Annotated in this window: 76 protein-coding genes, 1 tRNA gene and 4 riboswitches; of the genes, 50 read left to right on the plus strand and 27 right to left on the minus strand. The window is 61.9% G+C overall.

All coding sequences use genetic code 11. The annotated features are described in order from the left end of the window. From AB4Z15_RS18570 to AB4Z15_RS18595, 6 genes are all read left to right on the plus strand, one after another. On the plus strand, nt 1-618 hold a 618-nt coding region (locus AB4Z15_RS18570; protein WP_442018430.1), incomplete at its 5' end, for an IS3 family transposase. A 283-nt stretch (nt 619-901) separates the two neighbouring features. Continuing rightward, nucleotides 902-1,396, plus strand: coding sequence for a DUF805 domain-containing protein (locus AB4Z15_RS18575; RefSeq protein ID WP_442018431.1), 495 nt, complete (start codon nt 902-904; stop codon nt 1,394-1,396). Between the two features lie 97 nt (nt 1,397-1,493). Beyond that, nucleotides 1,494-2,711, plus strand: a complete 1,218-nt coding sequence (gene lhgO / locus AB4Z15_RS18580) for an L-2-hydroxyglutarate oxidase (RefSeq protein ID WP_442018432.1) — start codon at nt 1,494-1,496, stop codon at nt 2,709-2,711. 101 nt (nt 2,712-2,812) lie between these two features. After that, the gene (locus AB4Z15_RS18585; protein WP_442018433.1) at nt 2,813-3,043 is read left to right on the plus strand and encodes a hypothetical protein; all 231 of its coding nucleotides are present in this window, start codon (nt 2,813-2,815) and stop codon (nt 3,041-3,043) included. A gap of 124 nt (nt 3,044-3,167) precedes the next feature. Further along, on the plus strand, nt 3,168-3,470 hold the full coding sequence (locus tag AB4Z15_RS18590; RefSeq protein WP_216926976.1) for a DUF4193 domain-containing protein: 303 nt from the start codon (nt 3,168-3,170) through the stop codon (nt 3,468-3,470). Nucleotides 3,471-3,765: 295 nt separating this feature from the next. Continuing rightward, the gene (locus AB4Z15_RS18595; protein ID WP_442018434.1) at nt 3,766-4,311 is read left to right on the plus strand and encodes an AMIN-like domain-containing (lipo)protein; all 546 of its coding nucleotides are present in this window, start codon (nt 3,766-3,768) and stop codon (nt 4,309-4,311) included. A gap of 86 nt (nt 4,312-4,397) precedes the next feature. On the opposite strand, the gene AB4Z15_RS18600 is transcribed toward AB4Z15_RS18595, so the two are convergent. The 4 genes from AB4Z15_RS18600 to AB4Z15_RS18615 all read right to left on the minus strand — a co-directional run bounded on the left by AB4Z15_RS18600 (nt 4,398) and on the right by AB4Z15_RS18615 (nt 8,715). Continuing rightward, complete coding sequence (locus tag AB4Z15_RS18600) at nt 4,398-5,945, minus strand: APC family permease (protein WP_442018435.1); 1,548 nt, start codon at nt 5,943-5,945, stop codon at nt 4,398-4,400. Between the two features lie 12 nt (nt 5,946-5,957). Then, the gene (locus AB4Z15_RS18605; RefSeq protein ID WP_442018436.1) at nt 5,958-6,983 is read right to left on the minus strand and encodes an agmatine deiminase family protein; all 1,026 of its coding nucleotides are present in this window, start codon (nt 6,981-6,983) and stop codon (nt 5,958-5,960) included. After that, nucleotides 6,980-8,008 (minus strand): nitrilase-related carbon-nitrogen hydrolase, encoded by a 1,029-nt coding sequence (locus AB4Z15_RS18610; RefSeq protein ID WP_442018437.1) that lies wholly within the window; start codon nt 8,006-8,008, stop codon nt 6,980-6,982. Before AB4Z15_RS18610 ends, AB4Z15_RS18605 begins: the two co-directional genes overlap by 4 nt. A 125-nt stretch (nt 8,009-8,133) precedes the next feature. Further along, on the minus strand, nt 8,134-8,715 hold the full coding sequence (locus tag AB4Z15_RS18615) for a helix-turn-helix domain-containing protein (RefSeq protein ID WP_442018438.1): 582 nt from the start codon (nt 8,713-8,715) through the stop codon (nt 8,134-8,136). A gap of 98 nt (nt 8,716-8,813) precedes the next feature. Between AB4Z15_RS18615 and AB4Z15_RS18620 the strand changes: the two genes are divergently transcribed. Both AB4Z15_RS18620 and AB4Z15_RS18625 read left to right on the plus strand, forming a co-directional pair. Beyond that, complete coding sequence (locus tag AB4Z15_RS18620) at nt 8,814-9,803, plus strand: NAD(P)/FAD-dependent oxidoreductase (protein WP_442018439.1); 990 nt, start codon at nt 8,814-8,816, stop codon at nt 9,801-9,803. A gap of 74 nt (nt 9,804-9,877) precedes the next feature. Next, nucleotides 9,878-10,099, plus strand: a complete 222-nt coding sequence (locus tag AB4Z15_RS18625; protein WP_442018440.1) for a hypothetical protein — start codon at nt 9,878-9,880, stop codon at nt 10,097-10,099. An 85-nt stretch (nt 10,100-10,184) separates the two neighbouring features. Here AB4Z15_RS18625 and AB4Z15_RS18630 read toward each other — a convergent pair whose 3' ends face one another. Beyond that, entirely contained in the window at nt 10,185-11,408 is a 1,224-nt protein-coding gene (locus AB4Z15_RS18630; protein WP_442018441.1) for an amidohydrolase, read from the minus strand. A 75-nt stretch (nt 11,409-11,483) separates the two neighbouring features. On the opposite strand from AB4Z15_RS18630, the gene AB4Z15_RS18635 reads away from it, so the two are divergent. Beyond that, entirely contained in the window at nt 11,484-12,134 is a 651-nt protein-coding gene (locus AB4Z15_RS18635) for a cyclodeaminase/cyclohydrolase family protein (protein WP_442018442.1), read from the plus strand. A gap of 12 nt (nt 12,135-12,146) precedes the next feature. On the opposite strand, the gene AB4Z15_RS18640 is transcribed toward AB4Z15_RS18635, so the two are convergent. Beyond that, on the minus strand, nt 12,147-13,697 hold the full coding sequence (locus tag AB4Z15_RS18640; RefSeq protein ID WP_442018443.1) for an MFS transporter: 1,551 nt from the start codon (nt 13,695-13,697) through the stop codon (nt 12,147-12,149). Nucleotides 13,698-13,770: 73 nt separating this feature from the next. On the opposite strand from AB4Z15_RS18640, the gene AB4Z15_RS18645 reads away from it, so the two are divergent. The 12 genes from AB4Z15_RS18645 (at nt 13,771) to AB4Z15_RS18700 (ending at nt 30,857) form a co-directional block, all read left to right on the plus strand. Continuing rightward, the gene (locus tag AB4Z15_RS18645; RefSeq protein WP_442006961.1) at nt 13,771-14,310 is read left to right on the plus strand and encodes a TetR/AcrR family transcriptional regulator; all 540 of its coding nucleotides are present in this window, start codon (nt 13,771-13,773) and stop codon (nt 14,308-14,310) included. A 93-nt stretch (nt 14,311-14,403) separates the two neighbouring features. Continuing rightward, a riboswitch (glycine riboswitch) is annotated at nt 14,404-14,501 on the plus strand. Next, a riboswitch (glycine riboswitch) is annotated at nt 14,502-14,633 on the plus strand. A gap of 52 nt (nt 14,634-14,685) precedes the next feature. Continuing rightward, nucleotides 14,686-17,532: an aminomethyl-transferring glycine dehydrogenase gene (gene gcvP / locus AB4Z15_RS18650; RefSeq protein ID WP_442018444.1), complete on the plus strand. Its 2,847-nt coding sequence runs from the start codon at nt 14,686-14,688 to the stop codon at nt 17,530-17,532. Nucleotides 17,533-17,546: 14 nt separating this feature from the next. Then, nucleotides 17,547-18,680: a glycine cleavage system aminomethyltransferase GcvT gene (gene gcvT, locus AB4Z15_RS18655; protein WP_442018445.1), complete on the plus strand. Its 1,134-nt coding sequence runs from the start codon at nt 17,547-17,549 to the stop codon at nt 18,678-18,680. Nucleotides 18,681-19,251: 571 nt separating this feature from the next. After that, nucleotides 19,252-19,638, plus strand: a complete 387-nt coding sequence (gene gcvH / locus AB4Z15_RS18660; RefSeq protein ID WP_431118535.1) for a glycine cleavage system protein GcvH — start codon at nt 19,252-19,254, stop codon at nt 19,636-19,638. Between the two features lie 597 nt (nt 19,639-20,235). Further along, complete coding sequence (locus tag AB4Z15_RS18665) at nt 20,236-21,654, plus strand: L-serine ammonia-lyase (RefSeq protein ID WP_442018446.1); 1,419 nt, start codon at nt 20,236-20,238, stop codon at nt 21,652-21,654. Between the two features lie 38 nt (nt 21,655-21,692). Continuing rightward, complete coding sequence (locus AB4Z15_RS18670; RefSeq protein ID WP_442018447.1) at nt 21,693-22,514, plus strand: DNA/RNA non-specific endonuclease; 822 nt, start codon at nt 21,693-21,695, stop codon at nt 22,512-22,514. Nucleotides 22,515-22,800: 286 nt separating this feature from the next. After that, complete coding sequence (locus AB4Z15_RS18675) at nt 22,801-23,595, plus strand: hypothetical protein (protein WP_442018448.1); 795 nt, start codon at nt 22,801-22,803, stop codon at nt 23,593-23,595. Then, complete coding sequence (locus AB4Z15_RS18680) at nt 23,595-24,734, plus strand: peptidoglycan-binding protein (RefSeq protein WP_442018449.1); 1,140 nt, start codon at nt 23,595-23,597, stop codon at nt 24,732-24,734. The genes AB4Z15_RS18675 and AB4Z15_RS18680 overlap by 1 nt, the downstream gene beginning before the upstream one ends. A gap of 2 nt (nt 24,735-24,736) precedes the next feature. After that, nucleotides 24,737-26,722, plus strand: a complete 1,986-nt coding sequence (locus AB4Z15_RS18685) for an ABC transporter ATP-binding protein/permease (RefSeq protein ID WP_442018450.1) — start codon at nt 24,737-24,739, stop codon at nt 26,720-26,722. A 111-nt stretch (nt 26,723-26,833) separates the two neighbouring features. Continuing rightward, entirely contained in the window at nt 26,834-27,922 is a 1,089-nt protein-coding gene (locus AB4Z15_RS18690; protein ID WP_442018451.1) for a lipid II:glycine glycyltransferase FemX, read from the plus strand. 105 nt (nt 27,923-28,027) lie between these two features. Next, entirely contained in the window at nt 28,028-29,341 is a 1,314-nt protein-coding gene (locus AB4Z15_RS18695; RefSeq protein WP_442005974.1) for a peptidoglycan bridge formation glycyltransferase FemA/FemB family protein, read from the plus strand. A gap of 28 nt (nt 29,342-29,369) precedes the next feature. Then, a complete protein-coding gene (locus AB4Z15_RS18700; RefSeq protein WP_442005918.1) occupies nt 29,370-30,857 on the plus strand; it encodes a threonine/serine ThrE exporter family protein in 1,488 nt (495 codons plus the stop codon). Nucleotides 30,858-30,881: 24 nt separating this feature from the next. Here AB4Z15_RS18700 and AB4Z15_RS18705 read toward each other — a convergent pair whose 3' ends face one another. Both AB4Z15_RS18705 and AB4Z15_RS18710 read right to left on the minus strand, forming a co-directional pair. Then, the gene (locus AB4Z15_RS18705) at nt 30,882-31,721 is read right to left on the minus strand and encodes a siderophore-interacting protein (protein ID WP_442005919.1); all 840 of its coding nucleotides are present in this window, start codon (nt 31,719-31,721) and stop codon (nt 30,882-30,884) included. 52 nt (nt 31,722-31,773) lie between these two features. Further along, nucleotides 31,774-32,541: a uracil-DNA glycosylase gene (locus AB4Z15_RS18710; protein ID WP_442005920.1), complete on the minus strand. Its 768-nt coding sequence runs from the start codon at nt 32,539-32,541 to the stop codon at nt 31,774-31,776. Between the two features lie 109 nt (nt 32,542-32,650). Between AB4Z15_RS18710 and AB4Z15_RS18715 the strand changes: the two genes are divergently transcribed. The 5 genes from AB4Z15_RS18715 (at nt 32,651) to AB4Z15_RS18735 (ending at nt 37,142) form a co-directional block, all read left to right on the plus strand. Next, on the plus strand, nt 32,651-32,986 hold the full coding sequence (locus tag AB4Z15_RS18715; protein ID WP_396133470.1) for a DUF3263 domain-containing protein: 336 nt from the start codon (nt 32,651-32,653) through the stop codon (nt 32,984-32,986). A gap of 48 nt (nt 32,987-33,034) precedes the next feature. Beyond that, a complete protein-coding gene (locus AB4Z15_RS18720) occupies nt 33,035-33,655 on the plus strand; it encodes a LytR C-terminal domain-containing protein (protein ID WP_442018452.1) in 621 nt (206 codons plus the stop codon). A 189-nt stretch (nt 33,656-33,844) separates the two neighbouring features. Then, nucleotides 33,845-34,048, plus strand: coding sequence for a cold-shock protein (locus AB4Z15_RS18725; protein WP_216926027.1), 204 nt, complete (start codon nt 33,845-33,847; stop codon nt 34,046-34,048). 313 nt (nt 34,049-34,361) lie between these two features. Beyond that, nucleotides 34,362-35,987, plus strand: coding sequence for a chaperonin GroEL (gene groL, locus AB4Z15_RS18730; RefSeq protein ID WP_442005923.1), 1,626 nt, complete (start codon nt 34,362-34,364; stop codon nt 35,985-35,987). Nucleotides 35,988-36,182: 195 nt separating this feature from the next. Continuing rightward, nucleotides 36,183-37,142: an RNase H family protein gene (locus AB4Z15_RS18735; protein WP_442018453.1), complete on the plus strand. Its 960-nt coding sequence runs from the start codon at nt 36,183-36,185 to the stop codon at nt 37,140-37,142. A gap of 145 nt (nt 37,143-37,287) precedes the next feature. Here AB4Z15_RS18735 and AB4Z15_RS18740 read toward each other — a convergent pair whose 3' ends face one another. The 4 genes from AB4Z15_RS18740 to AB4Z15_RS18755 all read right to left on the minus strand — a co-directional run bounded on the left by AB4Z15_RS18740 (nt 37,288) and on the right by AB4Z15_RS18755 (nt 40,610). After that, the gene (locus AB4Z15_RS18740; RefSeq protein WP_442018454.1) at nt 37,288-37,578 is read right to left on the minus strand and encodes a WXG100 family type VII secretion target; all 291 of its coding nucleotides are present in this window, start codon (nt 37,576-37,578) and stop codon (nt 37,288-37,290) included. A gap of 169 nt (nt 37,579-37,747) precedes the next feature. Continuing rightward, entirely contained in the window at nt 37,748-39,193 is a 1,446-nt protein-coding gene (locus AB4Z15_RS18745) for an ATP-binding protein (RefSeq protein WP_442018455.1), read from the minus strand. Between the two features lie 2 nt (nt 39,194-39,195). After that, nucleotides 39,196-39,906 carry a response regulator transcription factor gene (locus tag AB4Z15_RS18750; protein WP_089597209.1) on the minus strand — a complete coding sequence of 237 codons (711 nt, stop codon included), beginning with the start codon at nt 39,904-39,906 and terminating at the stop codon, nt 39,196-39,198. Nucleotides 39,907-39,974: 68 nt separating this feature from the next. Continuing rightward, complete coding sequence (locus tag AB4Z15_RS18755; RefSeq protein WP_442018456.1) at nt 39,975-40,610, minus strand: LysE/ArgO family amino acid transporter; 636 nt, start codon at nt 40,608-40,610, stop codon at nt 39,975-39,977. A 68-nt stretch (nt 40,611-40,678) separates the two neighbouring features. On the opposite strand from AB4Z15_RS18755, the gene AB4Z15_RS18760 reads away from it, so the two are divergent. Together AB4Z15_RS18760 and AB4Z15_RS18765 are read left to right on the plus strand one after the other, a co-directional pair. After that, nucleotides 40,679-41,584, plus strand: coding sequence for a LysR family transcriptional regulator ArgP (locus tag AB4Z15_RS18760; RefSeq protein ID WP_442018457.1), 906 nt, complete (start codon nt 40,679-40,681; stop codon nt 41,582-41,584). A gap of 98 nt (nt 41,585-41,682) precedes the next feature. Beyond that, the gene (locus tag AB4Z15_RS18765) at nt 41,683-41,907 is read left to right on the plus strand and encodes a hypothetical protein (RefSeq protein WP_442018458.1); all 225 of its coding nucleotides are present in this window, start codon (nt 41,683-41,685) and stop codon (nt 41,905-41,907) included. A gap of 39 nt (nt 41,908-41,946) precedes the next feature. On the opposite strand, the gene AB4Z15_RS18770 is transcribed toward AB4Z15_RS18765, so the two are convergent. The 5 genes from AB4Z15_RS18770 to AB4Z15_RS18790 form a co-directional block, all read right to left on the minus strand. After that, nucleotides 41,947-44,127 (minus strand): multicopper oxidase family protein, encoded by a 2,181-nt coding sequence (locus AB4Z15_RS18770; RefSeq protein WP_442018459.1) that lies wholly within the window; start codon nt 44,125-44,127, stop codon nt 41,947-41,949. Between the two features lie 12 nt (nt 44,128-44,139). After that, nucleotides 44,140-44,613: a hypothetical protein gene (locus AB4Z15_RS18775; RefSeq protein ID WP_442005930.1), complete on the minus strand. Its 474-nt coding sequence runs from the start codon at nt 44,611-44,613 to the stop codon at nt 44,140-44,142. Nucleotides 44,614-44,799: 186 nt separating this feature from the next. After that, a complete protein-coding gene (locus AB4Z15_RS18780; protein ID WP_216926037.1) occupies nt 44,800-46,458 on the minus strand; it encodes a DNA repair helicase XPB in 1,659 nt (552 codons plus the stop codon). A 10-nt stretch (nt 46,459-46,468) separates the two neighbouring features. Continuing rightward, nucleotides 46,469-48,940 carry a helicase-associated domain-containing protein gene (locus tag AB4Z15_RS18785; protein ID WP_442018460.1) on the minus strand — a complete coding sequence of 824 codons (2,472 nt, stop codon included), beginning with the start codon at nt 48,938-48,940 and terminating at the stop codon, nt 46,469-46,471. A 108-nt stretch (nt 48,941-49,048) separates the two neighbouring features. Continuing rightward, a complete protein-coding gene (locus AB4Z15_RS18790; protein WP_442018461.1) occupies nt 49,049-49,264 on the minus strand; it encodes a hypothetical protein in 216 nt (71 codons plus the stop codon). Nucleotides 49,265-49,553: 289 nt separating this feature from the next. Between AB4Z15_RS18790 and AB4Z15_RS18795 the strand changes: the two genes are divergently transcribed. Both AB4Z15_RS18795 and AB4Z15_RS18800 read left to right on the plus strand, forming a co-directional pair. Next, nucleotides 49,554-49,937: a cold-shock protein gene (locus AB4Z15_RS18795; RefSeq protein ID WP_216926040.1), complete on the plus strand. Its 384-nt coding sequence runs from the start codon at nt 49,554-49,556 to the stop codon at nt 49,935-49,937. Nucleotides 49,938-49,945: 8 nt separating this feature from the next. Further along, nucleotides 49,946-50,596: a DUF3027 domain-containing protein gene (locus AB4Z15_RS18800; RefSeq protein WP_442018462.1), complete on the plus strand. Its 651-nt coding sequence runs from the start codon at nt 49,946-49,948 to the stop codon at nt 50,594-50,596. 84 nt (nt 50,597-50,680) lie between these two features. Here the strand turns inward: AB4Z15_RS18800 and serC are convergent, their stop codons facing one another. Further along, nucleotides 50,681-51,811 (minus strand): phosphoserine transaminase, encoded by a 1,131-nt coding sequence (gene serC / locus AB4Z15_RS18805; protein WP_442018463.1) that lies wholly within the window; start codon nt 51,809-51,811, stop codon nt 50,681-50,683. A 304-nt stretch (nt 51,812-52,115) separates the two neighbouring features. Here serC and AB4Z15_RS18810 point away from each other — a divergent pair, with 304 nt between their 5' ends. The 10 genes from AB4Z15_RS18810 (at nt 52,116) to AB4Z15_RS18855 (ending at nt 65,401) form a co-directional block, all read left to right on the plus strand. Then, nucleotides 52,116-52,811: a metal-dependent transcriptional regulator gene (locus AB4Z15_RS18810; RefSeq protein ID WP_442018464.1), complete on the plus strand. Its 696-nt coding sequence runs from the start codon at nt 52,116-52,118 to the stop codon at nt 52,809-52,811. 184 nt (nt 52,812-52,995) lie between these two features. Then, nucleotides 52,996-53,225, plus strand: a riboswitch (cyclic di-AMP (ydaO/yuaA leader). A gap of 6 nt (nt 53,226-53,231) precedes the next feature. Further along, nucleotides 53,232-54,062 (plus strand): M23 family metallopeptidase, encoded by an 831-nt coding sequence (locus AB4Z15_RS18815; RefSeq protein WP_431118572.1) that lies wholly within the window; start codon nt 53,232-53,234, stop codon nt 54,060-54,062. Nucleotides 54,063-54,206: 144 nt separating this feature from the next. Continuing rightward, a riboswitch (cyclic di-AMP (ydaO/yuaA leader) is annotated at nt 54,207-54,370 on the plus strand. A gap of 4 nt (nt 54,371-54,374) precedes the next feature. Beyond that, entirely contained in the window at nt 54,375-55,106 is a 732-nt protein-coding gene (locus AB4Z15_RS18820; RefSeq protein ID WP_442018465.1) for a C40 family peptidase, read from the plus strand. Nucleotides 55,107-55,205: 99 nt separating this feature from the next. Further along, nucleotides 55,206-55,958, plus strand: a complete 753-nt coding sequence (locus AB4Z15_RS18825) for an NlpC/P60 family protein (RefSeq protein ID WP_442018466.1) — start codon at nt 55,206-55,208, stop codon at nt 55,956-55,958. Between the two features lie 230 nt (nt 55,959-56,188). Further along, the gene (locus AB4Z15_RS18830; RefSeq protein WP_216926047.1) at nt 56,189-56,689 is read left to right on the plus strand and encodes an HNH endonuclease; all 501 of its coding nucleotides are present in this window, start codon (nt 56,189-56,191) and stop codon (nt 56,687-56,689) included. A 42-nt stretch (nt 56,690-56,731) separates the two neighbouring features. After that, entirely contained in the window at nt 56,732-57,625 is an 894-nt protein-coding gene (locus AB4Z15_RS18835; protein ID WP_442018467.1) for an NTP transferase domain-containing protein, read from the plus strand. After that, nucleotides 57,622-58,968, plus strand: a complete 1,347-nt coding sequence (locus AB4Z15_RS18840) for a molybdopterin molybdotransferase MoeA (protein WP_442018468.1) — start codon at nt 57,622-57,624, stop codon at nt 58,966-58,968. The genes AB4Z15_RS18835 and AB4Z15_RS18840 overlap by 4 nt, the downstream gene beginning before the upstream one ends. 57 nt (nt 58,969-59,025) lie before the next feature. Beyond that, complete coding sequence (locus AB4Z15_RS18845; protein ID WP_442018469.1) at nt 59,026-61,335, plus strand: FdhF/YdeP family oxidoreductase; 2,310 nt, start codon at nt 59,026-59,028, stop codon at nt 61,333-61,335. Nucleotide 61,336: 1 nt separating this feature from the next. Further along, entirely contained in the window at nt 61,337-62,203 is an 867-nt protein-coding gene (fdhD, locus tag AB4Z15_RS18850; RefSeq protein WP_442018470.1) for a formate dehydrogenase accessory sulfurtransferase FdhD, read from the plus strand. A gap of 171 nt (nt 62,204-62,374) precedes the next feature. Further along, nucleotides 62,375-65,401 carry an alpha-mannosidase gene (locus AB4Z15_RS18855; protein ID WP_442018471.1) on the plus strand — a complete coding sequence of 1,009 codons (3,027 nt, stop codon included), beginning with the start codon at nt 62,375-62,377 and terminating at the stop codon, nt 65,399-65,401. Nucleotides 65,402-65,438: 37 nt separating this feature from the next. On the opposite strand, the gene AB4Z15_RS18860 is transcribed toward AB4Z15_RS18855, so the two are convergent. The 5 genes from AB4Z15_RS18860 to AB4Z15_RS18880 all read right to left on the minus strand — a co-directional run bounded on the left by AB4Z15_RS18860 (nt 65,439) and on the right by AB4Z15_RS18880 (nt 69,421). Then, a complete protein-coding gene (locus AB4Z15_RS18860; RefSeq protein WP_442018472.1) occupies nt 65,439-66,290 on the minus strand; it encodes an amino acid ABC transporter ATP-binding protein in 852 nt (283 codons plus the stop codon). Beyond that, nucleotides 66,277-66,936: an amino acid ABC transporter permease gene (locus AB4Z15_RS18865; RefSeq protein ID WP_431118589.1), complete on the minus strand. Its 660-nt coding sequence runs from the start codon at nt 66,934-66,936 to the stop codon at nt 66,277-66,279. The genes AB4Z15_RS18860 and AB4Z15_RS18865 overlap by 14 nt, the downstream gene beginning before the upstream one ends. Further along, the gene (locus AB4Z15_RS18870; RefSeq protein ID WP_442018473.1) at nt 66,937-67,752 is read right to left on the minus strand and encodes an amino acid ABC transporter substrate-binding protein; all 816 of its coding nucleotides are present in this window, start codon (nt 67,750-67,752) and stop codon (nt 66,937-66,939) included. It abuts the gene before it with no gap. A gap of 242 nt (nt 67,753-67,994) precedes the next feature. Beyond that, a complete protein-coding gene (locus AB4Z15_RS18875; RefSeq protein ID WP_442018474.1) occupies nt 67,995-68,702 on the minus strand; it encodes a hypothetical protein in 708 nt (235 codons plus the stop codon). Next, nucleotides 68,699-69,421: a hypothetical protein gene (locus tag AB4Z15_RS18880; protein WP_442018475.1), complete on the minus strand. Its 723-nt coding sequence runs from the start codon at nt 69,419-69,421 to the stop codon at nt 68,699-68,701. Before AB4Z15_RS18880 ends, AB4Z15_RS18875 begins: the two co-directional genes overlap by 4 nt. 280 nt (nt 69,422-69,701) lie before the next feature. Between AB4Z15_RS18880 and AB4Z15_RS18885 the strand changes: the two genes are divergently transcribed. Both AB4Z15_RS18885 and AB4Z15_RS18890 read left to right on the plus strand, forming a co-directional pair. Continuing rightward, a complete protein-coding gene (locus AB4Z15_RS18885; RefSeq protein ID WP_442018476.1) occupies nt 69,702-71,363 on the plus strand; it encodes an ABC-F family ATP-binding cassette domain-containing protein in 1,662 nt (553 codons plus the stop codon). 2 nt (nt 71,364-71,365) lie between these two features. After that, entirely contained in the window at nt 71,366-73,279 is a 1,914-nt protein-coding gene (locus tag AB4Z15_RS18890; RefSeq protein ID WP_442018477.1) for an ABC transporter ATP-binding protein, read from the plus strand. Nucleotides 73,280-73,343: 64 nt separating this feature from the next. On the opposite strand, the gene AB4Z15_RS18895 is transcribed toward AB4Z15_RS18890, so the two are convergent. The 3 genes from AB4Z15_RS18895 to AB4Z15_RS18905 all read right to left on the minus strand — a co-directional run bounded on the left by AB4Z15_RS18895 (nt 73,344) and on the right by AB4Z15_RS18905 (nt 74,297). Next, entirely contained in the window at nt 73,344-73,751 is a 408-nt protein-coding gene (locus AB4Z15_RS18895; protein ID WP_442005952.1) for an NUDIX hydrolase, read from the minus strand. Further along, nucleotides 73,738-74,223 (minus strand): DUF6314 family protein, encoded by a 486-nt coding sequence (locus AB4Z15_RS18900; protein ID WP_442018478.1) that lies wholly within the window; start codon nt 74,221-74,223, stop codon nt 73,738-73,740. Before AB4Z15_RS18900 ends, AB4Z15_RS18895 begins: the two co-directional genes overlap by 14 nt. A 1-nt stretch (nt 74,224) precedes the next feature. Further along, nucleotides 74,225-74,297: transfer RNA gene (locus AB4Z15_RS18905), tRNA-Arg, on the minus strand. Nucleotides 74,298-74,404: 107 nt separating this feature from the next. Between AB4Z15_RS18905 and AB4Z15_RS18910 the strand changes: the two genes are divergently transcribed. Together AB4Z15_RS18910 and AB4Z15_RS18915 are read left to right on the plus strand one after the other, a co-directional pair. Then, entirely contained in the window at nt 74,405-75,196 is a 792-nt protein-coding gene (locus AB4Z15_RS18910) for a hypothetical protein (RefSeq protein WP_442018479.1), read from the plus strand. A gap of 517 nt (nt 75,197-75,713) precedes the next feature. After that, nucleotides 75,714-76,538 (plus strand): hypothetical protein, encoded by an 825-nt coding sequence (locus AB4Z15_RS18915; protein WP_442018480.1) that lies wholly within the window; start codon nt 75,714-75,716, stop codon nt 76,536-76,538. Here the strand turns inward: AB4Z15_RS18915 and AB4Z15_RS18920 are convergent. After that, nucleotides 76,477-77,103, minus strand: a complete 627-nt coding sequence (locus AB4Z15_RS18920) for a hypothetical protein (RefSeq protein ID WP_442018481.1) — start codon at nt 77,101-77,103, stop codon at nt 76,477-76,479. The genes AB4Z15_RS18915 and AB4Z15_RS18920 overlap by 62 nt on opposite strands. Nucleotides 77,104-77,136: 33 nt before the next feature. On the opposite strand from AB4Z15_RS18920, the gene AB4Z15_RS18925 reads away from it, so the two are divergent. The 6 genes from AB4Z15_RS18925 to sucD all read left to right on the plus strand — a co-directional run bounded on the left by AB4Z15_RS18925 (nt 77,137) and on the right by sucD (nt 85,293). Beyond that, nucleotides 77,137-77,991: an inositol monophosphatase family protein gene (locus AB4Z15_RS18925; protein WP_442018482.1), complete on the plus strand. Its 855-nt coding sequence runs from the start codon at nt 77,137-77,139 to the stop codon at nt 77,989-77,991. Nucleotides 77,992-78,067: 76 nt separating this feature from the next. Beyond that, nucleotides 78,068-80,620, plus strand: a complete 2,553-nt coding sequence (gene pcrA / locus AB4Z15_RS18930; RefSeq protein ID WP_442018483.1) for a DNA helicase PcrA — start codon at nt 78,068-78,070, stop codon at nt 80,618-80,620. A 180-nt stretch (nt 80,621-80,800) separates the two neighbouring features. Next, complete coding sequence (locus AB4Z15_RS18935; RefSeq protein WP_442018486.1) at nt 80,801-82,231, plus strand: putative Ig domain-containing protein; 1,431 nt, start codon at nt 80,801-80,803, stop codon at nt 82,229-82,231. A gap of 22 nt (nt 82,232-82,253) precedes the next feature. After that, a complete protein-coding gene (locus tag AB4Z15_RS18940) occupies nt 82,254-82,943 on the plus strand; it encodes a hypothetical protein (protein ID WP_442018484.1) in 690 nt (229 codons plus the stop codon). A gap of 265 nt (nt 82,944-83,208) precedes the next feature. Next, complete coding sequence (sucC, locus tag AB4Z15_RS18945) at nt 83,209-84,378, plus strand: ADP-forming succinate--CoA ligase subunit beta (RefSeq protein WP_224093741.1); 1,170 nt, start codon at nt 83,209-83,211, stop codon at nt 84,376-84,378. Nucleotides 84,379-84,390: 12 nt separating this feature from the next. Further along, nucleotides 84,391-85,293: a succinate--CoA ligase subunit alpha gene (gene sucD / locus AB4Z15_RS18950; protein WP_442018485.1), complete on the plus strand. Its 903-nt coding sequence runs from the start codon at nt 84,391-84,393 to the stop codon at nt 85,291-85,293. Nucleotides 85,294-85,417: the final 124 nt, after the last annotated feature.

The raw sequence follows: 85,417 nt of genomic DNA on the forward strand, positions 1-85,417 counted from the left end.
CGGGCCTGGAAGAGGACCACGGTCCAGGACCCGCAAGCCAAGACCGCCCACATCGAGAACCACATGCTCGATGAACAGGGCAAACGCGACTTCACCTCCGCGGTGCCCGGGACCCGCCTGGTCGGAGACATCACCTACCTGCGCACCGGGGAGGGCTGGCTCTACCTGGCCACCGTCATCGACCTCTTTTCCGGCATGGTCATCGGCTGGTCCATGGCTGCCCACATGCGGGCAAGCCTGTGCACCGCAGCCCTGCAGATGGCACGGAACCACGGCCGTTTCGCCGAACATGGTGTGGTCTTCCACTCCGACCGCGGTACCCAATACACCTCCGACGAATTCCAGCAATGGTGCGGCACCAACGGGGTTACCCAGTCCATGGGCAAGGTCGGGGTGTGCTGGGACAACGCGGTAGCCGAGAACTTCTTCTCCCACCTCAAAACCGAGTTCTACCACCACCAACGCTTCGGCTCCAGGATCGCTGCCCGGACCGCCGTCATGGACTACATCGAGGGCTGGTACAACCGCCGCCGACCCAACCGCCGCGCCGGCGGCCTCCCACCCGCCACAGCCCACGCAAACCACCACACCACCGCCCAGCAACCCCTGGCCGCCTAACCAACAACAACGAGAACTGTCTCAAAAACTTGACGAGCGCACGGAAAGGGCCGATATGTGAGAGAGCATGCCTCAAAATCGGCAGTTATGTGAGAGAACGTTGGGTTAAAAGGGTTGGTATGTGAGAGAGGGATTGGGGCGACATAATCCGCCACCGAACTAAATCCCGGTTAATTTTGTCCATTGACCTGCATAAATACCGCGGAGAGCACTACGATGAGCAACGACTCATCACTGAGTTTGGTCTCATTGCATCATTCACACCTAACCCCGGGGGAACACCGTGAGTTACCAGCAACAGCCACAGCACACCCAGCCGTATGGCGCACAGACCGGCGAACCGCCGCTGTGGGCTCCCTACTATGGCGCACCCATTGGCGCCGCTGTAAAGCGTTTCTTCAAGAAGTACACCGCCTTCACGGGCCGTGCGAGCCGCAGCGAATACTGGTGGGTGGCCCTCGCTTTGGGTGTCATCGGCCTCGTGCTTGAGTTCATTTTCCTTGGCCTGGGCACTGCTGGCGCAACCGTTTCAGCTGACGGAACATTAGTGCCTGGAGGTGGCTTTGTCGTGGGCATAATTTTGCTCGTCATTTTCGGCCTGGCAACGATCATTCCGTCCATTGCGCTGATCGTCCGCCGTCTGCACGATGGCAACTTCAGCGGCTGGCTCGCCCTCATCGGCCTGGTTCCCTTCGTGGGTGGACTGGGCCTGCTGGTACTGATGCTCCTGCCGTCCAACCCGGCCGGCCAGCGTTTCGATCAGCCCAGCGGTATCTAGCAGTTCATGCACCCATAAGCACTATCTAAAAGGGGCGGCACGCCAAGTGCCGCCCCTTTTCATTCCCCAACGCAGAGGCCCCCAACGAGGAGTTCCCATGTCCACGAACACAACTCCGAAGAACATCAAGCGATGCGCCGTCATTGGAGGCGGGATTATCGGCGTGGCTGTGGCCCGGGAACTGGCCAACAAACTCGACGGCGTCCAGGTCACGGTTTACGAGAAGGAAGACCAGCTCGCCAAGCACCAGACCGGCCACAACTCTGGTGTAGTCCATGCGGGCCTGTACTACGAGCCTGGCGGGCTGAAGGCAACGCTCTGCCGCCGAGGAGTTGCCCTGCTTCAGGAATTCTGCAAGGCCAAGGATCTGCCGTACGAGGCCTGCGGGAAGTTGGTGATCGCCCAGACCCCCGAAGAATCGAAACGACTGGAGAACATCTTCGCGCGGGCAACGGCCAATGGAGTGCCGGGCGCACGCATGCTGCGCAGTGACCAACTACAGGAGGTGGAGCCGAACGCCGTCGGGCTTTCTGCCTTGCACTCGCCGGAAACAGCGATCGTGGACTACAGGGCCATCACCAATGCGCTCGCCGACGACGTTCGTGACGCAGGCGGGCAGATCCGGCTTGGGCAGGAAGTCACCTCGCTGGAACAGCAGGGGAGCGGCGCCGTGGTCCACACGAAGGCTGGAGGCGAACACTACGATCTCGTGGTGGCCTGCGCCGGGCTTCAATCGGACCGGTTGGCGAAAGCGACCGGGGAGTCCGCAACGCCGCGAATCGTTCCGTTCTTTGGGCAATACTTCCTCCTCGGGAAGGAAACCCGCGCACAAGTGAGGGGCTTGATTTATCCTGTGCCGGACCCCAAGCATCCCTTCCTTGGCGTGCACCTGACCAAAAGGATCGACGGCGAAATGATGCTGGGCCCCAACGCATTCATCTCCTTCGGACGCGAGGCCTATTCTTGGAAGGACTTCGATGTGCGGGACGTCCTGAATTACACGCTCTTTCCAGGCTTCTGGAATTTTGCCCGCCAGAATGTACCGTCGGCAGTCCGCGAATTCCAGACCGTCGTCAGTAAGAAGAAGTTCATCAAGGAGGCCGTACGCTTTGTTCCCTCGTTGGAGGGTGCCACTATTCTTCCCGGCACACGCGGTGTCCGTGCCCAAGCCATGAACGCTGACGGTTCACTGGTGGATGATTTTGTGATTTCACGACGCCGGGACACGGTTTTGGTGCGGAATGCACCGTCGCCGGGGGCTACGTCGTCCATGGCGATTGCGGAGTACATCGTGCAGCAGGCCTTGCGGGACTAACTGCAGCAGGCTTTGCAGGACTGAGCCCCGCAAAGGGGAAGTTAACAAGCCCGTGACGCCGCAGAAACCAGCCCCACATGACGCCCGGATACCTTTGCCGCATGAAAGCATCCTGGTTGGCTCAACAAAGCGCGAAGATCGGCTCCAAGATCGGCCAATGGATTGAGGCCGCATACGTCCTGGATTGTGTGGAACCGGCAAACGATCCAGGCGGCCACGGTGCTCACGGCCGGTCCACCGATTGGACGTGGCTTCCGGCGCTTAGCGGGGTTACGGTCGCGAGTGCGCAGGCCATTCAATCCCACTCGGGAATGACCCGCCGTAACCCCTAAAGGTTGGCTTGAAAGCTGCTGAATGTTGTTTTGGGCACACTTTTCGTTTAACGCGGATGCTATGCCCTAAACTGCTTCACTGAGGTGCCTGAAATGGCACTATGCAGCAACGAAAGCGAACCCAATGGCTACTGATTACGACGCACCCCGCAAGACAGAAGAAGAGACTCCCGCGGACTCGCTTGAGGCTCTTCAGGCGTCCCGCGGCACCGGTGCCCAGACTGCAGTCATCGACATCGACGAAAACGATACCGCGGAAGGCATCGACCTCCCGGGCGCCGATCTTTCCGGTGAAGAACTGACCGTTGTGGTGGTACCTGAACAGTCTGATGAATTCACGTGTTCTTCCTGCTTCCTGGTCCGCCACCGGTCCCAGGTTGCCCTGGAAAAGAACGGCCTTAAGTACTGCAAGGACTGCGAAGGCTAACCCCAGGCACCGCAAAACGTTCGTGCCCCGTCAGGCCAATGAATGGTCGGATGGGGCTTTTGCGTATCCGCGGCTCTTTGTAACGCCCCGGTGTCGTTATGTTCGATTACGAACCTGTGCATGAAGACCCTCAATACAGTCCCTGAACCGGCGTAAATGTCCCCTTCCATGACTCTCCTGTGACCACCCCGGAGTCGTTTTAACGGTTGTGCGCCGAAGCGGCCACAACCCATCCAAACCACCCAACGCACTCCTACTGTTGAAGTATCAACTTCGCCTGAAGGGGGCACAAAAAATGAGGAAATTTGGAGCGGGTTTGGCAGCAGTCCTTGCAGCTGCCGGACTCGGTCTGGTGGCACCGGGGCCAGCCTCGGCATCACCATATTGCGGGATCATGTGGGGCTCGCTGGCCAAGGCCGACCCCGACATGAGCGCCGCCAACGTCACCAACGTCCGTACGGGCCAGCAGCCCTGTTACGACCGCTTGGTGATCGATATGACCGGCAAGGTGGCCGGCTATTCAGTGCAGTATGTCCCGGTTGTGGTTCAAGATGCCACCGGCTATCCAATCCCCGTGCTCGGGGATGCTGACCTGCAAGTGGTAGTGACAGCGCCGTCGTACGACCAGAACGGCCAACTGACGTACGCGCCGGCTGCCAAGGCTGAGTTGTCCAACGTTTCCGGGTATGAGACGTTCCGTCAGGTGGTTTACGCGGGCAGCTTCGAAGGCTACACGAGCATCGGTTTGGGTGTCCGTGCCCGGCTTCCGTTCCGTGTCTTCACTTTGGACGGGCCCGACGGCGGTTCGCGCCTTGTGGTGGACGTCGCCCATCGTTGGTAGGAATTCCGCCAAAACCTACGAAAGCTGCCAGTTCGCCCGGATCATTCCGGCGAACTGGCAGCTTTCCAGCGATTTCTCGACAAGAGCTACTCGGGGACCACCAAGGCAGGGGTGTCCTTACGGATGGTATCTCCGCGGAAGAAACCGGGACGGATACGGGACATGATCAGCATGAACACGGCGCCCAAGGCAAGGATTCCGATGCCGAGCACGAACACGAGCCCCACTCCGAAGATCTCCGAGCCACTTCCAAACTCCGGGGCCCAGCTGTCCACCGCGGTCTGCAGGAAAACAACGAACAGGCCGACGCCACCCAGCAGCGGGCAGAGGAGACGCAGGAAGAAGTTGCGGGCACTGGAGAACACGCTGTTCCGGAAGTACCAGACACACGCGATGGCCGTGAGCCCGTAGTAGAAGCAGATCATCAAGCCCAGCGCCAGGATGGTGTCGTTGAGGACGTTTTCACTGATCACGTGCATCACGGCGTAGAAGCCCGCGGACAGGACGCCGGCCGCGACGGTGGCGAAGCCCGGCGTCGAGAACTTCTTGCTCATGTGGGCGAAGCGCTCGGGCAGGGCGCCATAGTGTGCCATGGCCAGCAGGCTGCGCGATGGTGAAGTGAACGTGGACTGCAGTGATGCGGCCGAGCTCGAGAGGACTGCGAGGGACATGAGGATCGCGAACGGACCCATAACCGGTGAAGCGAGGGCCGTGAACACGTTGGCGCTGTTTTCCTCGTTGTTCAGGCCGACTCCCGTGTCCCCAACGCCTGCGAACATCATGGTGGCGATGATGACAAGGAGGTAGATGCCCAGCACGATGACGGCGGTCAGCGTGCCTGCGAGGCCGGCGGTCTTCTTCCCGTTGGCGGTTTCCTCGTTCACTGTGAGGCAGACATCCCAGCCCCAGTAAACGAAGATCGACAGGGAGATGCCGGCCGCGATCTGGCCGAAGGTCTCGATCTTGGTGACGTCGAACCAGTCCCAGCTGAAGGGAACGGCAGTCTCGGAGGTGGACCAGTTGGCGAAAGCCATGGCCACGAACAGGCCAAGGACCAGCAACTGGAAGCCGACCAGCCCGTACTGGACGATCTTGGTGGTGTGCAGGCCGCGGTAGCTCACCCACACGGCCAGGGCAACGAAGACGAAGCAGGTGGCAACGTTCAGGACCTTGTTCGAGGCGAGGTCCGCGAGCTCGGGGGAGCCCGTAACCTGTGCCAGAAAGAGGTAGAAGAAGTCCACTGCGACGCCTGCCAGGTTGGACAGGACGATGATGTTCGCCGCAAGCAGGCCCCAGCCACCCATCCAACCCACCCAGGGGCCGAAGGCTTTAGTCACCCACGTGAAGGTGGTGCCGCTGTCCGGGGAATCTGCGTTGAGTTCCCGGTATGCCAGTGACACCAGGATCATCGGAATAAACCCGATAAGGAAGATCACGGGCAGTTGCAGCCCGGCTTCGTTGACAGTTGGACCGAGCGCGCTGGTAAGCGTATACGCCGGGGCGATGGTTGAAATGCCAAGAACGACGACGGCGAGGAGCCCCAACTGCCCCGTCTTCAGTCCCTTGCCGCTGATCTCGTGCGACGTGCCGGCCGGGCTGGTGCCTGAGGCCGTGCTACGGATTGTCTGGCTCATGAAAGGCCCTTTCTAGATGGCCGTAGGCTGCTGCTGCGTAATGCAGTGGATACCGCCGCCCCGGGCAAAGAGTTCCCGCGCGTCAACACTGACTACGCGGCGTCCGGGATAGGCGTCGGCGAGGATGCGGAGTGCTTTCTCGTCCATGGGGTCATTGAAACTGCATGCGATAACCCCTCCGTTGACCACGAGGTGGTTGATGTAGCTGTAGTCCACATATCCTTCGTCGTCGGTAAGGGTCTCCGGGGCGGGAACTTCGATGATGTTCCAGTCCCGGCCTGCTGCGTCATGGGTGGTGCGCAGGAAGTCGATGATTTCCCGGGAGACGTTGTAGTCCGGGTGTTCGGGGTTCTGCTGGGAGTGGACCAACAGCGTGCCGGGGCTCGGGATCGCTGCCACGATGTCCACGTGGCCGCGGGTACCGAATTTCTCCGAGTCACGGGTGAGGCCGCGGGGCAGCCAGACTACATGGGTGGCGCCGATGGTGCGGGCCAGTTCCCCTTCGATGTCCGCCTTGGTCAGACCCGGGTTGCGGCCTTGGTCAAGCTGTACGGTCTCGGTGACCAGGACTGTGCCTTCGCCATCAACCTGGATGCCGCCACCCTCGTTGACGATGCCTGACGGGATGTGGTGGGCATCGGCGCGGGCGCTGATCTCCGCTGCGATGAGGGAATCCTTGTCCCATGTGGCCCAATCCTGGCCGCCCCATCCGTTGAAGATCCAGTCCACGGCACCCAGCTGCTTGTTGGCATCAAGCACGAAGGACGGCCCGATGTCCCGCATCCAGGCGTCGTTGAGTTCAGCTGTCAGTACCTCGACGCGAGGGTCCAGGTAACGCGCGGCTGTGTCGACGTCGTCGGGGTGTACCACCATGGTGACCGGCTCGAACTCAAGGATGGCGTTGGCAACGGCAGCCCACGTGGACCGCGCAGCGTGGGCCTCTTCCTCCGTGTCGCCCAAGGTGTAGCCACCAGTGGGGAAGGCCATCCAGACACGATCCTGGGGTGCGGTCTCGGACGGCATCCGCCAGGCGCTCATGCGGATACAGCCTGGTACGGCGTGGCCTCGGCTGTGGAGCCGAGCGGGGCGTTGGGGTTCACGGGTTCCGTGAGGCGGCCGTACGTCTCCGGGCGGCGGGTAGCCAGGAACGGGAAGAGCGTGAGCCAATCCTTGCGCTGGTCCAGGTCGAGGTCGGCCACCAGGACTGCGGATTCATCGCGGGGTGCCTGGACAAGGATGCGGCCGTACGGATCGGAGATGAAGGATGAACCATAGAAGTTCAGGGTGCCCTCGCTGCCGTAGCGGTTGGGGGCAATCATGAAGAGGCCGTTGGCGATGCCGTTGCCTACGATGACCTGCTGCCAGAGCGGCTGGGTGTCGAAGTCGGGGTGGTCCGGTTCGGAACCAATGGCAGTGGGGTAGACCAGGATTTCGGCCCCACCCAGGGAGTACGTACGGGCAAGCTCCGGGAACCATTCATCCCAGCAGGTGGGCATGCCCAGGCGTGCGCCGCCGAGTTCGGCAGGAGCATGGACGGCGTACGCATCTTCGGCGGCCGGGCCCTTACGGAAGAACTTGTCCTCGTAGTAGCCGGCTGTGACGGGGATGTGCAGCTTGTGGGTACGGGCCACGAGCTCGCCAGCGGGGGAGACGAGGATCGCGGTGTTCAGTCCCAAGCCGTCATCCGAGCCGTCCGGGTTTTCAGCACGCTGGTAGAGCGATGCGTGGACCGAAACGCCGTACGTCCTGGCGGCCGCTGCGGCGAACGTGAAGGTGGGGCCCGTCAGCAGGTCCTCTGTGATGTCTGAAGGGCGGATACCTGCGGCCGGGTTGTTCTCCGGTCGGGTGTCTGCGGGGTAACGGGAGAGCGTCAGTTCAGGCAGGAAAACAACACTGGCTCCCAGCTTGGCTGCGCGTTCGATTCCGTCGTTCAGTTCGGCATGCAGGACTGCTTGATCAGCGTGCCAGCGGTGCTGAACGACGCCGACCCGCAGAGGGGTGCGGGTGGACGGCTCGGTGCGGGCCAAGGAAGTCGGGGCTTCGAGGCGGGTAATTTCAATCATGGGGGCATGTACTCCGGTGAGACGACAGTCACTAAATGAATAGCGTTCATTTAGTATGGCGGTAGTCACGGCTGGATGCAAGGGGCAAAAATGAATTCCCTTCATTTCCTTTGCGTGCAGGGAGCTTATCGCTTGGGTCGCGCCCTGACATGCATGCGTTCGCCTTGCTGCCCAAAGAGGGTGAGGAGCTCCACGGGTTCCTTAGTGGCGCTGGCGAACCAGTGTGGCGTCCGCGTATCGAACTCCGCCGCCTCACCTGCCTTAAGAATGAAGTCGTTCTCGCCCAGGACAAGCCGGAGTTTGCCGTTGAGGATGTACATCCAGTCGTAGCCCTCATGGGATTGAGGATCCGGAATTTCCTTCCCCGTGCCGCCCGGCAGGACCATCTTGAACGCTTGGATTCCCCCCGCTCGACGTGTCAGCGGCAAGGCTGTGCCCCACTCGTGCACGTGCGGCTTGAGGTGAATCCGCGGATCACCGGTTTCCGGGGCGTCGATGAGTTCTTCGAGGGGGATTTGATGAAGCCGGGCAATGGGCAGGAGCAGTTCGAGCGTGGGCTTCCGTTGCCCCGACTCCAACCTGGAGAGCGTGCTGACTGAAATACCCGTGGCTGCCGAGGCCTCCGCCAGCGTCACATTGCGTTGGGTCCGCAGCGCTCGCAGGCGAGGGCCAACGGCGTCGAGCATTTTGCTGAAATCCGGAGTCATGGCTCCAGTTTGCCATACTGGCAAAATTTGTTGCTGCTTTCGATGTGTCCGGTTGAGCATCGAACCAGGCCTCACAACAGAGCGAACAGGAGACAAAAATGGAACAACAATACGACGTCGTCATTGTGGGAGGTGGCTCAGCTGGGTTAAGTGCCGCCGTCACGCTGGGTAGGGCGTTGCGGTCCGTGCTGGTCATCGACGCCGGGGAGCCGCGGAACGCCCCTGCTGCAGGAGTGCACGGCTTCCTTTCCCGGGACGGGCTCAGCCCCAAGGAGCTCTTGGCGCTTGGCAGGGCGGAAGTTCTGCACTACGGCGGCCACATTGCTTCGGGCGTGGCTGTAGCGGCGCGTTCGACGCCGGATCCCACCAACGCTTCGGAACCCGCCTTTGAGGTGGACCTGGCTGATGGTCGGACTATCGGGGCGCGTCGGATACTGGTGGCCACGGGCCTGACTGACATCCTTCCGGACGTGAAGGGCATCCGGGAGCGCTGGGGCAGGGACGTCCTGCACTGCCCGTACTGCCATGGTTGGGAAGTGCGGAACAAAGCGATCGGCATTCTGGGGTCCGTACCCATGGCTCTGCACCAAACTTTGTTGTTCCGGCAGTGGAGCCCCGACGTCACGCTGTTCCTGAACGACGTCGTCGAACCCTCCGAAGAGCAGTGGGAACAACTGGCGGCCCGGTCCATCAGCGTAGTCGAAGGCAAGGTTCAGTCATTGGAAGTCACTGACGATGCCTTGAGTGGCGTCGTCCTGGAATCCGGCGCGGTGATACCAGTTGAGGCGGTGGTGGCTGGTCCGCGCATGGAGGCGCGTTCCAGGGTGCTCGAATCCCTCGGTATTGAGCCGGTGGAACACCCCCAGGGAGTGGGACTTCATTTTGAAGCGGCTGCGCCGGGGGGAGCCACATCGGTGCCGGGCGTTTGGGTAGCCGGCAATGTCACTGATCTCACTGGTCAGGTAGTGGCCGCAGCGGCGGCAGGAAACATGTCCGGTGCAGTCATCAACGCGGATCTCATGATGGCCGAAACCAGGCTGGCTGTAGCGTCGGCGGCCCGCCGCGATGAACGCCTTGTTTCACCGTGAGTTGCATTAAATAACAGTCGACTTACGGCCCTCGTGCGAGGACGATTAAGGGACAGCCACTAAGGAGGTTGGGTATGTGCTACTCGTACTATGAGGGCTATGAGAGGCGCTCGAAGAAGGACTCCGTGCGCACGCCCGAGATGCACAAGCCTGAGACGAGCAAGGATCAGGCACCTGAGGCCCCTGCCGAGAAGAGCCCGCAGACAGAAGGAACGTTGTGGACTTTCCTGGCCCGTCGTCGCAGGGAATTTGAGGTTTCAGAACCGAGGATCGACCGCATCCGCGAGAAGGTCTAGGCGTCGGTCCGGGCAAAGAACCCCGTCCAACGGACAATTCACCACCGCGCGCGGTGGTGAATTGTCCGTTAAGCGGGGGTTTCCGTTACTTCGGGGCGTCCAGAAATTCGAGGGCGCCAGTGACCAGTGCTTCCGTCCCAAGGGTCAGTGTTGGCTGGATGATCGGGGCAAAGAAGGGCGAATGGTTCGATGGAACGTCCTCCGGCAGGCGACTCGTCGTCGCCCAATCTTGAAAGTGGGTGGCCCCGATCCCGCCCAGGAACCAAAAAACCAAGGGCGCGCCGGCCGCCGTCGCGAGTTGGCCTACGTCTTCACTGCCTGAGACGGGGCCCGGGTCTATGATCCTCGCCGCCCCGAACCTATCGGAGAATGCTGAAGCCACCCGTCCCGCGGCCGATTCGTCATTGACGGTTAACGGGAAGCGCTCCTCATAGTGGAAGTCGGGTTCCTTGAGGGAGCCTGAGGCGGCAGCCTCACTTCGAACGATGCGCTCGATCGAGTTCAGGACTTTCTCCCGCGTGGGCTCGCTGAAGGATCGGATGCTGAGGCCAAGGGTTGCAGTCTCGGGAATGATGTTGTTCTTGGTTCCCGAATGGATTTGCCCAACCGTAACTACTGCGGAATCGCTGGCGGCGAGTTCGCGGGACACCACTCCCTGCAGGCGCATGATGGTTGCCGCGGCCATGAGCACTGGATCAATGGTGGTTTCAGGCCGGGAGCCGTGGCCGCCGCGCCCATGCAACGTCACGTTGAGGGAATCCGCTGATGCCATGGCCACACCCGGACGGATGCCGAACCATCCGGCAGGAAAGGGCGCCACGTGCTGGCCGAGGACCACGTCCGGCTTGGGGACAAGGTCAAAGAGCCCATCCGCGACCATTGCCTGGGCACCGCCACCCCATTCTTCGGCTGGTTGGAAGACGGCGATCAGGGTGCCCTGCCACTCCTGCCGCTTTGCGGCCAACTCTTCCACTGCTCCGAGCAGGCAGGTGACATGTACGTCGTGCCCGCACGCATGCATGACCGGCACCTCACGGCCTTCATGATCGACGCCGACTGCCGTACTTGCGTAGTCCAATCCGGTGGCTTCTTTGACGGGCAACGCGTCCATATCGGCACGAAGCATGACCACAGGTCCGGGGCCATTGTCCAGGACTCCTACGACCCCCGTCTTCCCGACGTTGCGGTGAACCAGCAGCCCCAAGTCCTCGAGGTGTCCGCCGATGATCCCGGCGGTTCTAACCTCTTGGAAGGAAAGCTCCGGGTTCGAGTGGAGGTCACGGTAGAGGGCTTCAAGGTCCATGCTCATGGGAATTTTCCTTAACAGGTAGACGCCGCAGGGTCTGGCCAGTGTACCGAGGTCACCAGAGGGCAAACTTGATGCATGGAATCTTCACAAGAGATCACTACCCAACGCTCAACGGTCGAGGATTGGACCAGGGCTCTGGCAGAATCCAGCGGGTCGCCTGGTGGAGGCGCAGGAACGGGCGTAATGCTCGCCATCGCAGCATCCCTGACATCCATGGTTGCCGGTTACACGGAGGCCCCCGATGATCGGCTGGCCGAGCTGCAGGCCCGGGCCAGCACGCTCCGCGAAACCGCCCTGAAGTTGGCCGACGACGACGCTGCGGCGTCAAAGGCTTTCGGCGCGGCCTTCCGGCTTGATCCGGGCCCGGAGCGCGATGAAGCAATCCACCGTGCATCCGTCGATGCAGCCAAGGCGTCCGCGGTCCTTGGAGACCATGCCATCGAAGCCATCGAGGACCTGGGATGGCTGGCCGCCAACGGGAATCCGGCGCTCATTGCTGATGTGGTGGTTGGCTTCGGTGCCCTCAGGGCGGCCATTGCAGGAGCCCGCACCAACGTGAGCTTTGACCTCGGGTCGCTCAGATCCGCGGGCGCGTCGCTGGACGAGATCAAGGAACAGCACCCTGAATTGTGGGCAACGGTAGGGTGGCTCGGCGATGCCCTGGACCGGATTGACCAGCTGGTGGCCGCCGTAGATGGCAAGGCTGCACCTACGGACGGCCACTGATTCCCGCGGCGCTTACTGCGCCCTGGGAACCCGGCGGAGCACGACGGCGGCAAGCACTGCCGCCCCTGCCATCAGTACCAGCCCAATCGCCGCAGTGATGTGGACGCCGGACTCGAAGGCTACCCGGGCGGCGGCTGTCAGTGCATCCGATAGCGGAGCGGGTAGGGCCGCAGCAGCATCCACTGCGCCCGCCAGCGTTTCTCCCGATTTACCGGCTGCCTGCGTGGACAACCCCTCCGGGATGACGAGGTTGTGCTGGTAGGACGCAGTGAGGATAGAGCCCAGCACGGCCGTTCCCAGGAGCGAACCCAGCTCGTAGCCGGTTTCGGAGATCGCGGACGCCGCTCCGGATTTGTCGGCCGGCACCGAGCCGAGGATGAGGTCGTTGGAGATGGTTTCCGCGGCGCCGACGCCAACGGCGAGGACAGTCAAAGCTGACAACAGGAACACAGGTCCGCTGCCGTGGTCACCTACAGCGACCACCAAATAGCCCGCCGCGCTGAGGGTAAGTCCGCCGGCCACCACGAATCCTGGCCGGACGCGCTTTACCAGCGGGACCACCACCAGGCCGGCGATGACCGTTGCCAGGAGCGCCGGAATCATTGCGATGCCAGCCTCCATGGGGGACTGGCGCTCAACAAGTTGCAGGTGCTGGGCGAAGAAGTAGATGAAGCCCGTCATGGAAAACAAGGACAGGACGTTGGCCACTATCGCTGTGCTGAACACCTTGTTCTTGAACAAAGAGACGTCCAGCATGGGACTCTGGATCTGCCGCTGGCGACGCACAAACACAATGCCCATCACCAAGCCGAAGACCATGAAGGCCGCTGCGGACACCCCGAATCCGTGGACAGCAAATTCCTTGATGCCGTAAACGAACGGAGCCATGGTGATCACGGACAGCGCGATGCTGGGCACGTCCACCCTGCCGGGATTGGCGTCCTTGGATTCGGGAATGAGGGCCCTGCCGAAGGCGAGGAGGGGCAGGAGGAGGAAGGTCGCTACCAGGAAGACCGCACCCCACCAGAAGTGTTCCACCAGCCAGCCACCAAAGATCGGGCCAAGGGCGGCGCCACCAGAGAATCCGGCAGCCCATACGGCGATCGCGAGCCGCCGACGGTTCGGATCAGCAAAGATGTTCCGGATCAAGGACAGCGTTGAAGGCATCAACATCGCGCCAAATACGCCAAGTGCGGCGCGGCCGGCAATCAGCCATTCCGCGGAAGGCGCGAATGCTGTAGCAGCCGAAACCGCGGCGAAGCCCGTGCTGCCGATCAGCAGCAGCCGCCGTCGTCCGATCCTGTCGCCGAGGTTGCCCATGGAAACCAGCAGCGCCGCCAACACGAGCGGGTAGGCGTCAATGACCCATAGGAGCTGCACGCCACCCATATCCAAGGAGCGGGCAATTGCCGGCAGGGCGAACGTGAGCGCGGTGTTATCGACGGCCACCAGCAGCACCGGGAACATCAGGAGTGCCAGGGCCGTCCAATCGCGCCACGGTGCTGCCTGACTGGTCAGGGAGCGAGCGGAACGGGGTGCTTGGGTTGAGGGCGGCGTGAACATGTCATTAACTATACCGTCCAGACGGTATAGTTTCAAAGTCAACAGCACCAACCCCGTAGGGAATGATGTAGTCATGCCACGAAAACCAGTTGCCCGGGATGCGGTCCTGGATGCCTATGAAGCCCTTCTTATTGAGGTGGGCGAGCGGGCTGCCACGCTTGACGCAGTCGCCAAGCGGGCAGGGGTCTCCAAGGGCGGACTGCTTTACCACTTCCCCAACAAGGAATCGCTGATCAGCGCTCTGTTGGAGCGCTTGGATGAGTTGGCCCAGGCAGACATCGAAAAAATGAAGACCGCGCCAGATGGCAGCGCTGCCTACTTCATTCGGACCTCACTGTGGGCCGGAACTCCCATGGATCGTGCATTCGTTGCTGCCACGAGACTGGCCGAAGTTGCCCATGAGGAGACCCGCCACAGGTTTGCCGGAATCCAGCAGCAGTGGTTGGACGTCCTGGCTGAGGATGTTGGTCCGGAGGTTGCCAAGGCTGTCAGTTACATGGGCGACGGCCTGTATTTCAACGCCATGTTCGAGGGTGGCCGGGAAGGCGGCAAGGCCGGGCGGGAGGCCGACGTCGAGATCCTGCTGGGAGTCCTGGACCGGCTCCGCAAGTAGCGGGTCATCCATTTGCGGCGACGCCCCCAACGTAGGACAATTGAGCCTTGTGGTGCGCCTTTACTGGGGCACGCAAACAATTGAATATGCCTTTGATCTGCGGCGGGAGAGTCCTGCAAGCAAGTGATGCGGGCGCCGTAGGAGCAAACCCTCCCCAGGAATCTCTCAGGCCCACGCACCGCCGCGGCGAGGCAACTCTGGAAAGTAGCAGGCCTTTTGCCGCGTCCTTTGGCGCGGAAAAGATGCTGTGCTCACCGACGGTGCAAGCGATGGTTGTGCAAGCAACACGCGGAAACTCTCAGGTCCAATACAGAGCGGGGAGGAACCCAGCCACTGTGGCGTACCCAAACGCCGCCCAAGTAATGGAGTTCCTTCGTGACGGTTAGTTCAGCCTCCACCACCTTCGTCGATCGGCACATTGGCGCCCGCCGCCAGGCCGACATTGACACCATGCTCAAGACGGTCGGCTACGACACCGTTGATTCGCTGGTTGATACGGCCGTTCCCAACGACATCCGCCAGGACGTTGCCCTCACGCTCGAAAACGCGCTCAGCGAAGTTGAGGTGCTGGCTGAGCTGCGCAAGCTTGCGTCCAAGAACAAAACTGCCGTCCAGATGATCGGCCAGGGCTACTACGACACCGTCACGCCGCCGGTTATCCGCAGGAACATCCTCGAGTCCCCGGCCTGGTACACCGCCTACACGCCGTACCAGCCGGAAATCTCGCAGGGCCGGCTCGAAGCCCTCCTGAACTTCCAGACCATGGTCCAGGACCTCGTGGGCCTGCCGATCGCCAACGCCTCCCTGCTGGACGAAGCAACCGCCGTTGCAGAGGCCGTGCTCATGATGCGCCGTGCCAACAAAAACAAGGCAGCCCATGATGGGAAGACCGTCCTCGACGCCGACTGCCTCCCCCAGACCATTGCCATCGTCAAGGGCCGCGCTGAGGCCCTCGGCTTCGAGGTTGAGGTTGCTGACCTTTCGCTCGGTCTCCCGGAGGGCGTCATCAACGGCGTCGTCCTGCAGCAGCCCGGCGTTTCGGGCCGCGTGTTTGATCACTCCGCCGTCATCGCTGAGGCCAAGGAACGCGGTGCACTGGTCACGGTCGCAGCAGACTTGCTCTCCCTGACGCTCATCACCCCTCCGGGCGAGCAAGGTGCGGACATCGCCGTCGGTTCCGCCCAGCGCCTCGGCGTTCCGCTGTTCTTCGGCGGCCCGCACGCCGCGTACATGGCCGTCCAGAAGGGTCTCGAGCGTTCCATGCCGGGCCGTCTGGTGGGTGTTTCCAAGGACGACGCCGGTGTCCCCGCCTACCGCTTGGCGCTGCAGACCCGCGAGCAGCACATCCGCCGCGAGAAGGCCACGTCCAACATTTGTACCGCGCAGGCGTTGCTGGCCATCGTCGCGTCCATGTACGCCGTCTACCACGGCCCGGAAGGCCTGAAGGCAATCGCCGAAACCGCCCACGGTCACGCCCGCACCCTTGCAGCGTCGCTGAAGGCTGCCGGCGTCGAGGTCCTTCACACTTCCTTCTTTGACACCATCACAGTCCGCATCCCCGGCAAAGCGGCTGAGATTGTGGCCGCCGCCGAGGCCAAGGGCATCAACCTGCGCGGCATTGACGTTGATCTGGTGGGCATCTCTGTTGATGAGACCACAACGACGGCGGTTGTCGCCGACGTCGCGGCGGTCTTCGGCGCTTCGGTGCTCGAATCAGCAGAAGATTTCGCGCTGGAATCTTCCGTGGAGCGCTCAAGCGACTTCATGCAGCACCCCGTATTCAACACGCACCGCTCCGAAACCCAGCTCCTGCGCTACATCCGCAAGCTCTCGGACCGTGACCTTGCACTGGATCGCACCATGATTCCGTTGGGTTCCTGCACCATGAAGCTCAACGCAACCGCCGAGATGGAAGCCATTTCGTGGCCGGAGTTCGCCTCGATCCACCCGTTCGCTCCGGATTCCCAGACAGAGGGCTGGCGCGAGCTGATCACCGATCTTGAGTCCCAGCTAACTGAGATCACCGGCTACGATCAGGTCTCCATCCAGCCCAACGCCGGTTCCCAGGGTGAGCTCGCCGGCCTGCTCGCGATCCGTGGTTACCACCTGTCCCGTGGCGACGGGCAGCGAAATGTCTGCCTGATCCCTGCTTCTGCGCACGGCACCAACGCGGCTTCCGCAGTTCTGGCTGGCATGAAGGTTGTTGTGGTCGCCACCGCTCCTGATGGCACCATCGACCACGTGGACCTCAAGGCCAAGATCGAAGCAAACCGGGACGCTCTCTCGGCCATCATGATCACCTACCCGTCCACGCACGGTGTGTACGACGCCGACGTCCGGGAAGTCTGCGACGCCATCCATGAAGCTGGCGGCCAGGTCTACATCGACGGTGCAAACCTCAACGCCCTCGTTGGACTCGCACAACCGGGCAAGTTCGGCGGCGACGTCTCGCACCTGAACCTGCACAAGACGTTCTGCATCCCGCACGGCGGCGGCGGACCCGGTGTTGGCCCGGTCGCGGCCAAGGCACACCTGGCGCCCTTCATGCCCGGTGACGCTGCTTCGTGGACCGAAGGCAACGACGTCCCGATTTCGGCCTCCCGTTTCGGTTCGGCCGGTGTGCTCCCAATTTCCTGGGCTTACGTGAAGCTCATGGGCGGCCAGGGGCTCACGGAAGCCACCAAGTCCGCGCTGCTGGCGGCGAACTACATCGCTTCCCGCCTCAACGAGCACTTCCCCGTGCTCTACACCGGGGAAGGCGGACTTGTTGCCCACGAGTGCATCCTGGACCTCCGTGAACTGACTGCGCGCACAGGTGTCACTGCTGAGGACGTTGCCAAGCGCCTGATCGACTTCGGTTTCCATGCTCCCACCCTCGCGTTCCCTGTCGCCGGAACCCTCATGGTGGAGCCCACAGAGTCCGAGGACCTCGTGGAGATCGACCGCTTCATCGAAGCCATGATCACCATCCGTGCCGAAATCGAGCAGGTTGCCACAGGCGATTTCACTGTTGAGAACTCCCCGCTGCGCAAGGCACCCCACACGGCTGCCGCCGTCGTAAGTTCTGACTGGGACCGCGCCTACCCGCGTGAGCAGGCCGCGTTCCCCGTCCACCACCTCAAGCAGGACAAGTACTTCCCGCCCGTTGGCCGCATCGACGGCGCAGCAGGAGACCGCAACCTGGTCTGCTCTTGCCCGCCGATCGAAGACTTCGAAAACTAAAGGACGCCCTGCAAATGAACGAGAACTACACCGCTCTCTACGAAGAGCACAAGAAACTGGGCGCGTCCTTCACCGACTTCGGTGGCTGGCAGATGCCCCTTAAGTATTCGTCCGAGTTGGCCGAGCACCACGCCGTCCGCAAGTCTGCCGGCTTGTTCGACCTCTCCCACATGGGCGAAGTCTGGGTCACCGGACCTGACGCGGCAGCGTTCCTGGACTATGCGCTGGTAGGCAAGATTTCCGCCATGGCCGAAGGCAAAGCCAAGTACTCGCTGATCTGCCAGGAAGACGGCGGCATCATCGACGACCTCATCACCTACCGTCGTGGCGCCGACAAGTTCCTGGTGGTCCCCAACGCGGGCAACGCTGCGGTTGTGGCGGCGGCACTGCTGGAGCGCGCGGCTGGTTTTGACGTGGTTGTGGAGGACGCCTCTTCCGAGACGTCGCTCATCGCTGTGCAGGGTCCGCGCGCCGAAGCCATACTCGTCCGCCTTGTGCCCTCAGAGCAGCACGCCCTGGTCACCGAACTGAAGTACTACGCCGCTGTTGAGGTGCCGTTCACGTTCGACGGCGGCACTCAGGACCTGCTGCTCGCCCGCACCGGCTACACCGGTGAAGACGGCTTCGAGATCTTTGTGTCCAACGACTCCGCTGCTAACCTCTGGCAGGCCATCGCCGACGCCGCTGAAGAAGGCGAGCTCGTCCCGGCAGGCTTGGCCTCCCGCGACTCCCTGCGCCTGGAAGCCGGCATGCCGCTCTATGGCAACGAACTGTCCCGCGAAGGCAACCCCTTCGCGGCAGGGCTCGGTCCCGTCGTCGCACTTTCCAAGGAAGGCGACTTCGTCGGCAAAGACGCACTCGCTGCCCTCAAAGCAGCCGGAGCCGGCTCCACCAGTGGACGTAAGCTCGTGGGTCTCAAGGGCCTGGGACGTCGCGCTGGTCGAGGCCACTACCCGGTCCTCAAGGACGGTGCAGTAGTAGGCGAAGTCACCTCCGGCCAGCCCAGCCCAACGCTTGGCTACCCGGTAGCGCTGGCCTACGTCGACGTCGAGCACGCCGAAATTGGAACTGCGTTGGACATCGACCTGCGGGGCAAGAGCGAGCCGTTCGAAGTTGTCGCATTGCCGTTCTACAAGCGCCAGAAGTAAGCGGGGGTTGTCCCGACGGGTCGCCTTTTGGCCCGTCGGGGCCGGCGACCTCTGCATGCTCCCCACCGTCCCCCTCGCCTCGCAAGCTCGGCCAGGGAACCCGGACGGCGTGGCCCCCGTCGAATAGGGCGCCCGCTGAGCGGACGCGATGCTCTCTTAGACGCATGCTGCCGGTCACCGGACCCGAAGGGGCTGCGCACATCACCAGGACGCGCGGCCACTCTGGCGCCCCTCGAACCGCTGAATGCTGGGGGAGTGGCAACCTGCCGAAGGTGATTCGGTTGGATCACCTTGCCCGCAGGACATGGCTCCGTTCGACTTGGCGCCACGGCGCAAGGCTGGCTCCGCGCGATGGTTCGGATCCAAGTATGTTTTGGGTTCTCGCCAGGGAGGGCGGGCCGACGGCGGGGGAGCGGGTTCCGGGAGCGGGCGTCCAAGGGAGCGGCACGTCCGCCCAGCGGGCGTCCTCGCGACCGAGCCCGCGGAGGAACCCGGTTCCACGCCCCCAACCCAGCCAAGACTGCCGCACACACAGCCATAGTTTTTGATCAACCAAAGAATAGGAAACAGAATGCCCAAAGTAGCGCCCGAACTTCAGTACTCCGACGAGCACGAGTGGGTTTCCCGCGGGGAGGGGAACCTGGTGTCCGTTGGGATTTCCGAGGTTGCCACCGACGCACTGGGCGACATCGTGTACGTTGACCTGCCCGAGGTTGGTTCCGCCGTGACGGCTGGCGAGACCTGTGGGGAGGTTGAGTCCACGAAGAGCGTGTCGGACCTGTACTCGCCGGTCACTGGTGAGGTCACCGAGATCAACGACGCCGTTGTGGGCGATCCGGCCCTGATCAACAACGACCCCTACGGTGCTGGTTGGTTGTTCAAGGTCGCCGCTGAGTCCGAGGGCCCGCTGCTTTCGGCCGAAGAGTACGCCTCCAAGAATGGCGGAGATCTGGCGTAACTGCTCTGCACGCGTTGTCAGTTGGCCCGATGGGGCCGCCATCCTCTGCGGCCTCGGTCGCTTAGGCGCCCGCTGGGCGGACGCGAAGCTCCCTTAGACGGCCGCTGCCGGACGCCGGTCCCAAGGGGCCAGCGGTCAGGTGCCGTTTCGTGCGGACGCGATGCTCCCTTGGACGGCCGCTGCCGGACGCCGGTCCCATGGGCCGGTTTCTGGGCGGGCGGTGAGGGGTTGGGATGCTCCCTTGGACGGCCGCTGCCGGATGCCGGTTCCAAAGGGGCCGGTTTCTGGGCGGGCGGTGAGGGGTTGCCTTGCCCGTTTCGGGGGTACGCTGCCGGAGATGCCGTGCGCACGGCATGTTTGGCAGCGGAGCCCCGAAATGGCCGCTGGAGCCCGCGGAGGACGTTGGCCCGAAGCGCCCATACACCGCCAACTGTGGCGTAGCGTGGGATTGTAGGAACTAAATAATTCGCGACGCCGGGTTGCCGCCAAAAGGGGCCGCCCGGCGTCGTTGTTCGGTCGCTTCCGCCACGAGCGGGGGAGACCATCCGCCAGGACCATCTGGCGGACCGTTTCAAACTGTATTAAGGAATCCCGACCATGGCTGTTGGTGTTTTCGATTTGTTCACCGTGGGTATTGGCCCGTCGAGTTCCCATACTGTGGGGCCGATGCGGGCTGCCGCGGTGTTTGCCGGTGAGCTGCGTGAGTCCGGCCTGCTGGACCAGGTGGCCTCTTTGCGGGTTGATTTGTATGGCTCCTTGGCTGCGACTGGCCGTGGCCACGGGACCATGACGGCCACGCTGCTGGGCTTGGAGGGATATCACCCCGAGCTGATCCTGCCCGATGAGGTGGAGGAGCGGCTCGCGTCGATCGCTGAGACGGGTGTGCTGAATCTGGCCGGAGCCGGTGAAGCGGGTGCCGGGGTTCAGTTGCCGTATGCCGTGGAGGACATGATCCTGCATCCGTTGACGGTGTTGCCGCGGCATACGAATGGGATGAAGTTTGCCGTCTCTGATGCCGCGGGGAATGTTCTGCGGGAGGCGACGTTCTTTTCGGTTGGTGGCGGGTTCATCGTACGGGAGGGTGAGGAGGACGCTGCGCGGGCGGAGTTGGAGGAGACGAAGGCGGAGTTGCCGTTGCCGTTCCGGACGGCTGCCGAGTTGCTGGGCCGGTGCTCCTCGAAGGGCCTGGGGATCAGCGACATCATGTTCATCAACGAGCGTGCGTCACGGAGTGAGGAGGAGATCCGGGAGGGTCTGTTGCATATCTGGTCCGTGATGGAGGCGTGTGTTGAGACGTCGTTGAAGCGTGAGGGTGTGTTGCCCGGGGGGTTGAAGGTCCGCCGTCGTGCTCCTGACTGGCTGGAGCGGTTGTTGAAGGAAGACAAGGACCGCAACGATCCGAAGTATTGGCAGGAGTGGGTGAACCTGATCGCCCTGGCTGTTAATGAGGAGAACGCCACGGGCGGGCGGGTGGTCACTGCCCCGACGAACGGCGCTGCGGGGATCATTCCGGCGGTGTTGTATTACGCGTTGAACTACGCCCCGGGCATGGACAAGGCGTCCCAGGCGGACAAGGACGATGTGGTGGTGAAGTTCCTGCTCGCCGCGGGTGCTGTGGGTGTGTTGTACAAGGAGCAGGCGTCCATTTCGGGTGCCGAGGTGGGCTGCCAGGGCGAGGTGGGCTCGGCGTCGTCGATGGCTGCTGCCGGGTTGGCTGAGGTGATGGGTGGTACGCCGGGTCAGGTGGAGAACGCGGCGGAGATCGCGATGGAACACAACCTGGGGCTCACGTGTGACCCGATCGGAGGGTTGGTGCAGATTCCGTGTATTGAGCGGAACGCGATCGCGGCGGCGAAGGCGATCAACGCGGCGAAGATGGCGCTCTGGGGTGACGGGACGCACCGGGTGTCGCTGGATGAGGTGATCGTGACCATGCGCGAGACCGGCAAGGACATGTCCTCCAAGTACAAGGAAACCGCGATGGGCGGCCTCGCCGTGAACGTCGTCGAATGCTGAGTCTGTTTACTGTCGGTGCCTAGTGCCATCATGTATCCATGAGGGGGGGATACGACAGGGATTTTTTGCGGGCACGCCTTGAACTGCCCAGTCCGTCGGCAACGACGATTCTTTTGGACTACACGCACTTCTCCGTGCGCTTCCGGGTTGCCCGGAAGCTCGCGGCGATCGTGGGGGTCAACATCAGTGGCCGTGAGCTGAGCCCGCTGGCCCGCGAGGGAACCTGGCATTTCGATAGCAGGATCCCTAAAGAACAGCAGGCCGGCCCGGACGTCTACAAGAACAACGCGTTCGATCGTGGGCACTTGGTCCGTCGCCTGGATCCCGTGTGGGGCGATCCGGCCACGGCTAAAACGGCGAATCAGGAGACCTTCGTCTTTACCAATGCCGCACCGCAGGTGGACGACTTCAACCAAGGCAAGGAACTGTGGGTGGGGCTCGAGGACCACGTGCTGGGTCACGCGGATGCGTATGACGCCAAGCTCTCTGTGTTCACCGGGCCAGTACTTCTCGACGACGACCTCCCGTACAGGGGCGTACAGGTTCCGCGGAAGTTCTGGAAAATCGCCGTGTGGACCAACGACGCCAAGCTCGGCGCCGCCGGCTTTGTACTGGATCAATCGCCGTTACTGGGCAAAGTTGAACTGAAAAAGGCGATCGACCAGCGGCTCCTTGAAGGTGAGCCACCCCCGCTGGGGCCGTACCGGACTTTCCAGGTCCCTATCGCGCAGATCGCAGACCTGACCGGACTGAGCCTCAGTAGGCTCGCCAACGCGGACCGTCTGGTGAAGGGCCAGCGCGAACTCGGGAAGGAACCGAAAGCCATCAAGTTGGAGAGTGCTGAGCAGATCCGGCTGTAAGGGCGCGTTGGACCGGGACGGACGTCCCCTTTATATGTGTCGTGGCCAGGAGCTTCGTGACGCCCAAACATGACTATTTCGGATAAAACCCTAATGTTTCACCATTGAATTCCCGATAAACTGCCCTGTTTGATGTTCCCTCGCAAGATGATTATTTTTAGCATCAATACAGTTTCAATCGGAGCTGGGGGGGATGCCGGGAGGCAAAATGGCACGGTATCCACTGAGTCTGCTCGTATTGGTAGTTGCATTGGCCGGATGCAGCGCCAATTCGCAGCCTGGCGGAGTGGATGCGGCGTCCTTGCCTTCCGTGGACCGGGAGGCATATGCCGGCGTGCATGCAAAACTGGATCCGGCTACGGCGACCATTTCCTTACCCATGGATGCGTACGAAGCGACGCCCGACGAATCAATGGTCATAACTGCGGCCAACATGTATGTCATCGAGGATTGCATGAAAAACGCCGGTGTCACCATGCCAGAGAAGCACGGTGATCTGACGGTTAAAGCCGACCAGTCGTATGGCGTTTGGGTTCCCGAACTTGCGGCGAAGTACGGATATGACAAGGCAATCATCCGTACCGTCCCAGGTATTTACGATTCCAGGACGAGGGAATCAGCGGACGCAAATGTCAAGAAGTACTTTGAATGCGATAACGCCACGACCTCGAATCAGATACCTCCATTCCGAAGCAGAATCGCCGGTGCGGACTCATTGCTAACAAACATTAGCAATGACTCAAATGCATTATCTGAGCGGGATCCTGACTGGAGGGAATCACGCGACGACTGGATTGCGTGCCTCAAAGATGCCGGAATTTCAATGCGACAGGACTCACCTGATGCGTGGGTGCCTTCGTACCCTTCGGACAAGCAAGGCGAAATCAGGACAGCTGTACAAGACACGAATTGCAAGCAGGAAACCAAGGTAATGCAACGCATCTCGGATATCCGGGCGCAGTATCAATCTGCCCTGATCGCCGCCAACCAAGCTGCCATGAACAGGCTCGCGGATGATAAGACCGAGGCTTTGGCCAAAGCGAGGACGATTCTCCGGCAACATGGCAAGGGCGCCGCTTGATGCCGTTGCAGCAAGACGCAGTAGTTAAGGTCCCACGTGTTCCGCGACTCCGGCGGATCATTGGCTTCTTGGTCATAGTTATGGCAGGAATGGCAGGTTCCTTCCTTGCCGGAAGCTACATAAAGTCACCCCAGTCTGCGGCCCTCGACTCCATCAACACTCCAATCAAGGTGACCGCCACGGTGGAGCGTAGGACTGTGGCGAGCACTTTGATCATCCCCGGGAGCATGACCCCGGGAACGTCGGTGGGCATGGCAGCATCAGTACCGCCAGGGACTGAACGCGCCGTCATAACGCGCATGCTGGTTGCTGTTGGCGACACGCTAAAGCCCGGGACAATCGTTGCGACTGTGTCCGGACGCCCTCTGATTGTCATATCAACGTCCGTCCCGCTGTATCGGGACTTGAAAGATGGTGACAACGGTCAAGACGTTTCCGCCTTGCAGAATTGGCTTCAATCCATAGGGTATCGGCCCAACGTGACCGGAGTCTTTGATAAGTCCACCCAAGAATCCGTGGCCGCTTTGTACCGTGACGTTGATCAGTCAGCACCAAAATCCGACGACAAGAAGGCCATGGTCCGGTGGAGGGAGTTTGTTCAAATTCCTGGTGATGAGGGCTCTGTGACGAGCATCGCTGCTTCAGGAGCCGTGCTGACGGACGATCTTTTGGTGGCTACAGCGCAAACTGCCCCGGACGTGGTCGTGGGACGGGCGTCAATTACACAGGCTGAAGCTCTCACAGTTGGCCAGGCCGTTGCGCTCGAAGCCAGTGGGTACAGCGCCCAGGGCGTCATCCAGAGCATCGGGGTTTTCGACCAAGGGAATCCGGAAAAGGGGACGCTTCCAGGGATGGACATCATCGCATCTGTTCCGGACGATCCCAACAAACCAAAGCCCGGTCAGCCTGTCTCTGTCAGCGTGAAGGAGCCGGTCCAGGAGACCTTGGCAGTTCCCCTGACCGCGATCAAACAGGACGACATCGGGACGTACGTGATGGTGCCAAGTTCGGAAAAGGATACGGGTGAGCCCGCATCGGCGGAAAGAATTGATGTGACGGTGACAGGGCAGCGCGATGGGTGGGCTGCCTTGGCCGAGACTTCGAAGCTGGAGCCTGGAACCACGGTCGACGTATCGTGAACATGCCAGCGCCAAGGCCCGGCAGGATTCCCCTGCTCCGGTTGGAAGGCATCGGGCGCTCCTATGGGGGAGCCGATGTGCCTACGGCGGCCCTTCAAGACGTCAATCTTGAGATCTGTGAGGGTGAATTCGTTGCGATCATAGGTCCCTCAGGATCCGGCAAATCAACGCTGCTGAACATTCTTGGGCTGTTGGACCGTGCATCAGAAGGCACGTACTCGATCAACGGTGCCGACGTATCACAGATGGCCGAGAAGCAGCGTGACTGGTTGCGATCGCGGATGTTTGGGTTTGTCTTCCAAGCCTCGCATGTGATCTTGGATGAATCGTCCGCACGGAACGCAGCGCTCGGCCTTCGCGTGCAAGGTGTCCGCCACCTGGAACGGGAGTTGGAAGTAACGCAGGCCCTGCTGCGCGTTGGGTTGTTGCACAGGACAGGCGTGCTCGGCAGGAACCTCTCTGGAGGGGAGAGGCAACGTCTTGCCTTGGCTCGTGCTCTCGCGACCAAGCCCAGGATCCTGTTCGCAGACGAACCCACAGGCAACCTGGACAGTGTCAATACCCAGAGTGTCATCGCGGATCTCAAGGCGTTGAATCGAACCGGGGTGACAGTCGTCGTCATTACGCATGATCCGATCGTCGCCGCCGCAGCAGGCCGTCAGATCGTCATCGACGACGGACGACTGGCAAAGCCCGACGCGCCGGGTTCCCCTGCCTCGACAGCTGTTCACGAGCCCATGGTTGGACGCCGGGATCCAACTGAAGTTTTCTCCCCAGCCCCACTGGGGAGACGGCTCAATCTCTTGATGGATGACGTCTATGATGCATTGGCATCCCTTACCTCCAGGGCAGGCAAGGCACTGCTGCTCATTCTGGCGTTCATGCTGGGATCGGGCGGACTGGTTGCCTCAGTAGGCCTTAGCCAAAGTGCCTCCGCGCAGGTTTCCGAGCGCTTGGCCGAAGCCGCATTGGATGAAGTGCAAGCCTCAAGAAGCCCATCTGGGGTCCAACCCGCGAACGCTGACATCGCAGCCTTGCGAGGTCAGAAGAAGAAAATAGAGGATCTTCACGGAGTGGTCGCGGTTGGTTTGCGAGTGGAGTTGGCGACTTCTGAATTTCGGCCCAGACGCTTTCAGCCAAGTAGGGGAATCCAGGAGGACGACTTCGCAGGGTCACTCCTGGCCGTGGACTCGACCTTTCTGGACATCAGCCAGGCCGTAGTTGAGCCTGCTTCTGCCTTATCTCTCCTGGACAATTCCTTCGGAAAGCCCATAGCAATAGTGGGACAAGATACGGCCGTCCGTTTAGGGATTCCTTCTGCGGGTCCGGGCCAGAAAATTTGGATCGGTGGGCAGTCGGTTCCAGTCGTGGGCATACTGCGCCAAGCCGGAAGGAACCCGGTTCTTGCAGACAGCATCATCCTGGGGATCAGCGCCTACCCATCCGCTGCTTCTGACAACCCTGTATTTGTGGTCCGCACCCTCCCTGGGTTTCCAGCACCATTGGCCGACGCGATTCCTTTGGCCCTCGACGCAGCTCATCCCGAGCACTTCACCGTCAACACGGTGGCAGACCTTCGTTCACTCCGCAAGGGAGTCAACAATGACCTGGGCGTGTTGATCAGTGTCATCTCGTGGGTGTTGCTGGCACTCGCCTGTCTTAGCGCTGCTACGTCGATGTATCTGACTGTGCAAACGCGAAGGTCGGAGATCGCTCTGCGGAGAGCCCTCGGTACGAGTCGCTTCAGCATTGGCCGGATGTTTATCTTTGAGGGTTTGCTGGTGGGATTGGGCGGTGGACTGGCTGGCGGAGCGGTCGGAGTGCTGGGAGTTCTGACCTTTTGCCTGGGCCAAGGGTGGACACCGGTTCTGGGGCCTGAATCAGTGTGGACCGGAGTTGCCGCTGGCGCAGCTACTGGTGTTCTTTCAGCGTTGTATCCAGCCATTGCGGCGTCCAAAGCGGATCCGGCTCAGGCTATTCGCGCGTAGTTCGAGCGGGCAACTCACCCAGAGTCGGGCTATTTTCCTCGGCCCGATAGACTTGAGGCTGCATGTCCGCATGCGCACCCAGCTTTTGAACACTGCACCAAACCCCTGAGATTGGACACGGCCACCTTGCGAGAATTTACCGCCCGCTTTGCCACCGCCGAGGAAATCGATAACTGGGACAAGCACGTCACAGCCAACCCCAATGGCGGCAACATGCTGCAGTCGGACGCCTATGCGGCAGTCAAGGATGGCAACGGCTGGTTGGTCCGCCGGCTCGTCATTGAGGCCGCTGACTACGCCAGCTACAACCTGCTTTTGGAGAAGAAGTTTCCCGTCCTGGGCCGCCTTTGGTACCTGATCAAGGGGCCCGACGCTGCCGCCGTGGAAGACATCAAACCGATGCTCACCGCCGTCGCCAATCTGGCGAAGGAACAGAAGATGAACGTCTTCACCATCAAGATAGAGCCCGACGTCGTGGAGTCAGCTGAGGTGTCCGGTCAGCTGAAGGCGGCTGGCTTGGTTAAGGCCCCGAACATCCAATCCAACGATTCCACCGCACTCCTGGATATTTCGGCCCCCGCCAACGAAGTACTACGGAGCATTTCATCGCGGGCCCGCAACGCTGTCCGCAGGGCAGAACGTGAAGGATGCGAGGTCCTCCCAGCCGAGCCCGGCGAGGAGACCTATCGCAAGCTCTACGCACTGATGCAAGACACAGTGAACGCCAAGGGTGCCATGCCATTGCGGAGCTACGAGTACTACTCCCGTTTCTGGCACGAATTCTGCAGCCGTGGCCAGGGTCACTTCTTCTTTGTCTACGAGGACGGCGCACCCAGCGTCGGTGCTTTTGTTATCAACTATGGCTCCAAGGCAACCTACAAGGATGGCGGTTCCGCCCAGAACCGCAAGCAGTACGGTGACTCGCATTTGGTCCAGTGGGCAGCTATCCAGCGGATGCAGGAACTGGGCTGCGTTGAGTATGATTTCTGCGGCACGCCGCCTGCCGCCCGGATCAAGGACAAGACACACCCGCTGTTCGGCATGGGCTTGTTCAAAACGAGTTTCACCAAGACCGTGACGGACTTCGTGGGTTGCTACGACCTCGTCCTCGGACCAATCCGCCATAAGCTCTGGCTCAAGGGTGCAGAGCGCATCTTCCGCCGGCTGGAAACTATGCGCACAGGCGGACAGTTCTACTAAAGAACCGGCACCAACCCAACACTTCAGGCCCGCCCCGGCCACCAACGGGTGCAAATCTATCTAGGTGAGGTAATTTCTTTGACTCCGATTGAGGCTGGAACCGACATGGAATTCGTGATTCTCAGTGACGCTGATTTCGAGACATTCGCCAAGGGACACCCGCAAGGCAGCTTCATCCAGTCCGAGGACCTGGCGCGTTTCCAGCGTGCTCGCGGCCAGGAAGTGGAGCTCTTTGGCGTGACCCGCGGTGGCAGCCTGATCGCAGCCGGAAAGCTCGTCTACACCGCCAACCGCTTTGGTTACAAGGTGTGCGACTGCGCAAAGGGACCCCTGATGGACTATAGCGACGCCGAAGCGGTGCGGTTCGTCGTCGAGCAGTTGAAAAAGCATGCGGCCTCGAAGAAGGCTGCTGAGCTGCGCATCTCACCAAACGTCAAGTACATCGCACGCGACGAGGACGGAGCGGAGCACCCGGAGGTTGAGGACAACCGTCCACTGCTGAAGGAGCTGGCAGGGCTGGGCTTCAAACACCAGGGCTTTGACATGAATTTCGCGAACATCAACTGGATGTTCGTCAAGAAGCTGGACGGGATCGCCGATTCCGAAGAGCTCATCATGGGAATGAATTACCGCACGCGCAAGGCCATCCGGAAGGCCGAAAAGAACGGCGTTTACCTGGAACAGGCCACGCTGGAAACCCTGGACGACTTCTACGACGCGCTGAGCACCGCCGGTGACGAAAAGGGCTTCACCTACCGCGAGCGTGAGTATTACGAGCAACTGCTCCGCAATACCTCGGATGAGTTCACCAAGCTCATGATGGCCAAGATCAACATCCCCGAATACCGGGCCTCCATCACAGAGCGCCTGGATGCGGAGTCCAAGACACTCGCGGACCTCAAGCGCGACGTCGAGGAAACCGGGAGCAAGAAGAAGGCCAACCGCATCAAGGTGGTCCAGGACCTCGTGGACAGTTACGAGCGGAGCCTCAAGGATATTGAACGCTTCCCCGATTCGGTTGGCGTGGCTACGGTTGCGGCGATCCACTTCGCTTGCTCCGGCGATGAAATCGTGTGCGTGATCGGCGGCACGGTCCAGGACTACATCTACTTCAACGGAGCTACGTCGCTGTACTGGGGCATGCTGTTGCACGCTCTGAACAACGGCTACTCGCGTTATAACTTCTACGGCACCTTCGGCATCCAGGGCCAGGACGAAACCGGTCACGGCGGCTACGAATTCAAGAAGGGCTTCGGCGGCGAGGTGGTCCAGCTGGTTGGCGACTTCGTGACGCCGGTGAATCTGCCGGTCTTCACCGCTTACCAGGCGGTCAGGAAGCTCGCAGCTGCCGCCAAGACGGTTCTGGCAAAATTGCCGGAGCCCGGAAACCTGCTGAGGAAATTCCGAGTGAAGAACTAATCAACCAAAGCCTAAGGAGGAACGCTGCGTGACTGAACGCCCTGAGGGCTCCGGCGGCAGGCCTCACACTGACGGCTTGCCCAAGACCCAGCCGATGCGACCATCGCAAATCCGGCAGAACGCCAATGCCAAGCGCATGCTGATGCGCTTGGTGCAAGGCGATAGCCCGCCCACAGCCCCCATGAACATCGTGGACCGGCTCGCGGGCAGTCCCTACGCCAACCCCACTATCCAGGTTGTGGGTGTCGACGCCTCAGCGCGTAAGACGATCGACTTCGCCCTGCATCTGGCCGAGGTCATGTTCCGATACGGTGCAGGCGCCCTTGAAGTTGAGACAAGCATGATTGCCGTTACAGCGGCCCTTGGCTTGAAGAACGTTGAAGTGGACATCACCAACCAGTCGGTGGCCATCAACTATGCGCCAAAGGACCAGACCCCCATCACGTTGTTGCGTGTGGTGCGCTCGTGGACCAATAACTACGCCGGCCTCGCGCAGGTGCATCAACTGGTCACGGACATCGTGGCCGGGGGAGTGGGCCGCGACGAAGCCGTCCGTCGATTGAATGACATCGTCCGCAGCGCCAAGCCTTTCCCTCGATGGATGGTCACGGTTGCCTTCGCTGTGTTCGCGGCGGTGTTCGTGGGCGTCCTGGGTGGTGGTCCGGGCGCTTCAGCCCTCGCCTTTGGCTCCAACTTGCTGATCAGTTTGGTTGCCCGGCAACTCAGCCGCTGGCGCACCCCCGACTTCTTCATCACCATGGCGTGCTCGTTCCTGGTCACGTTTATCGCCCTGATGCTGCGTTGGGCGGGTGCGGACATCGCTCCATCCATTGTGGTTGCGGGTGGAATCCTGTTGTTGCTTCCAACGGGCAGGCTCGTGTCTTCCGTGCAGGACGCCATCAACGGCTTCCCGGTCACGGCCGCCGGACGATTCCTCTCCACACTGCTCACCTTCGGCGCGATCGTGGCTGGTATCGCCGTGGCCGTCGTCGTCGGGACCCTCATGGGCAGCGAAGTCCTGGACGTCACCAAAACATTCCCGGATGCGTATCCTTTGTGGGGCCAAGCCATTCTGATCGCCATCGCTGTAGTGGCTATCGGCGTCACCGAGCAGACGCAGATGCGTCTGTTACTCCCGACGGCGGCAGTCGGCTTGGTTGGCTTCTTCGTCTTGTGGGCGGCTACTACCGCCGGGTTCGGCGACCGCTTGTCGCCGGCAGTTTCGGCTGTGGCCATCGGCCTGCTGGCTCGGGTAGTGGCGCTTAAACTTGGCGCTCCCCAACTTGTAGTGGCTGTTCCGGCCGCGCTCATTTTGCTGCCCGGCCTGACTATATTCCGTTCAATGTATGTATTGACCATTGAGGAAGCGGACATTCTTCAGGGCGCCGGAGGCATGCTGAATGCAGGCGCGATTGTCCTGGGAGTGGCAGCAGGAATCGTCCTCGGTGACAACCTGGCCAGGCCGCTCACGAAGGGCCTATCCAGCAACGAGCGCCGCAGGGTACGGCGCCGCTAGATCTGCGCTGGCCGCTGGATCTGACTAAATCTGTCCTACGGGGAGCTTCTTCTCGGCCTGGAAAACTTCCTCAACCCGGCCCTGCGCCCAGTATCCGGAGAGCGAAACCTGCGAACGTTCCAGACCGCGCTCGGCGAAGAAGATCTGCCGCAGGCCCTTCATGTAGCCTCTTTCGCCATGCGCAAAGACATCTACGCGGCCGGGAAGCCACTGCATTTCGCGGAGCCCGTCAAGCAACAGCTCGCTTGATCCGGCCGGCACTCCATTGCGCTGCAGCCAGTGGAGTTCCAGGCCAGCAGGAGCAGAGATAGGCAGGATGTCCTCGGCGCTGTCCACCTCAAGGAACGCATATCCGCGGGCTTCCGGGGCGAGCGCCTCTATGCAGGCTGCGATGGCTGGAATCGCGGCGTCATCGCCGGCGAAGAGGTGCCAATCGGCGTCGGGCGCAGGATTGTAGGCGCCGCCGGGGCCGGTAAAAATCAGAGTGTCCGCAGGTTCCGCTGCCGCTGCCCAAGGCCCTGCCAGGCCCTCGTCGCCATGGACTACGAAGTCAATCGCCAGTTCCCGTTCTTCCAGGTTCACCCAGCGGATGGTGTAAGTCCGGGTGTGCGGCCATTGCTCACGTGGCATCGTCTCGCGGATGGCCCACAGGTCCAGCGGAAGTTGATAATCAACGCCGGGCTGGGGAAAAACGATCTTGACGTACCGGTCCACGTATTCGTTGTTCACGTAGTCGCTGAACCCTGGCCCGCCGGCGACGATCCGCACCATGTGAGGTGAGAGCCATTCTTTGCGCAGGACCCTCAGGTTGACCTGCGGGCGTGTGGTCCGGGTGGCGGACGAAGAAACGGGGAGAGCAGCCATATAGGCAAGCCTAAGCTAATTCGTGGGGTGCCAGTTGGGTATGAGTCGAAGGTTACAAGATGGGTAGTTCCCAATCGACGGGCTCTGCGCCCTGTGAAGCCAACAGCTGGTTCGTTCGGCTGAACGGCTTGGAACCAAAGAAACCACGTGATGCCGAAAGGGGACTCGGGTGCACCGAAGTGATTACCGGTGTGCCATCCAGCAGCGGCATGACCGCTTCGGCGTCCTTCCCCCACAGAATCGCTACCAGGGGACTCCGGCGTCCCGCGCCGTCGGTGCGATGGGCTACCGCACTGACAGCCGCCGTCGTGATTGCCTCCCAGCCTTTGCCGCGGTGTGAGCCAGCGCTTCCGGCTGCGACACTAAGGACACGGTTCAGCAGCAGGACGCCTTGGTCAGTCCAGGCCGTGAGGTCGCCATGGATGCGCGGCGGGAGCCCGAGGTCGTCGTGGAGTTCACGATAAATATTTGCCAGGCTCCGGGGGATCGGCCGCGTATGCCGCGAAACGGCAAAGGAAAGCCCGACGGCGTGTCCCGGGGTTGGGTATGGATCCTGGCCAAGGATGAGTACTTTGACGTCAGCCAATGGTCGGCGGAAAGCCCGGAGAAGGTTGGTAGCTGCAGGAAGGACGTGGATCCCTTGGGCAGCCTGAGCCGCAACAAAGGCCAAAGCCTCACGGAGTTGGCCTTCCACGGGTCGCAACGCGTCCGCCCAGTCCACGGCCATCAGCTCTTCCAAGGGTTGGTCAACAAGCTCCTCGAAGCCCCGATCGGCAACGCCGGCGGGTTCCAGGTCAAACAGTGCATCCTCACCAGTCACCCTGTCATTGTCTCCTCCAGAGCATCGGCGGTGCGAATGACAGCGTTGTTATTCGCCCGTAACATGGGGGGTAGGACATTTTCCCCCAACCAGCGTCAAGGAGTGTGCCGTGGCAGAACCAGCACCGGAACCAATGGCGCCGCAGTCTACCGGTTTGGCACTTGAAGACCTGGCAGCCGAGACCCGCAGCGACTCACCTCTAAGTGACCGTGATCAGCAAATGTTGGCCTTGGAACGGCAATGGTGGAAGTACGCCGGCGCCAAGGAACAGGCGATCCGTGAGCTCTTCAATCTCTCCGCCACGCACTATTACCAGATCCTGAACGCACTTATCGATACCGAAGATGCGTTGGCCCACGATCCCATGCTGGTGAAGAGATTGCGTAGACTACGTACGTCGCGCCAACGTGCGCGGACAGCGCGCCGTTTGGGGTCCGACGCGTAAATCGCCCGGCTGATAGTCAGCAGCAACCAGCAAGGACAAGGCTTCACCATGACCAAATTTGCCAAGGATGAATTCGACCGGGTCCCACAGAACAGCTCCCGGCAGGGGGTGCACCGTGACGCCCAAGAGACAGTCCGCCCCAATTTGTGGCCGGTCTTGACAGTAGGGGCCGTCGCCCTGGTGCTGGGACTCGTAGCTTTCCTGATACTTCCGCGGCTTGGCCTGGTGGCCCCCAGCGCGTCCACAAGCGTCTCGACGCCGGCGCCCCAGCAGAGCGAAACCTCCCCTTCTGCTGCTCCTACAGAGTCAAGCAACGCACCCATCGCTTCCGGTGAGCCCAGCCCGGGCACCACGCCTTCGGGCGAACCTTCGGTAACTCCCTCTGCTGCGCCGGTGGACAAGACCGTTGCAGTGGCTGTCTACAACGGCACGGCTACGGCTGGCCTTGCCAGCCGCGTCGCGGGCCTGGTCCAAGGCGACGGTTGGGCTTTGGGATCTGTGGGGAACTGGGGCGGCCTGCCGCAGCAGTCGTCCGTGGTCTTTTACAACGTCCCTGGACAGAAGGCGAATGCAGAAGCACTGGGCAAACTCCTCGGTATCACCGCGGTTGTTGAGTCTCCTGAAATACAGCAGCCTCTAGTGGTTGTTGTGGGACCTGGCTACCGGTAATTTCGCTGAATCCCGACCGTTTTTCTGTGGTTTCAGCCTCGAAAGCTGCAACTCGGTTAAGCCTCAATAACAAAAGTCATGGTGGGCCCTTCGGCAGCAGCGCGCGGATAGTGACTGTGGTTACAGTGGATTGATTCCGGTCCGGAGATCCCGGCAACCGGTCTTGGCTACTGTGAAAGTGTGGGCATCATGGCTTTGGGAACCGTCAAATGGTTCAATGCCGAAAAAGGGTACGGCTTCATCACTGTGGATGACTCCGGCGACGACGTCTTCGTGCACTGGTCCGCTATTCAGATGGAAGGCTTCCGTGCCCTCGAGGAAGGCCAGCGGGTGGAGTTCGAATTAGGCGAAGGCCAGAAGGGTCCGCAGGCCGAAAGCGTCCGCGTTGCATAGTCCCTTTGGCCGTCACGTCAGCTAACGGCTGAAACCCCTTTGTTTATAGCGCAAAGTGGCGCTTCTGCTTGCACTCTCCCCGGTCGAGTGCTAATTATTGATTTAGCACTCCTACGCTTCGACTGCTAACTCCGGCCCGGCCTACGCCGGCGGCGGATGGCTCTCGGAACGTCAGGGGGATCAAGAAACACCTTGGTGGGGTGAGGTCCGGAGCGCGCGGCATACATAGGCCGCAAGCAAAGGACCGTCCGTCGCGGGCACCCCATCTGACAGGTTCCTTCTTAACGACTGTCCCGAAAGGACTACCGCCGTTATGGCCAAGATCATTGCATTTGATGAAGAGGCACGCCGCGGCCTCGAGCGGGGCCTGAACATCCTCGCCGACGCCGTCAAGGTCACCCTCGGCCCGCGTGGACGCAACGTCGTCCTCGAAAAGAAGTGGGGCGCCCCCACGATCACCAACGATGGTGTTTCCATCGCCAAGGAGATCGAGCTGGACGACCCTTACGAGAAGATCGGCGCTGAGCTGGTCAAGGAAGTTGCCAAGAAGACGGATGACGTCGCTGGCGACGGTACCACCACCGCTACGGTTCTCGCCCAGGCACTGGTCAAGGAAGGCCTGCGCAACGTTGCCGCCGGCGCCGACCCCCTGTCCCTGAAGCGCGGTATCGAGAAGGCTGTTGAGGCAGTCATCAAAGAACTGCTCGCCTCTGCCAAGGAAATCGAAACCAAGGAAGAGATCGCGGCCACGGCTTCCATCTCCGCCGGTGACCCGGAAATCGGCAGCCTCATTGCCGAAGCCCTGGACAAGGTGGGCAAGGAAGGCGTCATCACGGTCGAAGAGTCCAACACCTTCGGCCTGGAGCTCGAACTCACCGAAGGCATGCGCTTCGACAAGGGTTACATCTCCGCTTACTTCGTCACCGACGCTGAGCGCCAGGAAACGGTCCTCGAAGACCCGTACATCCTGATCGTGAACTCCAAGATCTCCAACGTGAAGGAACTCGTCACGGTTCTGGAGAAGGTCATGCAGTCCAACAAGCCGCTGCTGATCATCGCCGAAGACATCGAGGGCGAGGCCCTGGCCACCCTGATCGTCAACAAGATCCGTGGCACGTTCAAGTCTGTTGCCGTCAAGGCTCCGGGCTTCGGTGACCGCCGCAAGGCCCAGCTCGCCGACATCGCCATCCTCACCGGTGGCCAGGTCATCTCCGAAGAAGTTGGCCTCAAGCTCGAAAACGCTGGCCTGGAACTCCTCGGCACCGCCCGCAAGGTCGTTGTCACCAAGGACGAGACCACCATCGTTGAAGGTGCCGGCGACGCCGAGCAGATCGCTGGCCGTGTTGCCCAGATCCGCGCCGAGATCGAAAACTCCGATTCCGACTACGACCGCGAGAAGCTGCAGGAACGCCTGGCCAAGCTGGCCGGTGGCGTTGCAGTCATCAAGGCCGGCGCCGCAACCGAGGTTGAGCTCAAGGAACGCAAGCACCGCATTGAGGACGCAGTCCGCAACGCCAAGGCTGCCGTTGAAGAAGGCATCGTCGCCGGTGGTGGCGTTGCCCTCATCCAGGCTGGTGCCAAGGCATTCGCCAACCTCACCCTCCAGGGTGACGAAGCAACTGGTGCCAACATCGTCAAGGTTGCCATCGACGCTCCGCTGAAGCAGATCGCCTTCAACGCTGGCCTCGAGCCGGGCGTTGTTGCTGACAAGGTTCGCGGCCTGCCTTCCGGCCACGGCCTGAACGCTGCCACGGGTGTCTACGAAGACCTGCTGGCTGCCGGCGTCAACGACCCCGTAAAGGTCACCCGCTCGGCTCTCCAGAACGCTGCTTCCATCGCTGGTCTCTTCCTGACCACCGAGGCTGTAGTTGCCGACAAGCCTGAGAAGAACGCTCCGGCTGCCGGTGGCGACGACATGGGCGGCATGGGCGGCTTCTAAGCCTCCTAAGCTGTAGCGTCACGCTTCAGAGCAAACGACGGCGGTTCTCACCATTTGGTGGGGGCCGCCGTCTTGCTGTATCGCCCAAGTAAGTCGCAGCACATCTCGTTCTGAATGCTCAAAACGACATGTGCTGCTACATAGATGGGTGCTAGCACGCTTTCAGTGTCTGTGTGGTCTGGCAGGATTGAAGGCATGACGATTATTGCTGCCGCCGATGGCTCTGCCCTCGGCAATCCTGGGCCGGCCGGTTGGGCCTGGTATGTTGACGACTCCTGTTGGCGCGCAGGAGGTTGGCCCCACGGCACCAACAACATGGGCGAGCTCATGGCTGTCCTGGACCTGTTCCGTTCCACTGCCCACGTACCGCAAGAAGAACTGCTGATCCTTTGCGACAGCCAGTACGTCATCAACTGCATCACCAAGTGGATGCCCGGGTGGAAGCGGAAGGGCTGGCGCAAGGCTGACGGAAAGCCCGTCCTGAACGTTGACCTCCTGAAGGACATCGACCAAGCAATCGTCGGGCGCAAATACACATTTGAATGGGTCAAGGGCCACGCCGGCCACGACCTCAATGAGGCCGCAGACGAGCGCGCACGCGCCGTAGCCACCGCCTTCCAGCAGGGCACCGCAGCTCCAATCGGACCGGGCTTTACAGGCTCCGACGAGGCCCTCGCCGCGCCTCTTCCTGTCCCGGCCAGAGCCGGGCGCAGCTTCCAATCCCACTCCGAACCCACGTTGTTTGGGGAGTCGGGTATCTTCGGTCAGCCGGATCTTTTCAGTGAACTGGACGAGGATACGTCCGCCCGGGAATTGCCTGCAGAGGAAATCGTGGTCGCCTTGGAGCGCGAGCTCCTACGCCCGGATGTGCGCACTGACATCGGCAGGATTGGAGTATTGCTTCATCCCGACTTTGCTGAGATTGGCAGCTCCGGTCGCTTCTGGACCCGGGACGCCATGATGGTTGCCCTTGAGGAGGACCCTGGGGAGCCCATTGAGTTGGAAGTTCTTAGCGCCGATCGCCTGAGTGAGAACACTATCCTGCTGAACTACCGCAGCTTCGCGCATTCGGGTTCGGCCCTCCGCAGTTCCGTTTGGCTTCTGGACCGAGGCCAGTGGCGGCTCCGATTCCACCAGGGCACCCCCGAAAACTGACCCAACGGAAACACTGCACATCAATTCACAGCACAGGAGACAGAAAGCTTGGTGACCTGCGGGGCGGCTGCACAGGGGGAAGACAGCCGGCCCCGCAGGAGCTTATGTGAAGCAGGACCTCGAATGTGCCTTAAGCGTGCAGCCCCTAGTAGGCGAACCGCTGGGTGTTGCCCTGCTCCACTTCGACGTAGCTTGCTGCGGCCGACGCTAAAGCCATGTTGATGGAAGCCAGCGAGGCCTCGACCTTGTTTTGCGTCAGGGACCATTCAAGGACAAGCGACTGGAAGTTGGTGGCGGCTGAGCCTCTCCACGTGGCTTGAAGCTCGTCCAGTCCGTGTTTCATGGCTTGCACGTCCGTGCTGATGCGGTCAACGGTTGCTTTGACGTTGGACGACTTGAGCTGAAGGAGCTCTGTGTCGACGGAAATGACGCTCATGGGTGATGCCTTTCGACGATGATGTTCCGCTGAACGCGGCGGTGTGCGTGGCCACAACATTGAGCCTAGGCAGCTGCCTGGGGCCGGGGAACAACCATTCGTCGCTATGTGGATAACAGCTCTCTTGAAGAGCCGTTGCCTGGTAATGCCGCCATGGATGACACCAGCATTACTGGGATATCAGCTCCGCGGGCTCCTCGCGGAACGGGAGGCTGACCACCAAAGTTGCGCCGCCGCCGTCGGTCTCTTTCACCCGGACGCTGCCTCCATGCGAGCCAACGATGGCAGCCACAATGGCCAGACCGAGGCCACTGCCGCCTGTCTCGCGGGTGCGCGAGGTATCCGCCCGGTAGAAGCGTTCAAAGATCTTGGTGGTCTCGGCATCTGGAATGCCGGATCCGTGATCTCGGATTTCGATGACCGAGAAGGCGCCTTCAGGAGTGGTCCGAACACCAACTGCGAGTTCTATAGGAGTGCCCTCTGGCGTGTAGCGCAGGGCATTGCCCACCAGGTTGCCGATGACCTGCCGGAGCTTTGCCTCATCGCCCTGGACGGGGGCTGGCGTCGGGGAGGATCCATCGAGTCCGATGAGCGTGATGTTCCGGTTGCCGGACGAGGCTTTGGTATCCACCACGGCGTCGTGCGCCAACAACTGCAGGTCCACCGGCTTGAGTTGCAACGGCCGTTGCTCGTCCAGCCGGGCCAAGAGGAGGAGGTCCTCCACCATGGAACCCATGCGTTTGGCTTCACTTTCGATTCTGCCCATGGCTGTGGCGACGTCTTCGGGGGTGCCCAGCGCGCCGTGGCGGTAAAGCTCCGAGAAACCTCGAATGGTGACCAATGGAGTCCGGAGTTCATGGGAAGCATCGGCGGCGAAGCGGCGCATCCGGGCTTCAGACGCGGCGCGCGCCGCGAAGGAAGCCTCGATGTGGGCCAACATTGCGTTCAACGAAGCGCCAAGCCGACCCACCTCTGTATGGGGGTTGTCGATTTCCACGCGTCGGGAGAGGTCACCTGCCGCGATGGCTGCTGCTGTCTTCTCCACGCGCGCCAGGGGCCTGAAGGATCGCGCCACAGTCCATGTAGCGATGAAGAACGCCAGAACCAGGGTCAGCAGGCCAACGCCCACCACTACAAGTACGGCGTGTTCCATGACTTTGTCCACGGGCGTCAGCGGCAGGCCGATAATCACCACGCCGTTCTGACCGTTGGCAACGACGCCCACGGCAACGACACGCCAGTTGCTACCGGCGGTGCCACTCACTTGGAACGGGGCATTGCCGCGTGCCTTGGCCTCGGCAGGAGTGATGTTGGCGATCGCCGGACGGTCACTTTGCATGCCACCGAACTGGTACGGCGAAAGCCCCGGAACATACAGGGTCAGCGAATAATCAGTGGGCACGGCGGGGTTCGGCTCGGAGAGCTTGTCGAATGACTGCTGGTCCTGTGCCAGCGCGACGGCGGCCTTGAGTTTGTCATCTACCTGGCCTTGCAGGTAGCTCTTGACGAGCGTCAGCGTGCCGGCTCCCGTCGCGGCCAGAGCGAGGAGGAGCAGCCCCATGATGATGGCGACCAGCTGCGACCTCAGGGACGCCGATTTCCAGCGTTGCAGCAAGGTCAGCGCTTCTCTGCCGTTCGCAGCACGTAGCCCACTCCGCGCTTGGTTTGGATGAGGGCTGCGGCATCGGGGTCGATGTCCACCTTGCGGCGTAGATAGGAGATGTACGACTCAACGATGGAGGCGTCGCCATTGAAGTCGTATTCCCAAACGTGGTCCAGGATCTGTGCCTTGGAGAGAACGCGGTTGGGGTTCAGCATGAGGTAGCGCAGGAGCTTGAACTCAGTGGGGGACAGCTCAATGACTGTGCCACCGCGTCGGACCTCATGGGCGTCGTCGTCGAGTTCGAGGTCGTCCACGCGGATCACGGCGTCGTCATCCTCAAGGGGCTGGGTCCGGCGCAGTACGGCGCGGATGCGGGCCACGACTTCGTCAAGGCTGAATGGCTTGGTGACGTAGTCGTCGCCACCCACGGTCAGGCCAGTGACCTTGTCCTCGGTGTCGTCCTTCGCCGTGAGGAACAGGACGGGGAAGTGTTTGCCTGCGGCCCGGAGGCGACGCGTCACTGTGAAGCCGTCCATGTCCGGCAGCATGACGTCCAGGACTGCGAGGTCCGGGGAGTGAAGGTCGGCGGCGGCCAGGGCTTCGCGACCATTGGATGCGGCAACGACCTCGAAACCTGCAAACCGCAGGGACGTGGAGAGAAGCTCGCGGATGTTGGGTTCGTCGTCGACGACAAGGAGCTTGGCTTCGGGGCCGTTCTTTTTCATGACACCCATGATGCTCCCAGTTTCTGTGAGTTATCTGGATGCTTGATGTGAGGAGACTGCGTGCCGCCTCAGATTCCCAGGGCCAGTCCTGCGCCGAGGGCTCCCATGGTTACGGCGATCCCGCCGTCCAGGATTCGCCACGACTTGGGCCGCGCAAAGAAGCCGCGCAGGAATCTGGCGCCGAAGCCCAGGGAGCAGAACCAGAGGATGCTGCCCAGCATCGCACCGGCGCCGAACCACCACTGCAACAGAGTGCCTTGGGCACTGGCGAGCGAGCCGATAAGTGCGATGTCCAGGTAGACGTGGGGGTTTAGCCACGTCAACGCCAGTACGGTGGTGAGAACCGCGGCGAGGCCACGTTTGGCGTCGCCGTCGGGAGAGGGCGTCTCGGAAGAAAGGAGCACCTGCGGGCGAAGGGCCCGACGAGCCGCAAGCACCCCATAAGTCACCAGGAACGCCGCCCCCACAAAGCGCAGAACCACGACGGCGGCAGGAGCGGCCGCGATCAGTGCACCCGTGCCAAGTACGCCCGCAGCGATAAGGAGGGCGTCTGAGAGTGCGCACACTGCGACAACCGCGCCTATATGTTTGCCAAGAATTCCTTGCCGAAGGACGAAGGCGTTTTGGGCGCCGATGGCAACGATAAGGCCTAGGCCCGTAGCAAGGCCGAGGCCAGTGGAGTTGAAGATGTCAGAGAAAGTCACTCTTCCAAATTATGGTCCGCAAGGCATTTAGGACAGCTAATGTTATTGATGCCCCGTAAGATTTTCTTATGCCACAGTTTCCCTCAGAGCAGTTGTTAACGTTCGCCACCGTACTTTCGGAAGGCACATTGGATGCGGCCGCACGCCGGCTGCACATCACGCCGTCGGCAGTGTCCCAACGCCTGAAGGCGCTTGAGCAATCATCCGGAAGGGTCCTGCTCCAGCGGAGTAATCCCGCGCAGGCCACCGAAGCAGGCGAAGTGGTCCTTCGACTCGCCCGGCAGGTTGCCCAGTTGGAAGCAGATGCAGGCGTGGAGTTGGGTTTGGGCACGGACGGTCCGCACCTGGCTGTGCCGATCGTGGTGAATGCGGACTCGCTTGCGGTCTGGTTCCTGCAAGCACTTGCCCGCGTGCCGAGCGATCTCCACATCACCTTTGACCTGCACCGTGACGACGAACAACACTCCACCTCGATGCTGCGTTCGGGGACTGTCATGGCCGCAGTCACGGCCACCCCGGAACCGGTGCAGGGCTGCCGTGTTGAGAGCCTCGGAGTCATGCGCTACCGGGCAGTTGCAGCTCCAGCCTTTGTGGATCGTTGGTTCGCAGAAGGGGTGGACGGCGGCAGGCTCAACATCGCACCGGCAGTGGATTTCGACCGAAAGGACACCTATCAGTGGGCTTTCGTGGAATCGTGGCCAGGTGTTTCACAAGCACAACAGAAGGGGCCGCGACACTACGTGCCAGCTTCACAGGACTTTGGCGATGCCATTCGCCTGGGCTTGGGCTGGGGACTGATTCCCGAAGTTCAATGCGGGCCCGACATTGCCGACGGGCGCTTGATTGAACTCGCTCCCGAGCGTCCCTTTGATGTTCCGCTCTACTGGCAGCGCTGGAAGACGGCGTCAAGAGTGCTCGACGTCCTTAGCTCCACAGTCCGGGAAGTCTCAGCCGAGTACCTTCGGACGCCCTAGTCCATCCGTTGTCAGGAAGCCACTGGGCCAGGGTTAAAGATCCGAACACGCCCACGGATGCTCCTAAAAATGTCAGTGCCCCATTCCACACTGGAAACATGGCAAAAGAAGCAGCCCCCATCAGCATTCATCACAATGAAAAAGCCGCGGACTTCGAGTTCCACGTGACATACCTGGATACAGACTCGGGCCACATCAGGCGCGAGGAATTTCCGGACCTGGCCTCAGCCGAGCGCTTCGCCAGCGCCCAGCTCCATGACGCCGATTGCTGGGCAGTAGTGGATCACGTTGCAATCCAGCACGCCAGCCGGCTGGTGGCCTGAGCACGTCCGCCTCGCCAGACGTAGGCCCCACCGGCCGTCCTATTCAGGCCGGTTGTGGGAATGGCCGCCGTGTACGAAGTCAGATGACACGCCTTCGTACTTCAGCAGCATCATCATTCCCTCTGCAGCATGGTCCAGGTTGTGGCAGTGATCCATCCAGATGCCCGGATTGTCCGCATGGAGCAGTAGCTCCCATACTTCGCCCGGCAGCACGTCCACGGTGTCAAGGATCAGCGGCGATCCACTCGGAGCCACGCCGTTCCTGCTGAGTACTTGAACGTGGTGTCCGTGGGGATGCATGGGATGAGGCTCAGCGGTGCGGTTAACGATCGTCATTTTTACGGTGTCTCCTTCGGCCACCTCAATGGATGGCACCAGGGGATAGGATGCGCCGTTCACCGTAAACGCGTAGCGCGGAACTCCGTCAACAAAGCGGAATTGCCGGTCCAACACCAACACTTCCTCCCGGACATTTTCTGCGGGTACCGGTGTGGCAGCCACAGGTTCGCCGTAGTGCAACAGATCCAGGACGGGCGTCGTCGCAAAGACGCCCGGCTGCGCCTTCTCAGGAACATCCGGCGCGTTCTCAGGAACATCCGACGCCTTCTCCGGGGCGTCGGCTGCTTTCGCTGCGGCATCGCCCTTGGCAGCATCTGCATTCACCCCGTCCGGGCTGGATGGGGCCACCACGACGACGGCGCTGGCCGCCGAGTCAGAGCGGAGCGTCACCTGGGATTCGGGCATAGTGAACGTGACGTCCATCCGTCCTCCTGCCCCAATCCGCAATAGCTTCCCTGTCACCTCCTGCGGCTGGTTCACGTCCGTTCCGTCCACGGCCGCAACCTTGAACGCTGTTCCGTCCAGAAGGTAGCGCTGCGGCAGGGAATCAGTGTTGATGAGGCGTACCCGAACGCTCGAGCCCGGGACGGCCGCGTACACACTGTTACGGTCTGAGGAGCCCAGCAACCCCAGACCGCCGAGGTCGTGTCCTGCCACCACAATGTCAGTATCTGCGCGAGGCAGTGTGGGGTTGTGCACGACGAATGTGCCGTAGAGGCCCTTGCGGACACCTTCGGCTGAGTCCTGGTGCGTGTGGTACCAATATGTGCCGGCTTGGGCAGCAAGGAAGCGGTAGGTCATGGACTGCCCGGGCATGACGGCGTCCTGTGTTGCCCCGGCCACGCCGTCCATGGCGTTGGGGACGTCGTAACCATGCCAGTGCAGGGTCACGCCAGCGCTCACATCCTGGTTCTTTAGCTCAACTTCCATGACCTCGCCCAGTTGTGCTTCAATGCCGGGCCCGGGGAGGCTGCCAAAGGTCCACGCATCAGTGGACTCCCCGGAGGGCAAGGTTATGTGTTCCGTGCGGGCAGTGAGTTCGTAGTGCCGGACCACGGCGTTGTCAGGGATCTCTCCCACCAGGCTTGTTACCTGAGTTGGGGCCACCACTGGTGCAGCGGTGACACCTCCGTGATGACCGACGGCGGCCGCAATCACCGCGCCATCGGCGGACCGGCTACCCAGCCACGCAAAGACTCCCGAGCCCAAAGCGGTGCAGGCCATGAGTCCGGCAACTGCAGCAGCCGCCGTCGTGCGCCTGTGAACCAGGCCTCGGCCGGGTGCGGGGCTGCCGCCGGGAAGGGCGGGCGGAGCGGGAGGAGCGGGAGGAGCTGGCGGAGTGGGCGGAACCTGGAACACAGGGAACAGCGCCAGCCTGGCTATCATCACGGTCCCTGCTACCAGGAACAAGAGAACCGCCAGCGTCCACGGGGCGGGGAATGGGCCGAGGACGAACATCAGGGCAAGTGAGGCAATTGCCGAAGCCGCGGCCGACACCATGGCGAGAACCGTCCATTCGTGGGTTCGGCCAGGGCGGCCGGGTTGCTCCCGCGAAGATGGTGGGCCGGTGTTCCGCCTCCTCAGCAAGTACGGAACACCGGCCATCGCGGCCCAAGCCGCGGGGATGGCGGTCAAAGGCAGGCTGATGGTTGTGCGTTCGCTGGCAAACCACCAACTGCCGGCCACCAAAGCTGGGAGCAAGGCATAGCGCGCTGCCGTCATAAGAACGGCGAAAACCAGCAGAAGAAGCGCCAAGTCGACAACGCGTGGCCTGGCTGTCCCCCTGCCAGAAGAAATGACCATCCAAGCGGCGACAATCCATGCGCCGGCGGCAAGGATAGCCAGCACCAGGTCGACGGCCAGTAGCTGTGAGATGTTCACAGCCGCCGCTTATCAAGCTGTAGCGGAAGAGGCGGAAGCATCCGATGCTGCTGCCTTGGGTGGAAGGGGTTGGGGATTGAGTGCAAGGGCGCGGGCACGTCTGAACAACCAGTAGGACATGAAGATAATCAGCAGTCCTGTGACGGGGTGGATGGAAGCCACCCACGAACCTGAAGGCGTGATGAAATCCTCCGACGAGCCAGTGAGCATTCCGCCAATGATGAAGATGAACAGCTGGACCCATGTCATGAGGAAGATGCCGGCGGCAAGCCAGATGGTCCGGGATCCGGCCTTGGCAATAGCTGCGACAATCACAGCCAGCAACGCCGAATAGCGCAGCACGAATTGGCCGTTGATTACGTGATAAACGCCCGCTTCGCGCTGGGCTTCAATGGTGTTTTGGAAATGGAAGTAGCCCGCGAAAAAGAGCTGGGCAAGTCCCGATAGCAGGATGATCGCCGCCAGGACCAGGAGGGTCTTACGCATAGGGAGTCCTCTGGTAAAAAATCACAGATTCTTCAAGGCCTTCGAATCGCCGGCACCCTGGCTGCGGGCTACCCCCACTGCCGACGACTGGCCGCCGGGCTGCCTGGACCAAGGGCAACTCTAAAGGGCGGAGAGCTTCACTTGGAATCCTAAAATTGCTGGAGATAAATAGCAATGCCCTGGCGATTATTCGTCGGTGGCAGCATCCTTGCCCACGTCCTTGGCGTCCATGATCCGGTAGGCATATCCCTGTTCAGCCAGGAAACGCTGGCGCTTGGCGGCGAAGTCCTGATCCAAAGTATCGCGGGCCACAAGGGAATAGAACCGGGCCGAACGGCCGTCTTGCTTGGGCCTCAGAAGGCGTCCCAGGCGTTGGGCCTCCTCCTGGCGGGACCCGAAGGAGCCCGAAACCTGGATGGCGACTGAAGCTTCCGGGAGGTCGATGGAGAAGTTGGCAACCTTGGACACTACGAGCGTCTGGATCTCGCCCTTGCGAAAGGCATCAAAGAGTTTCTGCCGGGCTTTGACACTGGTTTCACCCTTGATCAGGGGAGCATCCAGCCGCTCAGCGATCTCGTCCAGTTGGTCTATGTATTGGCCGATGACCAGCAATTGCTCACCCTTGTGCGCCGCCACGAGCTGCTCAACCAGTTGGGTCTTTGTCTCGGAGGTTGCACACAGGCGGTATTTGTCGGCGTCATCAGCCATGGCGTAGGCCACGCGTTCGTCGCGGGGTAAATCGACGCGGACCTCAACGCAATCCGCCGGTGCGATGTAGCCCTGCGCTTCGATGTCTTTCCATGGAGCGTCGTAGCGCTTGGGTCCAATCAGGCTGAAGACTTCGCCTTCCCTGCCATCCTCGCGCACCAGTGTGGCCGTCAGGCCGAGCCTTCGCCTGGCCTGCAGGTCCGCCGTCATCCGGAAGATCGGGGCGGGCAACAAGTGCACCTCGTCATAGATGATCAAGCCCCAGTCATGACCGTCCACGAGTTCAAGGTGCGGGTAAAGTCCACCGCGCTTGGTGGTGAGCACCTGGTACGTAGCAATAGTTACAGGCCTGACTTCCTTGACCGCCCCGGAATATTCGCCGATCTCATCTTCGGTCAAGGACGTCCGCTTGAGCAGCTCGTCTTTCCACTGACGTGCCGAAACCGTGTTCGTGACCAGGATCAGTGTTGTAGTGGAGGACGTTGCCATCGCGGCCGCGCCCACCAGGGTCTTTCCTGCACCACAAGGAAGAACGACGACGCCGCTGCCGCCGGCCCAGAAGTTCTCCGTGGCGAGCTTCTGATAGGGGCGCAACTGCCAGCCAGTTTCGTCGAGCATGATCAAGTGGGGTTGCCCGTTGACGTACCCGGCAAGGTCCTCGGCCGGCCATCCCAACTTCAGGAGCAACTGCTTGAGCTGGCCTCGCTGCGAGGAGTGAACCACCACAGTCTCTCCATCGATCCTGGGCCCAAGGAGTGGGGCGATCTTCTTGGCACGGATGACTTCCTCCAGCACGGGGTAGTCGTCAGTACGCATTACCAAACCGTGCTGTGGATCTTTTTCGAGGCGAAGCCTGCCGTAGCGCGACATGGTCTCTTCGATATCAATCAACAATGCATGGGGGACCGGGAAACGGGAGTACTTCAGCAACGTATCCAACACCTGCTCGGCGTCGAGTCCCGCAGCCCGGGCGTTCCAGAGCCCAAGGGGCGTGAGCCGGTAGCTGTGCATGTGCTCGGGAGCGCGCTCCAGTTCAGCAAATGCCGCAATGGCGTGCCTGGCCTCTGTAGCGAGCTCGTGATCGACTTCCAGCAGAATGGTTTTATCGCTTTGTACTATCAGTGGACCGTCGGTCACTCTTGAATCCTCACTTGTGCAGTTCTCCTGCTGGTTCTACATCGATGATCCGGTGGATGGACAGCACACGTTCTGTTTCCTTGCCAGGATCGAAGACCCTGACGCGGCCACCGGAGACGGATACAGGAACCACGGTTTCGGTGTTCGCATTCCCCAGGCTGTCCACCACGTTCATGGTGACCGCCTGTTTGAGCCGGATGGCCTTCTGCAGCGTTTCCAGGCCGAGCTGCGTGGAGGCTTCGCCTGTCGCATCAGCCGGGACGGCGCGGTGCTGCCGTAACACTGAAAGCTGGGCTTCGACGTCGTCGTCCGGTGGCGCCGTCCGCGGTGCCGTGTAGACCGGACGCGCGCTGCCGGGCACTGCCGCTGTTCGTTTAAAGCGCACGACGGCGGGTTCCGCCTCCTGGACGGCAGGTGAGAGTCCCAGCTCGCGCAGCACACGTGCAGTCTCCTTGGGGCTGGCAGAGGACGTCAGGACGGTGGGGGCGATCCGGACAAGGCTCAGTGCAGACGTCCGGGCCTCGTGCAATAGGTCGGTGATGGCGGATTCGTCGTCGCTTTGGATGAAGCTGGCACTGGAACCGATTCGCAAACGTCCGTGTCGGGACGCTGTGTCCTGCACCAGGTACGCCAGAGGTTGCGGCACGTCTGTGGCTGAATGCTCGCGGAGGAACGACAACAGCGATTCCGCATCCTGTCCGGCGTCGAGGGCCCTGCGGATAGTGGCCGTGGAAAAACGGTAGATCGACGCCGGACCCTGGCCCTCGGCGTCGGCCATGAGCAGCAGCGTTTCGCTGAGTTCGGGGGCGAGGTAACCGGGCGCTACTGCTGTGAGGTCCGCCTGAAGGAGGATGTGGTTGACCGCGGCCGGCAGGTGTTCACCGAGGAGGGTCATCGCCTCCTCCGGATGGCCGAGCGCGATGGCAGATCCCAACTGGGTGAAGGCCCCGGACCCCATCAAGCCCAACAAGGTGGCTTCTTCCAGGATCCCCCTCACCAGGGAGCTGAACCGGCGGGACATGCGGGGCTGCGCCCATTCCGCCCGTTGCAGCACCGCGCGCGCGTCAAGGACAGGTGCTTTGCCATCCGGAGCTGCGGCCTCAACCGTCAGTTCATTGAGGATCTCCAGGATCCTGCGCCTGACCACTGGAGCATCGGGCCTTTGAGCCTCCGCGGACAATGCATTGATGGTGCTGCCGGCGGAACCTGGATGGGATGGCGAGCCGGACGTCGCTCCCGGGAGGGGCTGGCCCACCATTGAAGGTGCCCGCTCGCTGGCCAACCAGGCGTTCACCAGCCAGAGCCACTGTTCCTGTCGCGGCAGGGAGAGCCATTCCAACTGTGGCGGCTGGATCCACGTGGAACTGTCAACGTCCAGCCGCACAAGGCCGGCCAGCGCGCAGAACTCCAGCAGGAGGGCAGTTTCGTGGACGCCGCAGCGGATGGATTCAGCCAGGCGCCGGAGCTCACGCACGCCTACGCCACCGCTCCGGAGGGTTGCCAATGGCTGCTCACGGACTGCGAACAGCACCTCGCTTGTGAGCCGTAGAGTCTCGGCGATGGCGCCCATCGCGGCGTTGCGCCGGAGGGCAGCACTCGTGTGGCCCAGTTCTGGAACCGGAGGACTTAGGGTGAAGTCGTCAACGATCGCACCACCGCGCAGGGCGATGCCCACACTGTGTGGCAATTCGACGTGGCCGGCATCCAGGGGAACCAACAGGCCGCGGGCCAGCAGCCAATCGACAGGCCCGACGTCGGCGCTTTCGTGGGTCACGGAGGCCCGCCGTTGAGCCTGGGGGACTGCGCCCATGGCCCAACTGCCGAACTTGTCCAGCAAGCCAACGGTCCTTTCGGGCGCCGTGGCCAGAATAGCGCGCACATTCTCGGGGCTTGACGTCCAGCGTTGCAGGGACAAGGCGGCGTCCATGGGAGTGCTGGCAGGGTGGATGTCCAAGCCACAGTGATGGAGCTCGGCTACGAGCTGAACCACCCGTTGGGCGAAAGCCGGCTGCAACCTGACCAGCTCCGTGTAGCTTCGGCCCAGGCCGGCCGGATAGATGCCGATCACGTCCTTCAGGCTTCCAACGGGAAGGTAGAACCGTTGCCGGGAATTCGGTTGTGAAATTGATGCCGCCGGCGGATCGGCCCGGTGAATCAACGCCAACTCCTGAAGTTTGGCGAGGATCGGTTCCAGTGCAGAGAGAGTGGACCCTGCAATGACCTTCTTGAGTCCGGCAGCAGAAACACTGTGACCGGTATCGGCATTCGTGCACAGATGGAGCGTCTCCAGAACCTGCATTTCAGGCTTTGTGAGTCGCTCCAACGCCCGTTGCACGCTGACTCGCGCACTTGCCCGGGCTGCCAAGGCAGCGAAGTCCGGGGCCATGGGAGAAATCAGGTCCGGCCGCGCGGCAAACAAGGCCCGCAGCGAGTTATCGCTGCGCGCTTCCAGTTCCTTGCTGAGCGCGCGAATAAGGGACATCAATCCAACGTTACCGCCACAGGGCCGCTCGTGCGTGGCCAAGGCAAAGCCGTCCCGGTTGATTCGCTGTTGACGGCGCCAGGTTCGCTGTTGCCGACGCTTGATTAGCTATTGCCGGCGCCGTTGACGGACGGCATCCAACACCAGGACCACGGCAAGCATGAAGGCAACCGGCAGCCCATATAGCGCGATGGACGTGATCCACACTGGTGCCACTCCACCGTTGAAGGCGATAGCCATGACCGCGCCCACTGCAGCCAGGGAAAGGACGGCGATCACAGCGGCGACGATCATCATGGGGCGGCGGTAACCCGGAGAAGTCATGCGCCTAACGCTAGCAGCAGGGCATACGAACCAGGCCTGTGGGCTCCTCGGCGGCCGGCATCTCGGCAAGCATCGCGGCCAGGGTGCAGGAAGGGAGCACGAAAGGTGCAGCAACGGGTGCAGCAAGGCGCCGCAAAGCGGCGGCAAAGCATGAATAGCTGGTCCGGCAGGATAACCTTGAAGTAACAGACCAACACGGACCGTGCTGTCTCCCTCGATCCCGCAAATCCCTGCGGATGCGGTGGCGGCGCGACGTGTCTCCAAAGCAAGAACGAAGAAGGTTGATTACGTGCCCACCGGCAAGGTCAAGTGGTATGACAAGGAAAAAGGCTTCGGATTCCTCGCGGCTGAGGACGGCCAGGAGGTATTCCTGCCCAAGACATCGCTGCCCGCAGGCGTAACCGAGCTCAAAGCCGGTACGCGTGTGGAATTTGGCGTGGCCGATGGCCGTCGCGGTGCCCAGGCATTGGGCCTTCGGGTCCTGGACAAGACGCCCTCCATCGCCAAGGCCAAGCGCATGAACGCGAAGGACCTGGCGCCTTTGGTGCAGGACCTCGTGACCGTGCTGGATAACTTGTCCGGTACTTTGTCTTCCGGCAAGTACCCGGAGGGCAACAAGGCCAAGGCTATTGGTATGGCTCTGCGCAAGGTTGCCGACGAGCTGGAAGCCTAGGAACTGCCATGACTTCGGAATCCGCACAGGATACACAGGCAGGAAGGGACGCGCAGGCCAGCCCTGGGGTCGTCACTGACGCCGCCCCAGTTCCTGTCGCCGGGGCGAATCCTGTCAACGGGCAAGCCCCTGAAAACAGCGACACCCCAGGGCGGAAGCCGGTCGCAGCGAAGCAGCGGGCCGGCATCCCCGTGTGGCGCGTTGGCAAGCCGGATGCGTTCCTGGCTGCCGCCGTCGACGTCGCGCGGGAAGCGGTGGAGACTATCGCGAACCCGGGCGAGGTGGGTGCCCACATCGGCGCAAAGTCCGAGGGCGACCGCGTGGTCACGCATTTGTTCGAGTCGAAGCTTGCGGGATACGGCGGGTGGCAGTGGTATGCCGTGATCACCCGCAATTCCCGGTCAAAGATCGTCACAGTCAGCGAGCTCGGCCTCCTGCCCTCTGAGGATTCCATCCTGGCCCCGGAATGGGTCCCCTGGGCAAAGCGTGTCCGCCCGGAGGACGAGACGCCCCTGGTGGAGGAGACGGTAGAGGAAGTGACCGAGGAATCCGTGCAGGCTGCGGAAGACGACGCCGCCGAAGCATCCGATCCTGAAGCCGATGAAGCCGAGGAAGCCGACGAAGAGGACGACGACGCCGTCGCCCGCTTAGGGGATTAACGGCAACGGCGCCGTCCGGGAACAACCCCGACGACGCCGTTTCCTGCCTTGCGCGGAAAGGCGCGGCAGTTACTTCTTGAGTTTCTATTTCTTGAGCTCGCCCACAACATAGTCGATGCTGGCGAGCAGGGCTGAGACGTCGTCCGGTTCGATAGCGACGAAAGTGGCGATGCGGAGCTGGTTTCGCCCAAGCTTGCGGTACGGCTCAGTGTCCACCACGCCGTTGGCCCGCAGGATCTTGGCGATTGCCGCTGCATCGATGGAGTCGTCGAAGTCGATGGTGGCGATCACGTTGGAGCGGTCCTCAGCCTTTGCGACGAACGGTGTGGCGTACTCGGAAGCCTCGGCCCAGGAGTAGATGCGGCTGGCAGAGTCTGCTGTGCGCTTGCTGGCGAAGTCCAGACCACCATTGCTGTTGAGCCACTGCACCTGTGCGTCCAAAGTCACCAGCGTGGACAGCGAAGGTGTGTTGTACGTCTGGTTCAGTTTGGAGTTGTCAATTGCGGTCTGCAGGTCCAGGAAGTCCGGAATCCAGCGGTCGCCGGCCTTGATGCGGGCGGCGCGCTCCAACGCCGCGGGGGAGAGCAGGCCGAGCCACAGGCCGCCGTCAGAAGCGAAGTTCTTCTGCGGGGCGAAGTAGTAGACATCCGATTCGGCGACGTCCACGTCCAGCCCGCCGGCGGCTGAGGTAGCGTCCACCAGGACGAGCGAACCGGCGTCGGCGCCCTCTACGCGCTTGACGGGGGCTGCAACACCGGTTGATGTCTCGTTCTGGGGCCAGGCGTAGACATCAACGCCGGCCTCTGCCTGGGAGGCCGGTCGCGTGCCGGGCTCTGACTTGATGATGGAGGATGCATCGAGGAAGGGGGCTTTGTTGGTGGCCGCGGCAAACTTGGAACCGAACTCACCGAAGGAAAGGTGCTGGGCCTTTTTCTCAACCAGGCCGAAAGCCGCTACGTCCCAGAACGCTGTGGAACCGCCCACGCCGAGGACAACCTCGTAGCCCTCAGGTGCACGGAAGAACTGGCTGAGTCCTTCGCGCACCGAACCCACCAGGTTCTTGACCGGTGCCTGACGGTGTGACGTGCCAAGTATGGTGGTCGACGCGTCAGACAGGGCCTGGACCTGTTCCGGGCGCACCTTGGACGGTCCCGCGCCGAAGCGTCCGTCCTTGGGCAGCAGGTCGGCGGGAATAGTGATGCTGTTGTCGCTCACGTGTGGCTCCAATGGGTATCGGTTAGAGAGGGGGAGGTGGGCAGGTGGCATCGGCTGCCCCTTCGACTCCCTCATTCTGCCTGACCGGACCCACCGTCAGGAATCTGCGGTTGTCATAGTCCGCCACGTGGAATGCCGGACCACCATGGGCATTGCGACCCCGGGAAAAATTATCCAGAGTAATTCCAAATAAGCTAGGCTTGGGTTGACGTTCCTGAGGTGTCGGTTGCACACCATCCACCTTGGCGGGGACGCGGTACGGTGGAGATTACGCAAGAAATGCGTTCGAGGAGAGCTGAGCTGGATGACGGATCTGATCGATACCACTGAGATGTATCTTCGGACCATTTTGGAGCTTGAAGAAGAGAACATCGTGGCTCTTCGCGCACGCATTGCGGAGCGTCTGCGGCACTCGGGTCCCACGGTTTCCCAGACCATTGGACGCATGGAGCGCGATGGCCTGGTGATTGTGTCCAACGACCGCCACCTGGAACTGACCGAAGTCGGGCGCAAGCGGGCCACCGAAGTCATGCGGAAGCACCGCCTTGCCGAGAGGCTCCTGGCGGACGTCATTGGTCTGGACTGGGCATACGTTCATGACGAAGCGTGTCGCTGGGAACACGTCATGAGTGAACGGGTGGAACGGCGCCTGTATGAGTTGTTGGAGCACCCCACCGAGTCACCGTATGGCAACCCCATCCCGGGTTTGGAGGCGCTTGGCGGCCTCGCCAACCAGCCCCTTGCCCGCTTGGACGTGAACCTGCTGCATGCCATGGACGGGTACGCTGCCGATTCCCGCGTAGTAGTCAGCCGGCTTGCTGAACCCATCCAGGTTGAGCCCGAACTCCTCACCCAGCTCGATGAAGGCGGAATTCGTCCAGGCGCAACTGTCTCCTTGGAACGGGTGGGGGAGTACATCTCCGTCCGCGTTCCCGGTATTGAAGGAGCACTGGAGCTGCCTCCCGAGGTAGCTGCGCACGTCTTCGTTGCTGTCAGCTGACCCTAGGGCGTGTCAGATCTCACTTTGGGGCGGCTGGCGCGCGTGTGACCTGCGGATTCCTGCGACTGGTGATATGGGGGCGTCCACAACACGGTCGTTTGGGAAGATAACGAATTTATTACTGCGGGCTTTAATCGCCTATAGTTATCTACTAGCGCCGATACCAAAGCGTTACCTGATCTGGAGCCGAGCTCTGCCAGCAGATCAGGTGTGTCATCAACTACTGGCAGAGGCGGGGGAACCACAAGCGGCTGCCTAAAGAAGCAGCCTTGGGGTGAAGTCCGCAGCAGAAGTGCCTACTAACGCAAGTCCTTCCGGGGATACCTGTGTGCCGTTTGCGCTTCGTGCGGACCGGGTCTTTGAACTCTCTGACCCGAATCCGACAGCTAACTTCGCAGGCTTTCCAGAGAGGAACAGAGTTTGACATCGCAGAACGTCAGGGGCCGTCGCCGCGCGTCCGGCCCCGCTGCTGAGCTGCGGCCAGCCCGCGCCGCAATGGAGATCCGGCCACGCGACACCCCGCGTCAGGTGCGCCGCCGCAAGAGCCCATTGCGCCAGGTAGCCGACTTCGCCGCAGCCAGTGGTGTCGGGCAGAAGGCCGGAGTCGCGCTTGCCGCTACCGGACTTGCCCTGACTGTAGGCCTGCCTGCCACAAGCCCGGTCATGGCCACATCCGAATCCGGCCAGGCCGAGGCGGCCCTCTCCGTGCCGGGTGGCAGCCAACCCGAAGTTTCTGCGGCAGCCTCTGCCAAAATCGATTTCAGTCGCGCAGCAGTCGCTACCGCCGCTGATCCTGACGGCAAGCTCAAGCAGTTGCTGAGCGCCCAGTCAGCGGGGAGCATTCAGCGCGCATCCTCACTTGGCACGCTGGGAAGCCCTCTGGACAAGCTGGTCACGGCATCGCCGTTTGGCTACCGCGTCAGCCCCCTTACGGGCGGCACCGGTGACTTCCACCGCGGCCAGGACTTCGTAGCCCAGTGCGGTACTGCCGTTCACGCCGCAGCCGCAGGCAAGGTCACGTTCGCAGGCTGGCATGAGTACGGCGGAGGCAACCGCGTCGTGATTGACCACGGCAACGGCCTCGAGACCACGTACAACCACCTGTCGTCCTTCAACGTCAAGGTGGGCCAGACTGTCAGCCGTGGCGATACTGTCGCGCTGAGCGGCACTACAGGCGCATCTACGGGTTGCCACCTCCACTTCGAGGTCCAGGTAAACGGTGAAGTCGTAGATCCCATGGGCTGGCTCTGAGCCAGTTGATGGTTGTCTATCGCATTCATGACACGCCCGTGACCTGAATGTGACATTCACGAATATCTGTTGTACCGTCTAAAGCGCATCGGCTTTTTAGGGGGCCGATGCACTTGAGTGGATTGCCTAGCTCTGCCACCACTCGAGGTCCGTTCGCAAAAATCGTCTGGCAGGGGCGGGGGAACCAATTTTGGCCTTCGAATCAGAAGGCCTTGGGGTTAAGTCGCAAAAGCTTCCTTGAAGCCGCGCGGCCGGATGACTCCCATCCGAATCCGACAGCTCACCTCGCAGGCATTGGGAGAGGCTACCTTCGTGTCATCACGCACTACCCCTGCGCGCCATCGCGCCGAATTGGTTCGTACGAACCCGTTGAACACCCTTTCCAAGGCTGTCTCAACCAATGCAGGCACCGTAGGCCGCCAAGCCGCCGTTCTGGCCGCAGCCTCGGGACTTGTTCTCAGCGTTGGACTCCCGGCCCAGGCCGCTGACACCGACGTTTCCAAGTCGGAATCCTCCAGCACCCAGCAGTTGGTCGCCACCGCGGTTGTTACCGCTGAGCCCACGGCAACCGTTTCCTTCGAAAGCCCCGTTGTGGCTACCAAGGAAGCCCCCAAGGTTCAGCGCGCCTCCCAGCGCACGCAGGCAGCCGAAGGCCAGACGGGCGACGCCCTCGCTGCCCTGTCCTCCACGGCCAAGGATGCCGCATCCAGCGCGGCAGCTTCCGGACTCGCAGCAATTGCCTACACCGGCATTGGCCACCCCTATGTCTGGGGCGGCACTTCCCCCAACGGCTGGGACTGCTCTGGATTTGCCCAGTGGGTCTACGCCCAGGCCGGCATCAGCATCCCCCGGGTCAATGCCTGGACGGCCATGAAGCCCACCAGCACGCCGGCCCCCGGCGACCTCGTCATGCAGAACGGCGGAGCCCACGTGGGCATCTACGTCGGCAACGGCATGATGATCAGCGCGCTGAACCCCAGCCAGGGGACGCTCCTGACCCCGGTCGCAGCCACCGGCACATCCTCGTTCTTCACCCTCCGCTAGGAAAATCCCATTCGGGGTAAGCCAGCATGCCCCCCAAGTGCTGGCCGCCCATAACCCGCGTGCGTCCCCACCGTGCGCGGATACGAAAAGAGAGTAATCATGACCAGTGCAAACAAGGTTGCACGGCATAGAGCTGAGGCCCCCAAGACCAGCTCACTTGCCGTCATTGCCAAGGCTGTCAGCGACAACGCCGGTGGCGTTGGCCGTCAGGCAGCAGTGATCGCAGCTGCATCAGGCCTTGTCCTGACCAGCGGCGTGGCTGCAAATGCTGCGGATACCAATGTCCAGCGCGAATCCACGTCTGCGTCCACCCTTGATGTGCAGTCGGTTGCCCAGGCCACCATTGCTGCCGATTCCAGCGTTGCCATCTCCTACGAGCGCCCCGTGGTCAAGACTGTCGAAGCCCCGGCTCCCGTCGTCGAGAAGGCACCTGCCAAGGAAGCTCCGGCTGCCGGCGGCACCGCTACTTTGGCGGTCAACACGGATAACTCCGCGGCCAAGGCGCCTGCTGCATCCAGCGGCCTCGGTGCAGCCATCGCTGCAGCGGCCTACGCACAGCTCGGTGTCACACAGGACTGCACCATGCTGGTGACCAACTCGCTGGCCGCCGTCGGTATTCACTTCCACGATTGGCCGGCCGGCTACCTCTCCCTCGGCCGCACGGTCAGTGCAGCTGAAGCGCAGCCCGGCGACCTCGCTTACTACGCCAATGGTGGCTACGGCGGAATGGCACACATCGCTGTTTATGTCGGCAACGGCATGGCAGTCCACGGTGGATGGAACGGATCCACCACGGCACTGTTCAGCGTGAACGTTGGCTCCGGCCCCGTTTTCATCCGCGTCAACGGCTGATCAAATACTCCACGGAACACCCCGCAGGCTCAGGCCGGCGGGGTGTTCTGCTTTAACCTAAAAAGTGTCCCGCACATGAACTTTCGCCAACACCGCAGGTGAAACGGCAGAAAAATTCGTTGATATGGCATATGAGTGCTTACCCTTGTGTTGTCGATCCACAGCCCGTACAAGCAGAGGGCAGCCGGCCCTCGTGCCCCTGACGGGTGCGGCCGTGAAGAGGTACGTGCATGCGCACACTCGTTCTGAATGCTGGATATGAACCGCTGGCGGTAGTAACCTTCCGCCGGGCGCTGGTCCTTGTGCTGACTGGAAAAGCTAGCGTGGTGGCCGAAGGCGACGAGCCTGTCGTCGGGCCACAGGAGATTCTCGGAAGACCATCCGTGATTCTTCTCAATCGCTACATCCGGCCCCGGTACAACAGGATCACTGCCGTGAGCCGCCGCGGGGTACTCCGCCGCGACGGCCATCGCTGCGCCTATTGCGGGAAAACAGCGCACACCATAGACCACGTCCACCCCAAATCCAGGGGCGGCGCGGATTCCTGGGAAAACCTGGTTGCGGCGTGTTTGAAATGCAACAACGCCAAGAGTGACCACACGCTCGCCGAGATGGGTTGGAAACTTCGTTTCAAACCTGGCGTGCCCACAGGAACCATGTGGCAGATCAAAGAACTCGAGAAACCTGCGCCGGACTGGGATCCGTTCCTGTTGCCGGAATCCGCCGCCTGATCGATTTCTGTTGCCCTCCCGCCGTCCGGGTACTCTGGGCGGATGGAGTTCAACGCTGTGATTCTGGCGGGTGGCAGGGCCACCCGCCTCGGTGGCGTGCCCAAGCCCGGATTAATGTTCGACGGCGCCAGCCTCCTTTCGCATGCCCTGCAGGCGGCGCGGGGAGCCTCCGCTGTGGTGGTGGTTGGTCCAGACACCTCTCGTATCGGCGGCGTCCTGCCTGATGGAGTTCTTAGCGCCCGGGAGGAGCCGGCCTTTGCCGGCCCTGCCGCCGCCATTGCTGCCGGTCTGGCGGCCTTTCACCACAATGGGGAGCCAGCGCCGTGGACGCTCGTCCTGGCATGCGACATGCCGCACGCCGCCAGGGGCATTGAGCCCCTATGGGAAGGACTGCGTGCGCATCCTGAAGTAGAAGGCGCAATGGCCGTCTCAGCCGACGGCCGGCAACAGCCCCTCCTGGGCATCTACAGCACCCGGGCTTTGGAAAGGGAAGTTGCGGCAGCTTCGGGGTTAACGAACTCTTCAGTGTTCCGGCTGCTTGCTAGGCTGAACCTGCTGGCCGTTACCGTCCCCGATGGGTCTACCGATGATGTGGACACGTGGGAGGACGCCGCGGCCCTGGGCATACACAACGAGCAGGAGGCGGACATGAAGAGCCAGGAAGAGACGCTCGAGGACTGGTGCCGCACACTGTTGCAGGCCTTTGAGCTTGAGGGCGTTGAAGTGGACATCAATGAAGTCCTTGCTGTGGCAGGAGTTGCAGCCCACTCCGTGGTGCGGCCTGCTGCGCCACTGACAACGTTCATCGCAGGTTACGCTGCCGGCATGGCCAGGGGGATCGGGCAAGCCGCGGACGATACCGCCATGAGCGCTGCCCTGGATCTGGCCCGCCAGGTTGCCAAGCAATACCTGGAGCCCGGGACTGAGGCGGAATGACCGAGGCCCCCGGACAGGGCCACCACCACGCGGCACACACATGGCATGAGGCCCGGCAGCGTGCCTTTGACGTCGCCGCTCCCATCCCGCCAAGCCCAGTGCCGTTGAAGGCTGCCTTGGGAAGGACATTGGCCTCGGATGCAGCGGCCATTCAGGACATGCCGCACTATGCGTCCTCCGCCATGGACGGCTGGGCTGTCAACGGAACGGGTCCATGGATTCTTGTTGAGCCTGGACACAGACTTGCTCCCCACCAGGCCAGTCCCATCGTCACCGGAGGACTCATTCCGCCCGCCGCCAAGGCCGTTCTGCGCACCGAAAGCGGCGTTATTACCACGGACGACGACGGCCTTCCGATCCTTGCGCTCGGCGGCTTGGCGAAGCCGGGGGAGCCACGCAATGGCCAGCACATCCGCAAAGCTGCCGAGGAAGCCGCAGAAGGGGACGTGCTGCTCAAAGCCGGTACCATCCTGAATCCTGCGCACATTGCCTTGGCTGCCCTGGCGGGCCTCGATGAGCTGGAAGTCCTGGGGAAACCCTTGGTGCGATTCCTCCTGACGGGCTCGGAAGTGGTGACGCAGGGGGTTCCCCTACCGGGGAAGGTCCGGGATACCTTCGGACCTCAGCTTGGTGCCGTCGTCGAACTCCTTGGTGGCATCGCAGGAGAGCAACTCAAGGTAGGCGACAACTACGACGACTGGCTTGCAGCTTTGCAGGACACCGAGCCTGAACCCGCGGAACCATATGCAGCACCGGAGCCGCCGGCCGACGTCGTTATTACTACAGGCGGTACCGGACGCTCAGGGACGGACCATTTCAGGAGGGCCGTGGCTGAACTGGGCGGCCGGCTGCTGATCGATGGCATTGCCATGCGCCCCGGCCACCCGGCCGTGTTGGCGGAGCTTCCGGACGGACGCTTCGTGCTGGGCCTGCCCGGGAATCCGCTGGCGGCCATGATGGCATTGTTCACCGTTGGGGGGCCGCTGCTCGCAGCGCTTGGCCACGGGAAGCTGGAGGACGTTGGCGAGGTGCCCAGCGGTGCAATGATCGACGCCGATCCTGGACGGACGCGCCTGATGCCTTTCAAACTGGTCTACGGATTGGCATCGCCCGCGCAGCATGCCGGCCCGGGGATGATGCGCGGGCTGGCGGGAGCAGATGGCGTCTTGGTGGTGCCGCCGCATGGTGTCCAGATGGGCGAACTGGTCCCGGCCTTTCCCTTGCCGTGGGGTAAACCTTTGCCCGCACCCAAGGCCGCTGAAGGAAAACCACGCAAGTCGCCGGCCCGCCAACAAAAGAAGGCCCCGTCCGGTCCTGTTGACTGGAGCGCGTTGGAAGCCTAGGGGTCGCCGGGTGGACGCAGGTGGCAACTGGGTGCCCGGGCTTGCAATGATGGACCCATGAACAGGCATGCTCCCGAACAGGACATCAATGAAGATGACCTGCAAATCCACCCGCCCAAGAAGGCTGCGGCAGGCCTCAAGGCTGTCACTGTCGCCCTTGAAAGGGGCTACTCCCAGGCAGGAGTAGCCCGCACGGTCCGCTCCATGCTCAGGGTCAACCAGCATGACGGCTTTGATTGTCCGGGCTGCGCCTGGCCGGAATCCATCACGGGACGTCGCAGTCCCGCGGAATTCTGTGAGAACGGCGCCAAGGCAATCGCTGAGGAAAGCACCACACGGACAGTGGGGGCAGATTTCTGGGCAGCACATTCCATCGCCGATCTTGAAGACAAGACCGAATACTGGTTGGGGAGCCAAGGGCGAATCGCCGAGCCTGTAGTCCTCAAACCGGGAGATACCCACTATTCCCCGATCAGCTGGACTGAAGCCTTTGCCTTGATCGGGGAGCATATCAATGCCACCACACCTGATCGCTGCGTTTTCTACACCTCCGGCCGGACGGCCAACGAGACCGCGTTCATGTACCAGTTGTTCGCCCGCAGCCTGGGCACCAACAACCTGCCGGACTGCTCCAACATGTGCCATGAGTCCTCGGGCAGCGCGCTGAACCCGACCATCGGAATCGGCAAGGGAACGGTCTCGCTGGAAGACATCCACCACGCCGAACTGGTGTTCGTGGTGGGCCAGAATCCCGGGACCAACCACCCCAGGATGTTGTCCGCATTGCGTGACTGCAAGAACAACGGCGGAAAGATCGTTGCCGTGAACCCGCTACCCGAGGCTGGCCTGCTGAACTTCAAGGACCCCCAGTCCCTCAATGGCGTGATCGGCGGTGGCACTACGATCGCGGACGAGTTCCTCAAGATCAAGGTCGGTGGCGACCTCGCTCTGTTCCAGGCCCTGGGCCACCTGCTCCTGGAGGAAGAGAAGCGGAACCCCGGGACGATCCTCGATAAATCATTTATCGGGAAACAGACCGAAGGCTTTGAAGCGTACGCCAAGGCACGGTCCCAGCTGGACTGGGAAGAAACCGAGCGTGCAACCGGCTTGTCCCGGGAGGAAATCGTCACTGTGGCCGGGCTGATGGCCAAATCAAAGGCGACCATTATTTGCTGGGCGCTGGGCTTGACCCAGCAGCCGCACTCCGTGGATACGCTGAAGGAGATCATCAACCTGCTCCTGCTCCAAGGCAACTTCGGCAAGCGGGGAGCCGGAGCCTGCCCGGTGCGTGGCCACTCCAACGTCCAGGGCGATCGCACCATGGGTATTTGGGAGAAGCCGGGCGAAACGTTCCTTGCCGCGCTGGACGAGGAGTTTGGTTTCCGGATGCCTCGCGAGCATGGATATGACTCCGTGGAGACCCAGCACGCCCTGGAAAAAGGGGAAGTGGATGTCTTCGTGTCCATGGGTGGAAACTTTGCTGCGGCCGGTTCTGATACTGCAGCGTTGGAAGCCGGGCTCAAGACTGCTGGACTGACTGTGCACATCTCCACCAAGCCGAACCGTGCCCACGTGGTGCACGGGAAGACATCCCTGATCCTGCCCACATTGGGACGCACGGACACGGACGACAAACACCCCAAGGGCAAGCAGTTCCTCTCGGTGGAGGATTCAATGTCCGTCATCCACAAGACGCAAGGCAGGCTGGCTCCGATCTCCGAGCACCTCCTGAGCGAGCCCGTCATCGTGGCCCGGATGGCGCAGGCGACACTCGGGGATGACCACGGCGTGGACTGGCGCGCCATGGCAGAGGACTATGACGTGATCCGGGACCACATCTCACGTGTCATCCCGGGGTTCGAGGACTTCAACGCCAGGGTCCGGACGAAGAACGGCTTTGTCCTGCCGAACCCGCCACGGGATACCCGTACCTTCGCAACTGACATCGGCAAAGCACGGTTCTCCGTAAGTCCGCTTGAGTATCTTGAAGCTCCAGAGGGCCACTTGATCCTGCAGACGGTACGCAGCCACGATCAATACAACACCACGTTCTATGGCCTGGATGACCGCTACCGTGGGGTCTCGGACGCCAGAAGGGTGATCCTGGTCCACGAGGAAGACCTCGCTGGCCTGGGCTTCAAGGACCGTGACCTGGTGGATGTCATTTCCACCTTTGCCGGTACGGAGCGGCGGGCAAATAAGTTCCGGCTGATCGCATACCCCACGGCCAAGGGCTGTGCTGCCGCATACTTCCCGGAAGCGAACGCCCTGGTGCACCGCGAGCTTGTGGCCCGGGAATCCAACACGCCCGGCTACAAGGCGATGACCGTGCGGTTCGTGAAACACCCCGAGGAGAACGGATCCTGACATGGGACGTGTGACCCAGCGCCGAAAGCTGCATAAGTTCGTCCTGGACGGATCGCCCCAGGCCCTGGAACACCCTGTCCGATACAAGGAAGACATCCTCGCGGTCGAAGAGCCCCTGGAAATCCGTCTTGGAGATATGTCGTTCTCGGTGACCATGCGGACCCCTGGAGACGACTTCGATCTGGTGGCGGGGTTCCTTGTCTCGGAGGGCATCATCTGGGAGCCGGGGCAACTGGTCTCCGAGCGTTTCTGCGCGGGGGAGGACGAGGACGGCGTGCAGACCTTCAACGTCGTGGACGCACAGCTGCGGCCCGACGTCGAACGTCCGGACACCGGCCGTAACGTCTACACTTCAAGCTCCTGCGGGATTTGCGGCACCGATTCGATCGACGCCGTCCGGAAGTCCTCGCGGCACAGTCCCCAGGACGATGACGTGACGATCCCCGTAAGAGCGCTTGCTGCCCTCCCGGACCGGTTGCGTGAGGCGCAGGCGGTTTTCGCCAAAACAGGTGGCGTCCATGCCGCGGGCCTTTTCAGGATTCACGACGACGGTACTTCCGAGCTGCTGTGCCTGCGGGAAGACGTGGGCCGGCACAACGCCGTGGACAAAGTGGTGGGTTGGGCTTTGCGGGCCGGCAAGCTGCCATTGAAAGGAACGGTTCTTCAGGTATCCGGCCGGGCATCTTTCGAGCTCGTCCAGAAAGCTGCCATGGCGGGCATTCCCGTCCTTGCGGCCGTCAGCGCTCCCTCCAGCCTCGCGGCCGAGCTCGCGGACGAAACAGGTATCACGTTGGTGGGCTTCAGCCGTGGGTCGAGCCTGAACGTGTACGCGGGCAGGGACCGGATCGTGGGAGAAGAGGCTGGCTAGCGCCGCTATTCCCTGTGGATAGTCCTCGTTCACTTGGCTATTGAGCTGGAACAACGTAGATTTTATCCATCGATTGGAATCGCTGTGTCCTCGAATAACGCCGTCCATAAAGTGCCGGCTCGCCCGCCGGCCATGACGCTTTGCCACCAGCCAATGCCTAAGGGGATTTAATTGCACGACGATCGCCGGATCACTGAACAGCGTCTCGATCGATTCGTTCGGGAACGTCTTCTTCCGGCCATTTACGGCAGGTCCGTCCCACTGCAGCTCAGCAGCTGGGATTCGCCTGGAGAACCCGTGCCCGCAGCCGAGGCCATGCGCCAGCTCTTCACGCCCCAGGAGCCGGGCGCACCTTGGGGTAAGCCGTGGAGCACTAAATGGCTCCGCCTGCAGGGTGAAGTTCCAGAAGGCTGGGGTTCTGCCGAGGGGACGGCGGTGGAAATCATCGTGGACCTTGGCTTCAACAGCGACGTGCCGGGGTTCCAGTGTGAAGGCACAGCCTGGCGCGCCGATGCCAGCATCATCAAGGCCATCTCCCCACGTAACTACCACGTTCCGCTGAAGCTGCTCGGTGGCGGATTGTCCGTGGATTTCTATGTGGAAGCAGCAGCCAACCCGGATGTGTCGCAGGGTTGGTCATTTGCGCCTACTCCTTTGGGGAACAAGGCGACATCCGGAGACGAACCCCGGTATCGCCTCGGCCGGATTGCCATTGCCGAACTCAACGAGACGGTGTGGGAACTTAACCAGGACGTGTGGACACTCAGTGGCCTCATGCACGAGCTCCCCATGGAGCTGCCGCGCCGCCACGAAATCCTGCGGGCCCTGGAACGGATGCTGGACATCATGGACCCGGACGATGTTGCGGGAACGGCTGCCGCAGGCCGCGAGGCACTGGCAGAGGTACTGAGCCGGCCCGCCTATGCTTCGGCCCACCAACTCGTGGCTACCGGTCATGCGCACATCGACTCCGCTTGGTTGTGGCCTGTCCGTGAAACCATCCGCAAGTGTGCCCGTACATTCTCCAATGTCGTGGCTCTCATGGACGAGAACCCCCACTTCGTCTTCTCGTGTTCCTCGGCCCAGCAGATGGCCTGGATCAAGGAATTCTTCCCTGAGCTTTTTGTCCGCATCCGGGAAAAGGTCAGGGCCGGGCAGTTCGTTCCCGTCGGTGGCATGTGGGTTGAATCGGACACCAACATGCCCGGTGGCGAGGCCATGGCGCGCCAGTTCGTGGAAGGCAAGAGTTTCTTCCTGAAGGAATTCGACGTGGAGTGCCAGGAAGCCTGGCTGCCCGATTCGTTCGGCTACTCCGGCGCACTCCCACAAATCGTTAAATCTGCAGGTTTGCGATGGTTCCTTACGCAGAAGATTTCCTGGAACAAGGTGAACCGGATGCCGCACCACACGTTCACGTGGGAAGGCATCGATGGTACCCGGTTGTTCACCCATTTCCCGCCGGTAGACACGTATAACGCAGAGCTCCATGCCCGCGAGCTTGCGCATGCGGAACGCAACTACCGTGAGCACGGGCGCGGCACAATGTCTCTGGTTCCCTTCGGTTATGGCGACGGCGGTGGCGGCCCCACCCGCGAGATGGTGGCCGCTGCACACCGCACCGCAGATCTCGAGGGTTCACCCAAGGTCAGGTTGGGCACGGCCAAGGACTTCTTCACAGCGGCCGAAGCCGAGTACCGAAACCTCCCGGTGTGGGTGGGCGAGATGTACCTGGAGATGCACCGCGGAACTTACACCAGCCAGGCGAAGACCAAGCGAGGCAACCGGCGCAGCGAGCACCTGCTGCGTGAGGCAGAACTGTGGTGCTCCACGGCTGCAGTGCGACTGGGCGACGCCTATGCCTATCCCGAAGCGGAGCTCAAGAGGCTCTGGCGGTTGGTGCTCCTGCAGCAATTCCACGACATCCTGCCGGGCAGTTCCATCGCCTGGGTCCACGAGGATGCCGAGCGGAACTACGAGGCAATCGCCCGCGATCTCGAGGCCATCATCACCCAGGCGGCTCAGGCACTTGTCGGCCAGGGAGACAGGCAGTTCCTGCTCAACGCGGCCCCACACAAGCGGGCTGGCGTGCCGGCACTCGCCGCTGCGGAAGCCGTGAAGCCGGAGGCAGTTGTTGATGCCGGCGAAAAGGATGGCGGCTACGTCCTGGACAACGGAATCATCCGAGCCGTGGTGGACAGTGATGGCTTGTTGACCTCACTCATGGACTATTCCACTGGCCGCGAGGCGATGGTGCCCGGTCAGCCCGGCAACCTGCTTGAGCTGTTCAGGGATACTCCCAATGAATGGGACGCCTGGGACATCGAGGAGTTCTACCGGCGCAACGTCACCAAAGTGACCCAGGCGGAAACCATCGATCTTGAGCGCACGGAGGCAGGCGCCGTCGTGGTGGTCACTCGTACGGTTGGTGCCTCCACCATCACGCAACGGATAACGCTCGACGCCGGTGCGGAGTCGCTGGGGATCGCCACCACAGTGGACTGGCAGGAACGCGAAAAGATGCTCAAGATCGCCTTCCCGCTGGATGTCCGGGCGGACCGTTCGGCCTCCGAGACCCAGTTCGGCTACGTGTTCCGGCCGACCCATACGAACACGTCATGGGATGCTGCGAAGTTCGAGATCTGCGCACATCGCTGGATCCACGTTGCAGAGCCCGGCTATGGCGTGGCCGTCAGCAACTCTTCCAGCTATGGGCACGACGTCACCAGGGCTGTCCGCGGGGATGGCGGAACGACGACGACTGTCCGCGTCTCGCTGTTGCGTTCCGCCAGGTTCCCGGACCCTGAAGCAGACCGCGGCGAGCACACACTTGAACTGTCCATCAGGCCTGGAGCGGGGATCGCGGATGCCGTGGAGGAGGGCTACCGGACCAATCTGAAGCCCCGCTATGTCACGGGTAGCAAGCCAGTGGTACCCCTGCTGTCCGTGTCCAACCCGGCCCTGGTAGTGGAGGCAGTGAAGCTGGCCGAGGATGGTTCCGGAGACGTCATTGTGCGTCTTTACGAATCCTTGGGACAACGCTCAGCCGGTGTTGTCAGGGCCAACTTTGAAGCTCATGACGTCCTGGCCACGGACCTGCTGGAACGGCCGGTAGAGGCCCCTGGGGTGACGGTGGGGCAGGACGCAGCCGAGCTGGTCCTGCGCCCGTTCCAGTTAGTCACATTGCGGTTCGCCCGATAAAGGCTGCCCAGCGACAACAGGACCCGCCCCAAGAGGTTTAGACGTCGTGTTGCAGCCGCTTCACGAACAGCTTGGTCCGTTCCTGCCGGGGTGCGCGCAGCACCTCGGCGGCAGGGCCCCGCTCCACCACAACGCCGCCGTCCATGAAGATGACCTCGTCCGCCACGTGTTGGGCGAAGGCCAACTCATGGGTCACGATCACCATGGTCCAGCCTTCCTCGGCGAGTTCCTTGATGACGCCGAGGACGTCACCGACCAGCTCGGGATCCAATGCTGACGTGGGCTCGTCGAACAACAGCAGTTGCGGCTGGAGCGCCAAGGCACGGACGATGCCCACGCGCTGCTGTTGTCCGCCTGAGAGCTCAAACGGATAGGCGTCCCGCTTGTCAGCCAGGCCCACCCGCTCCAGCAGACGCTCGGCTTCGGCGATGGCCTCTGCCTTCGGACGCTTCTGTACCTGGACTGGACCCTCGATGATGTTCTTCAGGACCGTCATGTGCGGGAACAAGTTGTAGTGCTGGAACACCATGGCACTGCGGTCCCTCAGCGCTGAGATCTCCTTCTTGCCCACTTTGGCGCCGAAATCGATGGAAAGGCCATCGGAGGTCTCGCTTCCCGAGCCCGAGCCGGAGCCGGAGCCTGGGCCGCGGCCGGTGCCGCCAAAGGTAACAGTACCGGCGTCGGGGATTTCAAGGCCGTTGAGCGACCGCAAAACGGTGGTCTTGCCCGAACCCGACGGCCCGATCAGGGCCACCACCTGGCCGCGCCGGATGTCGATATCGATGTCGCGCAAAACCACGTTGCTGCCGAAGGCTTTGGCGAGGTTCCGGGCCTTCAGGACTGAGGTGACGCGGGGTTCGCGTTGTTGGGGTGCGTCAGTGGGCGACATAGCGGTCCAATCTCCTTTCCACAGCGGACTGCGCAGTGGAAAGGACCAGGCAGATGACCCAGTAAACCAGGGCTGCCTGCAGGTACAGGGCCATGAACTCCTGGCTGAACGCAGCGATTTGCTGGGCATTGCGGAAGAGTTCGGTAACCAGGATGAGTGAAGCGAGCGACGTGTCCTTAACCAGGGAAATGAAGGTGTTGGACAACGGGGGAACGGACACGCGTGCCGCTTGCGGGAGGATGATGCGCACCAGCGTCTGGGGGTGGGACATCCCGATGGTGTGGCCGGCTTCCCACTGTCCCTTGGGCACCGAAAGTATTGCAGCCCGAATGATCTCGGCAGCGTAGCCGCCCACGTTCAAGGAGAAGGCGATGATGGCGCTCGGCCAGGGATCCAGGCGGATGCCAATGCTGGGAAGGCCGAAGAAAATTACGAACAGCTGCACCAGCAGGGGAGTACCGCGGATGACCGAGACGTAGAAACGACCTATGCCGGACAGCAGCCAATTCGAACTCAGCCGCAACAGCGCCACCACCAAGGCCAGCACCAGGCCAAAGGCAAAGGAGGCCAGGGTAAGGGGGATGGTGCCCGTTACGGCCCCTGTGATGATCGGCCCGAAGGAACTCCAAATGAGGTCCCAGTTCATTTATTTGGTGACATCCGCACCGAAGTACTTTTCGGAGATCTTTGTCAGGGTTCCGTCTGCCCGGAGGTCATCCAGCGCCTTGTCTACAGCCTTGGCCAGCTCTGTGGAACCCTTTCGGAACACCAGGGCGCTCTCGGTCTTATCCGGCGCTTCGGCGGCCACCTTCAAACCGGAGTCCGGGGTGGTTTTTGCGTAGTCCAGGTAGGTGAGTTTGTCGTTCACCGTTGCGTCCACGCGTCCCTGCTGCACGAGGGTGGCAGACTGGGCCCAGCCTTCAACCGCCTGAACGTTGGCGCCGGCCTCCACGGCCATTTTGTAGAAGTTGCTGGTCAGTGACTGCGCGGTGGTCTTGCCCTTGAGGTCAGCGAAGCTGTTGATGCTGGAATTGTCCTTCTTGGTCACCACAACGCCGGTAGAGACCGTGTAGGGCTTGGAGAACTCGTACTTGGCTTTGCGCTCGTCATTGATGGAGATCTGGTTTGCGATGGTATCGAACCGCTTGGCGTCCAGACCCGCAAAAATGCCATCAAACTGTGTCTCCTGGAAGCTAGCCTTCACGCCCAGCTTTTCAGCCACCGCTTTGGCAACCTCAACGTCGTAGCCCGTCAATTCACCGGCGCCCTCTGCGTGGAAGCTGAACGGCCGGTAGGTTCCTTCCGTTGCGATGACGAGTTCGCCCTTGGATTTCACGTCGGACAAGGATGTATCGCCACCGGACTGGGCTGGAGTGGAACCGCCACCGCAGGCAGAGAGTGCAATGGCGGCGGCGGCCAGGGTAGCGGCGAAAAGAGAACGGCGGGAGCGAAGGCTGGTCATGGAGCCATCTTAGTCACGGGCCACCACGGATTCCCGGCAGGAAAGGCTTGGAGGCCTGCGGAAAGGGTGGTTAAAAAGGCTGAGTGGGGGCGGTCCCCAACAGCCCGCCACCACTCATCCCCCCAATTGTGATCACGTGGGCGCCACATTCACCGGAAACCCGTTCTCTGATTCCGGTGCCAGGCTGCAACCGCGTTCACACATTCATGATTGTGCCACGATCTAATGGTTTTGTGAAAGTCTTACGCTGTGCGTCTTGCTTTCCGCCGGGCAAACGCCTTGGAAAACCAGATCCCGGCGAGCCCAATGGCCGTCGCCAGCACTGCGGAGTAGTTGATCAGGGAACGCAGCCACAGGTGCACCAGCGGGATCAGTGGGAAGAGTTGGGACACCAAAAGCAAGGCCAGCCCAACGAACAGGAGGGCCGAGGCGGCACGCAGCAAGGCGGGGTAGCGGCCCATGATGGTGCGCCAGATCGCCGGCAGCAAACAGGCTGATACGTATCCAGGATAAAAGCGGCCCAGAGCCGCGTAGGCCTCCATTGAAGGTCCCCAGGTCAGTCCTGTCATTCCCGCCGTGGAGCCGCGGGTGTCCGTGATGACAAAGAAGAACGTGGTCAACGCCACCGTGATTCCGAGGACTGTCAGCCCCCAAGGGCCACGAATGGCCCGTTCCGCTGACCTGGAAGCGAAACCCATGGCAATCTTGATGCCCATCAGCAGGAACGTACCGTACAGCAGGAACCGCAGGATCAGGTTGGTGACATTAACTCCGCCTAACAGCGCATCGATGGCAAGGTACGGTGCCTCAATGCTCAGGAGGATATCCAGGGTGATCAGCGCAAAGATGTAGAAAACCACCCGGTTCTCACCCCGGAGCAGGCTCGGAATCCGTGCGATGGTGATAGCCAGGCACACCGCCAGTGTTGCCCAAGGCAGGACAGCCGTCATCCGAGATTCTCCCAAATTCGTTCAGTTCGTTCGTGGTCTTGTTCTTGGCGGCGCAAGGTCTTGCCCAGCGCCTGAAGCCTCTCACCGGCCAGGGTCACCAGCTCGCCCAAGGTCATCCGGTCAAGGGCCTCCTGCCGCCCGTTGGGGGACCAACCGGCCTCCGCCTCCGTGATCAGCCCTCCAGCAACCAGCCCGCCCGCTGGTCCGACGCCGGCAGCCCGCGACGTCGCGATGGCCAACTCGGGAGGAAGCCTGTTGGCGGTCAGGTGGGCGGAGAAGTTCTGTGGCGCGATGCCGGTGGCTTCGCTGACCCGGTGCCGCAACTCGCCGTCGTCGATTGCATCCACCCAGTTGCGAACCGCGGTGGGGTGCGGTGTTGGCGACAGTCCTGTGACGGAGACGGACCCCGGTTCACTGCGTTCCACTACCGCGCGCAGCAAATCCATGGTGGCAATCTGGCTCACCAGTTCATCCGGCGTGGGCGGGACGGGGTCGCCTCGAAGATCTGCGTAGAGGTCAAACGTGGCAAGGGCTTGCACGGGATTGATGTGATAGCCCCGGCTGATGCTGACCAACGTTGACTCTGCCACCTTGCCCCGGACCAACTGTTGGGCCAGCGTTGTCCGTTTTATCCCGGAAATCCTGCAGACGTCCGCTGTGCTGGCGTTGGGTGCAACGCCGTGAAGCCAGCGTTGGAACGCCTTGGACGGTAAGGGCATGGAGGGCTTTCTGGGATATTTCAAACGGCAAGTCCGGCATCACCCACAGGGGAACCGAAGCAAAGGGTACGGATTGATTTTACGCCGACGCCACATTGAATTATGCTTGATGCTTGAACCCGTTGGTCCGTACACCCCCCAAGTCCGGACCAGCGGGTTTTTCCATGCCCGTGGGAATCACGGGTAGTGAGGCCGCGTTTCGTAAGTGAACCCGCGCTTGTTTTACCGTGCTGGTGATGTAGACGCGAGCGCCGTGGTGGCGCTGCGAGAGGAATAGAGAATGACTGCAACACTGGTGGCCAAGGATCTTGCCGGTGGTCACGGCCACCGCACGCTCTTTTCAAAGCTTTCCCTCACCGTTGCTCCCGGCGATGTGGTGGGCGTGGTGGGTGCGAACGGCGCGGGCAAATCGACGCTCCTGCGCATCCTTTCCGGCGTGGACCAGCCGCAGGAGGGGACCGTTAATCTGGCTCCTTCGGACGCCTTTGTGGGCTGGCTGCCCCAGGAACATGAGCGCACCACGGGCGAAACTATCGCAGCGTACATTGCACGCCGCACCGGCTGTGCCCAGGCCACCGCGGAGATGGAAGCTACTGCCGAAGCCCTCGGTTCCGGAGCTCCCGGAACGGATGACGCATACTCCCTGGCCTTTGACCGCTGGATGGCATCCGGCGCTGCAGACCTCGAGGACCGGATTCCGGCCGTGCTGGCAGACCTTGGCCTGGAGCTTGGTACCGATGCCCTCATGACCGGGCTCTCCGGCGGGCAGGCTGCCCGGGTTGCTTTGGGTGCACTGCTGCTCAGCCGCTTCGATGTTGTCCTTCTTGATGAACCCACCAATGATCTGGACCTTGATGGCCTGGCCCGGCTGGAGGCTTTCGTGCAGGGCCTGCGCGGAGGAGTGGTTCTGGTTTCACACGACCGTGAGTTCCTGGCCCGCTGCGTCACCACCGTTGTGGAACTGGACCTCGCCCAGAACTCCGTGGCTGTCTACGACGGCGGCTACGAAGCGTTCCTCGAGGAACGTGCGGTCGCCAAGCGCCACGCCCGCGAACGTTACGAAGATTTTGCCAACACCAAGGCCGATCTTGTGTCCCGCGCACGGACCCAGCGCGAGTGGAGCTCCCAGGGCGTCCGCAATGCGATGAAGAAGAATCCGGACAACGACAAAATCCGCAGGGCCGCGAGCACCGAGTCCTCCGAAAAGCAGGCACAGAAGGTCCGCCAGATGGAGTCGCGCATCGCCCGCCTCACCGAGGTAGAGGAACCGCGCAAGGAATGGCAACTGCAGTTCAGCATCGGCCAGGCGCCCCGCTCAAGTGCCGTCGTCGCAACCCTTCGTGACGTCGTGGTCCGTCAAGGCGACTTCACGCTGGGACCAGTCAACCTCCAGCTCAACGGCGGTGAGCGCATCGGGATCACCGGGCCCAACGGCGCCGGTAAATCCACTCTCCTGCGCTTGCTGCTCGGTACCCGGAAACCGGACGACGGCGAAGCCTCCATGGGCGCCTCTGTCGCCATCGGCGAAATCGACCAGGCCCGCGGACTGCTCGACGGCGGACGGCAGCTGGGCGACGCCGTCGAAGCCGTGCTGGTGGACTGCAACAGCGCGGACGTCCGCACACTCCTGGCCAAGTTCGGCCTGAAAGCGGACCACACCTCGCGGACCGTCGATTCGTTATCCCCGGGAGAACGGACCCGTGCCGCGCTGGCCCTCCTGCAGGCCCGTGGCGTGAACCTGCTGGTGCTGGACGAACCCACCAACCATCTTGACCTCCCCGCGATCGAGCAACTTGAAGAGGCGCTGGAAAGCTACGAAGGCGCCCTCCTGCTGGTCACCCATGACCGGCGTTTGCTTCAGAACGTTCGGCTCGATTCGCGTTGGCACCTGGAAAATGGCCGTGTCCAGGAGCTTCACCACACCCTCGGCCAGGAGAAGTAACCATGAGTATGGACCGCGTAGCCTGGAGCTCGCTTTACAACATCACCACGGCAAAGTCCGGCTCACAGCCGTTCTCGAAGGAAACGCTGAAGCGCGTGCTGGGCTTTGCCGCGCCGCACAAGGGCAAGCTCATAGCCTTCGTCATTGCCTCGATCGCGGGCGCGTTCCTCGCGGTCGCCACGCCAGTGCTTGCCGGCCAAGTGGTTGACGCCATCATTGCCAAGGCAAACGTGGGCACAGTGATCTGGCTGGCCGTCCTCATTGCGGTTGTGGCTGTGGGCGAGGCCGGAGTCGGACTGGTGACGCGATGGTTGTCCTCCACCATTGGCGAGGGCGTCATCGTGGACCTCCGTACCCGCGTGTTTGACCACGTGCAGCGGATGCCCATCGCTTTCTTCACCCGGACACGGACCGGCGCGCTAGTCAGCCGCCTGAACAACGATGTCATCGGGGCACAGTCAGCCTTCGCCGGCACGTTGTCCGGTGTGGTCAGCAACGTTGTGGCGCTCGCCTTGACCCTGGTGGTCATGCTCAACACGTCCTGGCTGGTCACTGTCCTGGCCATGGTGTTGCTGCCAATCTTCCTGATACCAGCCCGGCGTATGGGATCCAAGCTGGCCGACCTCCGACGCGAGGCGGCCGCGCATAACGCTGCCATGGGTACGCAGATGACCGAAAGGTTCTCCGCTCCCGGCGCCACACTGGTGAAACTCTTCGGCAGGCCGGATGAGGAATCCATGGAGTTCGCTGCCCGGGCCGGCCGGGTGCGCGATATCGGCATCCGTACCGCCATGCTGCAGTTCACCTTCGTCACGGCGCTGACTTTGGTCTCGGCCCTGGCCCTGGCCCTCGTTTATGGACTGGGCGGCTGGCTTGCACTTGGCGGCCAACTGGCACCTGGCGACGTAGTGGTCCTGGCTCTCCTGCTGACCCGTCTCTACGCTCCGCTGACCGCACTTTCGAACGCGCGTGTGGAAATCATGAGCGCACTCGTCAGCTTCGAGCGGGTCTTCGAGATCCTGGACCTGCAGCCCCTCATCACAGAAAAGCCGGACGCCGTAGCCGTTCCATCCGGACCCGTCGCCGTGGAATTCCACGACGTCCGTTTCTCCTACCCGTCGGCGGACAAAGTGTCCCTTGCCTCCCTCGAAGACGTCTCCACCCTGGACACGCGTGGCGGCGAGGAAGTCCTGCACGGTGTCAGCTTCCGTGTTGAGCCGGGCCAGACCGTGGCCTTGGTGGGCTCGTCCGGCGCAGGAAAGTCCACGGTGGCCCAATTGTTGTCACGCCTGTACGACGTCGACTCCGGAGCCGTTCGCCTTGGCGGGCACGGACCTGGCACCGGCGTGGATGTCCGGGACCTCGGCTTTGACTCGCTGCGCGACACGCTGGGCATGGTGACCCAGGACGGCCACCTGTTCCACGAAACCATTGCATCCAACCTGCGCCTGGCCCGGCCGGATGCCACGGAAGAGGACATGTGGGAGGTCCTCCGCCGTGCACGCCTGGAGCCCATGATCCAGTCTCTTCCGGACGGCCTGGAAACAGTCGTTGGCGAGCGCGGGTACCGGCTCTCCGGTGGCGAACGGCAACGGCTCACCATCGCGCGTTTGCTCATCAAGCAGCCTCGCGTCGTCATTCTTGATGAGGCGACCGCCGCGCTGGACTCCACTAACGAAGCCGCCGTCCAGGCGGCCTTGGGGGAAGCGCTCGAGGGGCGTACCGCCGTCGTGATTGCGCACAGGTTGTCCACGATCCGTGCAGCGGACGTGATCCTGGTGGTGGAGGACGGCAGGATCGTGGAGCGTGGCACTCACACCGAGCTGCTTGTTGCTGAGGGCCGCTATGCGGAGTTGTACCGGACCCAGTTCGCGGAAGCCACGGCGGTGGCTGAGGAAGCAGTTCCGGAACTGTAACGCTGTCCGCAACTAGCTGGCATTAGTGGTTGTTCTGAGCCCTCAGAACAACCACTAATGCCAGCTACTTGGGCGGGGTGAGCAAAGGCAGCACGTGATCCGTCAACAGGGGCGCGAGGTCCCCGGGTAAAGGTGCTGTGAGGTCCAACCAACGGATCTCGGCGATCTCGGCCGAAGGGTGCGCTTCCCAGGTCCCAGGAGCGGTGAAGACCGTGGCTTCGATGTTGGTCGCGGCCTCGTTGGCGGCCACTGCGAGCCAAGCGCCCAGCGGTTCGAGGTCTTCGGGGGCAACCTCGATGCCCACTTCCTCGAGCAATTCCCGGGCTGCAGCTTCTGCCGCGGTTTCACCGGCTTCGGGCTTGCCACCGGGATGCATGAATTTGTCCGTGCCGCGCTTGCGGACAGTCAGGAGCTGGCCCTCCTTGTTGTAAACGCACACAGCGCTGACCACGATCACATCAGTAACGCTCACGCTTGCCTCCCACTGTTGATTCGGACAAGGTGTTCATTCGGACCAGATGTGATTCCAGCAGCAGATCCTTGGCCGGACCGCGGACATCCCACGTGAAACGGAACGCGTCCCGGCCTTCCCAGGTGTAGTTCACGTAATAGTCGTCGGGATCGCACCAATGTTTGTCCTGGTTGGCTTGCTCCGCAAAACTCATCACATGGAATGGCCGGCCATCGGGGAAGAAAACGTCCATGGAATCCGCTTCAGGGCCAGGCTTGAGGACGTACTCGCGGAATGCGGGGCCCGAATGCGTGGGCCAGTGCATGGTTCCATCTTCGCGGTAGTGAAGGCCGCCGTCGGGCTCTTCCGTGTAACGCACGACGCCGGTAAAGGTTCCGCGGGTGCCGGAGGCCCGGTCCAACAGAGTCCGCTCCACATTCCACGTGCCAGCCAAATAGGCACGCAAGTCCTGGATGGGCTGCTGCTGGTTCAAGTGCCCTCGATTGGAATCGAACCAACGACACCGGCTTTAGGAGAGCCGTGCTCTATCCACTGAGCTACGAGGGCCTGCGTGTCCATGGCCCGGAGTACCGTTACGACAGCTCCATGGCCGGACACGACTACAAGCATACAAGCTGCCGGGCCAGTGCCCGAACCGGGCTAGGCTGGCGGTCATGAGAGGGTATACGACAGTACCGGAAACCACCGGCACGTTCCTTCCGGACGTTCGCGCTACGCGGGCAAACATCGGCGCCTGGGCCCAACTGAGCGTGGTCCAGTATTTCGTTGCAGAGTCTGCTGTCATCGAGGCTTGGGCCGGTCCGCAACCGTACAGCAGGGCCACCGGGTTCATCAGCGACCTGGGCGCAGTATCGTGCGGCGTCTACGAGGACCGGGCAGTGTGCTCCCCTTTGCATGTGCTGATGAACGCCTCTTTTGTTGTCCAGGGCCTGGCATTGATCCTTGGTGCGGTGTTCCTGACCGCAGGGCTTTTGTGCGTGGCAGCGCGTCCGGGTGTGCATGCCCAGCGCTTCCACACCGCCACAGCCGATGACGAGCCCCGGACCCGGGTCCTGGCCAAGCCATGGATCATGGCTGTGGCCATTCGCATACTGACAGGTGTTTCCGGCCTCGGGACGGTCATCGTTGGACTGGTGCCCGAAGACGTCGGCTCCCCATGGCATTTTGCCGGCGCACTGATGTTCTTCATCGGCGGCGGCTTCGCCTTGCTTCTGCTGGGCATCCTTTGGTTCCGGCAGACGCCGATGAGCTGGTTCATAGCTGCCTGCGGCTCCCTCTGTATCGGGGCGCTCATTGTTGGCGGGATCACGGGAATGGACGTGCCCCACCCCGGAACACTGGAACGGCTGATGGGCTACCCCGTCACCATTGGCTTGGCAACTGCCGGCCTGGTCATCGCCCAGCGCGTGCACACGGTACGAAAGGCGGCGAAGGCCCTGCGGTGATTCAGGCATGGGGACAGCAGGAGCGGGACGGTGACCGTGGATGGATGCCACAGCCACCGCTCCCGGTTAGGGGATGCTCTGCCAGAACCAGCGGATCAGGTCAACCGAAAGTCGGATGACATTCACCATAAGGTTCAGAGCGCCCCAGGGCTTCTTGCGCTTTCGCTTTGAAGTCATCGGACACCTCCTCCCGTAGGAAAGGTGCGATCACGGACCCTACGAATGCCACTTGCCCAAATTCTGCAAGGGCATTAGAGAAAATCCGCTCGGGGGCCTAGTCTTGATGTGTGGGCACCAAGGAATTAGTCCCTTGATCGCACAACATGGGCGCCCTGCGCCTAACAATGACCCGCTGGCCGGCGGGTCAATTGTTTTAACGAAGGGGTGGGCGGTTGGCCCACTGGGATAACACTATCGTTTTTATTTCGCCCGCTTCGTACAGCCTTGCCCATCCGAAGACAGCGGCCCGGGCCCATGAACGGGTGCGCCTGCCGGGCTGCGGGACTATTCTGACGCTATGACGACGGCGGCTGGTCCGCGCGGCGGCGACCGGGGACTTCTGCCTGACCTCGCCAGCCGGCGCGAGCTGATTGGGGGTTGGGCCGCGATCACCCTCATCCACTATTTCGTGGTGGAAGCCACTGCGATGGCTGTGTGGCAAGGCAATCCAGGTTATGACCGGCGCGCCCATGTCATCAGTGATCTTGGCGCTGCCCACTGCGGTCCGTTCAACGGTTACGAGGTGTGCTCGCCGCTTAATTGGCTCATGAATGCTTCGTTTGTGCTTCAGGGAGTTGCCATGGTGCTCGGGGCGGTGCTTTTGAGCTCCGCTGTCCTTTCTGTGGCGGCTGAGCCAGGCGCCCGGGTCATCCGGCCAAGGATGGCATCAAGCGTCGCGTCACCCGACGCCTTTCCCTGGCTTGCAGCCGGGGCCGTCAGGGTGCTGATCCTCGTGGCGGGCATAGGCCAGGCAATGGTTGGCCTGATCCCCGAAGACACCGACCTCGCCCTGCACCTGACCGGTGCGGGACTGTACTTCATCGCTGGACCGCTGTCGTTGGTGATACTGGGCCTGATATGGCTAGGGCACACGCAGATGTCATGGATAGTTCTGCTGTTCGGGGTTGTATCCCTGGGAACCACCATCCACGTGCTTGCGGTGCAGTTGCGCGTTGAGGAGCCCGGCGCCATCGAGCGCACCATGGCGTATCCGATCATCCTGGGGTTGTCCTTAGTAGGCCTGGTAGTGGCTCACCGCGTCACAAGGGAACGGAAAGCTGTCAGGGCTGTTTCGCGTTCTTCCGTCCGAGGAACACCGCCGCCACGCCGCACAGCAGGCTGATAAGGAACAGCACCCACGACGCAATGGTGACGGCGGAAGCCAGGGCAACCGAACCGGCGTCGGGCGTTTCCGCAGCCAGCATGGAATCAATGGCGACGTTGGACCACAAGTGAGCCACAGCAAAAAGCAGGGGAGCGGCCCACATTGCCCAGCGCCACGATTTGCGTGCAACGTTGATGCCGATCAGCAGGAGCCAACTGAAACCGAAGATCAGCGGAAAGAGCGTGCCGGCAGTCTTATGGACGTAATTCAACTGACCGCGCGCGGCTTCGTCCATCGCGGCGCGAAGCTGGGCGACGTAGTCCTGTGAGAACCCACCAATCAGCGAATCCGGCATTGCCAGGCCGCCTGAAAGCTGCGTCATCTGGTTCAGCGTCAGCAAGTGCAGGTACCAAAACAGGAACAGGCTGGCCACTACGCCTGCAATCACAATGAGCTTGGAATTGCTCTGCGCCTTCTCTGGGGTCCGCCGCGTGGTGGGATTGATCACGGGTGGGAGGGTGTGATCCGGGACCACCGCCTTGGCTCCGTGCTTCTTGATGCGCTGCGCTGGTGTCTTGGCCATGTCATTCATTATCCCGCCACATAAGCTGGGACCATGACCACCGGCAGGCACACCGCAACTGAACTCGATCCATCACTTGATGACTACCAATTGGCCAGCGCACTGGTCCGCGAGGCAGGCCAACTGGCGCTGCTCATGCGGATGGGCGGACTGCAGGGCACGCGCAAGACGTCAGTGTCCGACGTCGTCACGGCAGCCGATCATGCAGCCGAGGCGTATGTCCTGGAACAGTTGCAACGCTGCCGCCCCGAAGATGGCATCCTTGGCGAAGAAGGCACCTCTGTTGCCGGTACCAGTGGCCGGACCTGGGTGATCGATCCGGTGGATGGAACATACAACTTCCTGCATGGCTCCACGTACTGGTGCTCGGCCATTGCCGTCAAACGCGACGATTCAGATCCCTCAGATCACCGAGTCAATCCGGTTGCGGATCCGGATGTGCTGCTTGGCGCCATCTACCAGCCGGAACTGGACAAGCTCTGGCTGGGTGGGGACGAGCATCCGGCGAGCCTGAACGGCGAACCTATTTCAGGTTCCGGAGACCTCCCTGTTGGCCAAATCTGTGCAGCTACCTACATCCACCCCACCTGGTTGGCGGACCCCCGCACTGCAATGCCCTGGCATGCCGCAGCTGTCTCCGCCGCATCGCTGCGCATGTTCGGTTCAGGCTCGTGCGACCTCGGCCGCGTGGCTGATGGCGAGCTCGGCTGCTGGTTCCAGCACAGCTGCCCGGAGTGGGACTGGCTCCCTGGCAAGGCGATCGTCCGCGCTGCAGGTGGGGACACCGCCGTCGTGCAGGTCAACGGCCTTAACTGGTTTATTGCCGGAGGCCCGACGGCGGTCGGCGAGTTGAGTGCGGCACTCACCTCTGTTCCCCAGTTTGCGTAGTTTTTGATCGCCGGGACTGTGCTCTCTTTGGGGTGGCCCTTGAGTGTCAGAGGCACCGCCTAGACTGGTAGTCACCATGGATATGTTGTTCGACCCCTACGCAGACGGCCCCTTCAACGCGGGCTCCAAAGCCGCAACCAAGGCTGCCCCGGAGCTTTCGCACGCGGGCGGCCGCGCTTCCCGCGCCCGGTTCGGTGAGGGCAGTGGTGGGTCCAGCAGCGGAACAAACGACACTCCTGCTTCCGGTGGTTGGGGCAACCAAGGGGCTGGAAGGCTTCCTTCCGCCGACGCCCTCCTCCAGGGCTTGAATCCGCAGCAGGAAGAAGCCGTGAAGCACGCCGGCAGCCCGTTGCTGATCGTTGCGGGCGCAGGCTCAGGCAAGACCCGTGTGCTGAGTAACCGGATCGCCTACCTCATTGCCACCAAGCGTGCCCACCACGGCGAAATCCTGGCCATCACGTTTACGAACAAGGCCGCCGCTGAGATGCGCGAACGTATCGAGGCACTGGTAGGTGGCCGGGCCAAGAGCATGTGGATCTCCACGTTCCACTCCTCCTGTGTGCGCATTCTGCGCCGTGAGGCTGCCAACGTGGGCCTGAACTCGAACTTCTCCATCTACGACTCCGCGGATTCCCTGCGCCTGATCACCCTTGTGTCCAAGAACCTGGATCTGGATCCCAAGAAGTTCCCGCCAAAGGCCATCCAGCACAAGATTTCCGCACTCAAGAACGAGCTGATCGACGCCGACTCCTACGTCTCCTCGGCAAACCACCAAGACCCCTTCCAACAAGCCGTGGCAGAAGTCTTCAAGGGCTACACCCAGCGCTTGCGCCAAGCCAATGCCATGGACTTCGATGACCTCATCGCGGAGACCGTCTACATGTTCCGGGCGTTCCCCGCGCTCGCGGAGTCCTACCGGCGCCGGTTCCGGCACGTGCTGGTGGACGAGTACCAGGACACCAACCACGCCCAGTACGCGCTGGTCAGGGAAATCGTTGGCCTTGGCACTGATACCGACGTCGAGCCCAGCGAACTCACGGTGGTCGGAGACTCCGATCAGTCCATCTACGCTTTCCGTGGCGCGGACATCCGCAACATCGTGGAGTTTGAAGCCGATTACCCCAATGCGCGCACCATCAAGCTTGAGCAAAACTACCGTTCCACGCAGAACATCCTCACCGCCGCCAACTCCGTGATTTCCCGGAACCCCAACCGCCAGGAAAAGCGGCTGTGGACGGCAGAGGGCGATGGCGAGAAGATCGTCGGCTACGTAGGAGAAAACGAGCACGACGAAGCCCAGTTCATCGCCAAGGAAATCGACCGGCTTCAGGACGAGGAAGGGCTGCGTCCCGGCGACGTCGCCATTTTCTATCGCACCAACGCCCAGTCACGGTCCATTGAAGACGTGCTGGTGCGGGTGGGCCTGCCGTACAAAGTGGTGGGCGGCACTCGGTTCTACGAGCGCAAGGAAATCAAAGACGCCCTGGCGTACCTGCGCGTCCTGGTAAACCCCGACGACGACGTCAATCTCCGCAGGGTTCTCAACGAACCAAAGCGGGGGATTGGCGACCGTGCCGAGGGTGCAGTCGCTGCCTTGGCTGAACGCGAGCGGACGTCCTTCATGACGGCGGCCCGCCGTGCTGACCAGGCGCCAGGGATGGCAACGCGTTCTGTGAACGCAGTCCTGGGCTTTGTGAAGCTGCTGGATGACCTCGCTGAAGTGGCTTCCGGATCCGGTGCTTCCGCTGCCCTGGAGGCCGTGCTTGAGCAGACCGGATATCTCGAGGGTCTGCGCGCCAGCAACGATCCTCAGGACGAGTCCCGCGTGGAAAACCTCGCCGAATTGGTGGCGGTGGTCCGCGAGTATGAACGCGACAACCCGGACGGTTCACTGGGCGAGTTCCTGGAGCAGGTTTCCCTGGTGGCTGACGCTGATCAAATTCCTGATGCTCCCGGCGGGGATATTGACGCCGCCGTGGCCGAAGCCAAGCGCATGGGCGTTGTCACGCTCATGACATTGCACACCGCCAAGGGCCTGGAGTTCCCGGTGGTCTTCCTGACCGGCATGGAACACGGTATCTTCCCGCATCAGCGCTCGGCCACGGACCCCAAGGAACTGGCCGAAGAACGCCGCCTGGCCTACGTGGGACTTACCCGTGCACGCAAACGGCTCTATGTCACGCGCTCCGAGGTCCGCAGCATGTGGGGCCAAAGCCAGTACAACCCCGCCAGCCAGTTCCTGGAAGAGATACCCTCCGAGCTGGTGGACTGGAAGCGTGAAGGCATGAGCCGGCAAGCGGCAGGTGGTGGTTGGGGAAATGCTCCCATCGGCTCCAACCGCTACGGCGGCTCTTTTTGGGGCGCAGGCACCTCACGCGGGGTTGCCGCCAGCCCAACCGCAGGTTTCGACGCCGACGTCCCGGCCGCCGTCGCACGCAACAGGGTGCAGCCACAAAAGGAAGTCATTTCAGTGGTGGTGGGGGACAAGGTCAACCACACAAGCTTCGGCAACGGGGTTGTGCTGGGGGTCGAAGGCTCGGGTGACAAGACCGTCGCCAAGGTGAAGTTCGACGTCGGTGAGAAGCGCCTGCTGTTGCGGTACGCGCCCCTGACCAAACTGGATGCCTGACCGAGGCTCAACTGCGGGCATGGCCGCCTCCTCGTTGACGTCCCGCCGGGTTTGTTGCCATAAGTTCAGGCCACCCCTAGACTGACGGGGCGTTGCACTGGGGCCGGCGTCGATTGTTTTGCCTTCCTTGCAGCGCCAACAAATGTTGCATTCCTGTGGGGGAGGACGCGCGTGGGCGCAATGGCTGGGCGGCATGGTTATGCCGGTAAATCTCTGAGGTTCTTGCTTGCTGTGCTCCTCGTTGGCGGCTTCGCCGGGGGCCTCGCCCTGCAGGGCGCAGAGCCGGGAACTGCTGCTGATCTGCCCGTTCCTAGTAGTGTCCCCACTGCAAACCCGGCCGCCACGCCCAGCGCCGGCGCGAGTCCCGGCGCCAGTGCGAGTCCCTCGCCCAGTGCCAGTGCCAGTCCCAGCGCCAGCGCGACAAACACGCCCAGCCCGACACCAACTGCGAGCCCTACCGAGACCCAACCACCCGCCGTCGAAAAAGTCGCCGTTGAGGCGGCAGCCCCGCTGTCGGTAAGGCTCAGCGAGGACCGCGCGTTCGTGGGCAAACCGTTTGAGGCTGAGTTGCAGGTTACCGGCGGGACCGGCCCGTATACCGCTACGGCGACGGATATCCCAGCAGGTTTGGTTTTTGACCCGGAGACCCTGAGCTTCAGCGGAACTCCTACTGAGCTGTACAGCCCATCTCTGACGGTCACTGTTTCGGACTCCTCGGATCCCCGGCAAACCCTGACCGAACAGATATACATCGACATCAAAAGCTACTATCCGCCGAGCGTTTACGTATCGGACGGAGAGCTGCTGCCGGGTATGGGCACGTTCGACGACGGTGTGGTGGGGTGGTTCTACCAAGAGTTCCTCGACTATTACGGGTTGGACCGCGCGAACACCTCGATCTCAATAGTTTCCGGGCAACTTCCCCCGGGCTTGGAACTTCGCGAGTCATCGGTTTCCGGAGTGCCAACCACTCCGGGTACCTATGGATTTACTCTCCATATCCAGGACCGTTTCGGCTTCTCGGACAAGACATCCAGCATCATCGTCCATGCCTTGGGAATGCAAACCACCGGTTTCGACGTTCCGCCGGCTGTGTTGGGTGAGTCGTATTCGGCCAAGGTTGCACAAGCTACCGGGGGAGTAGCACCTTATGTCTACGGCTATTCCACGCGGAGGTACTTTGCCGGCGGATTGAGCTCGAGTGATCCCTCTCCAGAGGGCCTGACTGTGGATGCGAACGGTTTCCTCACGGGGATACCCACGCGCGTTGGCTCTTTCCGGATTGCCGTGTGGGTCCGCGACGCGGACCAGCTGACGCAGCGCATTTTCTGGACAACCGTGACTGTACTCGAAACCCGGCCTCCGGTCGTCGAGCAGCCGCCCGCGGAAAGTCCACCGGCGGCAGTGGAGGCTCCAGCAGCTCCCGCACCTCCGGCCGCGGTGACTCCGGCAGGAGCGGTGGCGTCGACGTCGGGCGCTGAACTCGCCGTTTCCGGACTGCAGTCCGGAAGCCTGAAAACCACTCTGGGGGCCGCCGTGGGCCTGCTGGTTGTGGGCGCTGCGCTGATCGTCCTGAACAGCTTCCGTCGGCGACGAAGCAATCCGGTTTGAGGTCACCGGCATAATTGGTGGCATGCGACGGACTGTATTGGGGATTCTTGCCGCCTTGCTGATGGTGTTGGCCACGGGCTGCTCCTTCGCCACCAAGGACCCTGACTATGTCCCGCCGGCGCCGTTGCCTCCGCTGGAACAGCTCAAGCAGGTCCCCGTTACGGAGCAGACCGCCCTGGCTGCAGGCGAGGGCGTCACCGCGTTTGTGACGCCGGACCGCAACATCGTGTGCCACATGACGTCTTCCAAGGGCGGGCACCTCAACGTGCCGTACGAGGCTAACTCGTATTCTGATGCGGCCAACAACAAGTTCGCCGTGGTGCCCGTGGTGCACTGCGAATTGGCGAAGTATGCCAAACCGGAGATCGATGACATCTCCGACGACTGCGCCGGCACAGGCCTGGGCTACCTTGGCGGCACGGTTCTCCTTTCTCCGGATAAGGCCGTCTATGGCTCGTGTCGTTCCGGCGTAACACAAATGGAGTCAGAGTTCGGGCCCAAAGGTAACCGGAGCGGCCCCATTTCCAAGCTGCGCGAGCTGGCCGACGGGCAGAACATCGAGCGCAACGGCCTGCGGTGCTCGGCCTATAACGACGGTGTAGCCTGCGGAAATGTCTCCGGTGGCGTGGCGTTCTTTGTCAGCCGGGAGGGCTACCAGCTAATTTCCGACGGCGGCAAAACGGTCCGCGGGAACCTGAAACCGGCGTCGTGATCGCCGTCGAACAGACGATGAGCGGCCAAAAAACCGCGTCATTCTGCGGGTTTTCTACAGCCGATAGAAGTGTAAGGTTACTCACTTAACAGGTAGTGTGTAGCTGGCGGGACTCCTCAAAGGGCTAAAGTTCCGAGAGGACCTTACGCAATGTGACCGGCTTCAATCCCGGTTGTTTACCGCGTACTTTCCGCAGCTGGCTATCGCGGTCATCGCGGTTCCCGGCTGAACAGAAAACTACTTCGACGTAGAAGGACACTAAACCGTGGACCTGTTTGAATATCAGGCGCGCGATATGTTCGAAGCGCACGGTGTACCCGTGCTCGCCGGCATCGTGGCGCACACTCCTGAAGAAGCAAAGGCAGCTGCCGAGAAGATCGGCGGCGTTACTGTCGTAAAGGCACAGGTTAAGGTTGGTGGCCGCGGCAAGGCTGGCGGCGTCAAGGTTGCCAAGACCGCCGAAGAGGCGCTTGAGCACTCCACCAACATCCTGGGCATGGACATCAAGGGCCACACCGTCAACAAGGTGATGATCGCCCAGGGTGCGGACATCGCCGAGGAATTCTACTTCTCGGTCCTCCTGGACCGCGCAAACCGCAACTACCTGGCCATGTGCTCGGTTGAAGGCGGAATGGAAATTGAGCAGCTGGCTGTTGAGCGTCCCGAGGCCCTGGCCAAGATCGCCATCGACCCCGCTGTGGGCATCGACCAGGCCAAGGCTGACGAGATCGTCGCAGCTGCAGGCTTCGCTGAAGAACTGCGCGGCAAAGTGGCCGACGTCATTCTGAAGCTCTGGGACGTTTTCAAGAAGGAAGACGCAACCCTGGTTGAGGTCAACCCTCTGGTCCGCACCGGCGCGGGCGACATCATTGCCCTCGACGGCAAGGTCACTCTCGACGAAAACGCCGATTTCCGCCACGTGCACCACGCACTGCTCGAGGACAAGGAATCGGCTGACCCGCTTGAGGCCAAGGCAAAGGCTCAGGACCTCAACTACGTCAAGCTGGACGGCGAAGTAGGCATCATCGGCAACGGCGCCGGTCTTGTAATGTCCACCCTGGACGTCGTTGCTTACGCTGGTGAAAACCACGGCAACGTCAAGCCCGCCAACTTCCTGGACATCGGTGGTGGAGCTTCCGCCGAGGTCATGGCCAACGGCCTGGACGTCATCCTGGGCGACTCCCAGGTCAAGAGCGTGTTCGTGAACGTCTTCGGTGGCATCACCGCTTGTGACGCTGTGGCAAAGGGCATCGTGGGTGCACTTGCTGAGCTCGGATCCGCTGCGAACAAGCCGCTGGTCGTTCGCCTCGATGGCAACAACGTCGAGGAAGGCCGCCGCATCCTGACCGAGGCCAACCACCCGCTGGTTACTCTGGCCGCCACCATGGACGAGGGCGCCGACAAGGCCGCCGAGCTCGCCAACGCAGCTAAGTAAAGGGACGAGACAATGTCTATCTACCTCAACAAAGACTCCAAGGTCATCGTTCAGGGCATCACCGGCGGCGAAGGCACCAAGCACACCGCACTGATGCTCAAGGCCGGCACCAACATTGTTGGCGGCGTCAACGCCCGCAAGGCCGGCACCACGGTCCTGCACGGCGACAAGGAAATCACCGTCTTTGGCACCGTCAAGGAAGCCATCGCTGAAACCGGCGCAGACGTCTCCATCGTCTTCGTTCCGCCGGCATTCACCAAGGATGCAGTGGTTGAAGCCATCGAAGCCGGCATTGGCCTCGTTGTAGTCATCACTGAAGGCGTTCCGGTTCAGGACTCCGCCGAATTCTGGGCACTCGCCCAGTCCAAGGTTGACGCCGACGGCAACCAGATCACCCGCATCATCGGGCCGAACTGCCCCGGCATCATCACCCCGGGCGAAGCCCTGGTTGGCATCACCCCGGCAAACATCACGGGCAAGGGCCCCATCGGCCTCGTGTCCAAGTCCGGTACCTTGACCTACCAGATGATGTACGAACTCCGCGACCTCGGCTTCTCCACCGCTATCGGCATTGGTGGCGACCCCATCATTGGCACCACGCACATCGACGCCCTGGCTGCGTTTGAGGCTGACCCGGAGACCAAGGCGATCGTCATGATCGGCGAAATCGGTGGCGATGCTGAAGAGCGCGCTGCTGACTTCATCAAGGCCAACGTCACTAAGCCGGTTGTTGGCTACGTTGCAGGCTTCACCGCTCCTGAGGGCAAGACCATGGGCCACGCCGGCGCCATCGTCTCCGGCTCCGCAGGTACCGCGCAGGCCAAGAAGGAAGCTCTCGAAGCTGCAGGCGTGAAGGTCGGCAAGACGCCGTCCGAAACCGCTAAGCTGCTGCGCGAGGTTTTCGCAACGCTCTAGTACCCAAAGCAACGCGGGGTCACTTATGGCCCATTCCTGAACGTGGAATGGGCTCAAAGTGACCCCGCGTTGCTCTTTAAAGCACGACGGCGGCCCCGCCCTTTCCACACGGAAGGTGCGGGGC

The organism is Paenarthrobacter sp. 2TAF44 (genome assembly GCF_052114885.1).
Classification (GTDB): domain Bacteria; phylum Actinomycetota; class Actinomycetes; order Actinomycetales; family Micrococcaceae; genus Arthrobacter.

What these genes read in the sequence shown, in the direction of transcription:
- lhgO (WP_442018432.1), top strand. Translation starts at nt 1,494, where the DNA reads ATGTCCACGAACACAACTCCGAAGAACATCAAGCGATGCGCCGTCATT.
- AB4Z15_RS18585 (WP_442018433.1), top strand. Translation starts at nt 2,813, where the DNA reads ATGAAAGCATCCTGGTTGGCTCAACAAAGCGCGAAGATCGGCTCCAAG.
- AB4Z15_RS18590 (WP_216926976.1), top strand. Translation starts at nt 3,168, where the DNA reads ATGGCTACTGATTACGACGCACCCCGCAAGACAGAAGAAGAGACTCCC.
- AB4Z15_RS18595 (WP_442018434.1), top strand. Translation starts at nt 3,766, where the DNA reads ATGAGGAAATTTGGAGCGGGTTTGGCAGCAGTCCTTGCAGCTGCCGGA.
- AB4Z15_RS18600 (WP_442018435.1), bottom strand. Translation starts at nt 5,945, where the DNA reads ATGAGCCAGACAATCCGTAGCACGGCCTCAGGCACCAGCCCGGCCGGC.
- AB4Z15_RS18605 (WP_442018436.1), bottom strand. Translation starts at nt 6,983, where the DNA reads ATGAGCGCCTGGCGGATGCCGTCCGAGACCGCACCCCAGGATCGTGTC.
- AB4Z15_RS18610 (WP_442018437.1), bottom strand. Translation starts at nt 8,008, where the DNA reads ATGATTGAAATTACCCGCCTCGAAGCCCCGACTTCCTTGGCCCGCACC.
- AB4Z15_RS18615 (WP_442018438.1), bottom strand. Translation starts at nt 8,715, where the DNA reads ATGACTCCGGATTTCAGCAAAATGCTCGACGCCGTTGGCCCTCGCCTG.
- AB4Z15_RS18620 (WP_442018439.1), top strand. Translation starts at nt 8,814, where the DNA reads ATGGAACAACAATACGACGTCGTCATTGTGGGAGGTGGCTCAGCTGGG.
- AB4Z15_RS18625 (WP_442018440.1), top strand. Translation starts at nt 9,878, where the DNA reads ATGTGCTACTCGTACTATGAGGGCTATGAGAGGCGCTCGAAGAAGGAC.
- AB4Z15_RS18630 (WP_442018441.1), bottom strand. Translation starts at nt 11,408, where the DNA reads ATGAGCATGGACCTTGAAGCCCTCTACCGTGACCTCCACTCGAACCCG.
- AB4Z15_RS18635 (WP_442018442.1), top strand. Translation starts at nt 11,484, where the DNA reads ATGGAATCTTCACAAGAGATCACTACCCAACGCTCAACGGTCGAGGAT.
- AB4Z15_RS18640 (WP_442018443.1), bottom strand. Translation starts at nt 13,697, where the DNA reads ATGTTCACGCCGCCCTCAACCCAAGCACCCCGTTCCGCTCGCTCCCTG.
- AB4Z15_RS18645 (WP_442006961.1), top strand. Translation starts at nt 13,771, where the DNA reads ATGCCACGAAAACCAGTTGCCCGGGATGCGGTCCTGGATGCCTATGAA.
- gcvT (WP_442018445.1), top strand. Translation starts at nt 17,547, where the DNA reads ATGAACGAGAACTACACCGCTCTCTACGAAGAGCACAAGAAACTGGGC.
- gcvH (WP_431118535.1), top strand. Translation starts at nt 19,252, where the DNA reads ATGCCCAAAGTAGCGCCCGAACTTCAGTACTCCGACGAGCACGAGTGG.
- AB4Z15_RS18665 (WP_442018446.1), top strand. Translation starts at nt 20,236, where the DNA reads ATGGCTGTTGGTGTTTTCGATTTGTTCACCGTGGGTATTGGCCCGTCG.
- AB4Z15_RS18670 (WP_442018447.1), top strand. Translation starts at nt 21,693, where the DNA reads ATGAGGGGGGGATACGACAGGGATTTTTTGCGGGCACGCCTTGAACTG.
- AB4Z15_RS18680 (WP_442018449.1), top strand. Translation starts at nt 23,595, where the DNA reads ATGCCGTTGCAGCAAGACGCAGTAGTTAAGGTCCCACGTGTTCCGCGA.
- AB4Z15_RS18685 (WP_442018450.1), top strand. Translation starts at nt 24,737, where the DNA reads ATGCCAGCGCCAAGGCCCGGCAGGATTCCCCTGCTCCGGTTGGAAGGC.
- AB4Z15_RS18695 (WP_442005974.1), top strand. Translation starts at nt 28,028, where the DNA reads ATGGAATTCGTGATTCTCAGTGACGCTGATTTCGAGACATTCGCCAAG.
- AB4Z15_RS18705 (WP_442005919.1), bottom strand. Translation starts at nt 31,721, where the DNA reads ATGGCTGCTCTCCCCGTTTCTTCGTCCGCCACCCGGACCACACGCCCG.
- AB4Z15_RS18720 (WP_442018452.1), top strand. Translation starts at nt 33,035, where the DNA reads ATGACCAAATTTGCCAAGGATGAATTCGACCGGGTCCCACAGAACAGC.
- AB4Z15_RS18725 (WP_216926027.1), top strand. Translation starts at nt 33,845, where the DNA reads ATGGCTTTGGGAACCGTCAAATGGTTCAATGCCGAAAAAGGGTACGGC.
- groL (WP_442005923.1), top strand. Translation starts at nt 34,362, where the DNA reads ATGGCCAAGATCATTGCATTTGATGAAGAGGCACGCCGCGGCCTCGAG.
- AB4Z15_RS18735 (WP_442018453.1), top strand. Translation starts at nt 36,183, where the DNA reads ATGACGATTATTGCTGCCGCCGATGGCTCTGCCCTCGGCAATCCTGGG.
- AB4Z15_RS18740 (WP_442018454.1), bottom strand. Translation starts at nt 37,578, where the DNA reads ATGAGCGTCATTTCCGTCGACACAGAGCTCCTTCAGCTCAAGTCGTCC.
- AB4Z15_RS18750 (WP_089597209.1), bottom strand. Translation starts at nt 39,906, where the DNA reads ATGAAAAAGAACGGCCCCGAAGCCAAGCTCCTTGTCGTCGACGACGAA.
- AB4Z15_RS18760 (WP_442018457.1), top strand. Translation starts at nt 40,679, where the DNA reads ATGCCACAGTTTCCCTCAGAGCAGTTGTTAACGTTCGCCACCGTACTT.
- AB4Z15_RS18765 (WP_442018458.1), top strand. Translation starts at nt 41,683, where the DNA reads ATGGCAAAAGAAGCAGCCCCCATCAGCATTCATCACAATGAAAAAGCC.
- AB4Z15_RS18775 (WP_442005930.1), bottom strand. Translation starts at nt 44,613, where the DNA reads ATGCGTAAGACCCTCCTGGTCCTGGCGGCGATCATCCTGCTATCGGGA.
- AB4Z15_RS18785 (WP_442018460.1), bottom strand. Translation starts at nt 48,940, where the DNA reads ATGTCCCTTATTCGCGCGCTCAGCAAGGAACTGGAAGCGCGCAGCGAT.
- AB4Z15_RS18790 (WP_442018461.1), bottom strand. Translation starts at nt 49,264, where the DNA reads ATGACTTCTCCGGGTTACCGCCGCCCCATGATGATCGTCGCCGCTGTG.
- AB4Z15_RS18800 (WP_442018462.1), top strand. Translation starts at nt 49,946, where the DNA reads ATGACTTCGGAATCCGCACAGGATACACAGGCAGGAAGGGACGCGCAG.
- AB4Z15_RS18810 (WP_442018464.1), top strand. Translation starts at nt 52,116, where the DNA reads ATGACGGATCTGATCGATACCACTGAGATGTATCTTCGGACCATTTTG.
- AB4Z15_RS18825 (WP_442018466.1), top strand. Translation starts at nt 55,206, where the DNA reads ATGACCAGTGCAAACAAGGTTGCACGGCATAGAGCTGAGGCCCCCAAG.
- AB4Z15_RS18830 (WP_216926047.1), top strand. Translation starts at nt 56,189, where the DNA reads ATGCGCACACTCGTTCTGAATGCTGGATATGAACCGCTGGCGGTAGTA.
- AB4Z15_RS18835 (WP_442018467.1), top strand. Translation starts at nt 56,732, where the DNA reads ATGGAGTTCAACGCTGTGATTCTGGCGGGTGGCAGGGCCACCCGCCTC.
- AB4Z15_RS18840 (WP_442018468.1), top strand. Translation starts at nt 57,622, where the DNA reads ATGACCGAGGCCCCCGGACAGGGCCACCACCACGCGGCACACACATGG.
- AB4Z15_RS18845 (WP_442018469.1), top strand. Translation starts at nt 59,026, where the DNA reads ATGAACAGGCATGCTCCCGAACAGGACATCAATGAAGATGACCTGCAA.
- fdhD (WP_442018470.1), top strand. Translation starts at nt 61,337, where the DNA reads ATGGGACGTGTGACCCAGCGCCGAAAGCTGCATAAGTTCGTCCTGGAC.
- AB4Z15_RS18860 (WP_442018472.1), bottom strand. Translation starts at nt 66,290, where the DNA reads ATGTCGCCCACTGACGCACCCCAACAACGCGAACCCCGCGTCACCTCA.
- AB4Z15_RS18865 (WP_431118589.1), bottom strand. Translation starts at nt 66,936, where the DNA reads ATGAACTGGGACCTCATTTGGAGTTCCTTCGGGCCGATCATCACAGGG.
- AB4Z15_RS18870 (WP_442018473.1), bottom strand. Translation starts at nt 67,752, where the DNA reads ATGACCAGCCTTCGCTCCCGCCGTTCTCTTTTCGCCGCTACCCTGGCC.
- AB4Z15_RS18875 (WP_442018474.1), bottom strand. Translation starts at nt 68,702, where the DNA reads ATGACGGCTGTCCTGCCTTGGGCAACACTGGCGGTGTGCCTGGCTATC.
- AB4Z15_RS18880 (WP_442018475.1), bottom strand. Translation starts at nt 69,421, where the DNA reads ATGCCCTTACCGTCCAAGGCGTTCCAACGCTGGCTTCACGGCGTTGCA.
- AB4Z15_RS18885 (WP_442018476.1), top strand. Translation starts at nt 69,702, where the DNA reads ATGACTGCAACACTGGTGGCCAAGGATCTTGCCGGTGGTCACGGCCAC.
- AB4Z15_RS18890 (WP_442018477.1), top strand. Translation starts at nt 71,366, where the DNA reads ATGAGTATGGACCGCGTAGCCTGGAGCTCGCTTTACAACATCACCACG.
- AB4Z15_RS18910 (WP_442018479.1), top strand. Translation starts at nt 74,405, where the DNA reads ATGAGAGGGTATACGACAGTACCGGAAACCACCGGCACGTTCCTTCCG.
- AB4Z15_RS18915 (WP_442018480.1), top strand. Translation starts at nt 75,714, where the DNA reads ATGACGACGGCGGCTGGTCCGCGCGGCGGCGACCGGGGACTTCTGCCT.
- AB4Z15_RS18920 (WP_442018481.1), bottom strand. Translation starts at nt 77,103, where the DNA reads ATGGCCAAGACACCAGCGCAGCGCATCAAGAAGCACGGAGCCAAGGCG.
- AB4Z15_RS18925 (WP_442018482.1), top strand. Translation starts at nt 77,137, where the DNA reads ATGACCACCGGCAGGCACACCGCAACTGAACTCGATCCATCACTTGAT.
- pcrA (WP_442018483.1), top strand. Translation starts at nt 78,068, where the DNA reads ATGGATATGTTGTTCGACCCCTACGCAGACGGCCCCTTCAACGCGGGC.
- AB4Z15_RS18935 (WP_442018486.1), top strand. Translation starts at nt 80,801, where the DNA reads ATGGCTGGGCGGCATGGTTATGCCGGTAAATCTCTGAGGTTCTTGCTT.
- AB4Z15_RS18940 (WP_442018484.1), top strand. Translation starts at nt 82,254, where the DNA reads ATGCGACGGACTGTATTGGGGATTCTTGCCGCCTTGCTGATGGTGTTG.
- sucD (WP_442018485.1), top strand. Translation starts at nt 84,391, where the DNA reads ATGTCTATCTACCTCAACAAAGACTCCAAGGTCATCGTTCAGGGCATC.